This window comes from Mesorhizobium sp. M0062, from assembly GCF_040323125.1.
Classification (GTDB): Bacteria; Pseudomonadota; Alphaproteobacteria; order Rhizobiales; family Rhizobiaceae; genus Mesorhizobium.
The window spans coordinates 108,091-221,187 of sequence record NZ_JAMYUO010000007.1 but is presented as its reverse complement, the minus strand read 5'-3'; the positions used below and the strand labels follow the sequence as shown (position 1 = coordinate 221,187).

The window sequence follows — 113,097 nt, the reverse complement described above, 5'->3', positions numbered from 1 at the left end:
GAGATCATGGAGCTGACGGTTCGAAAGGCGACCCAGCTCGGTAACGGTGTCGCGGTAAACGCGCCAGTTACGATAGTTGCGGATCAGGTTCATTGTCGTTCTCTTTTTCAAAACTGGTTCGGATCATTTGCGATCCGAAGAGGATTAGACCGCCTTGCGGGCGACGTAGTGGATGTCGCTGCGGCTGATGCCGAGGTCGGTCAGTTCACGGTTCGACAGGCGGCTCAGCTCGGAGACGGTGTCCCGGTAGCGGCGCCAGTTGCGGTAGTTGCGGATCAGGTTCATGGTAGTGCTCGTTTCGTCTTTCTTCGGATCATTCCGTTTGTGTACGAACAGTAAATAGGCTGGGTAATATCGATTTAAAAGTGCTGTTGGCGCATGGCAGCAATGCAAATTGTGCAATGCAACATTAACGCGCGTTCACGGCTTCGTCATGAAGAAACCCGAATCGGAAAATGACGTTGCGTCAACGATTTGGGCGGATCGGCTGTCAGAAAGACCAAGCTGGGGGAGAAGCGGCATGGCGAGTTATTCGTCACGGGCGAGGGCCGATATCGGGCGGTGGCTGCAGGCTGGCCTGATCGACGCGAAGACGGCCGATGGGCTTAAGCGCGACATCGACGCAAACGAGCGCAAATCGCTGAGCTTCGGCACTATATTGGCCATGATGGCAGCGCTGCTGTTCGGCGCCGCGATCCTGCTCTTCGTCGCCGCCAACTGGGACGCCATCCCGCGGCTGGTGCGGGTCGCGGCGCTGTTTGCCGTCATTCTCGCCGGCTATGTCGGCGGCGCGGTGTTGAAGATGCGCGACCATGCGGCGATCGGCGAGGCGCTGTGGATCGTGGCCGCCGCGGCCTTCGGCGGATCGATCGCGCTGGTCGGCCAGATGTACCATCTCACGGGTGACGAAGCCTCGGCCATCGTCACCTGGGGCATTGGCACGGCATTTGCCGCGGTGGCGTTGCGCTCGAACCCGCTGACGGTCGCTGCCGTCGGCATATCCGTTGCCTGGCTGTTCGTGCGCGCGTTCGACTTTTATGACCGCCCCGTATTTCCGGATTTCTTCGTTATCATGGCGCCGGTGCTTTTTGTCGTCTCGTTGTGGACGCGCAGCCAGCCGGCACGCCACCTGATCATTGTCTCGGTCATTTTCTATATCGCGGTGCGCGGCCTGGACCAGAACACGCTCGCCCTGGCTATTCCTCTCGTCGTGGTGTCGGCGCTGCTGTTTGCGGTTTCGATCTTCGCCGCTGGGCCGGCCGACCGGATCTTGCAGCTCGGTGGGCGGTTGCCTTTGCACGCCTTGATCGGCTTTCTCACCGGGCTGGCGATGATGCAGATCGAACTGGGCGATGACAACGCCTTCAGCAACGGCTTTGCCATTGCGTCGGTCATCGCACTGGCCGGCATTGCCGCGGCGATCATGCTGGGCGGGCGCGAGAGCAAGGGGCTGCGCTGGGTTGCCTATGCCGGCTTTGCCTTCGAGCTCGCCATTATCTATGTCGTGACCTTGCAGACGATGCTCGGCACGGCCGGCTTCTTCCTGGCTGCCGCGGTGCTGTTCGGCATCCTGGCTCTCGTCATCATCCGTGTGGAAAAACGCATGAAGGCCCCGGAAGGAGCGGCAGCATGATGTCGGGAAAGAAACTTGTCATCTCGGCGCTGGTCCTGGCGCTCGTCCAGATCGGCTTCCTGAGCTGGATCATCGCCGGCCGCGCGGCGATCCTGCGCAACGGCAAGGAGGTCTTGCTGAAAGTCGAGCCGGTCGATCCGCGCGATCTGCTGCGCGGCGACTATATTATCCTCGGCTATGAAATATCGCGCTTGCCGGTGAAGCTGATCGCCAACATCCCGGCCGGCCAGCTCGTGAGCGAGAACACGCCGATCGTGGTCCGGCTGAAGCCGGGTGCCGACGGCTATTGGCATGCGACCACGGCCTGGTTCGGCAAGGCTCCGACGCCGGCGACCGCCGACGAAGCCGATATTGTCGGCCAGGTCGCGCCGGGCTGGACGCTTGATCCTGAATCCACGATCGCACCGCAATACGGCATCGACCGCTTCTACCTACCTGAGGGCCAGGGCATGGCGATCCAGAACGACATGCGGGTGCGGCCATTCGGCGTGCGCATCGCGCTCGCCGCCAGTGGCCAGGCACAGATCAAGGCGCTGATGGACGGCGACAAGACATTGTTTGAGGAACCGCTCTACTAGAAGACATTACCCAGGGCATGGATTTCGGCAACGATCGATCGCTTCGCCCTCATGCAAACCAGACGGGCGAAGACAATGCCGATTACGGTGACGACGCGCGAAGATATCAATCTCGATGCCGTTTTGCGCGTCGCCTGGAGAAACGACACGGTCGAAATCGGCGACAAGGCCTTGCAACGCATTGCCGAATGCCGCGCCTCGTTCCTGAAACTCATTGAGTCCGATCCGCCGCCGGTCATCTACGGCGTCACCACCGCGATGGGCGAGCTGGCAAGCCGCAAGCTCGAACTTGACGAGCGCGACCGCCATGCGCGCATCAAGGCTTTTGCTGCCGCCACATCGTTCGGTGAGCCATTGCCTGAGCGCGTCGTCAGGGCGATCGTGCTGGCGCGGCTGACCAATTTCATCGGAGGCAATGCCGCGACCACGCTACGCATGGCGCTGGCCGTTGCTGCAATGCTAGACGGCGGACCGATGCCGGTGGTGCCGTCGCAGGGGCAGGGCGGCGCCGGCGAGATCCTGGCGCTCTATCCGCTGTTTGCCGAGCTTACCGCTGGCCTGGAGCTCGAAGTGAAGGAGCGGGGCTCGCTGATCAACGGCTCGCCCTGCGCTGCCGCCCTTGTGGCGGACGCAGCACTTGCCGCGCGTCGTCGCCTCGCCATGGCGCACAAGGTGTTCGCGCTGTCGATCGAAGCGTTTCGTGCGCCGCTCGAGCATTATGATGCAGCGCTCGACGGGCTCTGGGGCGACGAACACGAAGCGGCCGCCTTGCAAGGGTTGCGGCAGTTTCTGGTCGGCGCAGGGGATGGACGGCGCAATTATCAGGCGCCGGTCAGCTACCGCATCGTGCCGCGTGTGCTCGGCCATGCGCATCGGGCGCTGGCCGGCGCCGAGCAGGCGGCGACCGTATCGCTGGCCTCGATCTCGGACAATCCAGTCTATATCCCGCCCGACGCGGCGCACCCGCTGGGGCGCTGCATCTCGACCGGCGGCTATCACAATGCCATGGCGACGCCGGCGCTCGACGATCTGGCGGCGATCTGGGCCGATCTCTGCCTGCTCTGCGACCGCCACGCCTCAAAGCTGCTGAACGGCAAGGTGTCGCTGCTGCCCGACCTGTTGATGACCGGGCGGCATTGGGCCGACAGCGACGGGCACGGCAATGTCGGCTATGTGCCGATGGCGATCACCGGCTATCTCGAACAGGCCAAACTCGCGGCGCAGCGCACCTTCATTCCGGGCACCGAATCGGCCGGCGCCGGCCAGGACGACGTCGCCACCACCGCATTCTTCGCCTGGACCAAGGAAGCGACGGCCGGCCGCTGCCTCGATGCGGCAATGGCGATGCTGGCGATGATCGCCTCGCAGGCCCTGTACGTGACTGAACGCGCCGCGCCGCCGGCATTGCAGGATTTTGTCGCGGATATCAGGAAGATCGTGCCGCCGGTCGACGCCGACCGGGTGCTGGGGCCGGAGCTGGCGAAATTGGCGGAGTGGTTTACCGGTCAAGTGTTTGAAGTGTAGGCCGTCGCCGCCAGTCCTCCTACGCCACGGCTTCGGAGGACACCCTTCGCTTTATCAAGCTCCTGGGTGGCCTGCCACCCGAAGCTCGATAGAGCGAAGGGTGGTGCGGATGAAGGGACTCGAACCCCCACGCCTTTCGGCACTGGAACCTAAATCCAGGGCGTCTACCAGTTCCGCCACATCCGCATTTGTCGGCAATCCCATGTAGCCATCATTCTGTCAATGTCGGGGCGAAAATGTCTGCCGTTGGGGCGGTCATTCGCTGCAACGCGAAGATGGTTGAAAATTGGCCTCGCCTGTGACAAAAGGCGTGTCAAATGTGACGGGACGCGCCGATCCGCTTCTGCAGAATGTGATAAGAAGTAGGAAAAACAAGAACTTATTCACATCTTGGAACGCAGTTTGGAAGAATTTGAGCCGTAATTTCGGTCAAATCGCCAGGTTCCGTACCAAAAGCCATTCCCGGCAAGATTGTACCGGCAGGCTGTGAACGGCAAGACGCCGTGGCAGCCTCTTTGGTGAAGATAAAGGTTTTACGATGCAGGTCACCGAAACGCTCAACTCCGGTCTCAAGCGCGAGATCAAGATCACCGTGCCGGCCGGTGATATGGAAGCCAAGCTGATGGCGCGGCTGTCCGACGCCAGGAACAAGGTCCGCATCAACGGCTTCCGTCCCGGCAAGGTGCCTGTGCAGCATTTGCGCAAGGTCTACGGCAAGTCGTTCATGGCCGAAGTGGTCAATGAGATCCTCAACGATTCGACCCGTTCGATCATCACGGGGCGCGGCGAAAAGGCCGCCATGCAACCTGAAGTGATCATGACGGAAGATGAGAAAGAGGCCGAGAAGATCCTGGCCGGCGGCGCCGACTTCGAATTCCGCCTCAACTACGAGGTCATCCCGGCGATCGAGATCAAGGATTTCTCCGACATCAAGGTGACGCGCCAGGTATTCGAAGTGCCGGACAGCGAGATCGACGAGCAGGTCCAGCGCGTTGCCGAATCGGCGCGCAGCTTCGAGCCGAAGACCGGCAAGGCCGCCGAAGGCGACCGCGTTTTGATCGACTATCTCGGCAAGATCGACGGCGAGGCCTTTTCCGGCGGCGCCGGCACCGACCAGCCGCTGGTTCTGGGTTCCAAGGAATTCATCCCGGGCTTCGAGGACCAGCTGATCGGCGCCAAGGCCGGCGACGAGAAGCAGGTCACGGTCACTTTCCCGGAAAACTACCAGGCAGCGCATCTGGCCGGCAAGGAAGCCACCTTCGACGTCACCGTCAAGGAAGTGTCCAAGCCCGGCGCGCTGGAAATCAACGACGAGATGGCCAAGAACCTCGGCCTGGAATCGCTGGAGCGCCTGCGCGACGTGGTGCGCGGCCAGATCGAGAACCAGTTCGGTTCGATGACCCGCCAGAAGGTCAAGCGCCAGCTGCTCGACCAGCTTGACGCGGCCTATTCGTTCGAGGCGCCGTCGAAGCTCGTCGATGCCGAGTTCAACAACATCTGGACCCAGGTCAACCGCGATCTCGAAGCCGCCGGCCGTACCTTCGCCGACGAGGAGACGACGGAAGAAGAGGCACGCGCCGAATATCTGCGGCTTGCCGAGCGCCGCGTGCGTCTCGGCCTGGTTTTGGCCGAGATCGGCGAGAAGGCCGGCGTCACCGTTTCCGACGAGGAACTGCAGCGCGGCCTGTTCGAGCAGGTGCGCCGCTACCCGGCCAACCAGCAGCAGGAAGCCTTCGAGTTCTATCGCAGCAATCCGGAAGCCCTGAACACGCTGCGCGCGCCGATGTTCGAGGAGAAGGTCGTCGACCATCTGCTCAGCCAGATCTCGGTCACCGACGTCAAGGTCAGCAAGGAAGAGCTGATGGCTGACGACGAAGAGGGCGATACCGCCAAGGCCAAGCCGGCGAAGAAGGCCGCTGCCAAGAAGGCCGACAAGGCTGAAAAGGCCGACGACGCGGAAGAGCCGAAGAAGAAGGCAGCCCCGAAGAAGAAGGCCGCCAAGGACGCCGAATAAGCGTCTGACGACAAGATCAGAAAAGGCCGCCCTCGAGGCGGCCTTTTTCGTTGTGGCGGATGTGCCTTGAGCCACCGCAGCCCACCTGAACCTTTGTACGGTCGACCTGTTCTACCTACCGGCCAGATTCTGTGGTACACAGGTGGCGCAATTCCATCTGGGGAGGAGCGGAGAATCTATTCTGCCGTGCAGGGCGCATGCTGGTGCTACCGGCATGTGCAGACCGTCTGAGGAAAATTTGACGATCAGGGAGGAATGCCATGCGCTTGGTTGCGTTTTTCGCCGTCGTTTCCGTTGCAACTTTCATCGCCAATCCATCGCGGGCACAGGACGCCGCGGCGGGCGAGAAGGTCTTCACCAAATGCAAGGTCTGCCACGTCGCAGACCAAGACACCAACAAGATAGGCCCTTCGTTGCATGGCGTTATCGGCCGGACGGCCGGCACGCATCCGGATTTTAAATATTCCGAAGCCATGATCGCGGCCGGCACATCCGGCGTCAAATGGGATGAGCCGACACTGACGACGTATCTTCACGACCCCAAGGCAATGGTCAAAGGGACGAAGATGGCGTTTCCCGGCCTCAAGAAGGACGAGGACGTCGCCAACGTCATCGCCTATCTGAAGCAATTTTCCCCGTAACCTGGCTCTTCGGCCGGCCAGAGCGTTTCACCGTTTCACGGAAACGGCGATCCGCTCGATCTCTTTGTTCTTACGCAATTCCGGGCGGAACCCCATACACTTTCCTGGAATTGCTCTAGGCTGCCCGGTTTCCATCGATGGTCGTCTCAAATGTCGGTCAAGGAAAGCCTCAAGGATACCGGCGTCCGCCTCTCGGAAGCGACGGCCAGTGATTTCTTTGCGCTCTTGAAGCCTCGGGTCATGGCCCTTGCCGTGTTTACCGCCTTCGTCGGTCTGATGGTGGCGCCCGGCGCGATGAACCCGGTCATCGCCGTGATCGCCATAGGTGCGATTGCGGTTGGAGCGGGAGCGGCCGGCGCGCTCAACATGTGGTACGACGCCGACATCGACGCGCTGATGTCGCGCACGTCAAAGCGGCCGGTTCCGTCGGGCCGCGTCACGGCGGGCGAAGCCCTCGGCTTCGGCCTGGTGCTTTCCGCACTTTCGGTCATGACGCTCGGCGTGCTGGTGGGCTGGCTTGCCGCGTCACTGCTGGCCTTCACCATCTTTTTCTACGTCGTCATCTATACGATGTGGCTGAAGCGCTCGACGCCGCAGAACATCGTCATCGGCGGCGCGGCGGGTGCGGTTCCTCCGATGATCGGCTGGGCAGCGGCCACCGGCGCCATCGGCATTGAAAGCCTGATCCTGTTCCTGATCATTTTCCTGTGGACGCCGCCGCATTTCTGGGCGCTCGCACTGTTCAAGGCCGGCGACTATGCCGCTGCCGGCATCCCGATGATGCCGAACGTGGCCGGCCAGGCCTCGACCAGAAGGCAGATCTTCGCCTATTCACTGCTCCTGGCACCAATCGGCGTGCTGCCCTGGGCGTTCGGATTCACGAGCGGGGTCTATGGGATTGTTTCGGCTGCATTGGGCTCGGGTTTCATCTGGCATGCCTGGAACGCCCTGGTCGTCCTCGACAAGGAGATGAAGCCGGCCAAGGCGCTGTTTGCCTATTCGATCTTCTATCTTTTCGCGATCTTTGCCGTGCTGCTTGCCGATACCATCGCGATACGCGCGTTCATGTCAGCCGGAGGGTGACGGCATGACGCTGTGTTCGGAAACCTCGCCTTCCGGGAGCCTTTTGTAAGAACGGGCGACAAGCTCCAGTCAATGGAGTATATTGATTGCGGTGCAGGTCGCGGTTCGCGTGGCCAGTCATGCAGAACGGCAGCACCGTGAAACCGCGACCTTGCCGGACCTGGTCTGGAGGAACGGGCATGACAAGTTTTCACGTGATTGCAGGCGCCAGCGAAACGCTGGAACACACCAAAATCCGAAAAATCAGCGTTTCCGATCTATTCGATGCGCTCAAGCGCGGTGTTGACGATTTTATGGTCAAACCGTCGCACATCGTCTTTCTCTGCCTGATCTATCCGCTTGTCGGCGTGGTGCTCGCTGCCTGGACTTCGGGCGCCAATGCGTTGCCGATGTTGTTTCCGCTGGTGTCCGGCTTTGCGCTGATAGGTCCATTCGCGGCGATCGGCCTCTATGAGATCAGCCGCAGACGAGAAGCCGGGCTCGACACCTCCTGGACGCACGCTTTCGAGGTCAGGAATTCTCCGGCCCTGCCAGCCATCGCCGCAGTCGGGATCATGCTGGTTGCAATCTTCATCGCCTGGCTTTTGGCGGCGCAGGTGTTCTACGAATATCTCTTCGGCCCGGCTCCGCCTGTATCGATTTCGGGCTTCATCAATGAAATATTTGCCACCGGACGCGGCTGGTCTCTGATTGTCCTGGGGCACGCCATCGGCTTCGTCTTCGCCGCGGTGGTGTTGTGCACGACGGTTGTCGCCTTCCCATTGCTGCTCGACCGCGACGTCGGCGCCTACGAAGCCATCCACACATCGGTGCGAGCGGTGCTGGCGAACCCGATCCCCATGGCTGTCTGGGGACTGATTGTCGCCGTCGCCCTGATCATAGGCTCGCTGCCGGTGTTTGCCGGGCTGGCGGTCGTGCTGCCGATCCTGGGTCACGCCACCTGGCATGTCTACCGCAAGGTTGTGGAGCCGCCATCGTCCCCGACGCGGGTCGGCCTCTGACCCTGCTGATGGGAAGCTTCATCTCCGGTCTTTGACCGGAGATGAAGCTGTGCGTCAGGGCCCCGGTCCGAAGAAGGACAACCGGGTGAGAAGCGTGTAGTCCGCTTCGAAGAGCATCATCGCCACGAACACCAATATCAGAAGCGGCGGCAGGATGATCGCATAGGTCAGGGCCAGCCGCTCCCAGGCCATGTGCATGAACACGGCGACGATCAGCCCGGCCTTGAGGATCATGAAGATCAGGATCAGAGACCATCTGAGATAGCCGTGGATGCCGAGATAATCGACCATGTAGGAGCAGGCGCTGAGGATGAACAGCCATGCCCAGACCACCAGATAGAGCTTGATCGGATGTTCCTGATGAACCTCCGCGACGCCGGTCGATGGCCCTTCATGCGCATGATCAGAGTGCGGCGCGTGTTGCCCGAGGCCGTTTGCGGTTGCTTCAGCCATGTCAGCCTCTCACCAAAGGTAGAAGAATGCGAAAATGAACACCCAGACCAGGTCGACGAAATGCCAGTAGAGCCCCATGATTTCGACGTTCTCGTAGCGACCCCTGCGGCTGGTGAAGAAGCCGGGACGACCGACGTCGTAGTCTCCACGCCAGACCTTTCGCGCCACGATGATGAGGAAGATCACCCCGATCGTCACATGCGTGCCGTGGAAGCCGGTGATCATGAAGAAAGTCGAGCCGAATTGTGCCGCGCCCCAGGGATTGCCCCACGGCCGTACCCCTTCGGTGATCAACTTGGTCCATTCGAAGGCTTGCATGCCGACGAAGGTGGCTCCTAGCGCTGCCGTCAGAAGCATGAGGATTGCGGTTTTGCGGCGGTCGCGGCGATAGCCGAAATTGACCGCCATGGCCATCGTTCCGCTGCTCGATATCAGCACGAAGGTCATGATGGCAATCAGGATCAGTGGAATGTCCGAACCGCCGATGCGAAGCGCAAAGACCTCGCTCGGATTGGGCCACGGCACACGTGTGGAGACGCGCGCGGTCATGTAGGAGAGCAGGAAGCAGCCGAAGATGAAGGTGTCGCTGAGCAGGAAGATCCACATCATGGCCTTGCCCCAGGACACGTTCTTGAACGCGCGCTGATCCGAGGACCAGTCGGCGGCGATGCCTTGCCAGCCTGCGGGCCGCGTCTCCGTTTGGCCGGTATGCGTCAGTGTCGTTTCTGCCATGCTCCTCGACCTCCTAGGTCAGCAACTGCCGGCAAATATCGATGAACGTCGCGGCCCAGCCGGCTAAAAGAGCGAAGATGGCGAGCCAGACGAAAAGCAGGAAATGCCAGTACATGGCGCATAATTCGACGCTGAGGCGAAGCCGTTCCGGCCGTGCCCCGTTCCAGGCGCCGGCGGTTGTCCTGCCCAGGCCCACCAGCCCTCCCACTATATGCAGGCCGTGCATCCCGGTTATCAGATAGAAAAAACTGTTGGCCGGATTGGCGGCCAGAAAATAGCCATCGGCGGTCAGGTCCCGCCATGCCATGAACTGCCCGATGAGGAAGGCGATCGCGGTCAGCCCAGCCGCGGCAAGGCCGAGCCTGACCGTGTCCATCTGGCGCTTGCGCGCCGCGATCGAGGCGCATTGCAGCGCAACGCTGCTCAGCACCAGCATGCCGGTGTTGAGCCAGAGCAGGCGTGGGATGGGCAGCGGCTGCCAGTCCGACAGCGCCATACGCATGAAGTAGGCGCTGGTGAACAGCGCAAACAGGCAGCCGACCACGGCGAGGAAGACACCGAGGCCAATCTTGGCGGTCGGCAGGCTCGATCGGTCGAAGGCGACAAAATCTCCTGCCACACCTTGCTCGAGCCATGGTTTCGCCATCAGCCGCTGATGCGAGAGCCACCAGCCGGCAAAGCCGGCGATCACGAGAAGGAAGACCAGGATGACGCTCATGCCGGCTCCCTGGAGGGGCCGAACGTGCCCGGCATGTTTTGCGGAATGAAGTCCTCCTTGGCGCCCGGCACGCTGTAGTCATAGGCCCAGCGATAGACGATCGGCAGATCCTTGCCGAAATTGCCATGCGCCGGTGGCGTCTGCGGCGTTTGCCATTCGAGTGTCGTGGCTCGCCATGGATTGCCACCGGCCTCGCGCCCATGGCGGATGCTCCAGATAAGATTGAACAGGAAAACGATCTGGGCGAAGCCGACGATAAACGCCATGATGCTGATGAACGAGTTCAGGTGATGCGCCGACTCCGTCATGACCGTCACGTCGGTCAGTTCGGCATAGCGCCGCGGCACGCCCATCAGGCCGATGTAATGCATGGGAAAGAAGATCAGGTAGGCGCCGAGAAATGTGACCCAGAAATGGAACCGGCCGAGCGTCTCGTTCAGCATCCGGCCGGTGACCTTCGGGTACCAGTGGTAGATCGCGCCGAAGATGACGACGATCGGAGCAACACCCATGACCATATGGAAGTGAGCGACGACGAACATCGTGTCCGACAGCGGGACGTCGACGACGACGTTGCCGAGAAACAGCCCGGTCAACCCGCCATTGACGAAGGTGACGATGAAAGCCATGGCAAACAGCATCGGTATGGTGAGATGGATGTCGCCCCGCCACAGCGTCAGCACCCAATTGTAGACCTTGATCGCCGTCGGGATGGCGATGATCAGTGTCGTGGTGGCGAAGAAGAAGCCGAAATAGGGGTGCATGCCGCTGACATACATGTGGTGCGCCCAGACCACGAAGCTCAGCGCGCCGATGCCAACGATGGCCCAGACCATCATCCGGTAGCCAAAAATGTTCTTGCGCGCATGCGTGCTGATCAGATCGGAGACGATGCCGAAGGCCGGCAGCGCCACGATGTAGACTTCCGGGTGGCCGAAGAACCAGAACAGATGCTGGAACAGGATCGGGCTGCCGCCATTGTGCTGTAGCTGTTCCCCCATCTCGACAACTGCGGGCATGAAGAAGGAGGTTCCAAGCGCGCGGTCAAGCAGCATCATCACGCAGGCGACGAACAGCGCCGGAAAGGCGAGCAGCGCCATGACGGTGGCGGTGAAGATGCCCCAGACGGTCAGCGGCAGGCGCATCATCGTCATGCCGCGCGTGCGGGCCTGCAGCACCGTCACGACATAGTTCAGACCGCCCATGGTGAAGCCGATGATGAACAGGATCAGCGAAACGAGCATCAGGATGATGCCCAATTCCTGGCCGCCAGGTGTGCCGGTCATGATGGCTTGCGGCGGATAGAGCGTCCACCCGGCGCCGGTCGGTCCGCCGGGCGCAAAGAAGCTCGACACCAGCACCAGCACGGCAAGGAGGTAGATCCAGTAGCTCAGCATGTTGACATAGGGAAAGACCATGTCGCGGGCGCCGACCATCAGCGGGATCAGGTAGTTGCCGAAGCCGCCGAGGAAGAGTGCCGTGAGCAGGTAGATCACCATGATCATGCCGTGCATGGTGATGAACTGGTAGTAGGCCTCGGGGGTGATGAAATCGAACGTGCCGGGGAAGCCGAGCTGCAGCCGCATCAGCCAGGACAGCACCAGCGCGACCAGGCCGATGGCCGTTGCGGTCGCCGAATACTGGATGGCAATGACCTTGGCGTCCTGCGAGAAGACATACTTCGTCCACCAGCTGTGCGGATGGTAAAGCTCCATTTCCGCGACTTCGGCGGGCGGGACGGCATCTGCAGGCGTGATATCGACCATAGGCGGAGCACCTCCGTGCCCTTCAGCGGGACCCGACAGTTTCGAGTTTTGCCGCAACTTCTAGAGCTGACGCCGTCGCGTTGCCCGGCGCCTGTTCCACCGAGCCCGTCTGCTGCGGCGCCGACAACTGCGCGAACGTCTGCTGCTGGTCGAGCCAGGCCACATAGTCCTGCTCGGTATCGACCATGACGATGCCATGCATCATCGGGTGCCCCTGGCCGCACAGTTCGGCGCACAGAACCTGGAAGGTCCCGGTCTTGGTGGGGGTGAACCAGAAATAGGTGACCGAGCCCGGTATCATGTCCATCTTGGCGCGGAATTCCGGAACGTAGAAATCGTGCAACACATCGATCGAGCGCAGCAGCATCTTGACCGGCTTGCCGACCGGCAGATGCAGGTCGGCCGCTTCGACCACGACGTCGTCCTGGCCGCTGGGATCCTTGGCGATCACGCCCAGCGGATTTTCAGCGGTGACGTCGCGGGTGTCGGATGTGCCGAGTTTGCCGTCCTTGCCGGGCAAGCGGAAGCTCCACTGCCATTGCTGGCCGACGACTTCGACCACGGTTGCGTCGCTTGGAACGTTGACGAACCGGCTCCAGACAAACAGGCCGGGAACCAGCATGGCGGTAACACCCACTCCGGTGACGATCGTCAGCCACCATTCGAGCCGCTTGTTCTCCGGTTCGTAGGCCGCCTGGTTGCCTTCGCGGTGACGGAAGCGGAAAACGCAATAGGCCATGAATAGGACGACTGCGGCGAAGACGACGCCGGTAATCCAAAAGGTGATGATGATGGTGTTGTCGATATAGTCCCAATTCGAGGCAATCGGAGTCCACCACCATGGGCTCAGGAAGTGGAACAACACCGAGCCCACGACGATCAAAACGAGTACAACCACTATGGGCATGTCCCGTTCCTCCCGGTATTTCAGGGGGCGCGAAGCCGTCCCGGGAAAATACCAAGTGCATCATGCGTGATTTGCGATCGAAATTCTAGAGCCGGTTGTGGAAGGAGCGAAAAATTGCTTCTGCGGCGCCCGGACCTTGCTTCGTTGGTGACGCCGGAGCGACACCTGACCCCCCAAATCAGGGAGGGCAGGGGCTGGTTTGATTCGGCTTGCCTTGTTCCAGCGGGATCAAAGCGCCTTGATGATGATGCACCCGGCCAAAAGCAGCACGACGCCGGCGAGCCGCATGCCGGAGACAAGCCGCTGCGGCAGGCGGAACCAGCCGAAGGTGTCGACGAAGATGCCGGCGACCTGCTGGCCGGCCACCGTCAGGCTGACGGCAGCTGCCGCTCCGATGACGGGGATGGCGGTGAACACGGTCGTGACATAGGTGGCGCCGGCAAAACCTCCGAGCCAGCCCCACCAGGGCATCGACGACAGGCCGGCGAGGCGAGGGCGGGGCGTCTTCGTCAGGGCAAGCGCGATCAGAAGCACCGCGGCCATGGCCAGCATCGCCACCAGGAACGAGATGGTGCCGACCGCAAACGGCGCGCCGCCAAGGTCGTGCCGAAGCAAGGCGTTTACAGCGCCTTGCACCGGAAGCACGGCGCCTGCCAGCAGCGCCAGTCCGATCCACCCTGGTCTTGAGGATGCGGTATTGTCGGCCGCGCCCTTCTGTCCCAGAACGATGAGGGCAGCCCCGGCAAGCAAGACGAGCATGCCGAAGGCAGGCCCGGCTCGCAGTCCGGCTTCGGGGATCCCGAGCCAGCCGAACGTGTCGAGGGCGAAGGATGCAAGCATCTGCCCAGCGATGAAGAGCCCGACGGACACGACGGCGCCAAGGCGAGGGAACAGAAGAATGGTCGAAACAACGTAGAAGGCCGAAGCCATGCCGCCGATCGCATGCCACCATTCGGCTTGCCGAACGGCAAGCAGAGCCGGTGTCGTTCCGGTGAGGGCCGTGATCGACAACAGCACGATGGCGCCGACCGCGAGCTGAAGCGTGGTCGCGGCAAAGGGTGAGCCGACCGCCTTTGAAAGTTGGGCGTTGGCGCCAGCCTGCACCGCAAGCAGGCCACCGGCGACAAGCGCCAGAGGGACGAAGAGGATTTCCACGATCGTACTCCTTGAATGTGGGTGCTGCGGCTAGGGCATGATCCCAAAAAGTGGGTACCGGTTTTTCGAAAAGATCATGCTCCAACAAAGGGTTAGGTCATGATGAGATTTCAACCAAATCTCATCATGATCTAAGCGGCAGCCGATGCTTCGGCAGGGCGGGAACGGCAATGCCTCTGACAACTGCGGAGCGTCGGCCTATGGCGGCATACCAACGCGCCAGGTCTGGCGCGTCATCGAGGCTGAGGCCGAGCCTGGTGACGGCCGCGTTGATCCATGGCCATGTCATCACATCGGCGATGCCGTAGCTTTTGCCGACGATGTGCTCATGGTGCTTTAGCCGGCTATCGAGAACTCGGAAGACACGTCCGGTTTCGCGCTCAAAACGCTCGATCACGTAAGGGATTTTTTCCGGCGCGAAAATTTTGTAATTCCACAATTGGCCAAGCGTCGGGCCGACATGGGCCGCCTGGAACAAGGTCCAGGTCAGCGTATCGTCCGCTTCCTGCGCGCCCACCGGCTGAAGCTTGCCCGACCGTCGCGCCAGGTAGTGCAGGATGGCGCCGGATTCGAAGACCGTGCGGCCGGCGTCCCGGTCGACGATCACCGGGATCTTGTTGTTGGGATTGAGCGCCAGCAAATCAGGCTTGGTCTGGTCGCCCTTTTCGATGTCGACCAAGCGGACCGAGTAGGGCAGGCCGACCTCTTCCAGCATGATCGAGGCCTTGTGCCCGTTGGGTGTCTGGCAGGTGTAGAGTTCTATCGGCGTCATGGCTCTTCTCCGCGACCGTTCTTTCGTCGTCGGACTCATATGGCGTGCGCGCATGCGCAGATCGACATGCCGATTCGCCCGCTTGCTCTGCGTTTTTGCACAGTGAAGCGTCATTTTGACTCGCAGAGCGCAGCGCTTTCTTTTATCTTTCTGCAAGAATGCACAGCTCACGCGATATCGACTGGGAAGATCTGCGCATGGTGCTGGCCGTCGCCGATGGCGCTTCGCTGGCGGCGGCGGCTCGGATCCTGGGCGTGAACCACACGACTGTGCTGCGGCGCGTCAACGCCTTCGAGGCGCGGCTGGGTATCCGCCTTTTCGATCGGCTGCCGACTGGCTATGCCCTCACCGCGGGCGGCGAGGAACTGCTGGGCGCGGCACGCACAATGGCCGAAACGGTCAATGAACTGGCGCGCAAACTGTCGGGGCAGGATCTCAGGTTCGAAGGCAGGTTGCGGGTCACCACCACCGATACGCTGATGGCGTCGGTGCTGCCGCCGATCCTGGCGGCGTTTCATAAGCTCCATCCCGGCATACGGGTCGAGGCGATGACGCAGAATTCCATCGCCAACCTGACGCAAAGGGATGCAGACGTGGCGATCAGGCCGGTGTCGCAACCGCAGGAAATCCTGGTCGGCCGGCGCATTTCGGGCGTCGCCTTCGCCGCCTACGCGACACGTTCCTATGCCGAAACGCTACCCCCGGAGCCGAGACTGGGTGCGCTGCGCTGGATCGCGCCCGACGACAGCCTAGCCAACACCGGCGTCGCCCGCTGGATGCGGTCGTCGCTGCCCGATGTCGAGATCGCCATGCGCGCCGATTCCCTGGTGACGATGTCGCATGCGGCGGGCGCCGGAATCGGGGTTGCGGCGCTGCCCTGTTATCTCGGCGACAGCCTGCCCGGGCTTGTAAGGGTCGCAGGGCTGATCGAGGAGATCGGCTCGGCGCTGTGGGTGCTGGTGCACGACGATTTGCGCCGCACGGCGCGCGTCCACGCCTTCACCAAATTCGTCTCCGGCGAATTGCAGCAGCGGCGCGACCTTCTTGAGGGCAGGCTCGGCGCCGGAGCTTGAGACGCACGCCAGCTGACGCTGGGGTTCAACTCCGCAACAGGTTCCCAAGCTCGGCAACCGTCATCACGCGCCCGAACACCTTGCCTATGATGTCGAGGGTTGCATTGTGCGATGCCTCGTCCAGTCCGCCATTGGCGTCGCTGATGAAAGCCACCTTGTAGTCGCGCATGAAGGCGCTCCGCGCGGTGGATTCGCAGCAGATGCTGGTCACGGTGCCGATGATGATCACCGTGTCGACCCGGCCTGCGCCACGGATGTTGCGCAACACGGTCTCGAGCTGCGTGTTGTGGAAGGCATCGTAGCGGTGCTTCTTGATGACGACATCCCCAGGCAAGGGCGCAAGCGCGGCGACGATTTCGGCGCCGGCGCTGCCTTCCCGCATGCCTTTGGTTTTCAGCTTCGGCTGATAGCCGGTTTCCAGCGGCGAGATATCGAAATGGTCGCTGAGCACATGCTGGGTGTAGATAACCGGGACGCCTTGCGCGCGGCAAAGCTCGACCACCTGCCGCATCGCCGGAATGCGATGGCGGCCATGGCCACTTCCATGACGGCGCCCTCATCGACAAAGTCGCTTTGCATGTCGATGACCAGAAGGGCTGCGCGTTGCTTGTCGAACGGCCATGGTTCGTCGCCGGGCTGGGGCATTGCGTGTTTCCTGTTTCCGACGTTGATCAGGTGAGCAGCAGGCTCTTCATCGAGACATCGCAATTCCTGCCGATGACGATGTGATCGTGGATGGATGGCGAGATCAAGGTCGTGGCAATCTCGCAGCGAGCTCCGGGATTGGTTTGGGCGACTTGACGCGTCCTCGCTTGGCCTACGGGTCGATGACCGCGATCGCATCGATCTCTATCAGGTAGCCGGGAGACATCACTGCTATCCCGACCACTACGTTTGCTGGCTTGTGATCGCCGAACAGCTCGACCTGGGCCGCTTCGATGATCGGCACGTGTTCGTCGCGTTTGTAATCGACGATGTAGATCGTGATCTTGCAGACTTGCTCGGGCCGAGCGCCGGCGGCAGCAAGCGCTCGGCCGAGATTCCCGAACGCCAGGCGCGCCTGGACTGCGAAATCACCATGGCCAACGAGCTTGCCGTGCATGTCTTCTGGCTGCTGGCCCGAGACGAACACCAGCTTGCTTCCTGTCGCAACGACGACCTGGGAGTACATTTCCGGAATCGGCAGATCATTTGGATTTATGCATTCGAGCGTCATTGAATAGATCTCCTGCAATGGCTGACGGGAACTGGCTGCTTCGTATTCGCGAGTCTACGACATTGTCGCCGAAGCGGGCGCTTCCGTCGCAATATCACTTCTACACCGCAAGCGTGGGCGTTTGAGCCAAGCCGGAATGTTGCTGATTGGCTCGCGAGCGGTGGCGTTTGGGATGACGGCACCGGCGCCCATCAGGCTCAGATCAGCAGCAGGCCCTTCATCGAGGCATTGCCTTTCTTGCCGATGATGATGTGGTCGTGGACGGCGATGCCGAGCGGCTTGGCGCTGTCGATGATCTGCTTGGTCATTTCGATGTCCGCACGCGATGGTGTCGGATCACCTGATGGGTGATTATGCACCAGGATGACGGCGCTGGCCGACAGTTCGAGCGCGCGCTTGATCACTTCGCGCGGATAGACCGGCGTGTGGTCCACGGTGCCGACCTGCTGTACCTCGTCGGCGATCAGCACGTTCTTCTTGTCGAGGAACAGGATGCGGAAATGTTCGCGGTTCTCGAACGCCATCGCCGAGCGGCAGTACGCAAGAAGCTGCGTCCAGTTGGACAGCACCTCGCGGTCGCGAACCTCGGTCCGCGCCATGCGCTGCGCGGCAGCGGCAATCACCTTCAGGTCGACCGCCACGGCGGGGCCGATGCCCTTCACCTCCTGCAGCAGCGCCACCGGTGCGCCAAGCACTTCGCCAAAAGTGCCGAAGCGCGCCAAAAGCGCCTTGGCGATCGGCTTGGTGTCGACGCGCTGGATCAGGCGAAACAGCAGCAGTTCGAGAAGTTCGTAGTCGGGCAGGGCGTCTGCGCCGCCGGCAACGAAGCGCTCGCGCAAACGGTCGCGATGGCCGTGATAGTGTGGCTTCTCCGTCGATTTGTCTCTTGGTGCCTTGTCCTTCGCCGGTGGTTCAAGCCACCGCTCGGAGAAGAACCCCCGTTCGTCGTCACCGCTGTTCCCCATCCATCCCCCACACTCCCCGAAGGCTTCGACGGCAGATTAGAGCGGTAAGCAGCGCGCGGTCGAGTTTTTTCGGCGACGGCGCCTCAAAGCTGCGGCTTGAGGCGATCTTGTTTTCAGCTGACCGGCGGCAGGCCGGGGCGGTCGAGCTTGTTTGGCGACAGGGTGAAAATCTCGCAGCCAGTTTCGGTGACGCCGATCGTGTGTTCGTACTGCGCCGACAGCGAGCGGTCGCGCGTCACCGCCGTCCAGCCGTCCGACAGCACTTTCACATGCGGCCGGCCAAGATTGATCATGGGCTCGATGGTGAAGATCATGCCCGGCCGCATCTCGACGCCTTCCGAGGCGGTGCCATAGTGCAGGATGTTGGGTGCGTCGTGGAACAGCTGGCCAACGCCGTGGCCGCAGAAATCGCGCACCACCGAGCAGCGCTCTGCCTCGGCATAGGTCTGGATGGCGGCGCCGATGGCGCCGGTGCGGGCGCCGGGCCGGACCGCCGCGATGCCGCGCATCAGGCACTCGTGGGTGACTTCGAGCAGGCGTTCGGCGGCGCGCTTGATGGTGCCGACGGGATACATGCGCGAGGAATCCCCGTGCCAGCCGTCGAGGATGTAGGTGACATCGATGTTGACGATGTCGCCTTCCTTCAACGGCTTGTTGTCTGGAATGCCGTGGCAAACGACGTGGTTGATCGAGGTGCAGGACGATTTGGTGTAGCCGCGGTAGTTGAGCGTCGCCGGTAGCGCGCCTTGGTCCATGCCGAATTCGAAGACGAAACGGTCGATGGTCTCGGTGGTGACACCCGGCTGGACCATCGGCACCAGTTCATCAAGGCAGCGCGCGGTGAGATCGCAGGCCTTGCGCATGCCGGCAAATCCTTCTTCGCCGTAGAGGCGGATCTGGCCGGTGTTCCTGAGGGGTGCCGTGGCGGCGTCGAGATAGGTGACCATAGTGTCCGTTTGCCTGTAAGCGGGCGGCGCATATCAGCCCGTTAGAAAATTTCCCCAGATTTGGCACTGCAAGCCGCAAGGTTCAAGGAAGAACTGCCGGCAATGGACTGATACTGGCGATTTTCCTGGCTTGTACGGCCGCTCAGATGACATCCAGGTGCGCGATCTCCTCCGAATGCCGAGATCGCACTGACGACACATTTTCGCGCAAAAGCAGCCAAAGCAACTTTTGACGACGAACGGCGTTGCTGTGGTCGACGCCAGTTCGGGAGATATAGAATGGACAGATTGCAATTCGAGGTGCCGGTGCGCATCGCGCCCGCGCCCGGGCTGCCGGTAGAGGAAATATACAGCGTCGAACAGGCGCTGGATATCCTGCATGACTGGCCAAAGAAGCGACAGGGCAAGGTCTATGAGGCGGCGTTCAATGCCTGCTTCGGGGCCACGGTGGATGTGGTCAAGACTGAGGATGCCTGGCGCGCCTTCATGGCGTTTTGCCGGGTCAGTGGCCTGCTGGCCAGGGATATGATGGTTACGGCCAAGCGCGCCGGCGAGGCGAGGGGCCTGAGGGTCTAGAGTTCTGCTTGGCCTGGAGGCCGGCCAACCGACTCGTTCCAATCGGCGCGGACTCCGCGGCGTTAAGGTTCCGTTTCCGACTTCACAGCTAGGCATGAGCCATAGAGCAGCGTCTGATTCGTTGCGTCGGTTTCATGGTGCAGAACATGTCTTCAGCCAATGTGCGTACCTTCCCGCTAGATCGGCAGACCGTGCTGGTGCGCGAGGTCGCCGCAAGGCTGGGCAGACTGCACGGCGACACGGCCACGTCGTTCTGGAAGGCCACGGCGCGCGAACTCCTCGACAAGGCGGTCGCAGCCGGCAGCGATGCAGCTTCGGCGGCCAACGATGTCCGCCGGTTTTTTGCCGCGGTCCAGGACGAGATGCATTTCAAGGCGGACGATGCCGCACCGGGGCAGCGCCGGACGCGCACCCGCCTCTAGCTTCGAACAGAGCACCGACACGCGCTCACTGTGGCCAACCGTGGACCGGTCTTGGCGTCGACGGATCTCGGGTCTTACGCTGTCGATTGTGCCGTCCCAGCCACGGCGAGCGCCTTGTTGAACGCGAGACAGGCGATGAAATACTGGTCGCGCTCGGCCCTGGCGACGTCGGTCATTGCCAAGGAAATCGTCGAGCGCTATGGCGGGACCGTCACGCCGGAGAACCTGCCTGACGGATGGCTTTTGCAGATGGTGGGATCGACGCGGTTTAGCGCAAGGCGTCGGCCTCTCGGCGATCCCTGTGCCGGTCCGGTCCGAATCGGCTATGCCTGCGCGATGCAGGAAACGTCTCTCTACATCCCGGTGAAGCGGTTTCTCGAGAGCCTGGAGTTCACGGTCAAGGGCGAAGTCGGCCACTGCGATATCGTGGCGGTGCGCGACGGCGAGCCGCCTGTGCTGGTCATCTGCGAACTGAAATTGCAGTTCAACCTCGAACTGGTGCTGCAAGGTGTCGATCGCGCCGCGGCATGCGACGAAGTGTGGCTGGCGGCGCGCATGTCGGCGCGTGGCAAGGGCCGCGAGCACGACCGCCGTTTTCGCGCGCTGTGCCGGCGGCTCGGCTTCGGGCTTCTGGCTGTCAGCGGCAAGGGGGAGGTCGAATTGCTGCTCAGCCCGGCGGCTCTGCCGCCGCGCCGCGATCCGAAGCGCCGCTCCCGGCTGATGGAGGAACACCGGCGCCGGCGCGGCGATCCGGTGGTCGGCGGCGGTTCGCGCGCGCCGATCATGACCGCCTACCGGCAGGATGCGCTGGCCTGCGCCGCAGCCATGACCGACGGGCCGAAACGCCCGCGCGATCTGAAAGCGATTTCGCCACGCGCGCCCAGCATCCTCTTGGACAATGTCTATGGCTGGTTCGCCAGGGCCGAGCGCGGCGTCTACGCGCTGACCGAGGGTGGCCACGCGGCGTTACAGCGCTGGCCGCAGGTAGCGCACGACCAAGGGTGAGTGCCGGAGATTGCCGCGAGCAGGCGCCGAGGGAAACCTCGGCACGGCAGCCGCTGTTCGCCGTTTCAACCGATTCGCCGCGCCACCGTTCCAGCCGCTGCTAGTTCGGCGGCTGCCGCGAGGCTTCTTGTTTTCCTGAAAGATCTGGTACGCCCAAGGGGAATCGAACCCCTGTTACCGCCGTGAAAGGGCGGTGTCCTAACCGCTAGACGATGGGCGCGCTCAGACGAAGCGGCTTATAATTGCGTTGTTGCCAACCGGCAACCCATCAGCCGCCAGATGCGGAAACTTTTTTCAAGAGGGGCGAAAACGGCCAGTTTGGTGAGCCAGCGCAGGTTTTCTGGCCTCGCGTCGTTGCACATCTTTGGACGAACGCGCCGCGCAGTCGTCATCCTCGCGTCTGCGCTGCGTCGCTGCGCTCCTTGCTTCGCCATAGGATGACGAAGTCGCGGGTGCCTCGGCAAATCTCGAACGTCGCTGATAGGTAATCGGAAAAAACGGCGGGCTGCTAACAGCCCCTCGGCCCGTTTGCCGAATGGGGATGCTAACCCCGCCGGCGGCAGCGCCAGTTCCAGTCGCGCTCGGGGCCGACGTCGACGTGAACGGATTCGGTATGGCAGTAGGTGCCGACGCCGCCGCGGCCGGGCATGGTTCGGATGTAGCTCGCCAGTTCCCATTTGGAGACGCCGGGAACCTGGATGTCGGCGGCGGCGCAATACATGTGCAGCGAATTCTTGGCGCCGTTGGCGCGGCGGTTGCGGGCCGGGTCGCGGTAGCCTGATGTGACCATCATCTTGCGGCCGTAATGGCCTTCGATGGTCTTCAGCACACGCACCAGCGACGGCTTCAGGCAGGCGACGTCGACGCTCTCGTTTTGCTTCAACAGGCCATTGGGCGCCAGCCGGGCGAGGCCGGCGGCGGAGGCCACCTGATAGGCGCCGCCCGAACCCTCGTCCTCGTTCAGGTCGACGTCGCTTTCGTCGTCGAGGCCGGATTTGCGCTTGATCTCGAACAGCGCCGTCTGGCGCACGCCGGGCAAGGCATCGCTGCCGGTGATGTGGTTGCTCTCGTTGCCAAGCGAGGCAAGCTGCAAGGGCTTGTCGGCGGAATTGGCTGACGCTAGCGTGATGATCGGCTTTGCCGGGACGGCCTTCTGGGAAGCAACCGCAGGCTGTTCGCCCGAGCGCGAGTTGACCAGCGGAGCAGGTGCCGCCGAGGTTGGCGTGGTGCTGAACAGTGAGGCCAGGAAGCCCTTCTTCGGCGTGTCGATCTGCTGGGGCGCGGCGGTCACGTAGACCTCGTTGGTCGCGGGTGCCGCTGCCGTCGCTTTCGGTGCGGTCACGCCGGCATCGGCGGCGGCGATCTTCTGCGCCACGGCGTCCGTTGCGGCCGCGGTCTGTGCTGACTGCTGCAGCGACTGCGGCGTCTGGCCGACAATGGTTTCGGAGCCGGCGGGAACATTGACCGGGAAGCCGGTGCCGGGCTTGGCCACCGGCACATAGGCGACCTGCTCGGGCAGTGTCGCATCGCCCGCTGCCGTCATCATCATCTGCGGCCCGGTGGATGTGACCTGCACGGTCGAATCGCCCGGCGCCGCAGGGCTGGCGCCGGAAGCCGCGGCGATGTCAGAAGCGGTCGCGTTGTAGCCAGGCATGCCGGCGGACATTGTGGGGTCGCCAGCGGAGGTGCAGGACGCCAGAAGCACGGAGAAAAGCGCTGCCGCTATAGTGCGACCTTCTCTCCCCGCGAGACGCGATCCTACTGATTTCAAAACTAGATTCCCCCTCGGTGTCCGGTCGGCCTGCTATTGGTGCGGCGTCGAAACGTTCACATCCAATAACCTTGTGTTCCCAAACCGGAAACGAGACTTGTGTCAATTCTGCAAGCCTCTGAATTATTTGCTCGTTGGAGGCCAATTGAGGCTTCTTGAAGGTTGACGACACCATTTCGCCCCGTTTTGCCGGCCCGTCAACTCACCAGACATTACATTCCGTTACACACAGGCACCTGCAAAAGGTGCCGGCGTTACACGCGGACCTTCACATAGGTGCCGGGGGCATCACCCAGGGTTTTCATATTCTTGCCCGGTTTGCGGGCCGGAACGAGGGTGTCGTCCTGGGTTTCGATCCAGTGCTGCCAGTGCGTCCACCAGGAGCCGGGATGCTCCACCGCCGAGGCGAGCCACTGGCCAAAATCGCCCGTCGGTTTGCCGCCGGTCCAGTACTGGTATTTCTTGGCTGCCGGCGGGTTGACGACACCGGCAATGTGGCCGGAACCAGCCATCACAAACTCGACGTCGCCGCCGAAATATTGCGAGCCGAGAAACACCGAAAGGGCCGGCGCGATGTGATCTTCCTTCGACGCCAGGTTGTAGACCGGGATGGTGACGTCGGCCAGCGACACAGTGCGGCCGGCGAGTTCCATCACGCCACGAGTCAGATTGTTCTCGAGATAACAGTTGCGCAGGTAGAAGGAGTGGTTTGCAGCCGCCATGCGGGTGGAATCGGCGTTCCAGTAGAGCAGGTCGAAGGGCAGGGGATCCTTGCCGCGCATGTAATTGTTGATGACATAAGGCCAGATCAGGTCGCCCGAGCGCAGCATGTTGAAGGCGGTCGCCATCTTGGTGCCGTCGAGGTAGCCCTTTTCGTTCATCGATTTCTCGACCGCTGCCACCTGGTCCTCATCGACGAAGACTTTCAGGTCGCCGGCATGGGTGAAGTCGACCTGCGTGGTGAAGAAGGTCGCCGATTTGATGCGGTTGTCGCCTTCCTGTGCCAGCAGTGCGAGTGCGGCCGCCAGCAGCGTGCCGCCGACGCAATAGCCGATGGCGTTGACCTCTTTCTCGCCGGTCGCCTTCTCGATCATGTCGAGGCCGTATTGCAGGCCTTCCCGTATGTAAGCTTCCCAGCCCTTGGCGCCGTGCCGCTCGTCGGGATTGATCCAGGAGATGACGAACACGGTATGGCCTTGCTCGATCGCCCAGCGGATGAAGGACTTTTGCGGGTTGAGATCGAGGATGTAGAACTTGTTGATCCAGGGCGGGCAGATCAGCAGCGGGCGCTTGAGCACCGTCTCCGTCGTCGGATCGTACTGGATAATTTCGGCGACATCGCTGCGGCCGACCACCTTGCCGGGAGATGTCGCGACGTTCTTGCCGATCTCGAAGGGCGAATAGTCAGCTTGTCTCAGCTTCAGGTCGCCCTTGCCGGCGGCGATGTCTTCGGCCAGCATCTTCATGCCGCGCACCAGGTTTTCTCCATTCGAGGCGACGGTTTCTCGAAACAGCTCCGGATTGGTCAGGATGAAGTTCGACGGCGAGATGGCATTGGACACCTGCTTGACGTAGAAGCTCGCCTTGTGGCGGGTGTGGTCGTCGAGGCCTTCGGCGTGCTCGACCAGGTCGGCCGCCCAGCGCGAGGTGACGAGATAGGCCTGTTTGAGGAAATCGAAGAAAGCGTTGCGACCCCATTCGGGGTCTTGAAAACGCTTGTCGCCGCGCTCGGGCTTGACCGCATCGTCCGGCGCTTCGGCATTCGGGCTAACCTTCTGGATGGCGTTGCCCCAGACCGTCATGTAGCCGGCGAACAGTCGCGTCTGCGCTTCCAGCGCGCGTTGCGGGTCGGCCAGCCAATATTCGCTGAGCTTGGAAAAGGTTTTGACCATGTCGACCACGGGTTCGGCGACATGATCGCGCACCTCGCCTTTTTCGCGCGGCTCGGCCCAGGCCGAGGCGGCTTTGCCGGCCTGTTCGACCATGCGCGCCATGTTCAACGCGAAGCGTTCCGGGTCTTTCACCAGATATTGCTCGACGGTCGAAGATTGATCATCTTCCGCTTTGCTCGAATCAGGTGTTTTGGACATGGCTCGCGGGGTTCCTCCCGAGGCGTTTTCTTGACATATTATCATGGGACATCTGACCGGGTCCAATGCGCTGTACCCCGGCTGCCAGGAAAACAATATGACGATTAACACCGGCGAGACCATTTTTTCGGGGGCAGGCCGCTTTTGCCGCATCGCGGTTGCAATCGCCTGTCTGGCGCCAGGGCTGCTGGCGGCAAGTGGCTGCACGAGCGCCAACACCGGCAACGGGATGAATGTCGGCCTGACCCAGGGCGCGCAGGACACCGGCTCTTATCCCAATCTCAACATCCCACCGCAGGTGGCGGCAAAGCAACTCACCCCTGAGGAGACGCAGGCCAAGCTTGCCCAGTTGAAGGGCGAACAGCAGGGGCAAGTGGCCAAGGGCGGCGGCGGTGCCCCGTCCACCAGCCCGGCGGCGCTGAATTCGCTGGCGAAGAACCATGGCAAGGACACGCTGAAGCAGATCGAAGCCAAATGCGATCCCGCCCTCGACCCTACCTGCAAATAAGGCTATATCGCGCGCCGAAAGCGGTCTTTGCCAAGGGCGCCTAGCCAAGCCAACTGTGCTGAAGCCAATCTTAAATCGTCTGGAACTGACATGGAAGAATTTCACAAGGTCCGCCGGCTTCCGCCCTACGTGTTCGAGCAGGTCAACCGGCTGAAGGCCAGCGCCCGTTCGCGCGGCGCTGACATTATCGACCTTGGCATGGGCAATCCCGACCTGCCGACTCCGAAGGCGATCGTCGACAAATTGTGCGAAGTGGTGCGCGATCCGCGCACGCATCGCTATTCCTCCTCGCGCGGCATCCCAGGTCTGCGCCGCGCCCAGGCCGCCTATTATCAGCGCCGTTTCGGCGTGAAGCTCAATCCCGACACGCAGGTGGTGGCGACGCTCGGTTCGAAGGAAGGCTTCGCCAATATGGCGCAGGCGATCACCGCGCCGGGCGACGTGATCCTGTGCCCCAACCCGACCTATCCGATCCATGCTTTCGGCTTCATCATGTCGGGCGGCGTCATCCGTTCGCTGCAGGTCGAGCCGGATGACGGCTTCATCCCGGCGCTCGAGCGCGGTGTCCGTCATTCGATCCCGAAGCCACTGGCATTGATCCTCAACTATCCGTCTAACCCGACGGCGCTGGTCGCCTCGCTCGATTTCTACAAGGACGTGGTCGCCTTCGCCAAGAAGAACGACATCATCATCCTGTCGGACCTTGCCTATTCGGAGATCTATTTCGACGGCAATCCGCCGCCTTCGGTGCTGCAAGTGCCGGGCGCCATCGATGTCTGCGTCGAGTTCACCTCGATGTCGAAGACCTTCTCCATGCCCGGCTGGCGCATGGGCTTTGCCGTCGGCAATGAGCGGCTGATCTCGGCGTTGACGCGGGTGAAGTCCTATCTCGACTACGGCGCCTTCACGCCGATCCAGGTGGCGGCGGCGCATGCGCTGAATGGCGACGGCGCCGACATCGCCGAAGTGCGCGAGGTCTATTTGAAGCGCCGCGACGTCATGGTCGATGCCTTCAGCCGCGCCGGCTGGACCATTCCGGCACCGGCTGCCTCGATGTTCGCCTGGGCGCCGATCCCGGAGCCGTTCAAGCATCTCGGCTCGCTTGAGTTTTCCAAGCTCCTGATCGAGCACGCCGACGTGGCGGTGGCGCCGGGCATCGGCTTTGGCGAGCATGGCGACGATCACGTCCGCATCGCGCTGGTCGAGAACGAGCACCGGATCCGGCAGGCGGCGCGCAACATCAAGCGCTTCCTGGCGTCCAGCGCCAAGCAGCCGAACAATGTGGTGCCGCTCGCCGCGCATCGCTAAAGTCGCCGCACATCTTATTCGAGTAGATTTTTTGAGGGGCGTCGCCGGGCATGGCTGAAGCGTTGCGTGTTGGAATTGCGGGTCTGGGTACGGTCGGCGCCTCGGTGGCGCGCGTGCTGCGCGACAAGGCAGCGGAGCTGACGCGCCAGTGCGGACGCGATGTCATCGTCACGACCGTTTCCGCGCGCGATCCCAAGCGCGACCGTGGCGTCGACCTCAGCGCCGCCAAATGGTTCGACGATCCGATCAAGATGGCGCAGGCCGCCGATATCGACGTCTTCGTCGAACTGATCGGCGGCGATGAAGGGGCAGCGCGCGCGTCGGTCAAGGCAGCACTTGAAGCCGGACGTCATGTCGTCACCGCCAACAAGGCGCTGTTGGCCAAGCACGGCGTGGCGCTTGCCGAAATCGCCGAGAAGAAGGGCGTGCTGCTCAACTACGAGGCGGCAGTTGCCGGCGGCATCCCGGTCATCAAGACGATGCGCGAGGCGATGGCCGGCAATTCGGTCACCCGCGTCTTCGGCATCCTCAACGGCACCTGCAACTACATCCTGACCCGCATGGAGGCCGAGGGCATCTCCTTCGACGAGTGCCTGAAGGACGCGCAACGGCTGGGTTATGCAGAGGCCGACCCGACTTTCGATATCGAGGGCCATGACACGGCGCATAAATTGTCGATCCTGACCAGCCTGGCCTTCGGCACCAGGATCGCCGCCAACGACATCTACATGGAAGGCATTTCCAATATCAGCCAGGCCGATATCCGCGCCGCGGGCGACCTTGGCTACCGGATAAAACTGCTCGGTGTCGCGCAGCGCACCGACAGCGGCATCGAGCAGCGTGTGCACCCGACCATGGTGCCGACCGCGTCGGTGATCGCACAGGTGCATGGCGTGACCAATGCAGTGGCCATCGAAACCGACATTTTGGGCGAACTGCTGCTCTCCGGCCCCGGCGCCGGCGGCAACGCCACCGCGTCCGCCGTGGTCGGCGATATCGCCGACATCGCAAAGAGCCGGCCGGGCTTCCAGCACGGTCCGGTGTTCGGCCTGCCGGCCAAGGAACTGCGCCCCTACAAGAAGGCGCAGATGCGCAGCCATGCCGGCGGCTATTTCATCCGGCTGACCGTGCACGACCGCATCGGCGTCTTCGCCGCGATCGCCAAGCGCATGGCGGACAACGACATTTCGCTGGAATCGATCGTCCAGCATGCCGTCAGCGGCGAGACGGACGCGCAAAAGACGGTGATCCTGGTCACCCACGAGACGACGGAAGCAGCGGTGCGCAAGGCTGTCGACGGCATCACCAAGGACGGCCACCTCACAGACAAGCCGCAGGTTATCCGCATCGAGCGTGCGGGCTAGGCCAAGTCATTTTTCTCCTTTAACGGATTGATACTGCTGCTGAAAAGTGGTTCAGACGCCATAATGCTCTATCTCTTTGATTTGGAGCCGGATTGAGATTTCAGGTCGAACCCACCAATCATCATCGGGCTCTGGCGGAGGCGTGAGCCGCGAGATCAAGGCGCGTCACCAGGATGTGGAAAAGTTTTGAGACTTTCCTGTTTAGCCGTCGCATATTGCCGGAAATGACAATCTATAGATTACGCCTCCTATGACGGGCGACAAACGCTTCTTCCTCGATGTCAGGCAGTCGGCGACCGGTGTTTCCTGGGAACACCGGTTGAGCGAGCGGCAGGACATGACTGCGCTCGCCATAGCGCAGGGCCACGGCGTGCCCGACATTGTGGCGCGCGTGCTCGCCGGGCGCGGCGTCACCGCGGACCAGGCCGAGCGCTTCCTCGATCCGACGATCCGCAATCTGTTGCCGGATCCGGCTTCGCTGACCGACATGGGCAAGGCTGCGACCCGCATCGCCGAAGCGGTCATGGCCAAGGAGAAGGTGGCAATCTTCGGCGACTACGATGTCGACGGCGCCGCCTCTTCGGCGTTGCTCAAACGCTTCCTGACGCATTTCTTGGTGCCTTCGGAGATCTACATTCCCGACCGCATCTTCGAGGGCTACGGCCCCAATCCGGAGGCTATGCGCGAACTGGTCTCGCGCGGCGCGACGCTGATCGTCACCGTCGATTGCGGCACCAACAGCGCTGTCTCCATTGATGCCGCCAAGGCCGCAGGCGCCGATGTGGTGGTGCTCGACCACCATCAGGTCGGCGGCCCGCTGCCGGAGGCGACCGCGGTCGTCAATCCCAATCGCGAGGACGACCTTTCCGGGCAAGGCCATTTGTGCGCCGCCGGTGTCGTCTTCCTCACTCTGGTGCAGACGGCGAGGGTCCTGCGCAGCCGATTGCCCGACGCAGCGCCACCGGACCTGTTGTCGTTGCTCGACTTGGCGGCGCTGGCCACGGTTTGCGATGTGGTGCCGCTCATCGGCGTGAACCGCGCTTTCGTCGTCAAGGGACTACAGATGGCGCGGCAGCAGAAGAATGAGGGGCTCGCCACACTGGCGCGGGTGTCCCGCATTGGTGAGCCGATAAGCACCTTTCATCTCGCCTATCTGATTGGGCCGCGCATCAATGCCGGCGGCCGCATCGGCGATGCAGCACTTGGCAGCCGGCTGCTCGCCACCGACGATCCGGTTGAGGCCAGGACCATTGCCGAGACACTCGACCGGCTCAACCAGGAACGCCAGCAGATGGAGCTGGAGATGCTGGCAGCGGCGCGCGCGGAGGCTGACGCCGAACTTGCCGGCGGCAACGGGCCGGCCATCATCGTCACCGCCAGCACCAATTGGCATCCCGGCATTGTCGGCTTGATCGCCTCGCGGCTGAAGGACCATGCGCGGCGGCCGGCCTTCGCCATCGCCTTCAACGCCAATGGCATCGGCACCGGCTCCGGCCGTTCGGTGTCGGGCTTCGATCTCGGACGGCTGGTGCGCGCAGCCGCCGATGCCGGGCTGATCGTCAAGGGCGGCGGCCACGGCATGGCCGCCGGCATCACGGTGGAACGCGCCAAGCTCGGCGAACTCCGTGCTTTCTTCGAGGAGCGCGCGGCGGCCGAAGTGTTCCGGCTCCAGGACGAAGAAAGTCTGGCCGTCGACGGCGCGCTCGCCGCCGAGGGCGCGACGATTGCTTTGCTCGATGCACTGGAAAAGGCCGGGCCTTTCGGCGCCGGCCATGTCGCGCCGGTGTTCGCGCTGCCGCGCCATCGGCTGGCCGACGCGCGGGCCGTCGGCACCAACCACATCCGGGCTGATCTGCAGTCGGAAAGCGGCGGCCGCATCCAGGGCATCGCCTTTCGATCCGTCGATACCGCGCTGGGCGAATTCCTGTTCAAGAACAGGGGCAACACGATCCATGTAGCCGGCTCGCTGTCGGGGAATTATTGGAACGGCAACCGCACGGTGCAGTTCCGCATCACCGATGCGGCCAAAGCCTGACATTGCCGAACTGGTTTAAGCGAGAACCGTCTGCAGCCGCTTCAACTCGCTGATCTGCGCCATCGTCGCCTGGTAACCGACGCTGATCGCCTCATCCGCGCGGTGGAATTCGGTCAAGCCGATATGGCTGAGTTTCGGTTGGAGCGACATGTCGGGCGGATCGCCCGCTAGCCTTGCGCGTGAAATCCGGTCCTGGATGATGTTGAAGGCTTCGACCATGACGCCGGTGATGCCGAGACGGCTCTGGTGCGGCTGGTGGTCGGGGCTGGCCTGGCCTGGCCGGGGCGCGTCCTTCTCGATGAGCAGTTCGCCGGCGCTGTGCTTGATGACGGCGGCGCGGCCGAACAGATCGTAGTGAAGGTTGACCGCGACGACCAGCGGCTGCTCGTAGGCGCGGCAGACCGAAACCGGAACCGGGTTGACCAGCGCGCCGTCGACCAGAATGCGGCCGTTGCAATTCACCGGTTCGAACACGCCGGGCAGCGCATAGGAAGCCCGCATCGCGGTGATCAGCGATCCGCTGGACAGCCAGATCTCATGGCCGGTGCGAATTTCGGCGCCAACGGCGACGAAGGGTTTCGTCAGATCCTCGAAGCGGATGCCTGCCATGTGCTCGCGCAGCCTGACGTCCAGTTTCATGCCGCCGAACAGGCCGCTGCCGCGCAGATTGAGATCGAGCAGGCCGAAGATGCGCCGCTTGGTCAGGCTGCGGGCGAACTCCTCGAGTTCGTCCAGCTTGCCGGCCAGATAGCAGCCGCCAACCAGCGCGCCGATCGAGGTGCCGGCGATCATCGAGACTTCGATGCCGGCTTCGTCGAGCGCGCGCAGCACGCCAATGTGCGCCCAGCCGCGTGCGCAGCCGCCGCCCAGCGCGAGCGAAATGCCTGTCTTGCCCGCGGGTTGCGGGTCAGGCACGCCGCCGGACGATGAGGGGCCATTGGCCTCCCGCACGTCCGGTCTGCTACGCAATGACGCCCACTCGAGCATCATGATCTCCCTTGTCCCGCGTCCGTTCTACAGGAAGGACGTTTGAGAATAGTGAATATGAGTGGTTTGCGACTGTTGAATGGTTCACGCGGGCTTCCGATAGGTTTTTTCCGCATCGAACAGCGGCGTGCTGCCATCGTCGGCAAGCGTTGCCTTGCCGCCGATTAGCCCCACCGTCCGATAAAAACATGAACGCCGGCCGGTGTGACAAGTTGCGTCGTGGCCCAACACTTTGACGCGCAACCATATGGCGTCCTGGTCACAATCCGTGAGCATCTCGACGACGGTCTGAAAATTGCCTGATGTTTCGCCCTTCTTCCACAGCGTGCTGCGCGAGCGCGACCAGTAGTGCGCGATGCCGGTTTCGAGCGTCAGCGCCAGCGCCTCGGCATTCATATGCGCGACCATCAGCAGCATACCGTCAGCGGCGTCGGTGACGACGACGGTGACCAGCCCGGCAGCATCGAAACGCGGGGAAAACACCGCGCCTTCTTCGAGGGCCTTCTTGTCTGATGGAGCCTTGGGAAATGTTAGTGCCGACATCGCCGGTCCTTGATCTAGCGATGCCGGCGAGGGGCTTACGCCCCGAGGCCGCGCACCATGGTGACGAAACGGACCTGTTCCTCGGGCGTGTCCTTGAACACGCCGGTGAAGGTCGAGGTCAGCGTGGTGGAGCCCTGCTTGCGGATGCCGCGCATGGCCATGCACATATGCTCAGCCTCGATCATGACGGCGACACCGCGCGGATTGAGCACGTCCTGGATGACGCCGGCGATCTGTGCGGTCATGGCCTCCTGAGTCTGCAGGCGATGGGCGAAGATATCGACGACGCGCGCGATCTTGGACAGGCCGACGACCTTGCCGTCCGGGAGGTAGCCGACATGCGCCTTGCCGATGATCGGCACCATGTGGTGCTCGCAATGCGAGTGGAACTGGATGTCCCTGACGATGACGAGATCGTCATAGCCGGCGACTTCCTCGAAGGTGCGGCCGAGTTCTTCGGCCGGGCACATGTCATAGCCGTTGAACATTTCGAGAAAGGCCTTGGTGACGCGCTTGGGCGTGTCGATCAGGCCCTCGCGGTCCGGATTGTCGCCGGTCCAGCGCAACAGCGTGCGCACGGCGGCCTCGACCTCGGCTTCGCTCGGCCTGTCGGTGACCGGCTTGTCCAGATAGTCGGAAGGGGGCATGATTTTCTTGATGACGGCATCCATAAAGGCGTCTCCCGTAGTTCCTCTCTCAGGAGGAACGAGTTGAACGGACCACGACCTTTCGGGTGCTGAAAACTCGCCCGGTTTCCAGCCCGCAAGCGGCGTGAACGAAATGGGCAAGGACGATGGCTTTGCGTTGCCTTGTCGATACCCGACTGCCAGCATTATATATGGTCGTGCGCAGCGAATGAAAGACGCCACAGCGGCAATCGCTGTTCGCTTGGCGGCGACGGATTGGAAAAATATGATTGACGACGTCTACAATGCGAAAATTCTGGGTTTTGCCGGAAACATCGCCCGCATAGGCCGGCTCGATCATCCGGATGCGAGTGCCAAGGCTCATTCCAAATTGTGCGGCTCGACGGTAACCGTCGACCTCAAGATGGACAATGGCGTCGTCACCGATTTCGCTCATGACGTGAAGGCCTGCGCCCTCGGCCAAGCCTCGTCCTCGATCATGGCTCAACATGTCATCGGCGCCAGCGCCGACGAATTGCGGGCGGTGCGCGACACCATGCTGAAGATGCTCAAGGAAAATGGCGCGCCGCCGCAAGGCCGCTTTGCCGATCTGAGATATCTGGAGCCGGTGCGCGACTACAAGGCGCGCCATGCCTCGACCATGCTGACCTTCGATGCGGTCGTCGATGCCATCGGTCAGATCGAGAAGAAACGCGCCGAACAAGCGGCGTGACCCTTGCCATTTGATCGCCAAAGCCTGGTGTTCGCCGCGAGCCTTGCTGGCGCAGTTGCGTTGAGCAGCGGCGCGAGCCGGGCGGACGTGGCGGTCCAGCGCGATATCGGCGAGTATCTCAAGAAGGCCATCCAGCTCTGCTGGAGCATACCTGTAGACGCCCACAGCATAGTCCGCGTCCAGTTCAGCCTGAACAAGGACGGTTCGCTCGCCGGTCCGCCAAAAATCCTCAGCCCTGCGCCACCGACGCCGGACAAGGTTGCCGAGGCCGCTGTCCGGGCCATCTCGCGCTGCGCACCATTTTCCAGGCTGACATCCTATACGGCCCATTATGATCTGTGGCGTGATGTCGTGCTGACATTCGACCCGGGACAGGATACTTCGGACAGGGCTCTGGGCATCGATGCGAAGGAGCTCGACCAAGCCCTCGAAAAATTCCGCAAGAAGCCAAATTAGCTGAGGCCGGTCAGGCGGCTCTTGGTTTGCTGCGCCCGTCTGCTTTCGGCAAATTCGCTTCTCACCCAGTCGGCGAAGGCCTTGGCCGGCTCCGCCAGGTCCTTCAAACTCCTGCCGACCAGCCAGTAGGCGCCCGATGCGACATCAATGTCGAACGGCTTGATCAGCGCGCCGGATGCAATCTCCTCGCCGATCTGCAAGAGGTCGCCCAGCGCAACGCCGTGGCCGAGCAGGGCCGCCTGCTTCGACAGCGACACATCCGCCAGCATAGGGCCGCGCGCCGGAATGGTGTCGGCTGCCACGCCGGCTGCCTCGAACCAGCGCGCCCAGCCTTGACGATTCTCCTCGTGCAACAGCGTGTAGCGGGCAAGGTCGAGCGGCTTTTCGAGGGCAGGGCCCGATGCCAGCAAGGCCGGCGACAAGACCGGTGAATCGACGGTCGAGGCGAGCCATTCGGCCTCGCTGCGCGGCCATGAGGTGGCGCGCGCGCTGAAGCGCAAGGCGAGTTCGGGCTGATCGCTGCGGAACTCGATCGGCCTTGGGTCGACTTCGAGGGAAACGTCGATATCGGGCCGCAACTGGCTGAAGCGGTTGAGCCGCGGCAACAGCCATACAGAGGCCAGCGACGGCTCGACGCTGACGCGAACCACCGACTGCGCCGGGGCCGCCACCAGGTCCGAAAGCAGCCTGTCGATGTCGTCGAAACTCCTGACCAACTGATCGAGCAGGCGCTGGCCGGCTTCGCTCAGCTCGACGCGACGGTGATGACGGTGGAACAAGGGCTGGCGCAGGAACTGCTCGAGTTCGCGGATCTGCCGGCTGATGGCGGCCTGGGAGACGAACAGCTCCTCGGCGGCCCGGCTAAAGCTCAATTGCCGGCCGGCTGCCTCGAAACTTCGCAATGCCGTCAGGGGCAGCCGTCCGCGCTTCATTTCGCATAACCCGAAGTTATCTGAACCGGAAATTATACTCGTTTGAAGGCGAAGGCCAGCGGGCGTCTAATCCGTCTCAAAGGAGATGCGGCCATGATCCAGTTACTGGAAATCTTTTGCGATGTGATGCGGATCGCGACGTTTCAGTGGCATGGCCACAGGCGGCATCATGTGCAGCGCACCGAGCAAAGGCCGGCCACCCGCTGGGCGGCTCCATCGGAGCGGCATCCCTTTCGCCGCTCGCGACCCTGAAGCCGACACAGAGGCGAGTGAGTGAAGAGGATTGCGTTTGCCGGCCGAAGCTCACATCTATCGGTTTGGAAACGCAAGCTGACCCGGAAGCTGGTTTCGGGGTCGCGTTCGGAAAGAGACTGCGGTGGGCGACCAGCATCGGCATGTGCATGCCGCCGGACAGACCCGGCGCGGGCGCAACTGGCCCGGTCCCTGGCGCAAAACACCCGGCCGCATTTTCGGCACGTCGCTGGTGCGCTTGTACCAGCTGACGCTGTCCGGCTTTGTCGGCAATTCCTGCCGGCATCTGCCGACCTGTTCCGAATACGCGCATGAGGCAATCGCCCGCCATGGCCTGTGGGCCGGCGGCTGGATGGGGCTTTTTCGCGTGCTGCGCTGCGGGCCGTTCGGAACGCATGGTGTCGACCGCGTGCCGGAGGTGCTCGCTCCGAGCTACGTCTGGTTCACGCCATGGCGTTATTGGCAGATCGGCAGGAAGCGCGGCGAGGCCTGACGGCGGACGCGCTGGGTCCCTGATATAGATCGCCAGGGCGGCATTTCTTTACGATCCGGTAGGGTTAACAACGGCCTGCACAAAGACTGCGCATTTGAGTCAAAATCGAGCCAAGACACTTCGCTAAGCGCCTCCTGTTCATTCCCAGGAGAGCCCACATGCGTCGGATCGAAACCCATCCCTTCATCATTGCCGCGGTCCTCTTCCTGCTGGCCTGGTTTCTGGGATTTCCGATGCGGGCGCAATCGGCGCCGCTTGGCGATTTCGCCTGCACGCTTATCCAGGACGCGGCGAGCGGCGAGACGCTCTATCAAAGCGGCGTCTGCGACCAACGCGTCAGCCCGGCGTCGACCTTCAAGGTGCCGCTGGCGCTGATCGGCTACGACAGCGGTGTCCTCAGCGACGCGCATACACCGAGCTGGGACTACAAGCCTGAGTTCAACGCCGTGAAGCGCGACCACAAGGCCGTCGACCCGACGATCTGGGAGCGCGACTCGATCGTATGGTATTCGCGCGAGATCGTGCGCCGGCTCGGCGCAAAAAGCTTTGCCCTCTACGTCTCGAAATTCGGCTACGGCAACATGGATGTCTCGGGCGATGCCGACAAGGACAACGGGCTCACGCAATCCTGGATAAATTCCTCGCTTGAGATATCGCCGGTCGAACAGACAGCCTTCCTGCGCCAGCTGCTCGCCGGCAAGATGCCGGTTTCTGCCAAGGCGCATGAGATGACCCGAGCCATCCTGCCGACTTTCCAGGCCGGCGGCTGGACGGTGCGGGGCAAAACCGGCAGCACCAGGCTGGGAAACAGCAAGGACAAGCGCGCGCTGGGCTGGTTCGTCGGCTGGGCCGAAAAGGGCGGCCGCCGGATCGTCTTCGCCCGGCTGGTCGTCGACACCAAGCCGATCGACATGCCGAAAGGCCCGGCGACACGCGCGGCGTTACTGAGGGAGTTGCCGCAACTCGTGAAGTGAGTTGCCGCGACAAATCCCGGCGGCTGTGCCAATGACCGCTGCGGAAATGTATCAGTCGACGTTCCGGCTCGTGGACTCTGTCGGCCGTCGCCCTTACAATCCCGGTCCTGTTGCTCTTGAAAGCAATGCACCACATGACCGAAGGACGCGTCCAACGCCGTCTTGCCGCAATTCTGGCCGCTGACGTGGTGGGGTATACGCGCCTGATGGGCAGCGACGAGGCCGGCACACTTGCCGATCTGAAGGAGATACGGGCCCACCTTATCGACCCAAATATGGCCGAGCACCAAGGTCGCATCTTCAAAACGACTGGCGACGGCATCCTCGCCGAGTTTCCAAGTGTCGTGAACGCCGTGGCTTGTGCCGTTGCTATGCAGCGTGCCATGTCGGGTCGCAGCGCAAAACTGTCCGAGGACCGAAGAATACAATTCCGCGTTGGGATCAACCTCGGTGACGTAATCGTCGAGGATGACGATCTGTTGGGTGACGGCGTGAACGTGGCGACAAGGCTCGAAGGCATCGCTCCTGTTGGAGGTGTTATGGTTTCGGGCACGGTGCGAGATCACCTCGGAAACCGGCTTGAACTGCAATTCGACGACATTGGTGAGCAGATACTTAAAAATATTGAACGCCCCGTGCGAGCTTATGCGGTGCGCCTCGACGGTCCCGAAGCGGCCCCCACTTCGCCGGCGTCGCTTGCTGATAAGCCATCCATCGCTTTGCTGCCGTTCGTCAATATGAGCGACGACCGTCAGCAGGACTACTTTGCGGATGGGATCACAGAGAACGTCATCACCGGATTGTCTCGGTTTCGCGATCTTTCCGTCATCGCCAGTAATTCGACGTTTGCTTACAAGGGCAAAGCCACGAAGATACAGGATGCCAGCCGAGAGCTGGGTGCCCGCTATATCTTGGAGGGCAGTGTACAGAGGTCGAAGGACCGGGTCCGCATTACCGCCCAGCTCATTGACGGCAAGACTGGGCGGCACCTTTGGGCAGAGCGCTACGACCGAGGCATCGAGGACATCTTTGCCGTGCAGGACGATGTCACTGAAAGAATAATCGGCAGTTTAGCCACAGCGTACGGAGGCCGACTGTTAAAGGCGTGGCAAGAGCGCCCGGAAGTCGCGGGGACGCGGAATTTTGAGGCGCTGGACTATTTCGTGCGCGGCATGGAGTCTCTCAACCGCTACACAAAACAAGACAACTTGCGTGCTCGGGAACTCTTCGAGAAGGCAGGCGAACTCGATCCGAAGTTCGGAAAGGCGTTTGCCAAGCTCGCTTGGACGCACATGATCGACGCAAGCGACGGTTGGAGCGCGAATCCCGAGGCTTCACTGGCATGTGGCCTGAAATACGCCAATTTGGCGATCGAACGGGACGACGCCGAGGCATGGGGGCACTATGCGCTCGCAGGGCACTGCCTATTTTGCGGACAATACGAACGCGCTATCGTTGAGTATCAACGGGCCCTTGAGCTTAATCCAAATGACGCCGACGTGCTGTTGGATTACGGTTCCTGCCTAAGCTATTGTGGGAGGGCACAGGAAGGCCTTGAGGCGGCGCAAAAAGCCATGCGTCTCAACCCTCACTACCCCGAGTGGTACATCCTACAGATTGGCCAGATTTACTACGACGTTCGCAGATATCGTGAAGCGATCGCGGCGTTGGAAGGTCTACGAACCCTCGACACCGTATACCAACACTTATACCTGGCAGCGAGCTACGCGGCTTTAGGGAGCGAAGACGAAGCGCAGCAGGTCATCGAGCACATTTTGCAGCTGGAGCCGCGAGCCACAATCACGATGAGAACGACCTCGGACATGGCGCCATACAAGAACTCAGGTGACTTGGAACATCTTCGCGAGAACTTGCGCAAGGCAGGCCTGCGCGAGTGAGTGAAAGCTCGCGCTAGCCTTGAACGGCTGCAAAGTGGCGGTCCTTGGTCGTTCCGATCGGGGAGGCCGATGGCAACGTTCCAACTGGAATTCAAACTGACACACTACCAGCGCTCTTTACCTCACACCGTGCTGCCTCTAAAACCCGCCCGCTGCCGGATGCCTCCGGCTTCACACCACGACCACCCGCGCTCGTTTGCGGGACTGGATAGGAGATACCCGATGCTGAATTCCGTTTCCCTGACATTTCCCGATGGCTCCGTCCGCGACTATGACACGGCGATGACCGGTGCGGGCCTCGCCGAATCGATCTCGAAGTCGCTGGCCAAGAAGGCTGTCGCCTATGCCATCGACGGCACCGTTCGCGATCTTTCCGACCCGCTTGGCAAGTCCGGCAAGGTCGAGATCATCACCCGCAGCGATCCGCGCGCGCTGGAGCTCATCCGTCATGATGCAGCACACGTGCTGGCGGAGGCCGTGCAGGAACTGTGGCCGGGAACGCAAGTGACCATCGGGCCGGTGATCGAGAACGGATTCTATTACGACTTCGCCCGTAACGAGCCGTTCACGCCTGACGATTTCCCGGTGATCGAAAAGAAGATGCGCGAGATCATTGCGCGTAACAAGCCGTTCACCAAGGAAGTCTGGTCGCGCGACAAGGCGAAAAAGGTCTTTGCCGAGAAGGGCGAGCGCTACAAGCTCGAGCTGATCGACGCCATTCCCGAAGACCAGGATCTCAAGATCTATTCCCAGGGTGACTGGTTCGACCTCTGCCGCGGCCCACACATGGCCTCCACCGGGCAGATCGGCAACGCCTTCAAGCTGATGAAGGTGGCCGGCGCCTATTGGCGTGGCGATTCGAACAACCCCATGCTGACCCGCATCTACGGCACGGCCTGGGCCGAGCAAGCTGAACTCGATGCCTACCAGACGATGCTGGAAGAGGCAGAGAAGCGCGACCACCGCAAACTCGGCCGCGAGATGGACCTGTTCCATTTCCAGGAAGAGGGGCCGGGCGTCGTCTTCTGGCACGCCAAGGGCTGGAAGATGTTCCAGAATCTGGTCAACTACATGCGCCGCCGCCTCGACGAGCAGGGCTACCAGGAGGTCAACGCACCGCAGGTTCTCGACAAGAGCCTGTGGGAGACGTCGGGCCACTGGGGCTGGTATCGCGATGCCATGTTCAAGGTGACGGTGGCCGGCGACGACACCGACGACGACCGCGTGTTCGCGCTGAAGCCGATGAATTGTCCGGGCCACGTGCAGATATTCAAGCATGGGTTGAAATCCTATCGCGATCTGCCCGTAAAACTTGCGGAATTCGGCAATGTGCATCGTTACGAACCGTCCGGCGCCTTGCACGGGCTGATGCGCGTGCGCGGCTTCACGCAGGACGATGCGCACATCTTCTGCACCGAGGAGCAGCTGGCCGCGGAATGCCTGCGCATCAACGATCTGATCCTGTCGACCTACGCCGATTTCGGCTTCGACGATGTCAGCGTGAAGCTGTCGACGCGGCCGGATAAGCGCGTCGGCACCGACGAGGCCTGGGATCATGCCGAGGCGATCATGGGCAACGTGCTGGATACAATCAGGACGCGCTCGGGAAACCGCATCAAGACTTCGATCAATCCGGGCGAGGGCGCTTTCTACGGGCCGAAATTCGAATATGTGCTGAAGGACGCCATCGGCCGCGAATGGCAGTGCGGCACCACGCAGGTCGACTTCAATCTGCCGGAACGCTTTGGCGCCTTCTACATCGGTTCGGATTCGGAAAAGAAGCAGCCGGTGATGGTGCATCGCGCCATCTGCGGTTCGATGGAACGCTTTCTCGGCATCCTGATCGAGCATTATTCCGGCCATTTCCCGCTGTGGTTCGCGCCGCTGCAGGTGGTTGTGGCGACGATCACCTCGGATGCTGACGACTATGCGCGAAAGGTTGTCGCACAGTTGAAGGCGGCAGGACTTTTGGCCGAACCGGATCTGCGCAACGAGAAGATCAACTACAAGGTGCGTGAGCATTCGCTGGCCAAGGTTCCTGTGATCCTCGTCTGCGGCAAGCGCGAGGCGGAGGAGGAGACAGTCAACATCCGCCGGCTCGGCTCGCGCGATCAGGAATCGCTCAAGCTGGCCGACGCGCTGAAGCTGCTTTCCGACGAGGCTGTTTCGCCCGACCGAAGGCGCAGCGCGGCCTGAGCAATCAATATTTCGGAGAAATGGCGGTGGAGCGATCCACCGCCATTTTCACATGCCTGTCACGCCAACCTTGTAACGAGCCCCCATGCTCAAGCTGAAGATACGGGAAAGGCCGTTTCCCGAACTCTCCTACGCCAATGCGAGCCAGCCGGCGCTGACGCGCTGGTTCATCCATTCCATTGAAGGCCTGTCGGGGCGCGACCGGTATGCCGCGCTCTATGATTTCTGGCGCCGCCAGGTGGCGCCGACCGGCGAGCGCGTGTTCAGCCGCATGCTGGAGCTGATCGACGTCAAGGTGCGCAGCACCGATCGGTGGCCGCCGGCGGGGCTGCCGGACACGCCGCTGGTGATCGTCGCCAACCACCCGTTCGGCATTGGCGACGGCATTGCCGTGCTGTCGTTCGTCGAGCAACTCGGGCGTCCGTTCCGCGTCATGATCCACAAGGATCTGCTGAAGATCCGCGAGATGGAACCGTACTCGCTGCCGATCGACTTTTCCGAGACCAAGGACGCGGTGAAGAACAACATGGCGGTGCGCCACGAGGCAGTGCGGCTGTTGAAAGAGGGCGTCACCATCGTCGTATTTCCGGCCGGCGGCGTCGCCACCGCGCCGAAAGGCTTTGGCCGGGCGCGCGACCTGCCGTGGAAGATGTTTCCGGCGCGCCTCGTGCAGGACGCCAAGGCGTCGGTGGTGCCGATGCATTTTTCCGGGCAGAACGGCCGGCTGTTCCATCTGGTCAGCGGCCCGATGAACATGGCGGAGCGCGAAGGAAGGGTGGCGAAATTCGTCGGCAAGGCGTCGCTGACGTTGCGCCTTTCAATGCTCATCCGCGAATTCGCGCGGCTGTCCGGCAAGACGATCGACGTGCGCGTCGGCAACCTGTTGAGCTGGGCCGAGCTGGAATCGCTGCGCGATCGCAAGGCGCTGCTTGAGCGTCTTCATCGCGGCGTCTTCGATCTGGCGCCCGACGCGCCGCGCGGCCGGGTCCACTTCCTGCAGCGCCGCCTGCGCAAGGCCGCCTGACGTAGCCCTGAACTACCACTTCAACTGAGGGCCAAACCGAGGCCAATGGGCGCGCCGGTCAGTCGGCGCCTTCCTCGGGATCGATGGCCGACGCCTCGGTGGCCAGGACCTCGATCTCCTGGTTCTGTCCGGCAACGACGGTGAAATCCTTCTGGTAGATGCGGTCGCGGTTCTTGGCGATGATGGTGTATTGGCCTTCGGCCAGCACCATCGAGGCGAAGGCGCCGACGGCCTCCTTGATCGGATCGCCGGATTCGTTGAGCAGCGACCAGGATGTATCGGCGATGGCCTCGCCGCCGGTCTCGCGCACCAGCTTCATGGTCTCCTCCGCCGCGCGATGCTCGACGGTGGCTTCGGTCAGCTTGCCGGCTTCGACACGGATGTCGGAGCGAATGACGGCATTGACCGCGCCATAGGTGGAGACGACATGATAAACGCCGGCGTTGAGCCGCACGACGCTGTTCGGCTCGACATCGGGAATGACCAAAGCGCGGTCGCCATTGGCCTCGGCGGTGCCCTCATAAATGGAGAAGCGCAGTTTTTTCGGCGGAATACGCACGCCGCCCGACAGCACCGCGTCGAGCTTGAGGCCGCCGGCATCGAGCACCAGGCTTTCGCGCCTGGCGTCCTTGCCGACGGTGATGCGCTTGGTGGCGCCGGCGCGTCCGTATGAGGCGTGGACCAGATAGCTGCCGGGTTCGAGCTGGAACACGGCGCTGCCGCCATGCGCGGAAGCCACCATCGGCAGCTTGCCGTCGCCGGCGGCCTCGGGCTTGAAGACGCGCCAGACGATGCCGCGCGTGATGTCGGCGCCCTTGTCGGTCAACTGGGCCGACAGCGTTATGGCGCCGCCGCCACCGAGTGCCAGCGGCGTCTCGCCCTTGGGCGGTGCATAGCTCGAAATACCGGGGAGTTTCAGATTGCCGATACCGTCGGCATTCTGCGCCATGGCCATCGAGGCCGGCGCAAACAGCGCTACGGCGAGCCAAATCAGGAAAAGGCGCGATGTCCCCTCAAACATGCCTTGCGTTGAAGCCCAAGGCGGTGGCAATTTCAAGGCTTAAGAGTCCGACCGCCTTGGCAACAGGTTCTTTCGTCCGGCGCGCCCGCGCCAATGCCCGAGCCGCCCCGTCCGCAATGGCGCGCTTCAGCTCAAAATCGAGTGCTTTAGGAGACCTGGCCCCCATGGCGTCGCCGATCATCGACTTCCTGCTGACCCGAAACTCCGCACCGATTCCTGAATTGAAGGAACCGGCGCCCAGCGATGGCGATATCGCGACCATGATCGCGGCTGCAAGCCGGGTGCCCGATCACGGCCGGCTGGAGCCGTGGCGCTTCATCCTTTATCGCGGCGAGGCGCGCGTCGAGATCGGCAGGAAGCTGGCGGCGCTCGCCGAACAGCGCGAAGGACCGCTGCCGGAAAACCGCCGCAACCAGGAACTGGCTCGGTTTTCGCGTGCGCCGCTGGTGATCGGCGTGGTCTCGAGCCCGAAGGACAATCCAAAAATCCCGCAATGGGAAATGTTCCTGTCCGGCGGCATGGCGGCGATGAACCTGATGATCGCAGCCAATGCGCTGGGCTACGGCACCAACATGATCAGCAACTGGTATTCCGACGTGGCGGAGGGCAGGGCGCTGCTGGGAGTGGCGCCACAGGAACGTGTTGTCGGCTTCGTCCACATCGGCTGCTATCAGGGACCGGCGCCGGAACGGCCGCGGCCCGATCCGGCAAAGCTCTATGCCGATTATGCTGGGCCGTGGAACGGCTGACACCCGAAAGCGATTCCCCTTTATTTAAACACAGGCTAAGACAGCGGCTTCGGCGATGCGTTGGGGGTTGGCGCATCGACCATGGGGATTTTTTTGGGGGTCGCCGGCGACATGAAGAAACGAGACTCGCTGCGAACCCGGCTGCGCTATGGGTTTGACAAGAGCATGGCGGCCGGGCCGATCGCGCTGATCGGCTGGCTCGCCGTCGCTTCGCTGCTGATCATCATCGCCGCCGCGGCTTTTCTTGCGGTGACCCGCATCGCGCCGGAGGGCGGCGAACCACTGAACTTCTTCGAAGCATTCTGGGAATCGCTGATGCGCACGCTCGATTCCGGCACGATGGGCGGCGACACCGGCTGGGCCTTTCGTCTCGTCATGCTCTTTGTCACGCTCGCCGGCATCTTCGTCGTGTCGGCCCTCATCGGCGTGCTCAGCGCCGGCGTCGACAGCAAGCTCGATGAATTGCGCAAGGGCCGTTCGCGGGTGCTGGAGAGCGACCACACCATCATCCTCAACTGGTCGCCGTCGATCTTCGACGTCATCTCCGAACTCGTCATTGCCAATGCCAGCCGCCGCCATCCGCGCATTGTCGTCATGGCCAATATGGACAAGGTGGCGATGGAGGACGAGATCGCCGCCAAAGTCGGCAGACTGGGCAATACACGCATCATCTGCCGCAGCGGCGACCCGACCGACCTCTACGATCTGGCCATCGTCAACCCGCAGACCTCGCGCTCGATCATCGTGCTGTCGCCGGACGGCGACGACCCGGATTCGCAGGTGATCAAGACGGTGCTGGCGCTGGCCAACGACCCGAACCGGCGCACGGCGCCCTATAACATCGCCGCCGAGATCCGCGACGGAAAGAACGCCGAGGTCGCCCGCGTCGTCGGCGGGGCCGAGGTACAGCTTGTCCTGGCCGACCAGCTGATCTCGCGCATCGTCGTGCATTCGAGCCGGCAGTCGGGTCTCAGCGGCGTCTATTCGGAGCTGCTCGATTTCGACGGCTGCGAAATCTACACGACCGAGCAGCCTGATCTCACCGGCAAGACCTTCGGCGAGGCAGTGATGGCGTATGAGCATTGCACGCTGATCGGGCTCTGCGACCAGCAGGGGCGCGTCAATCTCAACCCGCCGTCGGAGCTGGTAATCGGCAAGGACACGCGCGCCATCATCATTGCCGAGGACGATGCCGCCATCAAGCTGGGAAGCGCCGGAGCCAAGATCGATGCCGCGGCGATTCTTCGCCATCAGCCCATCGAGGCGAAGCCGGAGCGCACGCTGATCCTTGGCTGGAACCGGCGCGGTCCGATCATAACCTATGAACTGTCGCGCTATGTCGCGCCTGGTTCGATCCTGACCATCGCCGCCGATACGCCAGGCCTCGAACAGGAAGTTACCGGGCTGCCGGTCGTCGGCGACAATCTGTCGGTTTCCTGCCGGATCACCGACACGTCGAGCAGCACAGCACTGGCAAGCCTGGACGTGCCTTCCTACGACCACGTGCTCGTCCTCGGCTACAGCGAGACCATGGCAGCGCAGCCCGCCGATACGCGCACGCTGGTGACGCTGCTGCATTTGCGCAAAATCGCAGACGATGCCGGCACGCATATCTCGATTGTTAGCGAAATGATCGACGTGCGCAACCGCGAGTTGGCGGCGGTGACCAAGGCCGATGACTTCGTCGTCAGCAACCGGCTGGTCAGCCTGATGCTGGCGCAGGCATCGGAGAACCAGCATCTCGCCGCGATCTTCGATGACCTGCTCGACGAGGAGGGCTCCGAAATCTACATGCGTCCGGTCGGCCACTATGTCGCCATCGATCAGCCGGTGACGTTCTGGACGATCGCGGAATCGGCGCGGCTGCGCGGCGAGATCGCCATCGGACATAGGCGCGTTCGCGCTGCGCAGAGTGATGAGCGGGCTCTGGGCGGCGTCACCGTCAACCCGTTGAAGTCGCAAGCGCTGGCCTACCTGCCTGAGGACCGGGTCATCGTGCTGGCGCGGGACTAAACCCCGACTGCCTTGGCGCGAGCCAGAAGCCGTTCGGCGAGCCTGAGATGCGGCCGGTCATACATCTTGCCGTCAATGCCGACCACGCCGGGATTTCCGGCCGCCTCGAAGGCCGCGACGATGGCCTGCGAGCGTTGCACTGCCTCCGCCGATGGCGTGAAGGCGGCGTTGATGACCGGCACTTGCGCCGGATGGATCGCCATCTTGCCGGTAAAGCCGTCACGCTCGGCCTCCGTGCATTCGGCTTCGAAGGCGGCCATGTCGCGAAAGGCGGGGAAAACCGTGTCGATCGCCGCGACTTCAGCTGCGCCGGCGGCAAGGATGGTCATGGTGCGGGCAAGGCGGAAGACATCGGTGTAGCGGCCGTTATCGTCGCGCGCAGCCTGCGCGCCGATCGCCGCCGACAGATCTTCGGCACCCCAGGTGAGGCCGGCAAGCCTGGCGCTTGCCCCGGCATAGGTCGCGGCGGCCAGCAACCCAGCAGCGGTCTCGGTAATGATCGGCAGGATCTTGATCGCGCCATCCGGCAATCCGTTTTCGGCCTCATGTACGCGGAGCTTTACGGATAGCTGCTGGACATCCTGGCCGCTGTTCGACTTCGGCAGCATGATGCCGTCGGGTTTGACCGGAACCAGGGCGGCCAGATCGTCGTCGGTCAATCCGGTCGAGAGATCGTTGACGCGGATATAGATGGCGGAGCTTGTCTGCTGCCGGTTGCCGCCGATAAAACGTGCCGCGATGTCGCGTGCCGACGCCTTGTTTTGTGGCGCCACGGAATCCTCAAGGTCGACGATGACCACGTCGGCGCCGGCGCCAAAGCCTTTGTCCAGCTTCTTTTCGGAATCGCCGGGCACAAACAGCAGCGAGCGCATCAGGCCGCCTTTTTCATCATCATCGCCTGGCGCGTGCATTTGGCGACGAGCACATCGTTCTGATTGTAGGCGCGATGCTCGAACTCGACGATGCCGCGGTCCGGCTTGGATTTCGATTCCCTGACCGAGATCACAGTCGTTTCGACACCGATGGTGTCGCCATGGAAGACCGGGTGCGGAAACACCGTCTCCTTCATGCCGAGATTGGCAATTGTGGTGCCGACGGTGATGTCATTGACGGAAATGCCGATCATCAGGCCGAGCGTGAACAGCGAATTGACCAGCGGTCTGCCCCATTCGCTCTTGGCGGCGAAGTCGAAGTCGATGTGCAGCGGCTGCGGGTTCAGCGTCATCACCGAGAACAGCATGTTATCGCTTTCGGTGACGGTCTTGCGCAGCGTGTGCCGAAAGACATGTCCGACGACGAACTCTTCGAGATAAAGCCCGGGCATCGTTTTTCTCCTCCGCTGCCTGACGGTTGATAGGCGCTGCCCATGCCACCCGCAAGCCAGTTAATAAACATGGTGAACCGTTCGTAAACCATTTCTGCCTAGGGTCATTCCTGGGGCCGGAAGCTTTCCGGCAAGGGGCGTAGCAGGCAGTATGGTTGTCTCGCATTTTCTCAAATGGATCTACACCGCGAGAGTTTCGGAGCGCGCCGCGGCGGCGAGCGCGCTGGCCCGCGCCTACGTCAATTCCGACCTGCCTTTCGAAGACCGTTGCGCGGCCGAAGCGGCGCTGACGCTGCTGCTCGACGACGCCTCGTCGAAGGTGCGGCTGGCTATGGCCGAAGCGCTGTCGATGAGCCATCACGCGCCGCTGCAGATCATCAGCGCGCTTGCCTCCGATCAGCCGGAAGTGGCAGCCCTGGTGCTGGCGCGCTCGCCGCTGCTGACGGACGCCGACCTGATCGACCGCGTCGCGGCCGGGCACAAGGCGACGCAAAAACTGATCGCCGACCGGCCGGTCGTTTCGATGGCGGTTGCCGCGGCGATCGCCGAGATCGGCGAACCGGAAGCGTGTGCGGCGCTGCTCGCCAATGACGGCGCCGACATAGCCTCGCTCTCCTTCCGCCGCATCGCCGAGCGGCATGGCCATATCGCTCATTTGCGCGAGGCGATGGTCACCGACGTGCGGCTGCCGGCCGACTGCCGGCACATGCTGCTGGTCAAGCTCGGCGAAACGCTTAAGGCTTCGCCGCTGGTCATGGCGCTGATGGGGGCGGCCAGAGCCGAGCGCGTCACCCGCGATGCTTGCGTCAAGGCTTCGGTGCGGCTGGTCGAAGGCACGCGCACGGAGGAACATGCGGCACTTATCGAACATCTGCGCCTGCGCGGCGACCTGACCGCAAGTTTCATCATCCGCGCCATTGCCCATGGCAAGGTCGACTTTTTCGGCTCGACCCTGGTTGCGCTCAGCCAGCAGTCGGAGCAGCGGGTGCGGGCGCTGCTTGCCGGCGGCCAGGACGTTGCGCTGCAGGCGCTGTTTCGCAGCGCCGGCCTTGCCGCGCCCACCCATGGCATCATTCTGCGGGCACTCAAGATCTGGCGCGAGGTCGCCAATGGCAAGCGTGTCGCCGGCGTGCAGGAAGTCAGCTGGCTGATGCTGAAGGAATTGGGTGGTCAGGCCGCCGAAGGCGATCTCGCCGGCCTGGTCAAGTCGATCCATCTCGATGCGCTACGCGAAAACGCGCGCGGGCATGCGCTGGCGATAGCCGCGGCCTGACGCCCTAGCCACGGCCCCTGGTGAAGAAATCCGGGAAATCCTCGATCGCGGCGGCGATGATGCGCAGCGAGGCTGCGATCTGCAGCATATCCGCACCGCCGCTGCGCTCTGAAAGGCTGGCTGCATATTGCCGGGCCACAGTGACAGTTGCTGTCTGTGGATCGCCGGTTGCGCGAAAGAGCAGTTCACGCGCGAGGCCGCGCAGGAAATTGGCGATCGAGAGCGCGGTGTCGGTAGGAGTGGACGGGCTCTGCTGCGCGGCGCGCAGACGCAGGATTTCAAGGCCGACGGTAACGGCGGCGACCCCGCCGCCCAGAATCGCATCGCCTTTCCTGCCGGCATTCTGCAAGAGCGGCATCAGCTGGTTGATGCGGTCATAGGCCAGGCTCTCGAAGGCCGAACGCCGCGGCACCCGCTCATGCAGGCACAGCCGCGCCAGATCCTCGCGCATGGCCCGCACGATGCGGTTGGCCGCGCGCCATGGATCCACCGGCAGCACCACGATGAAGACGCCGATCGCCAGCAGGATGCCGACCAGCACCGACGCCGAGCCGGCGAAAAACGGGCCTGGGGCATAGGTCATCGCCTGATGCGGGCTGAGGAAGGCGAGGAAATTGATGGCAAAGGCCGTCGCCACGCCGACGGTGCGCGGATTGGCCATGCCCAGCGCCGTCGGTACCAGGATCGGCACGACAAACAGCGTGAACCAGCCGAAGCCGGGCAAAGCAGGCAGCGCGACCTGGCCGACAAGGAAGGCAAAGGGCAAAGCCAGCAGCGTTCCCTTGAAGAAGCCCCAGGACACCCGCACCGGGTCAGGCCGCGCGGCGAAAAGACTGGAGACGACGGCAACGAGGATGACGGTGCCGGCCGCGTCGGACCATTTCGTCGTCAGCCAGAAGGCGGCGACCGCCAACGTGGCAAGGCCGGCGCGTATGGCATTGCGCGAAGCCCCGGGATAATCGCGGTGCACCACCAGCGCAGGCGGCTGCCTGTTGCTCCGGCTGGGGCCCGTCACCGGTGCGCGCAGGGCGTCGAGGCCGCGCAGCACCTGCTTGAAGGCTTCGGCGAAATCGGCGGCGATGGTGAGGCGGGTTATGGTGCCGACCCTGTCGTCGCCCTGATCGGTCGAGGCGTCGGGCATTTGCCGGGCCTTGCCGGCAATCGCGTCGAGCCGCGTCACCCAGGGCGACGTGTCCTCCAGCGCCTCGGGCGTGGCTGCCAGTTCGCTGACCAGCGACTGCAGTTCGGAGCGCACCGGAATGAGCGCTGCGTTTTTCGGCGCGGCGTGAGAATGCAGCGCGCGTGCCGCCGACAGCGCCGACAGAAGCTGACCGATGGTGAGGCGGACCGGATGGGCGCGGGTGGCGAAGCTCGGGGCTTCGAGCCGGGCATAGGTGCGCATCTCGGCCAGCATCTGGGCGTCCGTGATCAGCTTGCCGTGCAGGCCGGCCAGTCTCGCCGGGTCGCCGCCGGAAAAAGCGCCGCCCGCATAGGTTGCAAGGTCGAGGATGCTGCGCTTCAGCCTGGAGATGATGGCGTCAGCGGCCAGCTTGGGCAGGATCAGCCGGCTGGTCAGGCCGGCGCAGACGATGCCGAGCACGATCTCGGCGCAGCGCGCGACAGCGAGATCGACGATCACATGCGGCTGGCCGAAAGCCGGCAGCCCAATGATCATCGCGGTATAGCCGGCAAGTGCGGCGCCATAGGCTTCCGGATTGCGCAGCAGCGACGAAACCAGCGTGCACAGCCCAATCCAGACGGACAGCGCCGTGACCAGCAGCCAGGGATTGGTGCCGAAAACCGAGGTGATGCCGATCGCCGCAAGTCCACCGGCCAGCGTGCCGAGCAGCCGGTAAAAACCTTTCGCCAGCACCATGCCGGCGACCGGCTGGGCGACGATGAAGACCGTCATCATCGCCCATTGCGGGTGGTCGAGTTTTAGCGCGTAAGCAGCGAGAAGCGCGATCAGACCGGCCGAAACCGTGCGCAGGGCGAAAATCCAATCCGAGCGCGTCGGCTGCGTCAGGCCCGCCAAACTGGTTTCGAAGTAGCTCTTCAGCCGCGCCCAGATCATAAGCTGGTCTCCGTATCGGAAGCGCAGGCTAGAGCAGTTCCAGGAAAAGTGTGAAACGGTTTTCCGCCCGGAACTGCGTCAAAACGAAGAGTTGGCCAGCGCTCAGATATCCAGCACTTCCGTCGCGGCGAATTCGGCGCGTTCCTGGATGAAGCGGAAGCGGGCTTCCGGCTTGGTGCCCATCAGCGCGTCGACAGCATCCTTGGTCGCGGCCACGGCGTCGATGACATCGACCCTGAGCAGCGTGCGCTTCCTCGGGTCCATGGTGGTTTCCTTGAGCTGCGCGGCCATCATCTCGCCCAGGCCCTTGAAGCGGCCGATCTCGACCTTGGCGCGGCCGGTGAATTCGGTGCGCAACAGCTCGTCCTTGTGCGCATCGTCCCTGGCATAGGCAACCTTGCCGCCTTGCCGGATCGAATAGAGCGGCGGCACCGCCAGATAGAGATGGCCGCCATTCACCAGATTCGGCATTTCCTGGTAGAAGAAGGTGATCAGCAGCGAGGCTATGTGAGCGCCGTCGACGTCGGCGTCGGTCATGATGATCACGCGGTCGTAGCGCAAATCCTCGTCGCGGTATTTCGAGCGCGTGCCGCAGCCGAGCGCCTGAATCAGGTCCGAAATCTGCTGGTTGGCGGCTAGCTTGTCGTTGCCGGCGCTGGCGACGTTGAGGATTTTTCCGCGCAGCGGCAGCACCGCCTGGCTGGCGCGGTCGCGCGCCTGCTTGGCCGAGCCGCCGGCCGAGTCGCCTTCGACGATGAACAGTTCGGCGCCCGCGGCGGCATTCTGCGTGCAGTCGGCGAGCTTGCCGGGAAGGCGCAGCTTGCGCACCGCGCTCTTGCGCGACACTTCCTTTTCCTGGCGCCGGCGCACCCGCTCGTCGGCGCGCGCAATCACCCATTCCAGCAGCTTGGAGGCTTCCTGCGGATTGTCGGCCAGCCAGTGGTCGAAGGGATCGCGGATGGCGGTCTCGACAATGCGAATGGCTTCGATCGTTGCCAGCCTGTCCTTGGTCTGGCCGACGAATTCCGGCTCGCGAATAAACACCGACAGCATGCCTGCCGCCGAGATCATCACGTCTTCGGAGGTGACGATCGAGGCGCGCTTGTTGCCGACCAGGTCGGCATAGGCCCGAAGCCCGCGCGTCAGCACATTGCGAAAGCCGGCCTCATGCGTGCCGCCTTCGCCGGTCGGGATGGTGTTGCAGTAGGAGTTGACGAAGCCGTCACCGCCGAACCAGGTCACCGCCCATTCCAGCGAACCGTGGCCGCCCTGCTTCTCGCTCTTGCCGGCGAAGATTTCGCGGGTCACCTGGAAATCATCGCCGAGCGATGCCTTGAGATAGTCCTTCAAGCCGCCGGGGAAATGGAACTCCGCCTTGGCCGGCGTCTGGTCCTTTTCCTTGATCAGCGATGGGTCGCAGCTCCAGCGGATCTCGACGCCGCCGAACAGATAGGCTTTCGAGCGGGTCATGCGATAGAGCCGCGCCGGCTCGAAGGCGGCGCCCTTGCCGAAAATCTGCTCGTCGGGATGGAAGCGGATTTTGGTGCCGCGCCGGTTGTGCACTTCGCCGAGCTGCTCCAGCCCGCTCACCGGAACGCCGCGCGAGAACCTTTGGCGGTAAAGCTGGCGACCGCGCGCGACCTCGACTTCGAGATGGTCCGACAGCGCATTGACGACCGAGACGCCGACACCGTGCAGACCGCCGGAGGTCTCATAGACCTTGCTATCGAACTTGCCGCCCGAATGCAGCGTCGTCATGATGACTTCGAGCGCCGGTTTCTTGAATTTCGGATGCGGATCGACCGGAATGCCGCGGCCATTGTCGGTGACGGTCAGAAACCCGTCGGCCGACAGCTCGACATCGATGAAGGTGGCATGGCCGGCGACCGCCTCGTCCATCGAATTATCGATGACCTCGGCAAACAGATGGTGCATCGCCTTGTCGTCGGTGCCGCCAATATACATGCCCGGACGGCGCCGCACCGGCTCCAGCCCCTCCAGCACCTCGATGTCGGCGGCACTATAGCCCTCGCTGCCGTCCTTGGTCGCAACGGAACGTTTCGTGGCCTGCAGCAGCGGGTCGGCCGGCCGCGCCGGTGTCCGAGCCGATTGGGGCTGCTTTTCCAGATTGCCGAAAAGATCGTTGTTGTCGTCCATGCCTGCCATAGAATCCGGTGCCGCGAATCACCCGTCGATACTGCCACGCTTTTCGGCGCCAAGCGACGGAAGTTCCTGTTACGTTCGGGGATTAAACCCTTCTTATCCTAAAACCTTTCGATAACCAAGCCGGCGGAAATAGGTCCAGCGAGAGCGGCCGCGATTCCTGAATCTTTAACAAAGCGGCCTAGCGTCGCCTCAACAAAACAAAAGACCACGAATGTCAGGGGTTGGTTGTGAGGGGCAAGGCCATAACGATGATTGGCATCGCTGCCGTCTTCGGCGCGATTTCAATCTTTGCCGCGGATTTCTGGGTGAAAAGCCAGGCCAAGGCCGATGCCGAAGAGAAAACGGCGTCGATCCCGGCGCCCGCCGTCCCCAAGGTCGTCTTCAAGACCATAGTGGTGGCCAACGCGCCGCTGCGTTACGGCATGGAGCTTGACCGGGCGCAGCTCAGCGAAATCCCATGGTCCGAGGATTCGGTGCCGCAGGGCGCGTTCACCACAGTCAATGCATTGCTCGCCGAAGGCAGCCGCGTGGTATTGTCGCCGATCGAGGTCAACGAGCCGGTGCTGATCAGCAAATTGTCGGGGCCGAACGGCCGCGCGACGCTATCAAACATGATGACGCCCGGCATGCGGGCGGTGACAATCCGCACCGACGAGATCGCCGGTGTCGGCGGCTTCGTCATGCCGGGCGACCGGGTCGACGTGGTGCTGACACGCGATGCGGGCGAAATCCAGGAAGTGGCCAAGAACGCACAGGGCGCTGCCGGATCGACCGTTACCTCCGAGATTGTCGTCTCCGACGCCAAGGTGCTGACCGTGGGGCAGGGCGCCGACGAGCGCCAGACCGCACCGCAGATCGCCAATTCCGTCACCATCGAGGTGACGACCGAAGGCGCGCAGAAAGTGGCGCTTGCCCGCACCGTCGGCACCTTGTCGCTGTCGCTCCGCTCGGCCGCAGACGGAGGGGCCGCCAAGGACGGCGTCACCACCATCTCGTCCTTCGGCGGATCGGTCGCCTCCGGCGTCCAGGCCGCTGCCGGCGCGCTGTTCACTGCCGCGACCAAGGAGCCTGAGAAGCCGAAATTCAAGACGATCATCGTGACGCGCGGCACGCAGGTCGAAGAATACCAGGTTCCTGCGCGGGACCAGCAATAACTGCCGGTGGGGACCGGGCGAGGGACGGGACAGATGTCGGGACTTCATGCATTTCGAACTACGAAAGGGCTGCGCCCAATGCGGGCGCTTGCGGTGGGGGCTTGCCTGGCCGCGGCCGCAATGCTCGGCCTCAGTGCGCCAGCCAAGGCCGACAACGATATCGTCCATGTCTCGTCCACAACGAATGCGTCGATCAAGGTAGCCAAGGGCAAGCCGAAGACGGTCATGACCAATGCCGCCTTCTACCAGATCGTCATCGGCGATCCGGAGATCGCCAACGTCAATCCGCTGACCGACAAATCCTTCTATGTGCTGGGCAACAATCTCGGCACCACCGGCATCGCGCTGTTCGACGAGAACAAGCAGTTGGTCGGCACCGTCGACATCGAGGTGACGCTGGACACCGACCAGCTGGCCAGCACCATTCGCGCCAGCGTGCCGGACGCCAAGATCAAGGTCGGCTCGGCCAATGGCCGCGTCGTGCTGTCGGGCGAGGCCGATGACGCGGTCGCCGCCGAGAAGGCAAGCAAGATCGCCAGCCGCTTCTCCGGCAATGAAGAAGTGATCAATTCGGTCAACATCTCGTCCTCGCAGCAGGTTCAGCTCAACGTCCGCTTCGTCGAGATCAATCGCCAGGCCGGACAGGATCTCGGCGCCAAATACAGCGCCAATTTCGCTTACGGCATTGGCGGGCGCGACGTCACCCTCGATCCTGGCACGGTGCCGGGAGCCGGCAATGGCGAGATCATCGGCCGGCTGCTGTCCAACGGCCTGTCGATCGACGTCGCCATCAAGGCGCTGGAGGAACGTGGTCTCGCCAGGCGGCTGGCCGAGCCGAACCTGATCGCCCGCTCGGGCCAGACGGCAAGCTTCCTCGCCGGCGGCGAGTTCCCGATCCCGGTCTCCGAGGACAATGGCAAGATTTCCGTCAGCTACAAGAAATACGGCGTCAGCCTCGACTTCACGCCGACGGTTCTCAAGGACGGGCTGGTGAGCCTCGACATCGCGCCGGAAGTGTCCTCGATCGACGCTTCGGCCTCCTACAATATCGGCAATATCTCGGTCCCGGGCTTTATCGTGCGCCGCGCCAAAACATCCGTCGACCTGAAGAATGGCCAGAGCTTCATGATCGCCGGCCTGCTGCAGTCACAGAACGACATTACCACATCGCGTCTACCCGGCCTCGGCAAGCTGCCGGTGCTCGGCTCGCTGTTCTCCTCCAAATCCTATCAGCGGCGCGAGACCGATCTGGTGATCATCGTCACCCCCTATCTGGTCAAGCCGGTCGATCCGTCGAAGAAGCTGCTCGAGCCGACCGACGGCACGCAGCCGGCCAGCAATGTCGACTATTTCCTCAACAACACCGAGGAAGTGAAATCGTCCGAAGCCAATCGTGCAGTGGCAATGGCCAGCGGCAGTACGCCACAGCCGGCCGCGGTCACCACCGTCGGGCATTTCCTCGACCTGCCGAAGGATTGAAGCCATGCGCGTGGAATCATGCATCGCCCTGCTGATCGCCGGCCTCGCCGGCGGCTGCACCAGCGACGACTATGTCCGCTCCGAGGGACCGACGATTGCCGCCGGCAACGCACAGGCCGCCAATACGGCCATGCAGATGGTCGATCCCTGGAAATACGGCGTCCAGAACACCAGGCTGCTGGTGCCGGCGCAGCGCAGTGAGGCGGCAGTCAACGCCGCCGACCAGGCTGCTGCTGCCAAGGCCGTGCAACCGACAGCGACAACCGATTGATTTGCCCCGGTGATTTGACCGGGAATGACCTGACAGGCTGACAAAATGGCAAGCGGCATCAAGACCAAGAAGATCCTGCTGGTGTCCAGCGACCGGACCTTTGCGCAGGATACGCGCACCGCGTTCGCGGCCTCGGAGGTGATCCAGCTTTCGACCGTCGAGAAGAACATTACCGAACTGCGCGGCGAGGTCCAGGAAGCCGATTTCGGCGCGCTCATCGTCGACATGGATGCGGCAAAGCTGGAAGAGATCGAGTCGCTGCAGCGCATCATGCGCCGGCTTGAAGGCCGCGTTCCGGTGGTCGTCGTCACCCAGGAATTCAACGCAGCCGCAGTGCGTATCCTGGTGCAGCTCCAGGTCGCCGATTTCCTGGTCAAGCCGATCACCACCGCCGATCTGGTGCGGTCGGTCGTGCGCGCGCTGCAAGGGCCGGGGCGCGAGGAAAACACCGAGTCGCAGATCTATACCTTCATGCCGGCCGCCGGCGGCGTCGGCACCACGACGCTGGCGCTGCAGACCGCCTTCCAGCTGCATCATTCGGTGACGCGCGGCGCGTCGACCTGCGTGGTCGACCTCAATTTCCAGCAAGGCGCCTGCGCCGAATATCTCGACCTCGAGCCGCGCTTCGACATCACCGAAATCGAGAACCAGCCCGAGCGCCTCGACCGTCAGCTGCTGGATGTGATGCTGTCCAAGCATGCGAGCGGGCTCTGCGTGCTGGCGGCGCCAACGCATCCGTCGGAAATGCGCTCGTTCAAGACCGATGTCGTGGTGCGCATGCTCGATCTCGTCTCGGCCTATTTCGATAACGTCGTCATCGACATGCCGCGCACCTGGTTTCCGTGGACGGAGACGGTGCTGCTCGGCTCCAACAAGCTCTACATCGTCGCCGAAATGACGGTGCCATGCCTGCGCCACACGCAGCGGCTGATCCAGGCGGTCTACGAGACGGCCGGCAAGGAAGTGAAGCCGAACGTCATCGTCAATCGTTTCGAGCAGAAGATGTTCGACAACGGCATCAAGCAGGCGGATGTCCAGGAAATCCTGGGCGAGCATTTCGTCGGCGGCATCTCCAACAATTACCGGCTTGTGCGTGAAGCGGTCGACCGCGGCGTGCCGCTGCATGAGATCGACCCGAACGCCAACGTCGTCAACGATCTGAAGAGGATCATCCTGCCGGAAGAAGCCGTGGTGACGCCGGAGAAATCGCGCTCGCTGTTCGGCATCGGCAGGGGCCTCCTGAAGAGGAAAGCCGGATGACCAGCCGCTTCTCGACCCTGCAGAACCGTGACGTCCGCGCGCTGAAGCCGGCCGAGGCGGCGCCGGTCGCGCATCACGCCGTGGTCATCCCGACGAACCGCAAGGCCTTGCCGCCGAAGCCGGAGACAACACCGGGAAAAAGCGCCAACAAGGTGCTCGATGCCCGCGTGCGCATCCACCGGCTGCTGCTCGAGGAAATCAACCTGGTCGCGCTGGAGCGCCTGCCCAAGGATGAGATGCGCCGGCAGGTGCAGGAGTTCGTGTCGGAAAAGACCCGCCAGGAGCGTATGGCGATCAACACCGTCGAACTTGAAGCGCTGGTCGATGACATCGTCGATGAGATGGTCGGCCTCGGCCCGCTGGAACCGCTGCTCAAGGACCCCGACATCAACGACATCCTGATCAACGGCCACCAGAACTGCTTCGTTGAAAAACGGGGCAAGCTGCAGCAGGTCCATATCCCGTTCAAGGACGAGGCGCACCTGTTGCGCATCGTCAACAAGATCGTCGCCGCCGTCGGCCGCCGGGTCGACGAATCGCAGCCGATGGTCGATGCCCGCATGCTCGACGGCTCGCGCTTCAACGCCGCCATTCGCCCGGTCGCCGTCGACGGGCCGCTGGTGTCGATCCGCAAGTTTTCAAAGAACAAGCTCGGCCTGCACAAGCTGGTCGAGTTCGGCGCCATCACCCAGAACATGGCCGAGGTGCTGGCGGCTGCAGTCCACGCCCGCAAGACGACCATCATCTCGGGCGGCACCGGCACCGGCAAGACGACGATGCTCAACGCATTGTCGGCCTTCATTCCGGAAGACGAACGGCTGATCACCATCGAGGACGCGGCCGAACTGCAGCTGCAGCAGCCGCATGTCGCGCGCATGGAAACGCGCCCCGCCAACATCGAAGGTCATGGCGAGCTGAAGCAGCGCGACCTGGTCAAGAACGCGCTGCGCATGCGCCCCGACCGCGTCATCCTCGGCGAGTGCCGCGGCGAGGAGGCCTTCGACATGCTGCAGGCGATGAACACCGGACATGAAGGCTCGATGGCGACCATCCACGCCAACACGCCGCGCGACGCCATTTCACGCCTCGAGCAGATGCTGGGCATGACCGGCATGCCGATGACGGTGCAGTCGATCCGCAGTCAGATCGCCAGCGCGCTCGACCTTATCGTCCAGCTGACGCGACTGTCGGACGGCAAGCGCAAGGTGACCAGCGTCGCCGAGGTGACCGGCATGGAAGGGGACGTCATCCAGATGCAGGAGATATTCCGCTTCGTGCGCACTGGCATGGAGGCCGACGGCAAGATCCTCGGTCACTACGAGGCGACCGGCATTCGCCCGCGTTTCCTCGAGGACCTGCGCAATATGGGCATTGAATTCCCCGGCAAATATTTCGAACCCGGCCGGCCGCAGGAGTAGCCGGGTGTTCGAGAATTTCAGCCCGATCTATGTCGTTTATGCCGCGGCAGCGCTGACCGGCATCATGATCGCCGAAGGCTGCTATCTGCTCTATGCCGGCCGCAGCGACAAGCGCCTGGCCATCAACCGGCGCATGAAGCTGCAGGAAAACAAGATCAGCCAGGAACAGGTGCTGATTCAGCTGCGCAAGGAACGCGGCCTCGATTCCGGCACGTCATTCTTCTCGCCCGACCGTTTTCGCGCGCTGCGCACGCAGTCTGGCATGGTGATGCCGTTGCCGAAATTCCTGACGATGACGACGGGCGTGGCGCTGACGATGATGCTCGTCGCGCTCTGGTACGGCCTGCCGCTGTTGCTCGCCATTTTGCTGTTTGTGGTGCTGACAGCGCTGCTGCCGGTAATTGTGCTGCGTTCCAAGCGTGCCCGGCGGGTGAAGCGTTTCGGCGTGCAGTTGCCGGAGGCGCTGGAATTGATCACGCGCGGCTTGAAGGCCGGGCATCCGGTTCCGGTGGCGATCTCCATGGTGTCGCGCGAGATGCCCGATCCGATCGGCACCGAATTCGGCGTTATCTCCGACGAGGTGACTTTTGGTTCCGACCTGGTTTCGGCGTTGAATTCACTGTTTGATCGCGTCGGCCAGGAGGATCTGCCGCTGTTCGTCACCGCGGTTTCCATCCAGACGAGTTCGGGCGGCAATCTGCGCGAGATCCTCGACGGGCTGTCGACGACGATCCGCGAACGCGGCAAGCTGCGCCGCAAGGTGCGCGCCATTTCGACCGAGGGTCGTATGTCGGCCTATATCCTGACGGCGGTGCCGGCGCTGCTGTTCGCCGCCATCATGGTGATGATGCCGCAATTTTATCAAAGCGTCTGGGATGTGCCGAAGACCTGGTATCTGCTGGGCGGTTCGGTGACATGGCTGATGCTGGGCAACATCATCATGTTCAAGATGTCGAACTTCCGGTTCTGAGATGGAGCAGGTGATCCAGTTTCTTGCCTCGCTGGCGCCGACGTCGCTGATGCCAGTAGCCGCGATGCTGCTGGCATTGGGCGGCAGCGCGGTGGCATGGCCGCTGGTGGTGGCCAAAGGCGACCGCAACGATCTCAAGCGCCGGCTCAAGATCGACGACAGCAAGACTCCCCAACAGGCCGAGGTGGCGCCGAAGAAGAACCAGAGCGTCGTGCGCGAGAAGGCGGTGAAGCGGGCGCAGGAATTCTACGCCAAGAGCGATCCGGAAAATGTCGCCCGGCTGCGTATGAAGCTGATCCAGGCGGGCTATATGGAGCCGCGCGCGGTCGGCACATTCTTCCTGATCCGCTTCGCCTGCCTGGTGGGCGCAGCGATCGGCGCGTTCCTGGTCAACCATTGGATGGGCAGCGCCGATTCCACCGCGACCAGCCGCTGGACCTTCATCATCCTGTCGGGAGCCGCCGGCTATTTCGTGCCCGGCCTGGTGCTCAGCCAAAAGGTGCGGGAAAAGATGCGCGAATACCGCAACGGCTTTCCCGACTTCATGGATTTGATGATCGTCTGCTCCGATGCCGGCATGAGCATGGAGGCCGGCATCGAGCGCGTCTCGAAGGAACTGGCCAAGACCTATCCGTCGCTGAGCCAGAATCTGCAGCTGGTGTCGCTGGAACTCAGGGCCGGCCGCAGCCTCGACGATGCATTGAAGGCGCTCGCCGACCGCCTCAGCCTGGACGAGGTGCGCTCCTTCGCCACGCTCTTGCAGCAGTCGAAGGAACTCGGCACCAGCCTCGCCGGGGCGCTGCGCGTGTTCTCTGACGAAATGCGCCACAAGCGCATGTCGTTGGCCGAGGAGAAGGCACATGCCTTGCCGGCCAAGATGTCGGTGCCGGTGGTGGTGTGCATCCTGCCGGTGGTGCTGATGATCGCCGTCATCCCGATCATCGTCAAAATGACGGCGGTTCAGTAGATACCAAGGCAGTAGATACCAAGTGGCCGCCCGGCGGCTTTCTGCGGTTACTCACTTCAACTACGCTTCGCCTGGATGTCATATCCGGCCGGTTTGGCCGCTCTCCTTCGGCAAAATCCACAAAAAGCAAAATGAGTGAGCCGTCCATGCGAATAGTCTTGTGCACCGCCTTCCTCGGCCTCGCCGCGGCCAGTCTGTCGCCGGCCTTGGCCGCGGCCGACGATTGCGGCGACGCTGCCGCTCTGGTGCAGCAGGCATATCCCAAGGCCCAAAAGAGTGCCGATGGCGCCTCCTTCACGCTCGAACCTCATACCAGCATCGCCCAGACGCTTTGGGATGGCGATGCGCCATTCGGCGTGGTCTGCAAGATCTGGCCCGCCCATGACGACCTGTTGTTGGTCGCCTTGCCGCTGATCGACAGCTCCCAATCCAGCGACGACGGGCATGTCGGCGATGTCGAGCTTCTGGTCGTCGACAGGAAGACCCGGCAGGTGCGCCAGCGCCTGCTCCAGCCCGGGCTGATGACCGATGATGCCGTCGGCATCCGCGAGATCGACTTCGATACCGGGCGCTACAGATTGGCGCCCGATGTCGGCGCCTTCGGCCTGCGCATCCAAATGGCAAGCCATTCGCAGCCGAATCCTTTCAGTGAAACCGACCTGCGGCTCTATGCCCTTGACGGCGGTGCTCTGCGCCTGGTGCTCGACGGCATCATCGTGGCCGGCTTTGGCGGCGAAGGCGACACCAATTGCGCAGGATCCTTTCAATCCAGCCGGGTCAGCCTGGCGATGAGCCCGGCGAGACATCACGGCTATCACGACATCACAGTGTTCGAGCGGTTGGACACCGACAATCCGTCTGTCGACAAGAATGGCGAGTGCCAGTCCCATCCCGGCAGGTTCATGAAACGAACCTACCGGCTGCGCTACGACGGCAGGCGCTATCAGTTTCCGGCGGGGCTCAAGGCGCTGGAGCCGGAATAGGCTTCGGTTGGTTAATGGCTTCTGTGCCCGAAACCAAATTTTAGGCGCGTTTCCGCACTGAAGTTTAATCGCCCTATTGTAGTCTGCTTCCTCAGAGAACGACCCGGTAAATCGGGCGATTGGGGCCAGGGGCATGCGTCACAGAAGTTTCACGGCAATGGCCGCGCTAGCGGCGGTCTTGATGGTCGGCGGCTGCACGACCGACAACGTCGACAAAACCAAGACCACATCGATCCAACCGGTGGCAAAAGACGTCAGCACCTCCGACCTTGCGCAAGGCAAGGCGCAGTTCCGCGAGGCCAATTACGGCCTTGCCGAACAGCATTTCCGCAAGGCCGTGGAACTGAAGGCCGACAGTGCCGAGGGATGGATGGGGCTTGCCGCCTCCTATGACGAACTCGGCCGCTTCGACTTCGCCGACCGCGCCTACGACCAGCTTTTGAAGGTTGCCGGGCGCAAGCCGCAGATTGTCAACAACATGGGCTATTCGCAGCTGCTGCGCGGCAACAAGAAGAAGGCGAGGGCGCTGCTCATGGAAGCAAGGGCCGGAATGGCCGACCCGAGCGTGATCAACGCCAATCTGGCGCTGCTCAACAAGGGCTGAGACTCTTCGCGGGGGCGGCAGTCGACGCTTTGTAAACCCTGTCGGCAGCTTGCTTTGAAACCGGCAGAAAACCGGTATCTCCGGCCGGTTGCATGCCTATGATGCGCCACAAATCGAAGATCCCGAAGGTTGCCGCTCATCCATGCTGGATTTCAGTTCGCTATTGCTGGCGGCTGCGCTGTCGGGCACATGCCTGAGCGTCACCATGTTTGTGATCTGGTTCACGGCGCCGCGTGCACGCTTCGTGCTGACGGTTGCGTGCGGCATTCTCGTCCTTGTCGCCCACGTCATCGTCTTCTGGCGCTACACGAGGGAGCCCAGTCCGTTGCTTTGTCAGGCAGCGTTGGCGCTGCTCAGCCTCGGTTTCCTGGCGCTTTCACTTTCGGCCATGCAATATCTTGGTGTGCGCAATTACAGCCGCGCTGTCCTGCCGGCCATGCTCGCGATCGCTGTCTGCGCCGGCGTGACCTATCTCGGTTTCGATGGTGTCGGCTTCATCCTCACCTATACGACGGTAACAGTGCTGCTCGCCTCGATCGGGGTGATGTTCTGGATCAAGGGCGGTCAGGATCGCGGCATTCTGCTGGTCGTTTCGGCGCTAAGCGGCGTCTGCGGCGTATCCTTCGGGCTCTGCGGCGCCGTGCTTCTGGTCAAGGGCCAGTGGGTGCTCGGCGTCGCACCCGACAATTGGGCCGAGCGGTTGAATTCGGTCGTGGCGGTCGCCTGCATGACGGCTCTCGGCGCGCTGACGCTGTCGCTGCATCATCTGCAGGCACAGATCGAACTAAAGGCCGAGACCCTGACCGACCCGTTGACCGGTCTGATGAACCGGCGGGCTTTGAACTCGCTCTATCGCGAGCGCGTCTTCGGCCCGTTCATGTCGGTCGCCATGTTCGACCTCGACCACTTCAAGCGAACCAACGATGTCTATGGCCATCCCGTCGGCGATCGGGTGCTCTGCCGTTTCGCCGCAGTCATCAAGAAGTATGACAGGGTTGGCGTCGACGCCTTCCGGCTGGGCGGCGAGGAGTTCGCGTTGGTCATGTCTCGGATGACCGAAGACAAGGCCTACGATTTCGCCAGCAGGATCGGCGTCGCCTTCGGCACGGAAGTGGTGCCGACGCCGCGCGGGCCGTTGCGCAGCAGCGTCAGCGGCGGCATTGGCTTTGGCAAGGAAGACGGCAGCAGCCTGGATGAAGTGCTGGCCGAGGCCGACCGGGCGCTCTACGCGGCCAAGAACGCCGGGCGAAATCGCGTGCTTGTCCTCAACGGCAAAGCCGACGGACCGGCCCTGCGCTCAGCCTGACAGGCCAGAGTGTTATTCGGCGGCGCCGAGATATTCCGACAGCGGCGGGCAGGAGCAGACGAGGTTGCGGTCGCCGGCGACATTGTCGATGCGCGAGACCGGCGGCCAGTATTTGGCCGCTGTATCGACATCGCCGGCGGGGTAGGCCGCTTCCAGCCGCGAATAGGGGTGGGTCCACTGGCCGGCAAGGGTTTCGGCCGCCGTGTGCGGGGCATTGACCAGCGGGTTGTCCTCGAGCGGCCATTCACCCTTCGCCACTTTCGCTGCCTCGCCGGCAATGGCGATCATCGCCTCGCAGAACCGGTCGAGTTCGCGCTTGGGCTCGGATTCGGTCGGCTCGACCATGAGCGTGCCGGCGACAGGGAACGACATGGTCGGCGCGTGAAAACCGTAATCGATCAGCCGCTTGGCGATATCGTCGACGCTGATGCCAGCGCTCTCCTTGAGCACGCGCGTGTCGAGGATGCATTCATGCGCGATGCGATCGTGCCTGCCCTTGTAGAGAAGCGGGAAGTGCGGCGCGAGCCGCGTCGCCACATAATTGGCCGAGATGATCGCCGTCTCCGTCGCCTGCTTCAGGCCGGCGGCGCCCATCATGCGGATGTACATCCAGGTGATCGGCAGGATGGAAGCGCTGCCGAACGGGGCAGCGGACACGGCATGCGCCGAACCTTCGGTGACATGACCCGGCAGATAGGGTTTCAGATGCGCCCTGACGCCGATCGGACCGACGCCCGGACCGCCGCCGCCATGCGGGATGCAGAAGGTCTTGTGCAGGTTCATGTGGCAGACATCGGCGCCGATATCGGCGGGCCGCGCCAAAGCAACCAGGGCGTTAAGGTTGGCGCCGTCGAAATAGACCTGGCCGCCATGCTCGTGAATGAGAGCGCACAGGTGGCGCGCGCCTTCTTCGTAGACGCCGTGCGTCGAGGGATAGGTGAACATCAGGGCTGCGAGATTCTTCGAATGCTCGTTGGCCTTGGCCCGCATATCGTCCATGTCGATATTGCCGTCCTCCAGGCAACGCACGACGACGACGCTCATGCCGGCCATCGCCGCACTCGCGGGATTGGTGCCATGCGCGGACTGGGGGATCAGGCAGATGGTGCGATGGCCTTCGCCACGCGAACGGTGATAGGCGCGGATGGCGAGCAGGCCGGCATATTCGCCTTGGCTGCCGGCATTGGGCTGCAGGCTGACGGCGTCGAAGCCGGTGATCTCCGCCAGCCAGCCTTCCAGCTCGCCGACCATGGCGCGATAGCCGGCCGAATGGCTGGCCGGCGCGAAGGGATGGAGGTTGGCGACAACAGGCCAGCTGACCGGCATCATTTCGGCCGCCGCGTTGAGCTTCATGGTGCAGGAGCCCAACGGGATCATGGTGCGGTCGAGCGCCAAATCCTTGTCGGCTAGCCTGCGCAGCAGGCGCATCATGTCGGTCTCGGAGTGGTTTTCGCGGAAAACCGGCTGGGTCAGAAACTCCTTGCCGCGCGGCTTGCCGGGCATCGCGCCGGCCTCAGTAGCGCCGGACTTGGCGCCGAACAGGGCGGCGATAGCCTCGAGATCCGCCTCGGTCGAGGTTTCGTCGAAGGCGATGCTGATGCGGTCGGCATCGATGACGCGCAGCAGCCGGCCACCTTTTTCAGCGGCAGCGGCGATCGAAGCTGCCTTGCCCTTCACTTCGGCCGTCACCGTGTCGAAACGGCTTGAGCCGAGCACGGAAACACCAGCGGTTTTCAGGCCTGCTGCGAGGCCGTTGGCGAGCTCATGAATTCGGGCTGCGATCGCCTGCAAACCAGTAGGCCCGTGCCAGATCGCGTATGCGGTCGCCATGTTGGCAAGCAGCGCCTGCGCGGTGCAGATGTTGGAGGTCGCCTTGTCGCGGCGGATATGCTGTTCGCGCGTCTGCAGGGCGAGGCGATAGCCGGGACGGCCCTTGCTGTCGATCGACTGGCCGACGAGGCGGCCGGGCATCAGCCGGGTCAGCTTGTCGGAGACGGCGCAATAGGCGGCGTGCGGGCCGCCAAAGCCCATCGGCACGCCAAAGCGCTGCATCGGGCCGACGGCGATGTCGGCGCCAAGCCTGGCCGGCGCTTCGGTCAGCGTGAGCGCAAGCGGATCGGCGATGAAGACGACCACGGCGCCGGTGGCGCGAGCCTTCTCGATCGCCGCCTTGTGGTCGCCATAGACGCCAAACGTGTCCGGCCAGGAGACCAGCAGGGCGGCGGTGTTGTCGTCGATGGTCTCGCCATCGATCTCGATGCCGAGCGGCTCGGCGCGGGTGCGCACGACGTCCAGCGTCTGCGGATGCGGCGTGCCGGCCAGCGCCACCTTGGTGCGCTTGTCGCGGTGATGGCGCAGCGCGATGCCGACCGCTTCGGCCACCGCCGTCGCTTCGTCGAGCAGCGAGGCCGAGGCCACCGGCAGGCCGGTCAATTCGGTGACCAGGGTCTGGAAGTTGAACAGCATTTCCAGGCGGCCCTGGCTGATCTCGGCCTGGTAGGGCGTATAGGCGGTGTACCAGGCCGGGTTCTCGAACAGGTTGCGCTGGATGACCGGCGGCACATGGACGCCGTGATAGCCGGCGCCGATGAAGCTCTTCAGCACCGTGTTTTTTGCCATGGTCGCAGCCAATTCGGCCAACGCTTCGGCTTCGCTGGCCGGCGCGGGCAGGGTCAGCGGCAGATCGAGGCGGATCGACTGCGGTACGGCCTGGCTGATCAGCGTCTCGACGGAGGGAACGCCGATCACGGCAAGCATGGCTCTGACATCGTTTACATCAGGACCGATGTGGCGGGCCGAGAAGGGGGTGAGTGCTGCGCTCATGGCAATAGGTCCTGATATCAACCGATATGGGCTTTGTAGGCGGCCTCATCCATGAGGCCTGCGAGTTGGCCTTCATCGGCCAGCTTCATCTTCCACAGCCAGCCGCCGCCGGTCGCCGCGGAGTTGACCAGTGACGGGTCCGAGGACAGCGCGCCGTTGGCGTCGGTGATCTCGCCGTCGACCGGCGCATAGACGTCGGATGCCGCCTTGACGGATTCGACGACCACGGCGGTATCGCCCTTGCTAAGCTTTGTGCCGATTTGAGGCAGTTCGACGAAGACGAGATCGCCAAGCTGTTCCTGCGCATAGTCGGTGATCCCGACGGTGGCGATGCCGGCTTCGACGGTCAGCCATTCGTGATCTTGTGTGAAATAGGTTTTTGCCATCGGAATTTATCCTTTGCGGTAGCGATGAGGAGTGAAGGGCAAGGAACTGATATCGATCGGGATTTTCGTCCCGCGAACGTCGGCGAAGAGTTTCGTGCCCGGCTTGGCCAGGGCGGTTGTGGCGTAGCCTATGGCGACGGGATGGCCGGCCGAAGGGCCGAAGCCGCCTGAAGTGACGTGGCCGGCCGGATTGCCGTCGGCATCGAACAGGGCGGCACCGGCGCGCACCGGCTGGCGGCCGTCCGGCTTCAGGCCGACGCGCTTTTGCGACGGTCCGCGCTCAAGGATCGAACGCAACGCGTCAGCGCCGATGAAGGATCCGCTGGCGCGGAGATCTTTGGGGATCGCCCACATCAGGCCGGCACTGGCCGGATCGATCTCCGGCGTGATGTCCTGGCCGTGCAGGCAGAGGCCGGCTTCCAACCGCAGCGAGTCGCGGGCGGCAAGGCCGATCCACAACACACGCTCGTCCTCGAGCAGTTTGGCGACCAGAGCCCGCGCATCCGCCTCCGGCAGGCCAATCTCGAAGCCGTCCTCGCCGGTATAGCCGGAGCGGCTCATGAACCAGTTTTGCTTCGGCTCGATGCCATGCATGAACAAGAGTGAGCCGGTCTCGATGCCGGCGCGGGACAGAGCGGCCCAGGCTTCGGGTCCCTGGATCGCCAGGAAGACGCGATCGAGCGCATCGACTTTCACATCGAAATCGGTCGCCAGCGCGCGCAGATGCTTCTCGTCCTCGACCGCATTGCCGGCATTGGCGACAACCATGAACCTGGTATCGCCGAGTCGGGTGACGATCAGATCGTCGATGATGCCGGCGGCCTCGTTGAGGAAGAAAGTATATTTGGACTGCGAAATGTCGAGCGCGCCGGCATCGAGCGGGCAGGCGCGGTTCAGAAGTGCCGCAGCGCCCGGCCCGCTGACCGCGAACAGCTTCATATGCGAAATGTCGAACAGGCCGGCATGTTCGCGGGTGTGAAGGTGCTCCTTCATCACGCCGGCCGGATAGGTCAGCGGCATCGACCAGCCGGCGAAGGCGCCAAAGCGCGCGCCGGCGGCGGTGTGCAGATCTTCGAGGGGTAGGTGTTTGGTGTCGTCGCCCGTCATGTCATCTCCAGAGTCGCACGCAATCGGCCGCTGCTGGCGACCAGTCCGTGCCCCTCTGTCTGAAGCCTGAGAGACTCGCGCAACCGGAACTCTGTCGGCGACGCTTACACCTTCGGCGCGGGGGCAAGCCCCGACTTTCCAGAGTGTCTTTCCCGTCTACGGTTCTTTTGCCTGAGAGATTTCGGGCGATTTCCCCTTCGGCGACAGCTCGCGCTGCTCTCTCCCGCAAACAGGTAGGACTCAAAACTTGAGCCCTCGACGCGCCATCCATAGCTTGTCGGCGACACCTTGTCACCTGCCCGCGACATCTTCCTGACAAGTCTTCGCTAACCACGCCGTTTGCCGGTTTTTCAAGACAATGCCGATATTCTGGGCCGATTGTTTGGCCGGCAATTGCGTTGGGCACGGCGGATGGGGATTGACAGATGGGCGAACGGATCGGGAGCGCGCCGGTGGCGGGGCTGGCCTCGAAGGACCGCATCACGGCGGAAGATGTCGTCATGCTGCGTCGCGAAGTGTTCGCCGACGGCGTGGTGACGCGCGGCGAGGCCGAAGCACTGTTTGCGCTCGATGCGACAGCGACGGACAGGTGCCAGGAATGGCCTGAATTCTTCGTCGAGGCGGTTGCCGACTACATCGTCCATCAGGAAAAGCCGGCCGGCTATATCTCAGAGGACAATGCCGACTGGCTGATCAGAACGATCTCGCGCGACGGCATGGTCGACAGCCTCACCGAGCTGGAGCTTCTGGTGCATGTGCTGGAAAAGGCGAAATCGTCGCCCGGCCGGCTCTCCGCCTATGCGCTCGAGCAGGTCGCCAACGCGGTGGTCGACGGCAAGGGACCACTGATGCTCGGCGGCGCGCTGGTTCCCGGGCTGGTCGCCAAGGCCGAGGTCGATCTGCTGCGCCGCATCCTCTATGCCTATGGCGGCGACGGCAACATCGCCATCACCCGCACCGAGGCCGAAGTGCTGTTCAGGATCAACGAGAGCAGTGCTGCGGCCGACAACCACCCGTCCTGGAACGACCTGTTCGTCAAGGCGCTCGCCAATTTCGTCATGTGTTCGGCCGGCTACGAAGCGCCGACGCGCGATGTGGCGCTGCGTCGTGACAGTTTCCTGGACCAGGCCGAGCCCGAAGTTGGCGGCTTCTTCAGCCGCATGGTGTCGGGCGGACTGGCCGGCATCATGGAAGCCTATCGTTCGCCCGGCGATATCGAGGCCGAATGGGAGTCGAAGAACCGTGCCGCCGAGGCACTCGCGCGCCGCGCCGAGACGATCGACGCCAGCGAGGCGAAATGGCTGGCCGATCGCATCGGCACCGACCGCCCGCTGCGTGACAATGAACGCGCGCTGCTGACGCTGATCAAACTCGCCTCGCCGGAGATACATCCGGCGCTCAAGCCACTGCTCGACAAGGTTGCTTAAGCCGCGCCGTTTTCTGCGACCGTTTTGCAGAGGACGATATTGGAGTGTCTTCAGGCCAATCGCCAAGTTCGGCCACGCGCTCGAAACCGGCTTCCTCAGGCAAGCTCGGTTCGGTCGGAGTCAGATCGTGCTCGGTCAGAATGCGAGGCCATCAAATCCCGCCATACCAGTCATAGCCATTGTCTTCCCAATAGCCGCCGCGGCCGCCGCCGATATTGGCAAAACTGTCGACGAGCTCGATCTTGTAGAGATACTTCGGCATCTTGTAGCCGAGCTGTCGTTCGACGCGCACGCGCAGCGGCGCGCCGTTTTCGACCGGCAGCGGCTTGCCGTTGAGGCCGTAGGCGAGGATCGTCTGCGGGTGGCGGGCATCGATCAGGTCGATGGTGCCGTAATATTTGATTTCCCCGGAGAGGCTGCGATCGATCGTATCGAGGCAGTGGAACATGACATAGCGGGCCTGCGGCTTGACCACAGCCTGGTCGAGCACCAGCGACAGCGGGGTGCCGGTCCATTTGGCGATGCAGCTCCAGCCTTCGACACAGTCGTGGCGGGTGATCTGCGTGCGGCTCGGCATGTTCTCCAACTGCTCGCGGCTGAGCGACAGCGGCTTTTCGACCAGGCCCGTTACCTCCAGCCGCCAGTCGGCGAAATTGTTGGCGAGCAGGCCCTTGTAGGTGTCATCGTCGGGCGCGGTGACGCCGTTCGGCCGCTGCGGCTGGCGGATGTCGGCCTCGGTGAATTCCGGCGCCAGAGCATCGCGGCCGGCAAGCCAGCGTTGCGCGCGGTAGGTCAGGCCATTGGCGTTTTCGAGGAAACTGCGCAGGCCGTCGCCCATGCCGAGCTGGCTGTCGAAGGCATCGCAGCCCGACAACATGATGCCGGAAACGCCGAGGCCGGCGCCCGTCAGGAACTTTCGGCGGCTGATCTGGAATTTGGCCATCTCACGCACTCCTCTCGGTGTCGCCATGCCTTGGCGGATCGGTGCGGTACCAGCCGGTGATGATCGAGCGCAGTTCGTTGATCGGGCCGGCGGCGAGGATCATCATCATATGGACGATGAAAAAGCCGACCAGCAGCACCATCACCGTGAAATGGATGGTGCGCGCCGTCTGCCTTCCGCCGAGCAGTTCGTTGAGCCAGGGCAGCACCGAGTTCATGCTCGGCGACATGGCAAGGCCGGTGATGATCATGAGTGGCAACAGCACGAACAGTACGCCGCCATAGGCCATTTTCTGCAGCGTGTTGTATTCGCGTGTGTGGTGGAACCTGAGCTTGGCGTGCTCGATGATGTCCTGCGGCAGCCGCTTGAGATCGTCAAGGCGCGGCGCCAGATCGCGGCGCAGATGGCCGTTGACCAGGCTGGCGACCAGCCAGACGACCAAGGTGGTTGTCAGTATCCAGGCGAAGAAGAAATGCACAACGCGGGCGGTGCCGAGATCGTAATAGGACGGGATTGTCGCCCAGGACGGGAAGGCACGCGACGTTTGCTGCCGGGCCGGGCCCGACCAGCCGAGCACGCCTGTGGTGTCGAAGCGATGGCCGAAGATTTCGGTATAGCCGCGCGGGCCGGTGGCGGTGTTTTCGGCGCCGATGGCAAAGACGGTGTTGTTGTACTCGAAGCCGGATTGCTTGCCGATGTAGAGCTGCGGCCGGGCATTGAAGATCTGCAGGCCGGACAAAAGCATGAAGAACAGCGAGATCGCCCACAGCCAGTGCGTCAGGCGGGTCCAGCGCGATTGCCGGTAGATCAGCGTCGCATCCTTCGTCGAGGCGGCATCGACGCCTGCGCCGGGCTGACTCATGGTAATGGTTTCCATCTTTTCCTCGCCTCCGGCTGCGCGATCCTGGGATGGCCGCGCTCGTCCTTGTCCTCCCAATACGTCGCTATCGAAAGCGATGTTTCATGCGGTCACGTTTTTATTACGGGCACGGGTTTATCGCGGGCACGGATACTCAATTGCCGAGGCTCACCGCGAGATTGACGACGGCGGCGACGATGACGGCGTTGAAGAAGAACGACAGGATCGAATGGACAAGCACCACGCGGCGCATATGCGAGGTCGTGATCGCGGTGTCGGCGGTCTGCGCGGTCATGCCGATCACCGTCGCGAAATAGAGAAAGTCCCAACCGTCCGGCCGTTTGCTGCCGGGAAAATCGAGGCCGCCGACCGGTATCTTCTTCTTGGTTTCGGTATCGATCGCGTCGCCGTCCATCCAGTAGACATGCGCATAGTGGAGGGCGGCCATGGCATGGATGGTGAACCAGCCAAGCGGGATCGACAGCATGGCGAAGCCGAGTTCGATGGGGTCGCGATCCTTGTGATTGATCAAAAGGAACAGCAGGACAATGGCCATGGCGACGATGCCGAGCGTGATGGCAAAGATGCCCAGCACTGGGAGGTCCAGTTCGCGCGCGTTCTTGCTGAGATAGCGGCCGGACAGCAGCGGCATCTTGGCGATGACGAGCGCGATGAAGACGACGAAGAAGGAATCGGCGGCAATCGAGATCGAATAGGCAAGCCGCGTGGAGACGGGGAGCGCTCCAATCAAAGGCAATACCGCGGCAAATACGACCAGACCGACGGCTAGCGACACAAAGAACTGCTTGTGCCGCTGCAAGGGGTTATTCGGCGATGTGTCGGCCATAGCCCGACCTCGGATGATGCTTCACGTCTGGTCGGGTGTGACGGATTTCAGAGCCCGCCGCAAGATACGGTCGAGCTCACCCAGGAAACGCGAGCGATCCTGTGGCGCAAAGCTGGCATTGTAGCCCTTGCTCTCGCCGGTTTCGCGCAGATGCTGCTTCAAATCGCGCATTGCAACCGCCATGCCGATGGTCTCCGGCGTGAACGGCCGGCCGGTTGGCCCAAGCACATGCGCGCCGAGCCCCACGGTGCGAGCGGCAAGCGGGATGTCGGCGGTGATCACGATGTCGTTGGGTTTTGCGTTCTCGACGATCCAATCGTCAGCGGCATCGGCGCTTTTAGAGACGACGACGTTGCGAATCATCGGATCGCGCGACGGACGCAGCCCGCCATTGGAGACGTAGGTGACGACCACGCCATGGCGCTCGGCGACCTTCTCGACCTCGGCTTTCACCGGGCAGGCGTCGGCGTCGACGTAGATGGCGGGTGCGGGCATTATCTCTCCAAAACGGACATGGGGCCGGCATGTTACCCGGCCCCATGCCAGAAATCTCGTACCGTCAGGCCGGCAGCGCGCCCGACTTCTTCGCCGTCCAGGTGGCTATGTAATCCATCAGGCCGGGGTTGAGACAGTCATAGGGTTCGAGGCCGATCGATTTCAACTGGCCGCGAATGCCGTCCATGCGCTTGGGGTCGACACCGGATTCGATGATCGACGAGACGAAAGCGGTGAAGCCCGGCGGTGACCAGCCGTCTTCCTCGAAGCGCTCGGGATGGATGAAGGACAGACCCTTGAACGGATGATCGCGCTCGACCGGGCCGTGCATGTGGACGCCGCAACCGGTGCAGGCATGGCGCTGGATCAATGCTGCCGGATCGACCACCTTCAGCTTGTCGCCATTCTCGGTGACGGTGACGTCGCCAGTGCCGGCGACCGCCACGACCGAGAACACCGCGCCGTCCGGTTTCCAGCATTTGGTGCAGCCGCAGGCATGGTTGTGGGCGATCTGGCCCTTGACCGTCACCTTCACCGGCTTGCTGGTGCAGGCACAGACCAGCGTGCCGCCGGCAAAGCTTGCGCTTTCCTTCGGCAGGCCATTGTCGATTTTCGGATGCAGTTTCTCAGGCATTATCTTCCTCCCTTGTTGAACCCATGCAACTACAGTCGCTGGCCCTTCGGTCGGCGGCTTCTTCTCCTCAATAAACGACGACGCTCCTGATCGACTTGCCCTCATGCATGAGGTCGAAGCCCTTGTTGATGTCTTCCAGCTTCAGCAAATGGGTGATCATCGGGTCGATCTGGATCTTGCCGTCCATGTACCAGTCGACGATTTTTGGCACGTCAGTGCGGCCGCGTGCGCCGCCAAAGGCGGTGCCCATCCAGGTGCGGCCGGTGACCAGCTGGAATGGCCTGGTCGAAATCTCCTGGCCGGCGCCCGCAACGCCGATGACGACCGACTTGCCCCAGCCGCGATGCGAGGCTTCCAGCGCCTGGCGCATTACCTTGGTGTTGCCGGTGCAGTCGAACGTGTAGTCGGCGCCGCCGATCTGGTCGGCACCGCGCTTGGTCATGTTGACGAGGTGGGGGACGATGTCGCCGTCGATCTCCTTCGGATTGACGAAATGCGTCATGCCGAACCTCTCGCCCCATGCCTTCTTGTCGTTGTTGAGATCAACGCCGATGATCATGTCGGCGCCGGCCAGCTGCAGGCCCTGGATGACATTCAAGCCGATGCCGCCTAGGCCGAAGACCACGGCGGTCGCGCCTTGCTCGACCTTGGCGGTGTTGATGACAGCGCCAATGCCGGTGGTGACGCCGCAGCCGATGTAGCAGATCTTGTCGAAGGGGGCCTCGGGGTTGACCTTGGCCACCGCGATCTCGGGCAGCACGGTGAAGTTGGAGAAGGTCGAGCAGCCCATATAGTGAAAAATCTTGTCCTTGCCGATTGAGAAGCGCGACGAGCCGTCCGGCATCAGGCCCTGGCCCTGCGTGGCGCGGATGGCGGTGCACAAATTGGTCTTGCGCGACAGGCAGGACGGGCACTGCCGGCATTCCGGCGTGTAGAGCGGGATGATGTGGTCGCCCTTCCTGACGCTAGTGACGCCCTTGCCGACATCGACGACGATTCCGGCGCCTTCATGGCCGAGGATTGCCGGAAACAGACCTTCGGGATCGGCGCCCGACAAAGTGAACTCGTCGGTGTGGCAGATGCCGGTCGCCTTGATCTCGACCAGCACCTCGCCTTCGCGCGGTCCGTCGAGGTCGACCTCCATGATTTCCAGCGGCTTTCCGGCGGCGACAGCGACAGCGGCGCGGGTTTTCATCAGGCAATTCCTCCCAAGGCGATTGGTCTTCAGGCTTTCAGGGTTTTTATACTGTTTCAACCCGATTTGGCGACCAAATATGGCGCAAATCTTGGCTCAGTCGTCGGCGAGCCCAACCTTCGCCCCTCGGCACGGGCCTGGCGGGCAGGGAGTGTCTTGATGGGTGCGCTGCCGGCGGTGCTTGAGCCCGGCTGCCGAAGCCCATAAGAAGGACGAAAGACCGAGGAAACGCCTTCGATGTTCACGAAAATCCTGATCGCCAATCGCGGCGAGATTGCTTGCCGCGTCATCAAGACGGCGCGCAGGATGGGGATTGCCACCGTAGCGGTCTATTCCGACGCCGATCGCGACGCCGTGCACGTCGAAATGGCCGACGAAGCCGTGCATATCGGGTCATCGCCGGCCGCGCAAAGCTATCTTCTGCCTGAAAAGATCATCGCTGCCTGCAAGGAGACGGGCGCGCAGGCCGTGCATCCCGGCTACGGTTTTCTGTCGGAGCGGGCCGCCTTCTGCGAAGCGCTTGAGGCTGAGGGCATGGTCTTCATCGGTCCAAAAGCCAAGGCGATCAAGGCGATGGGCGACAAGATCGAATCGAAGAAGTTCGCCAATGCCGCAGAAGTGTCGACGGTACCGGGCTGGCTTGGTGTCATCGAAAATGCCGACCATGCCGAAAAGATCGCCGGCGAGATCGGCTATCCCGTGATGATCAAGGCCTCGGCCGGCGGCGGCGGTAAAGGCATGCGCATTGCCTGGAGCCAGTCGGAAGTGCGCGACGGCTTCGACCGGGCGCGCTCGGAGGCGAAAAGCTCGTTCGGCGACGACCGCGTCTTCATCGAAAAGTTCGTCGTCGATCCGCGTCATATCGAAATCCAGGTGCTGGCCGACGCGCATGGCACCGCCCTCTATCTCGGCGAGCGCGAATGCTCGATCCAGCGCCGGAACCAGAAGGTTGCGGAAGAGGCGCCGTCGCCATTCCTCGATGCCAGGACGCGCAAGGCCATGGGCGAGCAGGCCGTGGCGCTGGCCAAGGCGGTCGACTACCAGAGCGCCGGCACCGTCGAGTTCATCGTCGATGCTGAAAAGAACTTCTATTTCCTTGAAATGAATACACGATTGCAGGTCGAGCATCCGGTGACGGAGCTTGTTACCGGCATCGACCTAGTCGAGCAGATGATCCGTGTCGCCGCCGGCGAGAAGCTGGCGATCGAGCAGAGCGACGTCAAGCTGAACGGCTGGGCGGTGGAAAGCCGGCTCTATGCCGAGGATCCCTATCGCAATTTCCTGCCCTCGATCGGCCGTTTGACGCGCTACCGGCCGCCGGAGGAGGGCACGTTCGGCGACATCGTCATCCGCAACGACACCGGCGTCACCGAAGGTTCCGAGATTTCGATGTTCTATGACCCGATGGTGGCAAAACTCTGCACATGGGCGCCGACACGGCTGGCGGCAATCGACGCCATGTCGGAAGCGCTGGACAGTTTCGTCGTCGACGGCATCGAGCACAACATTCCATTCCTGGCGGCGCTGATGCAGCATCCGCGCTGGCGCGAGGGGCGGATATCGACGGGCTTCATCGCCGAGGAATATCCTGACGGCTTCGCGCCGATCGTGCCCAATGGCGATGAAAAGGCAGTGCTGGCGGCGATCGCCACCGCGGTCGAGCTTCTGCGCCGCGACCGGCTCGACCGGCTGGGCGGGCGGCTGGCGCCGCATTCGGGCGCACTCAAGCGCGATTGGGTGGTGAAGCTCGGCGACGACTATCTCCAGGCTTCGATCATCGAGGGCATGATCTCCATTCCGATGGAAATCGATCTGTCGGTCGATGGCGGCAAAGCGCTGACCGTGGCGTCCGACTGGCGGCCGGGCGACCTCATCTGGCGCGGCACTGTCGGTGCCCGCAAGGTCACGGCGCAGATCAGGCCGGCGCCGAACGGCCTGCGCATTGCCTGGAAAGGCATGTCGGTGACGGCGCGCGCCATGCTGCCGCGCACGGCGGAGCTGGAAAGGCTGATGCCGGAGAAGGTGGCGCCGGACACGTCCAAGATGCTGCTTTGCCCGATGCCGGGCCTGGTCGTGTCGATCGCGGTTGCCGAGGGGCAGGAGGTCAAGGCCGGCGAGACGCTGGCCGTGGTCGAGGCGATGAAGATGGAAAACGTGCTGCGCGCCGACCGCGATCTTGTCGTGTCGAAGCTCAACGCCAAGCCGGGTGACAGCCTGGCTGTCGATGCGGTGATCATGGAGTTCGCCTAGAGATTGTTTGGAAATTCTACTCCGGCGGCCATCTGAAGGTGGTTCTGCGCTTCCCGTGCTCACGGACCAATGGCCGCTGCGCTCCGGTTCTCGAAACCACCATCATATGACTCGCCAGTGCGAATTTCGAACAATCTCTGAGCCGTGCGGCTGGGTACGGAAGCCTGTGGTCGGTGGTCATTTGTGCTGGACTGGCATCGCCCGGTCCGGGACAATACATCTCCATCGACTCAAAGCCCTTCGAGCAATTTGAAACATCATGGCGGATGACAAACTTCCACGCGATCCCCTGAGGCGCGAAGCAGCGCTCGCTGCTGCGCGCCCGGAGGCGCCGGCGCGGCCGTTCATCCATCTGCGCGTGCATTCGGCGTATTCGCTGCTCGAGGGCGCCTTGCAGGTCGCCGCCGTTGTCGGTCATGCAGTCAAGGACGAGTGCCCGGCAATCGCAGTCACCGACACAAACAATCTGTTCGGCGCGCTGGAATTTGCCCAGAAGGCGGTGAAGGAAGGCATCCAGCCGATTATCGGTTGCCAGATCGATCTCGCCTTTTCCGGCGAGACCAGCGACGCGCAGCGCGACCGCCGCCGCCATGGTCCGGAGATGCACGCCGTGGTGCTGCTCGCCGCCACCGAGGCCGGCTACAGCAACCTCGTCAGGCTGGTCAGCCAGGTCTATCTGGAGACGCCGCCGGGCGAGCCCGTGCATCTGACGTCAGCAATGCTGGAAGGCCATAGCGATGGCCTGATCTGCCTCAGCGGCGGGCCGCGCGGCCCGATCGGCCGGGCGCTGAAGGAGGATCGCCGAGATCTTGCCGAGACGCGGCTTCTGGCACTCAAGGCGCTGTTCGGCGACCGGCTCTATGTCGAGCTGGACCGTGTTTCCGGTTATGACCGCGCTATCGAGAAATCATCGGTCGACCTTGCCTATATCCATGATCTGCCGCTGGTCGCCACGAATGAGGCGTTCTTCGCCGCCCGCGACGACTATGACGCGCATGATGCTCTGATCGCCATTGCCGAGGGTTCGGTGGTTGCCGCCGACAACCGTCGCCGGCTGACTTCGGACAATTTCCTGCGCAGCCAGGCGGATATGGCGCGGCTGTTCGCCGACCTGCCGGAAGCGATCGACAACACCGTCGAGATCGCGCTGCGCTGTTCCTATTATCCCAAGACCCGCAATCCGATCCTGCCACGCTTTACCGGCGGCGATGTCGCCGACAATGAGGTGGCGCTGAAAGCGGAGGCCGATGAGCTACGCCGGCAGGCGCATGAGGGGCTCGAGGCGCGGCTGGCTGCGCATGGGCCCACTTCCGGCTACACGGTCGAACAATACCGCGAGCGGCTCGATTTCGAACTCTCCATCATCGAGAAGATGAAGTTTCCCGGCTATTTCCTGATCGTCGCCGACTTCATCAAATGGGCCAAGGCGCAAGGCATTCCGGTCGGGCCGGGCCGTGGTTCGGGCGCCGGATCGCTGGTCGCTTATTCCACGACCATCACCGACATCGATCCGCTGCGCTTCTCGCTGCTGTTCGAGCGCTTCCTCAACCCCGACCGCGTGTCGATGCCCGACTTCGACATCGACTTCTGCCAGGACCGGCGCGAAGAGGTCATCCGCTACGTCCAGCAGAAATATGGCCGCGACCAGGTTGGGCAGATCATCACCTTCGGTACGCTGCAGGCGCGCGCGGTGCTGCGCGACGTCGGCCGCGTGCTGCAAATGCCTTACGGCCAAGTCGACAAGCTCTCCAAAATGGTGCCGCAGAACCCCGCCAATCCGGTCAAGCTGGCGGATGCCATCGCCAACGAGCCGCGCTTTGCCGAGGAGGCCGAGAAGGAGCCAATCGTGCAGACGCTGCTCGATATGGCGCAAAAGCTGGAAGGGCTCTACCGCCACGCTTCGACGCACGCCGCCGGCATCGTCATCGGCGACCGGCCCTTGTCGGAACTGGTGCCGATGTACCGCGATCCGCGCTCCGACATGCCGGTCACCCAGTTCAACATGAAATATGTCGAACAGGCCGGGCTGGTGAAGTTCGACTTCCTCGGCCTGAAGACGCTGACCGTGCTGGAGACGGCAGTGAAGCTGATCCGCCGGCGCGGCATCGAGATCGACCTGGCGACGATCCCGCTCGACGACCCTGAAACCTACGCCATGCTGTCGCGCGGCGAAGTGGTCGGTGTGTTCCAGGTGGAAAGTGCCGGTATGCGCAAGGCGCTGATCGGCATGCGGCCCGACTGTATCGAGGACATCATCGCGCTGGTGGCGCTCTACCGCCCCGGCCCGATGGAGAACATCCCGACCTACAACGCCAGAAAGCATGGCGAAGAGGAGATGGCCTCGATCCATCCCAAAATCGACCATCTGGTGAAGGAGACGCAAGGCGTCATCGTCTACCAGGAACAGGTGATGCAGATCGCGCAGGAGCTGTCGGGGTATTCGCTCGGCGAAGCCGACCTGCTGCGCCGCGCCATGGGCAAGAAGATCCGCGCCGAAATGGACAAGCAGCGCGAGCGCTTCGTCACTGGTGCGGTCGAACGCGGCGTCGGCAAGCCGCAGGCCGACTTCATCTTCGACCTTCTGGCCAAGTTCGCCGACTACGGCTTCAACAAATCGCACGCGGCCGCCTACGCCGTCGTGTCCTACCAGACCGCCTATCTCAAGGCGCATTACCCCGTCGAGTTCCTGGCGGCGTCGATGACGCTCGACATGGGCAATACCGACAAACTCGCCGATTTCCGCCAGGATGCGCTGCGTCTCGGCATCGAGGTGGTGGCGCCGTCGGTGATGACCAGCTTCCGCAATTTCGAGGTCGGCGAGAACCGCATTTACTATTCGCTGGCGGCCCTCAAGGGCGTCGGCGACGCTGCGGTCGAGCACATCGTCGCCATGCGCGGCGAAAAGCCGTTCAAGAATCTCGCCGATTTCTGTGAAAGGGTCGATCCCAAGATCGTCGGCAAGCGCGTCTTCGAAAGCCTGATCATGGCCGGCGCGCTCGACTGCTTCGGCCACGACCGCGCCCAGATGATGGCCGGCGTCGAACGGATGATGGGGCTGGCTTCTCTGGCGCAGCAGAATGCCATTTCGGGCCAGCACGACATTTTCGGCGCGTCGCTCGGCGCGCAACAGCAGGCGCTCAATTTGCCGCAGACCGATCCGTGGCTTGCCGCCGACCGGCTGCACCGCGAATTCCAGGTCGTCGGCTTCTATCTTTCGGCGCATCCGCTCGACGAGTACAAGGCGGCCCTGCAGAAGATGCGCGTGCAAAACTGGGGCGAGTTCTCGGCTGCGGTCAAACGCGGTGCCGCCGCGGGCCGGCTCGCCGGCACCGTCACCACCAAGCAGGAGCGCAAGACCCGAACCGGCAACAAGATGGGCGTCATCGCCTTTTCCGACACATCTGGCCAATATGAAGCCGTGCTGTTTTCGGAAGGGTTGGCGCAGTATCGCGATCTGCTCGAGCCCGGACGTTCGGTGGTGATCACCGTTTCGGCCGAGGATAGGCCCGAAGGGGTCAATCTGCGCATCCAGACGGTGCAGTCGCTGGAGGATGAGGCCAGCCGTATCCAGAAGGCGCTGCGCATCTTCGTGCGCGATGCGGCTCCGATCGGCATGCTGGCCGGCCAACTGGCGGTAAAGGGCGAGGGCCAGGTCAGCTTCGTGCTGATCAAGGAAGCCGGGCAAGGTGAGATCGAGATCGAATTGCCCAATCGCTACCGCATCTCGCCGCAGATCGCGTCGGCCATGCGCGCGGTGCCGGGTGTGGTCGAAGTCGAGCTCGTCTAGGCTGCGCTGATATACACGGCAATCGCATCGACGTCGGCCAGTGCATGACGGCATAAAGATGCTCTGGGCCTGACATTGCAGCCGATAGGGCCAGCGTGCGGGGCGTGGTTGACCTGACCTTCCTTTGAACCACATGCGTTGAGCAGAAACTTCAAAGGAACGCACAATCATGCCCAGCCGCGAACGCGTCGAAGCCTTCCTCAAGGAGGTGGTCGAAGGCAGCCACGTCAAAGCGATCGCCGACTTCTACCATGACGATGCCACCATGCAGGAAAATCTCGGCGTCCCGCGGCGCGGCAAGGAAACACTGATGGCGCATGAGCAGGCAGCACTCGACCGGATCGAGAAGATGCACACCCATCCTGTCCAGACATTCCTGGTCGATGGCGACAATGTCGCCATACGCTGGACCTTCGACCGTGTCGACAAGGCCGGCACCGTGCGCCGGCTGGAAGAGGTGGCCCTGCAGCGCTGGCGTGGTGACCGGATTGCGGAGGAGCGGTTCGTCTACGACACCGCCTCGGCCTGGCGCCTTGTCGGGCCGGACGGCAAGGTGGTGGAGGGGTGACGATCACCGGGTCAGATCATGATGAGATTTGGTTGAAATCTCATCATGATCTAACCCTTTGTTGGAGCATGATCTTTTCCGCAAACCGGCACCCCATTTTTTGGGATCATGCTCTAGACGACCCCGGCTGGGACCGTTACGCACTTGGTGATGAAAGCAGCCGAGAAGGACGGATTGCAGCAAAGCTCAGCGATGGCGCGGCTGCGTGACAGGCTGCGCAAGCTCTATCACGGACGCACGCCGGCGGCGTTCCGGTTTCAACTGGCGGCGGTCATCATCGACCTCGCCATCATCGCCTTCTTCGTTGCCACGCCGGTGCTCCAGGACAAGCCGTCATTCCTGTGGCTCGACTATACCGTCGCCGCATTGGTCGCCGCCGACCTGATTGCCCGGCTGTTAGCCTCCAACGACATGCTGCGGCTGATGAAACAGCCGACATCCTGGGTCGATGTCTTCATCCTTTTGACGCTGCTGATGCCGACGGCGCTGGCAAATCTGGCGTTCCTGCGCATCCTGCGGCTGTGGTCGCTGTCGCGCAGCGGTTCGCTGTGGCAGCATTTCGAAATGCGTGGCTTGAGGCCCTGGCGCGAGGCGAGCCACGCGGTCATCAACCTGTTGACGTTCCTGTTCGTCATCACCGGCTTCGTCTACACCTTCTTCTTCCGCACCGGCGCCGGCCTCGAAAACTACATTGATGCGCTGTATTTCACCGTTGCCACGGTGACGACGACCGGTTTCGGCGACATCGTGCTGCCGGGGATCGCCGGCAAGCTGACCGCGATCGCCACCATGATCATCGGCATCTCGCTGTTCGTCAGACTGGCGACGGCGATTTTTCGACCCGCCAAGGTGTTCTTTCCCTGTCCGCAGTGCGGACTGCAACGGCATGAGCCGGACGCCGTGCACTGCAAGGCCTGCGGGCATCTTCTCAACATACCGGATGAGGGGAATTGACCGACCGCTCCGAGGCCGCGACCTCGGCCGGCTTTGGCGCCTTGCGCTGCAGGTTGAGCAGGTTGCCCATCAGGATCAGCAGGGCGCCGCCGGCTGTAAAGATGTCGATCTGTTCGCTGTAGAGCAGCCAGCCGATCAGCGCCGACAGTGGCACGCGCAGGAAATCCATCGGTGAAATCACCGTAGCGTCGGCATAGGTGAGGGCACGCGCCATGCAGAAATGCGACGACATGCCGGTGAAGGCAATCAGCAGGATCCATGGCCAGAGTTCGAGCGGTGGGTTGCGCCATTCATAAAGCGCCGGGATCAGGCCGACCACTGACTGGATGATCAGCATCCAGAAGATGATGCGCACGACACTGTCCGTGCGGGTCAGCGACTTGACCAACACCACCGATACGCCAAAGCACACGGCCGCGCCGAGAACGACGAGGTGACCCGGATCCATGGAGCCGACGCCGGGGCGAACGATGACCACCACGCCGATCAGGCCAAGCACGACCGCCGCAATTTTCGGGCGGGAGAGCCTTTCGCCAAGAAAGGTCACCGCCAGGATCGCGGTCCAGATCGGCGTGGTGAATTCGATCGATATGAGCACCGCAAGCGGGATCAGCGTCAGCGCATAGAGCCATGCCGCCTGGCCCGTATAGTGGATGACATTGCGAGCGATATGGGCCAACGGGCGCTGCGTGCGCATTGCAGCGAATCCGCCGCTCATCGTCACCAGCGGCAACAGGATGAAGAAGCCGATCACCGAGCGCAGTTCCAGCACCTGGAAGACGTTGAGCTCGGCGGTGGTTGCGCGGCCGGCGACCGACATCGCCAGAAACGAGGCGATCGACAGCGCCATCCAGAACGCGGCTTTGGGGATCGATGGGGAAGGTGCCATAGGCGCTATGTCGCAAGCCGGGACTTCTATCGCAACCGTTAGGCGACGCATTCGACTGGGCCAGACCCGTTGCAAAACAGCCATGCTGGAAGTGGAACCTGACGCAACGGCAGGCGTTGGTTCCCGGTATTGGCCAATTGCTGGACGCATCGTTTCTTCAACATCAACGGGGGAGAGATTCCGATGAAATCATTCGCGCGGTTTCTGCTAGCCGGCTGCCTGGTAACTGCAAGCGCCACGGCCGATGCCGACGAGGCGAATTTTCTCAGCTCCTTGCAAGGGAATTTCTCCGGCAAGGGGACAGTCAAGGTCACCACCGACGCACCGACGGTGAATGTGTCCTGCACCTTCAATTCCGACGCGACCTCGAGTTCATTGTCGCTTGACGGCAATTGCCGTGGTCTTGTCGTGGTGACGCGCGCCATCAGCGCCAATCTGAAGGCCCGCGGGGCGAAGTATACTGGCGTCTATGTCGGGTCGCGCACCGGGCCGGCACAGCTCGCCGGCAGCCGTTCCGGGAACGCGATCAGGGTCGGCATTCGGTGGGCGGCGGTGGTCATTGGCGATCGCAAGGCGGGGTTGACGGTGGCGAAAACCAGCGGCGACGGAATGCGGTTGACCGTTACCGACGTCGATCCGAAAACCGGCAACAACGTGGTGACGAGCCGCATCGATCTCAAGCGTATCTAAGCCGTCTCACTCCTCGATCGGCTCCGGCGGGTTGGCGTTGCGGCCTTTACCGAAGGTGTAGCCGGTTTCCACCGCCTTCTTGCCGAACTTGTCGCGCAGCGTATCGATGGCGCTTTCGGCCATGGCGCGCTTGCGCGAGCCGACGTCGACGAGATCGGGCGGATCGGCCTTCTCGTCATCCGAGAGATCGCTGACACCGATGCCGAGCAGCCGGTACTTTGTCCCGTCCGCCTCCTTGCGCAACAGGTCGAGCCCGGTCTGGAAAATACGGTCGGCCAGCCTTGTCGGGTCGCCGAGCTGGCGGTTGCGGGTGCGCAGCTTGAAATCCTGCGTCTTCAGCTTCAGCACCACGGTGCGCCCGGCAATGCCTGACTTCTTCAGCCGCGCCGAGACCTTTTCCGACAATCCCCTCAGCACTGGAACCAGTTCGCCCATTTCAGCTATGTCGGTGTCGAAAGTGGTTTCGGCCGACACACTTTTCGCATCCTGGTCGGGATCGACACGGCGGTCGTCCTGGCCGCGCGAGAGATGGTAGAGCCGGGTGCCCATCACGCCATAGCGGCGCATAAGATCGGCGCGCTCCATGCGCTGCAACTGGGCGATGCTGCGGATGCCGTCGCGTTCTAGCGTTGCGGCAAAAGCCTTGCCGACGCCCCAGATCAGCGTCACCGGCTGTTCGGCCAGGAAACCCAGCGCCTCGGCTTCGCCGATCACCGAAAAGCCGCGCGGCTTGCGGAAATCGGAGGCAACCTTGGCCAGGAACTTGCAGTAGGAAAGGCCGGCCGAAACGGTGATGCCGATTTCCTTTTCGACGGTCTGCGCAAAGCGTGCCAGCACCACTGCCGGCGGCATGCCGTGCAGGCGCTCGGTGCCGGCGAGGTCGAGAAACGCCTCGTCGATGGAGAGTGGCTCGACCAGCGGCGTCAGCGCCTGCATCAGCGCGCGGACCTCGCGGCCGACGCGGACGTATTTCTCCATATTGGGCGGGATGACAACCGCTTCCGGACAGGCTTCGAGCGCCTTGAACATCGGCATTGCCGAGCGCACCCCCTTGATGCGGGCGATGTAGCAGGCGGTGGAGACGACGCCGCGCTTGCCGCCGCCGATGATCAGCGGCTTGTCCTTCAGCGCCGGATTGTCACGCTTTTCGATCGCCGCATAGAAGGCGTCGCAATCGATATGCGCCAGATGCAGCTGGTAGAGCTCGGGATGGCGGGTGAGTCGAGGGCTGCCGCAACGCTCACAGCGCCTGGTATCGCTGCGCTGAAAGGTCAGGCAGTCGCGGCAAAAACCGTGCTCGGGATTGTTGACAGGGGCCGCCATCGCTGCGAACATAAAGAGAACAAATGCAATGGTACGTCAGGACGGAAGCCGCCACAAGCGGTTAGCCGGGAGAGAACTCATGAGCACCACCATAGCGCCGCTGGCGCCTGACCTGTGGGCGGATTTCGAGGATCTTTTCGGCAAGCAGGGCGCCTGTTACGGCTGCTGGTGCACGCATTTCCGGATGGCGCCGGCGGTCCGACGGGCCAGCGACAAGCAGCGCAACAAGGATCTTATCAAGGGGCGCATCGAGGCCGGGCCGCCGCCGGGGCTTTTGGCCTTCGAGGACGGCCAGGCGGTCGGCTGGATGCAGATCGGTCCACGCGCCGACGTGCCCGAATGGAACAATCGGGGCCGGGGCTCGGCGCCGGCCGATCCAACCGACGCCGTAGATCCCGGCGTCTGGGCCATCTCCTGCTTCTTCATCCGCGCCAGCGCGCGCGGCCGGGGCGTCAGCCACCGCCTGGTCGAGGGCGGCATCGCTTTTGCCCGCCAGAACAAGGCGCGGCTGGTCGAGGCGTGTCCGATCGACGTGTCGCGCGATTCGCGTTCGATCGGGCTGTTCGTCGGCTCGTCGCGTGTGTTCGAAAAGGCCGGCTTCGAGCGGCTCCTCGAACGCAAGGCCGGCCGGCCGCTGATGCGGCTTGTGCTGTAGTCCAGTCGTGTTGTTACTGTGACGATATCTCACTATCGATGTTCGAAGCGGTTTTGAGTTCAGTGATTGAAGTGGGGGTTAACATGAAGCGTGTTTTGCTATTTGTCTTGCTGCTCGCATTCGGCACGCCAGCCTTGGGGGCAGGCCCTCGATAGTCAAGGTGCGAAGCAGCTATCGGATGATCTGTCGCGGTATATCGGCAAGAAGGCGCTCGACAGCGGCATTTTGAAGATCTCGGTCGATGGGAATGCCTACCGGATAGGCTTCGACTTCAACTCGGTCCTTAGGGCAAATCCCATTAAGGACCCGCTGACATTCAATCTCGCGCCCTTTGCGATACTGGTCAAATCGCGCAGTGACGGCAGCTGGAGCGTTTCGTCAGATTTAACGCCCAACGCCTTCGTCGATGTAGAGGACCGCACGGGGTGCGGTTATCCTCATGGCACCGAACTGATACTTTGGCAAAAAATTGTTGAACTATCCGTTATATACTCCTATTTTAACGACTGAAAACGGGAGTTTGGCATGCTTTATCGGCTTGAGATTGAGAACTTTCAATCCATTCGAGACCTGCAGATCATCGACCTGGCGGCAGCTGGAAACGCCCCCGACGATCCCCTCCGGCTGGCGCCGCTGTGGAAAGGCGCGACTGCAGTGGCGCCCAAGGTCGTGGGGATTTTCGGCCCCAACGCGTCGGGCAAGTCGAACGTGCTTCGGGCGCTGTCCTTCCTGGCCTGGTTCATCCGCGATAGCTTCCAGATTCAACCAGATACAGCGCTACCGTTCTGGCGCTTTAACGACGCCGAGAGCGTGGGCAAGCCGACGCGCCTTGCCATCGAGCTGGGAGGCGTCGAGGACATTGACCGCGTCGAGGACGCCGATGCATCACAATGTCGCTACCTCTACGAGGTGGTGATCGGCGGTGGCGCGATGAAGCACATCATCGAGCGCGAAGTTCTCTCCTTCCAGCCGAGCAGGTCTCGCCGCGCTGTGAAGCTGTTTCACCGCGACGCCGAAGGCAAGGTGACGGCTGGCAAGGACTTCAAACTTGCCGGCTTTCGCCCCGCGCTGGAGAAGATTCTCCGCCCCACCGTCAGCGTCATCTCGACATTGGCCCGGCTGGAGCATCCGTATTCCAAGGCAGTTTGGCAGGTGACGGAGGGTGTGAAAAGTAATATCCTCGTGGAGCGGAGCGACCCGTCGGATGACCTCGTCGCCCGCAACTACCTTGCAAATCCATGGCACGTCGAACGCTTCAACTTCGAAGTTCAGCGTGCCGATATCGGCGTGCGCAACATCGAAGTTCGCCAGGGCGAGACTGGCCCGGCGATGTTCTTCCATCACGAGGGGCTCGTAGGACCGCTACCGCCCGCTTTCGAGAGCAATGGCACGCGGCAGTTCGTGAAGGTCTTTCCGCTGGTTCTCGAAGCCCTGGCGAGGGGTGGCCTCGCCGTCATCGACGAGCTTGACGCGGCGCTGCATCCGGTCCTGCTTGCGGAGATCGTCAGCTGGTTTCACGATCCCACGCGCAATCCGCGCAATGCACAGCTGTGGATGAGCTGCCAGAACACCACGCTGCTCGACGAGCTGTCGAAGGAGGAAGTGCTGTTCTGCGAAAAGGACAGGCACGGGCGCACCAGCGTATTCCGGCTGCGAGACGTCAAGGGAACGCGCCGCACCGACGCCTTCTCCCGCAAATATTTGGGCGGCGTTTACGGCGCCCTGCCGCAGATCGGTTGAGGGGCAGCGATGCCGCGCCGGCCCCCAAGGAAGCGCGTCTTCGTAGGTGCGGAGGGTGACAGCGAGCGAGCCTACATCCGCATGGTCAGCGCTATCCTCGAAGAGCGCCGTCAAGACTTTCACCTCGACATCGTGCTCCTGAACGGCGGTGACCCAAAGAGCATGATGCAGTTGGCTGAAAAAGAGATCAGGCGACGGGACCTTGGCGGGAAGGACGCCTATGTGGCGCGCTTCGCCTTCCTCGACCGGGACCGTCTGATTCAGAATGCGGTCCGTGGGCAGCAGGCAATTGCCTTGGCGAACCGACTCGGTATCAGCGTGATCTGGCAGGTGCCTTGTCACGAGGCAATGCTGCTGAACCACCTGCCCGGATGTCATTTGCTGCAGCCCCAAACGACGGCAATCGCCACGCAGCGTGTTCATAAGGAGTGGCCAGAGTACGTGAAGCCGATGACCGCGATGGGATTAAGAACAAGGCTAGACCGTGATGCTGTTCTCCGTGTCGCAGCAGTTCACCCCCAACTGAATGGCTTTCTTCATGCCATTGGCTTTATGTAGCGGGCCCTCCCCGTCGATGGCTCTAATTCCACTCACCCTAAAGTCCATGGAAGCCGAGCCGGTCAATGAGCTGCCCAGCTGCAGGGGGAGATGCGGATTTCACGGGACTTTTCGTCACGAAACACCCCAGATTGCCCGGAATATCCCAATCTTGTTCCACCCATCGTGTTCGTCACGTGCGGTAAACTACTGAAATAATGATATTCGTTTGTCGGCAGGGCACGCCTATCTTAGTGGAGGCTCTACGACTGCTGGTGCACCTATATTTCAGACAGGCGCCGGCGGCGCGGCGCGCGAGCGACAAGCAGCGCAACAAGGATCATATCAAGGCGCGTATCGAGGCCGGGCCGCCGCCGGGGCTTTTGGCCTTCGAGGACGGCCAGGCGGTCGGCTGGATGCAGATCGGTCCACGCGCCGACGTGCCCGAATGGAACAATCGGGGCCGGGGCTCGGCGCCGGTCGATCCAACCGACGCCGTAGATCCCGGCGTCTGGGCCATCTCCTGCTTCTTCATCCGCGCCAGGGCGCGCGGCCGGGGCGTCAGCCACCGCCTGGTCGAGGGCGGCATCGCTTTTGCCCGCCAGAACAAGGCGCGGCTGGTCGAGGCGTGTCCGATCGACGTGTCGCGCGATTCGCGTTCGATCGGGCTGTTCGTCGGCTCGTCGCGTGTGTTTGAAAAGGCCGGCTCGAGCGGCTTGTCGAACGCAAGGCCGGACGGCCGCTGATGCGGCTGGTGTTGTAGGCGGCAGCAATCCATAGGTCTTGTCTTGCGGCTGTGATGGTATTTTCCTACCAGTGGTAGAAGCGGTTTTGACGACTGCAATAAAGTGGAGGATCGATATGAAGCGCGTTTTGCCATTCGCTTTGCTTCTAGCCTGCAGTGCGCCGGCGCTTGGGCAGACGGTCGACAGCGAGGGCGCCAAGCAGCTTACCGACAATCTGGCGCGCTATTTCAGCAAGAAGCCGTTCGAGATCGGATTTCTGAAGGTCTCGGTCGAAGGCGACGCCTACAAGCTCGCATTCGATTTCAAGCCCGTCGTGGAACTCTTGGCAAAACAGGATGGCCTGAAGCTCGATCTCACCCCTTATACGCTGTTGACCAAACCACGCAGCGATGGCGCGTGGGATGTCTCAGGCAATCTGGCGCCGGAAGGGTCGATGGAGTTCAACGGCCCTCAGGGGCCGCAAAGCATGAAGATGTCTATCAAGGGCGGGAAGTTCGTTGGTGTCTACGATCCCGAGTTGGCGGCTTTCAGCAGCGCCACGTCGTCACTTGAAGGCATGAATATGACGTCGCAGGACGCCAGGCAGCGCACGGAGATGAGTTCTGGTGCTGGAACCGCCACAATGAGCGCTACCAAGGGCGCAAATCGCGGTGTCGATTTTAGCATGGTTCAGACGATTGCCGATTTTGCAGAGGTCATCACGATCGACAACCCCAACAGCGGGCAGAAAATCCCGCTGACGGTCAAGTCGCCCGAATTTTCGGTCGACGCGAAAGGCAAGGGGCTGCGCACGAAGCCTATTCTGGACCTGTTGGCTTTCGCCGTGGCCAATGAGGACGAGGCGAAACTGAAAGCCAATCAGGCGGAGCTCAAGTCGCATCTTCTGACCGCGCTGCCGATATGGGAGCGGATTGATGGGGCTTACAGTCTCAAGGATTTCAGCGTCGGCAGCCCGATCGGCAGTTTCGGCGCAGCAACACTCGGCATCGCCTTCGGCATGGACGGTGTCTCGCGCAACGGAACGATCAGCTACGGGATCAAAGCGTCTGGGCTCTCGATACCGCAAAATCTTGTTCCAGCCTGGAGCGTCGCGCTGTTGCCCACCGACGTCGACCTCAATTTCGGTGGGGCCAACATCGATCTCGACACAATGGCCAAGAAGGCTATCGAGGCCTTCGATCTCAACAACAACCCGCCGCTTTCGGCGGATTTCGGCGACGGCCTGAAGAAAGATTTTCTGGCGAACGGCCCCAAGATCCTCATCGGCCACAGCACGGTCAAGGGCGGCGGTGCCGAAATCGGGCTGGAGGGCGATATGACGTTTCCCGATGGCGAGAAGCCCGATGCCAACGTGACAATCGACGTGACCGGCTACGACAAGATCGTGGCAAGCCTGCAGGAGGCGGCGAAGACCGACCCGCAGGCCTCACAGGCTTTTACCGGCGCCTTGGCCATCAAGGGATTTGCCAAGACGCTGCCGGATGGTCGTATCGAATGGGTGATCAACGCCAGGCACGATGGGTCGGTGACGGTCAACGGCGCCATGCTGAAGGGGCCGGATCCGGTCGTGGAAGACAACACCGATCAGGATGCGATCCCTGGCGAGGGCAACAATGGCGGAGCAGGGGCGAAGCTGCAGCCTTGATCGCCAAGCTTGGAGGCGCTTGGGCTTAAAGCCCGAGCGCGCTCGCGATCTTCGGCGCGGCCTCGTGCCAGTCCTCGACGGAGATGATGTCGTCCGGCACCGGCGGCAGGAAGGCGCGCAGCGAATTGTCGGCCATCAGGTGGAAGAGATGGGCGTCGGCAACCGAGTTGCGTGCCGAGATGAGGTTGGCGGGCTGGTCGTCGACAAAGGCTACCGGCCGGCCGTTCTTGCCGCGCAGTTTCGCCACCGCCGGTCCCTTGGCCATTTCGGTGGTCAACAGCGGATAGGGCAGACCGAGCGCATCGAGATGGGCGCGGCGGGCGGCGCGATGCCGGTGCGGCATGGCGGTCAAAAGGACGATCTCGGCGCGGTCGCCAAGGCTGGCAAGCGCTTGTTCGGCACCATCGGTGACGCTCTGCCAGTCGGCCTGCGTATCGAAGAAATCTCCGAGAAGTGCCGTCACCTCCGGCTGTTCGATCAGCCGGCCGCTCGCCGTTTCGGCAATGTTGCCGGTGAGGCGGAAGGAGGCCAGGGTCAGGCCGAAGCCGCGCGATTTCAGGAAATGCGGAAACGGCCGGATGAATTCGAGCACGACATCGTCGACATCGAGGATCAGCAGAGGCCGGTCGTCGGCTGCAAGTTCGGCGATCTGGCGTGCCGTCTCGGGATCGTCGCTCATATCGAATGCTCATGGTCGTCGCCGCCAAGAGGCAGCGCGCGCAACGCCTTGCCGACTGAGGCCGGCGGAGTGTCGGTTTCCTCGGCAAAGCGCAGCAAGGTCGGCTCGTGGGCGAGGATGAACTGCAGCACGCCGGCAAGGAATCCCGGTTCGGCCGCGGCGCGGCGGATGGCGGACGCCTCGATGCCGGTGATGGCCAGGAAGCGCGGCAGGAGTTCGGGGTCGGCGGCGACGAAGCCCAGTGCCTTCACGGCAATGGTTTCCGCTTCCTCGCGCATTGACGCTGCGTTTGCCATCACTACTTTCTCGTTGCGGAAATGAGTCTCTTTTCCGCAGTAATCGCAAGCGTCGCCTGCGGCAAGCCACAGCCCCGATCCAATGTGGTTTTCGAGGTGGAATCCGAATGGCTTTTGCCGCTTCGGGTTTGCATTTCGTCAATCATATTGCCTTAAGAGTGAGCGAGGGTTTGGTGTGCTTCGACAAAGGCGCATAGCGGCAGGGCTTCGGGCAGAAGCCTGGCCGGGACGGGAAATCGATGCCTAAGAAGGTCATGATCGTCGAGGACAACGAGCTCAATATGAAGCTCTTTCGCGACCTCATCGAAGCCAGCGGTTATGAAACGGTGCGCACGCGCAACGGGCTCGAGGCGCTCGATCTGGCGCGCCAGCACAGGCCCGACCTGATCCTGATGGACATCCAGCTGCCCGAAGTGTCGGGGCTGGAAGTGACGAAATGGCTGAAGGAGGACGACGACCTCCATTCCATTCCGGTCATCGCCGTCACCGCCTTCGCCATGAAGGGCGACGAGGAACGCATTCGCCAGGGCGGTTGCGAGGCCTACATCTCCAAGCCGATCTCGGTGCCGCGTTTCATCGAGACCATCAAATCCTATCTCGGTGATGCCTGATGCCTGATGCCTTCAGCCGGAGCCTTGTGACATGACCGCGCGGATCCTCGTCGTCGACGACATCCCTGCCAATGTCAAACTTCTCGAGGTTCGGCTGCTGGCCGAATATTTCGAGGTGTTGACGGCCTCCAACGGGCCGGACGCGATCGAGGCCTGCGAAAACGGCAAGGTCGATGTCGTGCTGCTCGACGTGATGATGCCCGGCATGGATGGGTTCGAGGTCTGCAAGCGGCTGAAAAGCGATCCGGCGACCGCGCATATACCGGTGGTCATGGTGACCGCGCTGGGCCATGTTGCCGACCGGGTGCGCGGCCTCGAGGCAGGCGCCGACGACTTTCTCACCAAGCCGGTCAACGATCTGCAACTGATGACGCGGGTGAAGAGCCTGGTCAGGCTGAAGTCGCTGACCGACGAGCTGCGGCTGCGCGCATCGACCACCCGCAACATCGGCATCGAGGCGCTGTTGAGCCGCAGCTTCGCGTCGGAGGACGCCACGCCGAAGGTGCTTTTGATCGACGAGCGCAAATCGTCGTTCGAGCGCATCCAGAACATGCTGCGCGGCAGCGCCGAGCTCGACATTGCCACCGATCCGCATGCCGGCTTCTTCCAGGCCGCCGAGGCGCCCTATGAGTGCGTGCTGATCTCGACCGGTTTTACCGATTTCGATCCGCTGCGGTTGTGTTCGCAATTGCGTTCGCTCGACCGCACCCGCTTCCTGCCGATCATCCTGATTGCCGACGAAGGCGAGGAGGGCCGCATCATCAGAGGCCTCGAACTCGGCATCAACGACTATCTGATGCGGCCGATCGACCAGCAGGAGCTGACGGCGCGGCTGCGCACGCAGGTGCGCCGCAAGCGCTACAATGACCAGCTGCGCGCCAGCGTCACCCAGACCATAGAGATGGCGGTGACCGACGCATTGACCGGGCTGCACAACCGCCGCTACCTCGACAGCCATTTGCAGACGCTGTTCGACCGCGCCGTGGCGCGGCGGCGGCCTCTGTCTGTGATGATCACCGATCTGGACCGCTTCAAGACCGTCAATGACTCGCATGGCCATGATGGCGGCGACGATGTGCTGCGCGAGTTCGCAAGGCGGCTGCGCAAGAACGTCAGGGGCATCGACCTTGCCTGCCGCTTCGGCGGCGAGGAATTCGTCGTTGTGATGCCGGACACGGACGGCGCGGTGGCGGAGAAGGTTGCCGAGCGCATTCGCGCCGAAATCGCCCAGCTGCCCTTTGCCATCGGCCCTGAAGGCAAGGCGATCGAAGTCACGGTCAGCGTCGGCGTGTCATCGGTTCTGAAGGGCGCGGACACGGTCGCGGCGTTGATGAAACGTGCCGACGTGGCGCTCTACGAAGCCAAAAGTGGCGGCCGCAACCGGGTCGTCGCCAAGGCAGCGTAGGCTAGACCACCGATTATCCAGTCAATCGGATAGGGTTAGGAATTTACCTTAATCCAAGCGATTCGGCAGGCTTGGTTAAGAAACTATTGATTTTCAAACATTGTTGCGCAAATGTGCGGTGCAAGAACAAGGGCGATGCGGGCACGAGGGTAGACAGCCGCATCGCTTCGCCGAATACCCCATGATGCTCAGGTCCGCCGCATCTCCTGGGTCCGTGGGGTCGGCCGGCCGGCGCTGGCACATAGTGGCCTCCTCGTACCGCTGCCATACGCCGACCGGCCCCCTTTTTTGCCAAAAAATGAGATGAGCACTTCGCGCCAAACAGCGGAGGGTTCTGGCTTTTCGGGGCCTTGAATCAAAAACGCCGCCCGAAGGGGCGGCGCTTTTGACAGAGCGTATGAAAACCAGATTACTTGATCTTGGTTTCCTTGAACTCGACATGCTTCTTGGCGACCGGGTCGTATTTGCGGAACGACAGCTTGTCGGTCTTGGTACGGCTGTTCTTGCTGGTCACGTAGAAGAAACCGGTGTCGGCGGTCGACAGAAGCTTGATCTTGATGTTTGCGGCTTTGGCCATTGTATCAGTCCGTTATGTTCGTGGGGTTTTGGCCGCTGGAGCGGGGGAAAACACCCGGACGCGGGAAACTTGGCGCGACACATAAAGAACGTGCCCGGAAAGTCAAGCCCGACGCCTTGCCTCTGTCGTAAGCACATGAGTTGTCCGGATTAGGTAGCACGTGAGTTGTCCGGTTTTATCATCGGCGCGATGGAGGCTGAGGACGAGACGGACAGCATGGCTATGGGCCGGCGAATGCCGGGACGCAGCGAAGCGGCGGGTTGGGCAGGGTGGATTGTCACCCCCGCCCAATTCTTCGCAGGCTCAGGGCGTTCGAATCTCGAAAAACCAAGCAATTGGCTTTTCGTCCGCTACGGACCGCTTCTCACCTCACAACGGGAGAAGGTAAGGCCGGTGCTTCCCCTCAGCGGGGCCGGATTTCTAGGCTTCTTCCTTAACTGGAAGCGCTTTCTTCCAGTCCCCGGTGGTGTTCCACCAGCAATTCGGATTGGCGCGGTCGTCCAGGCCCTTGGAGCGGCTGGCGAGGATTGGCTGGATGCGGATCACCGGCTCCTGGTAGGAATGCGCCTGGAAAATCGCCTCGACGACGCGGGCGGCGAGCGCCTGGTCGTCGGGCAACTCGAACGAGACCTCGACGGTGCCGGGGCGGCGGCGCAGTTCGGTTTCGATGCCGGCGGCTGCACCTTCCAGCGGTCGGTAGCGTTCGATGCCGTGCGCGGTTTGATAGGCGTTGCGGTCGTATTTGCCCATTGCCAGCGGCGCGATCGCGACCACGGCGTCCATGATGCGGTCGACATCGGCTGCCGGGGCCTGGAAGCTGACAAGCAGCAGAAGCGTCATGCGCAGAGATGTGGTTTCAAAGCCGCTGTCGATCATCGCCGTATCCTCAAACTCGGGTTTTTTGGGACACCCTTTTAGCTGAGGTCTCCTGACACGGTTCTGTCAGCAGCGGCGACATCCCGTCAGGATTGCGCAGGCTGGCGGGCGAACAGGCTACCAGATCTTGCGGACCAGCCTGGCGCTGACCAAGGCGATATAGGCGGCAAAGAACAGGCCGAGCGACCAGCCGAAGCCGGAGGGCCCGAAGGCATCCATGCCGATGCCGATCGCCTGCGGGCCAAGCACCATGCCGACGCCGTAGCAGAGCACGAAGGCGGCATTGGCCGAGGCCAGTTCATGGCCGGAGAGCTGCGAGCCCAGATGGGCAAGGCCGATCGTGTACATGGCGGCCACCACGCCGCCCCAGACGAACAGAAGCGCCGCCATCAGGTGCCAATTGCCGGCGAAGAACGGCATGAAGATGGTGCCGGCAAGTCCGACCGTGGCACAGGCCAAAAGCAGATAGCGGCGGTCTGAGACGCGGTCGCTGATCATGCCGATAGGGATCTGCAACAGCACGTTGCCGAGGCCGATCATGGTGAGCAGGAGGGCTGCATCCGCCTCGGAATAGCCGATGCGGTTGCCATAGACGGGGAACAGCGCAAAGCCGCCGGTCTCGACGGCGCCGAACACCAGCACGGCGGCGGTCGCTGTCGGCACCAGCCAGATGTAGCGCAGGAAGTTGCTGGTTTCGCCGTCAACCACGATTGCGGGACTTTCATTCCGTGCGGCCAGCACCGGGATTGCGGCCAGCGCGACCAGGACGATGATGACGCCAAACGGCAAGAAGCCGGTGCTGCCGATATGGGCGAAGATCCATGGCCCGGCGGCGAAGCCGAGCGACAGCACTGTGGCGTAGATGCCGAGCACCAGGCCGCGCCGGCGCGGCGGCGCCGAGGTGCTGATCCAGAATTCCGACAGGATGAACAGCACCGTCAGCGCGATGTGCAGCACGACGCGTAGTGGGAACCACATCCAGAAGTCCGGCGCGAAGTGGAAGCCGACAAAGGCGAGCGCGCCGGCGGCGATCATGGCGATCATCGTCCAGGCGACGCCGAAGCGCATCGCCAGCGGCGTGGCCAGCGGGGCGCCGGCGATCGAGGCAAGGCCGGCGACCGCGGTGTTGAGGCCGATCATCGATGCCGAGTGGCCGCGGCTCTCGAGAATAACGCTGAGCAGCGGCATGCCGAGGCCTATGGCGATGCCGACGACGCTGATCGACGAGATCGCGGCGATCATCGGTAGCCAATGTACGCGCTCGTCGCCCTCTTGCTGGGTATCGACCGTCATGTGATGCCTGAATACTCTGTCTGTTTGATATTGCGTAATTCCGGACGGAAAACCGCGTCACACTTTTCCTGGAATTGCTCTAAAGAATTTCGCGAACGAAGCGGTTGCGGACAAGCCGGTAGAACGGCACGGACCCACCGGGTCGCAGGCGCGGATCGCCGGCAAGCCGCGTCTCCAGCTCCTGCAAGATCGTTCGGGTGATCTCGGGGATATCGGCCTCTCTGGCCTTGGCGAGCGGCAGCCAGACCAGTTCTTCCAGCTCATTGGTCGGGCCGCCACCCGGCAGTTCCACGGCGACATCGCTGCGCCAGGCGCTGAAGAAGCGGGTGTCGAAACGACGCACGCGATTGGGCGGGGTGATGGCGCGGGCAATGAAGCGCAGCGGCGCCAGCGAAGGCTGGACGCCGTGCTCGACAAAGCCCTGCCAGTCGCGTTTGTCGGTTGCGAACGAGCCTTTGCGGCCGATGAGCAGGCCGGCTTCCTCATAAGTCTCGCGGATGGCCGAGAGCGCGATGGCACGGGCCCGCGACGGGCTGATGCGGCCGACGCCGGCGGTCAGCCTGGCTTCTTCCTCCGGAAGCAATGGGGTGGCAACGGCAATGCGGCTGTCGGCCGAATCGGTGCGGCCGCCGGGAAAGACGAACTTGCCGGGCATGAAGGCGTGGCCTGCATGGCGCCGGCCCATCAGCACCAGAATCTCGTCGTCCTCGCGGTCGAGCAGGATCAGGGTGGCGGCATCGCGCGGGCGTATGGGCAGGCCGCTGTGGGCGGCTGCGCCACGGTCCATCCTGCTGACTTCCGCCTTGGTCATACCTTCCATGCGCAGGACCTAGCGGAAACTTCTGGCAAACGAAAGTGGCCTTTCACGGTCGGCATGTTGCGCCAGGCGACATTGCCCTGACGCAAACTAGGTTCCGGGATGCGGCTCGGTGCCGTCTTTTTCGCCGCCGAAGCCGTGCATATAGAGCGCCCATTGCAGTCCGATGACGGCGCCCTTGACCGGTTGCAGCAGAGCGACCGACAGCACGATGGTCAACGGCACCCAAATGGCGATGTGCTGCCACATGGAGAGCGTCGACGTCGCCTCGACGCCCATGAAGGCGCCGAGAACGATGTGGCCGACGATGACGATGACGAGATAAGCGGGCAGGTCGTCGGCGCGGTGGTGGTGGAACTCCTCACCGCACGCGGCGCATTTGTCGACGCTTTTGGTGAAGCCGGCGAATAACCTGCCTTCGCCGCAATGCGGGCAGCGGCCAAGGGCGCCGCGCTTCATCGCCGTCCACAGCGGGCGGGCGACTCGGCCCGAATGATGTTCGCCGCCGAAAACCTGCTTCTGGATTCCCATTTCGCTTGCCATTATCGTCTCCTGCCGCGCGACCCCGGGCGCGATTGCGACGCGCGGGCGCGGCCTTTTGCCTTGTGAAACGACCGTTTGGAGCCGGGCAGGGGCTTCGGGTCGGTCAGCATCTCGAAACGCATCGCGCCGGCCATAGGCGCCACCTCGATCAGGCGAACCTCGACGCGGTCGGCAAGCTGATAGCCCTTGCCGGTGCGTTCTCCGAACAGCGATCGCGCGGTTTCGTCATATATATAGTAATCGCCATCCAGACTTGACACCGGGATGAAGCCATCTGCGCCAAACTGCGGCAATTGGACAAATAGTCCCGATTTGGTGACGCCCGAAATGCGGGCGTCGAAGCGGCCGTCGATGCGCTCGGCGAGGTAGGCGGCGATCAGCCGGTCGACGGTGTCGCGCTCGGCCGCCATGGCGCGGCGCTCGGTGCCCGAGATCAGCACCGCGACGTCTTCCAGCCGCGTCTCTTCGTCCTGCGTCAGCCCGCCGGGGCCGAGCCCAAGTGCGGCAATCAGCCCGCGATGCACGATCAGATCGGCATAGCGGCGGATCGGCGAGGTGAAATGCGCGTAGCGCTTCAGGTTGAGGCCGAAATGGCCGATGTTCTTGGGCGAATATTCGGCCTGACTCTGCGAGCGCAGCACCACTTCGTTGACCAGCCCCTCATTGTCGGCGCCACGCACGCGCTCGAGAATGCCGTTGAACTGGGCGGGCCGCATCTGCGCGCCACGCGCCAGCGACAGGCCGAGCGACTGCAGGAACTCGCGCAGCGATTCCTGCTTGGCCAGCGACGGCGCATCGTGGACGCGGTAGACCAGCGCCTGCTTCTTCGCTTCCAGCGTTTCGGCGGCGGCGACATTGGCCTGGATCATGAATTCTTCGATCAGCTTGTGGGCGTCGAGCCGCTCCGGGACGATGACGCGGTCGACGGTGCCGTCCGGCTTGAGCAGGATCTTGCGCTCCGGCAGATCAAGCTCGAGCGGCTGGCGGCCATCGCGGCCGCGCTTCAGGATGGCGTAGGCGTCCCACAGCGGCTTCAGCACCGTATCGAGGATCGGGCCGGTCTTGTCGTCAGGAAGGCCGTCTATCGCGGCCTGGGCCTGCGGATAGGCGAGCTTTGCCGCCGATTTCATCATGACGCGGTGGAAGGTGTGACGCAGCTTGCGGCCATCGGCGGCAAAAATCATGCGCACGGCAAGCGCGGGACGGTCCTGGCCTTCGCGCAGCGAGCACAGGTCGTTGGAGATGCGCTCTGGCAGCATCGGCACGACGCGGTCGGGGAAATAGACAGAATTGCCGCGTTTCAGCGCCTCGCGATCGAGTGCGGTGCCATAGCGGACATAGGCCCCGACATCGGCGATCGCCACCGTGGCGATCACGCCGCCCGGGTTCTTCTCGTCGAGGTCGGGCGTGGCGAAGACGGCGTCGTCATGGTCCTTGGCGTCGGCCGGGTCGATGGTCACCAGCGGCAGGTCGCGCCAGTCCTCGCGGTGAGCAAGCGTCGCCGGTTTTACCGCCTCGGATTCGGCGATGACATCGGCCGGGAAGATATGCGGAATGTCGTGCGCGTGGATGGCGATCATCGAGACCGCCTTTTCGCTGGTCAGCGAGCCCAGCACCGCCAGCACTTTTGCGCGCGGCAAACCATACCGGGAGGCCCGCGCCGGCTCGACCTCGACAAGGTCGCCGTTCCTGGCGCCGTTCTGGAATTCCTTGTCGACGATCAGTTCGGGCTGGCGACGTTCGACCGGCTCGATTCGGAAGGTGCCGTCCCTCAGGATACGGAAGACGCCCAGCACGGCATCTGTCCGCTTCTCGAAAATCTTCATTACGCGGCCCGTATAGGCAGGCCCGGTCGCATCGTCGGTCGGGAAGGTCTTGGCCAGCACACGGTCGCCAATGCCCGGCTGCGGGCCATTGCCGCCGCGGGAGACGCGGATCGAGATGACCGGCGGTTCGCCGGTGCCGACGGCCTCCGCCGGATGCGCCAGCAGGATGCCGTCGCCGTCGCGGCCAAAAATGTCGAGTACGGCGACGTGCGGCAGAGCGCCGACGCGGGCCAGCCGCTTGCGCTCTTTGGTCAGGATGCCTTCGTCCTGCAGGTCGCGCAGAATGTCCTTCAGCCAGATGCGGTCGTCGCCGCGCAAGGCAAACGCCTTGGCGATGTCGCGTTTTCCCGCGCGGTCGGGGTTCTCGGCGATGTAGCGCAGGATTTCGTCACGCGAGGGCCTGTAGTCGTCCATGACCTTGGCCCTCGTGTCGGCGGTGCGCGGATCGCCGTGGCTTCTACCGGTGATCCTGCGCGCCACGCTGCTATCCCTTTTTCTTCGCCGCCGGCTTCTTGGTCGCCGACTTCTTGCCAGTGGTTGTCTTGCCAGTGGTTTTCTTGCCAGTGGTTGTTTTGGCAGTGGTTTTCTTGGCTGTGGGGGCCCTGGCGGCTGCCGCCTTGCGGAACGGCTTCTTGCCGCCCTTGGCTTCCTTCTCGGCAATCAGCGCCACCGCGTCCTCGACGGTCACCGACTGCGGATCCTTGCCCTTGGGCAGTGTCGCGTTGACCTTGCCGTAGTTGACATAGGGCCCGTATTTGCCATCGCGCACGACGATCTTGCCGCCGCCATCGGGATGGTCGCCGAGTTCCTTCAGCGCCGCCGCAGCGCCGCCATTGCGGCCGCCCTTGCCCTTCAGCTGCCTCTCGGCGATCACGGTGACAGCGCGGTTGAGGCCGATCGAGAACACATCCTCTATGCTGTCGACATTGGCGTAGGTGCCATCGTGCAAAACGAACGGACCATAGCGGCCAAGCCCGGCGGAGATCATCTTGCCGGACTCGGGATGCTTGCCGATGTCGCGCGGCAGCGACAGCAGCGCCAGGGCCTTCTCATGGTCGATGGAATCAGGCGTCCAGCCCTTGGGCAGGCTGGAGCGCTTGGCTTCCTTGCCGTCGCCGCGCTGGATATAAGGACCGAAGCGGCCTGAGCGCAGCGTGATTTCCTCTGCCGTGTAGGGGTCCTTGCCGAGCACCTTGGTGCCGTCCTCGCCCCCGCCATTCTCGCCATTCGGGTTGGCTGCGTCGCCGAGTTGGCGGGTAAAGGAACATTCCGGATAGTTGGAGCAGCCGACGAAGGCGCCGAACTTGCCGAGTTTCAGCGACAGATTGCCGGAGCCGCATTTCGGGCAGATGCGGGGATTCGAGCCATCCTCCCGCGCGGGGAACACCAGCGGCGCCAGTTCCTCGTTCAGCGCATCGAGCACGTCGGTGACGCGCAGTTCCTTGATGTCGGCGACGGCGCCGGAAAAATCTTTCCAGAAGTCGCGCAGCACGTCCTTCCAGGCGAGCTTGCCGTCGGAAATCTCGTCAAGCTTTTCCTCGAGTGAGGCCGTGAAGTCATATTCGACATAGCGCTCGAAGAAGCTTTCGAGGAAAGCCGACAGCAGCCGGCCCTTGGCCTGCGGCACCAGCCGGCGCTTGTCGATGGTGACGTAGTCACGGTCTTCCAACGTCTTCAGGATCGCGGTGTAGGTCGACGGACGGCCGATGCCGAGCTCTTCCAGCTTCTTGATCAGCGACGCCTCGGAGTAGCGCGGCGGCGGCTCGGTGGTGTGCTGGGTGGCATTGATCGCCTGACGGGCCAGCTGCTCGCCGGCACGGATCTCGGGCAGACGACGGTTTTCCTCGTCTTCGGCGTCGTCGTCCTTCTGGTCGGTGTAGGCGGCGATGAAGCCGTCGAAGCGAACGACGGAACCGACGGCGCGAAGCTCCGCGGTGCGAGCGCCATTGACCGCCTCGATTTCGACCGTGGTACGCTCGATCTCGGCCGACTGCATCTGGCTGGCGATGGCGCGCTTCCAGATCAATTCGTAAAGCCGCAGCTGGTCGGAATCGAGATACTGCCTGACCGAAGCCGGCGTGCGCATGAAATCGGTCGGGCGGACCGCCTCGTGCGCTTCCTGGGCATTCTTAGCCTTGGCTGTGTACTGGCGCGGCTTTTCCGGGAGGTATCGTGGGCCGAATTCCTTGGCGATGGTGTCGCGTGCGGCGTCGATCGCCTCCGGCGCCATCTGCACGCCGTCGGTTCGCATATAGGTGATCAGGCCGGTGGTCTCGCCGCCGATCTCCATGCCTTCATAGAGGCGCTGCGCCACTTGCATGGTGCGCGTCGCCGAAAAGCCGAGGCCCGACGATGCCGCCTGCTGCAGCGTCGAAGTGGTGAAGGGCGGGCCAGGATTGCGCCGCGTCGGCTTGGCTTCCACCGACAGAGCCTTGAAGGTCGCGCCTTCGAGCATGCCCTTGATATCGTCGGCCTGCGCCTTGCTGGCGATGTCGAGCTTCTGCAGCTTCTTGCGCTCGAACGCGGTCAGCCGCGCCTCGAAGCTGTCGTTACGTGGCGTGCCGAGGAGGGCAGCGATCTGCCAGTATTCCTCGCGGATGAAGCGCTCGATCTCGGATTCGCGGTCGCAGACCAGGCGCAGCGCCACCGACTGGACGCGGCCGGCCGAACGGGCGCCCGGCAATTTGCGCCACAGCACCGGCGACAGCGTGAAGCCGACGAGATAATCGAGTGCGCGGCGAGCCAGATAGGCATCGACCAATGGTGCATCGATCTGGCGCGGATTGGCCATCGCTTCCAGCACCGACGACTTGGTTATGGCATTGAAGACGACGCGGCTGACCGGCTTGTCCTTCAACACGCGCTTCTGCTTGAGCACCTCCAGCACGTGCCAGGAAATGGCTTCGCCCTCGCGATCCGGATCGGTGGCGAGGATCAGGCCATCGGCATCCTTGACCGCGTTGGCGATGTCGGTGAGACGCTTTCCGGAAGCGGTGTCGACCGCCCAGGACATGGCGAAATCCTCGTCGGGACGCACCGAACCATCCTTGGCCGGCAGATCGCGGACATGGCCGAACGAGGCCAGAACCTTGAAGTTCTTGCCGAGATACTTGTTGATTGTCTTTGCCTTGGCCGGCGATTCGACGACGACGACGTCCATGAGGTCTCATATCAGCTGTGGGGGCGGCAGAAGAATTCCGCTGCGTGACGCATTCAATTGGTCGCTCACATGGCCGCGCTTTTGCGATCGGTCAAGGGCAAGCGGCCAAAATGCGGAGGCGTGTGCCGCAATACACTCTTAGAGTGTATGGAGAAGATCACAAAATTTTTTGTCTGGGAGGGTTCGTGTTTCGAGCCACCGGGAAAGGTGCCGCGACCAGTTCGTGCTGCCCGTAAATGCCGAACTGGCCGCCGGGTCGCTTGGAGCCGGCGGCCAGCCGAGTCCCGCCGATGGGGTGCGGGATAGAGGTTCGGACGATCAGTCGGCCTTGACGATGTGCCAGACTTCGCCGACGCCGTCGCCGGTGACGTCACCGGCCTTCTTGTCCTTGATGAAGGTGTAGACCGGCTTGCCGTCATAGGCCCACATCTTGGTGCCGTCGGTGCGGTCGACGATGGTCCATTCGTCGTCCGCCTTGGCGCCGTCCTCGGCCTTCAGCGGCGGCCAGTTGGTGGCGCATTTGTCATAGCAGTTGGTCTTGCCCTTCTCGTCCTTGTCATAGGTATAGAGCGTCATGCCGTTGGCATCGGTGTAGATCTTGGTGCCAGCGACTTCCGCTTCCTTCCACGCTTCGGCGGCGAAGGATGCGGCGGTGCTGAGCAGAAGGGCGGCCAGGCCGACGGTGATCGTTTTCATGGAAATCTCCCTGGTGATCCGACGAAGCGCGCAGAAACCGCGGCTTCGCTCTGTGAACGTTCGGCGAGGGACATTTCTTCCCCGGCTTGGTCAACTTGGGATTGGCCGACAACAAATTCGTCCGGCCGGATCGTATCTGTAGCCAAATTCCACACGATGGTGATTGGCGAACACGATTTTGCGTCGCTATATCGGCGCCAAGGAATCTGGAGTTCTGGAATGCCATTGGACATCGGCTATGTCAGCGCGGTCGGAGCGGGGGCGATCTCGTTCCTGTCGCCTTGCGTGCTGCCGCTGGTGCCGCCCTATCTCTGCTACATGGCCGGCGTGTCGGTCGACGACTTTCGCGGTGGCGGTGCCGGCGTCACGGCCAAGGCCGGCGCCCGCGGCGCGCTCATCTATTCCTCGCTCGCCTTCGTACTCGGTTTCTCCACCGTGTTCGTGGCGCTTGGCGCCGGCGCCTCGACCATCGGCCACTGGCTGCGCGTCTGGCAGGAGCCGCTGGCGATGGCGGCCGGGGTGCTGATCGTCCTGATGGGGCTGAATTTCCTCGGCATCCTGCGCATACCACTTCTGTCGCGCGAGGCGCGCTTTCAGTCGCAGGGCAAGCCTGCCAGCATGGTCGCCGCCTATGTCATGGGGCTGGCCTTCGCCTTTGGCTGGACGCCGTGCATCGGCCCGGTGCTGGGGCCGATCCTGACCTTGGCCGGCGGCCGCGAGACGGTGGGCGAGGGCGCTCTTCTGCTTGCCGCCTATTCGCTTGGCCTCGGCATTCCGTTCCTGATTGCTGCCCTGTTCTCCGGCGCCTTCATGCGCTTCCTGGGCAGGTTCCGCGTCCATCTCGGCCGCGTCGAAAAGGCGATCGGCGCGCTGCTGGTTATCGCCGGCGTGTTCTTCCTCACCGGTGGCGTGCAGACGGTGTCCTATTGGCTGCTGGAGACATTTCCGGTGCTGGGCCGGCTGGGGTAGAGATCCGCTGATCGAGAGTGAACTGCCTCATCACCTCACCGGAATTTAACCGCATTGGTGCAGCATGACGCCAGATGCTACCACTCTCCGATTCCTGATCCCTTTTCAGATGGTTGTCCTTCCATGAGCCAGAGATCCTGTCTGTCCGTCATCCTCGCCGCCGGCGAAGGCACGCGCATGAAGAGCGCTCTGCCCAAGGTGCTGCACCAGATCGCCGGGCTGCCGATGGTCGCCCATGTTGTGAAGGCGGCCGGGGCCGCCGGTGCTGCCAGCCAGGCGCTGGTGATCGGCCATGGGGCGGAGGAAATGCGCAAGGCTGCGGCGAAGTTCGCCCCCAAGGCCGAGACGTTCGTGCAGGAGAAGCGGCTCGGCACCGCGCATGCCGTGCTGGCCGCACGCGGTGCAATATCAAGGGGTTATGACGACATTCTCGTGATGTTCGGCGACACTCCGCTGATCGATGCTGAAGCCCTGGTGACCGCACGGCGAAAGCTTGCCGATGGCGCGGCCGTCGTGGTGATCGGTTTCCGTCCGCTCAGCCCGGCCGGCTATGGCCGGCTGATCGAAAAGGGCGGCAAGCTGACTGCCATCCGCGAAGAGAAGGACTGCTCCGCCGAGGAAAAGAAGATCGGCTTCTGCAATGCCGGCATGATGGCGGTGGCCGGCGCTCATGCGCTCGAACTGCTCGACAAGGTCGGCAACAAGAACGCCAAGGGCGAGTTCTATCTCACCGACATCGTCGAGATCGCCAGCGCGCAGGGCGTAGATGTCGTTGCCACCGAAACCAGCTTCGAGAGTGCGCTAGGCATCAACAACCGAGCCGAACTGGCGCAGGCGGAAGACATCTGGCAGACGCGTCGCCGGCACGAGGCGATGCTGTCGGGCGTAACGCTGATCGCGCCGGAGACCGTGTATTTCTCGCACGACACCGAAATCGGCGCCGACACGATCGTCGAGCCCAATGTCTGGTTCGGCCCGGGCGTGAAAATTGCAACCGGGGCCAAGATACACGCTTTCAGCCACATAGAGGGCGCCACCATCGCCTCCAATTGCGACGTCGGTCCGTTCGCGCGGCTCAGGCCTGGCGCCGATCTGAGGCAAAAGGCCAAGGTCGGCAATTTCTGCGAGGTCAAGCAGGCGGTCATCGAGGAGGGCGCCAAGGTCAATCATCTGACCTATATCGGCGATGCCCGTGTGGGCGCGGGGGCCAATATCGGCGCCGGCACCATCACCTGCAACTATGATGGTTATTCAAAGTTCTTCACCGATATCGGCGAGGGTGCCTTTGTCGGCTCGAACTCGTCGCTGGTGGCGCCGGTTTCCATCGGCAAGGGTGGCTACATCGCCTCGGGCAGCGTCATCACCGAAAGCGTGCCGGACGATGCGCTGGCCTTCGGCCGCGCCCGCCAGAAGACCATTCCCGGGAAAGGCAAGGAATTGCGCGAGCGCTTTGCCTCGGCCGCGGCGGCGAAGAAAAAGGCCGGCACCGACCATTAACCGCCGAAGCAATTGAACAACCGAGGAATTGCGGTAACCGGATTGCAAGAGCGGTGTGTCATGGTGCATCGGGTTGAGAAGCGTTCCGTTACACCAGACGAAATGCAAAGTGACTTTCGCGGCGGGCCGGCAATCCCTAGATAACGCTGGTTTTCCATCGGGACTGGTTTTCCAGGTGAATCGGGGGCAGGCGCATGTGCGGTATCGTCGGAATTGTCGGCCAGAGCCAAGTCGCGCCGCTCATTGTCGATGCTTTGAAGCGGCTTGAATATCGTGGCTATGACTCCGCCGGAGTCGCCACCGTCGAGAAAGGTGCGCTCGGCCGCCGCCGCGCCGAAGGCAAGCTCATCAACCTCGAACGCCGGCTGAAGGAAGAACCGCTCGACGGCACCATCGGCATCGGCCACACGCGATGGGCGACCCATGGCGTGCCCAACGAGACCAACGCCCATCCGCATTTTTCCAACGGCGTCGCCATCGTTCACAACGGCATCATCGAGAATTTCGCCGAGTTGCGCGATGAGCTGATCCGCGACGGCTATTCCTTCTCGTCGCAGACCGACACCGAGGTCGTAGCGCATCTGGTGGCGCGCGAACTCGCCAAGGGGTTGAAGCCGATCGAGGCGGCGCATCAGGCGCTGAAGCGACTGGAAGGCGCCTTTGCTCTGGCCATCATGTTCACCGGCGACGAGGACCTCATCGTCGGCGCCCGCAATGGCCCTCCGCTGGCCGTCGGCCATGGCGATGGCGAGATGTTTCTGGGCTCCGACGCCATCGCGCTGGCGCCCTTCACCAATTCCATCACCTACCTTGAAGACGGCGACTGGGCGGTGGTGCGCCGCGATGGCGTCACCATCTTCGACATCGACGGCAAAGAGGTTGCCCGCAAGCGCCAGCAATCACTATCGACCAGTTTCATGGTCGATAAGGGCAACCGCCGCCATTTCATGGAAAAGGAAATCCATGAACAGCCCGAGGTGATCTCGCATACGCTGGCGCACTATGTCGATTTCGTCTCTGGCGTGTCGAAGCCGCTGGAACTGCCGTTCGACTTCGCCAAGATCGGCCGGCTGGCGATCTCGGCCTGCGGCACCGCCTATCTCGCGGGGTTGATCAGCAAATACTGGTTCGAGCGCTATGCGCGGCTGCCGGTCGACATCGATGTCGCCTCGGAATTCCGCTATCGCGAAATGCCGTTATCGGCTGATGATGCCGCCTTCTTCATCTCGCAGTCGGGCGAAACCGCCGACACGCTGGCCTCGCTGCGCTATTGCCGCAAGGCCGGCATGAAGATCGGCGCAATCGTCAATGTTCGCGAATCGACCATGGCGCGCGAATCCGACGTGGTGCTGCCGACGCTGGCCGGGCCGGAAATCGGCGTCGCCTCGACCAAGGCTTTCACCTGCCAGCTTTCGGTTCTGGCGTCGCTTGCGGTGCGCGCCGCCGTGGCGCGCGGGACGATCTCGAAGGACGAGGAAAAGACGCTGGTGCGCGCGCTTTCGGAAGCGCCGCGCTATGCCAACCAGGTGCTCAAGCTCGAGGAGCAGATCGAGCGCATCGCGCGCGAAATCTCGCGCTACAAGGACGTGCTCTATCTCGGCCGCGACACCAATTTCCCGCTGGCCATGGAAGGCGCGCTGAAACTCAAGGAAATCTCTTACATCCATGCCGAGGGCTATGCCGCGGGCGAACTGAAACACGGGCCGATCGCGCTGATCGACGAGAACATGCCGGTCATCGTCATCGCGCCGCATGACCGCATCTTCGAAAAGACGGTGTCGAACATGCAGGAAGTGGCGGCGCGCGGCGGCAAGATCATCCTGATCACCGACGCCAAGGGCGCGGCGCAGGTCAGCGTCAAGACGATGGAGACGATCATCCTGCCAGACGTGCCGGAAATCATCTCGCCGATCATCTACGCGCTGCCGATCCAGATGCTGGCCTACTACGCCGCCGTCTTCATGGGCACCGACGTCGACCAGCCGCGCAATCTAGCGAAATCGGTGACCGTGGAGTAGTCGGCGCTCATCGGCGGTCTTAAAAACTTCGCGGTTCCAAAGCGCCGTTCGCTTCACTAGTGTGGCCCTGCAACCCGCGTCCCCGGTGAACCATGTCCGATGCTCCCAGAACTTCCGGCATGACCCGGCTGAGGAACTATTTCCTCACAGGCTTTATCGTCTGCGCGCCGCTGGCGATCACCGCCTATATCGCCTGGTCGTTCGTCGGCTGGGTCGATTCCTGGGTGAAGCCGTACATTCCGGCGCGCTACAGCCCCGACACCTATTTGCCGTTTCCGGTGCCCGGCTTCGGCCTGATCGTGGCGCTCGTGCTGATCACGCTGATCGGCTTCATGACCGCCAACATCGTCGGCCGCGCGATCGTCAATTTCGGCGAACGGCTGCTTGGCCGTATGCCGCTGGTGCGCGGCATCTACGGTTCGCTGAAGCAGATATTCCAGACGGTGCTGTCGAACAAGGGCGATATGTTCCGCCAGGTCGGGCTGGTCGAATATCCGCGAAAAGGCGTCTGGTCGCTGGTGTTCGTCGCCAGTGAAAAGGAAACCGAGATCAACCAGAAGCTCGACCATGCAGGCGACCCGATGATCGCCGTGTTCATGCCGTGCACGCCGAACCCTACCACCGGTTTCCTGATGTACGTGCCGAAATCCGACATCGTGCTGCTCGACATGACGATCGAGGACGGCGCCAGGCTGATCGTCTCGGCCGGGCTGGTGGCGCCCGAAGTCAAGCCGAAAATGGTGACCATGAACGGCCAGCCGATCGACGGAGATCTCGCCAACCCGCCGCTTGGCGCTTTGGCTCAGCCGGCACGCAAGAGCCGCACGGCCTCGTCGCGGCCGAACAAATAGAGCAGCAGCCGCAGCGCCTCGCCGCGCTCAGACTGTAGTTCCGGATCACGCGACAGGATCAGCCTTGCATCGTCGCGGGCTGCTTCGAGCAAGTCGGCGTGCACCTCGATGCGCGCCACCTGGAAGCCCGGCGTGCCGGACTGGCGGGTGCCGAGCAATTCGCCTTCGCCGCGCAGCTTCAGATCCTCTTCGGCGATCAGGAACCCGTCCTCGGTCTCGCGCATCACCGACAGCCGGCGCTTGGCCGTTTCGCCGAGCGGGTCCTTGTAGAGCAGCACGCAGGAAGAAGGCTTGTCGCCGCGGCCGACGCGGCCGCGCAACTGGTGCAGTTGCGCCAGGCCAAAACGTTCGGCATGCTCGATGACCATGATGGTGGCGTCCGGCACGTCGACGCCGACCTCGATGACGGTGGTGGCGATCAGGATGCGGGTTTCGCCGGCCTTGAACGCGCGCATCGCCTCGTCCTTTTCGGCGCCCTTCATGCGGCCGTGGACGAGGCCGATGCGATCGCCGAACAAGGGCTGCAGCGAGGCAAAACGGTCCTCGGCCGACATCAACTTGATCTCTTCGGATTCCTCGACCAGCGGGCAGATCCAGTAGATCTTCTGGCCGTCGGCAACCGCGTCCAGCATGCGACCGACCAGTTCGTCCAGCCGTTCCAGCGGCAGCGTGACGGTGCGGATCGGCTGGCGGCCGATCGGTTTTTCCGTCAGCTTGGAGACGTCCATGTCGCCGAAGGCGGTCAGCACCAGAGTGCGCGGGATCGGCGTCGCCGTCATCACCAGCATGTCGGGGGCGTCGCCCTTGGCGGTGATGGCAAGCCGCTGGTGGACGCCGAAGCGGTGTTGCTCGTCGACCACGGCAAAGACGAGGTCGTGATAGGCCACCGTTTCCTGGAACAGCGCATGGGTGCCGACGACGATGTCGATCTCGCCGCTGGCGAGACCTGATAGCGTTTCAGTGCGTTCGCGGCCCTTTTCGCGGCCGGTCAGGATAGCGACGCGCAGGCCGGCCTGTTCGGCCAAAGGCGTGATCGTCGCCAGATGCTGGCGCGCCAGGATTTCGGTCGGCGCCATCAAGGCCGCCTGGCCGCCGGCCTCGACTGCGCGCCCCATGGCCAGCAGCGCCACCACCGTCTTGCCGGAGCCGACATCGCCTTGCAGCAGGCGCAGCATGCGCTCGGGGTCGGCCAGATCGGCATTGATTTCGGCAAGCGCGAATTCCTGGCTGCCGGTCAATGAATACGGCAGGGCTGCGCGCAGTTTCTCGACGATGCGACCGTCGCCGATGAGCGGCCGGCCCGACAGGCGGCGCACTTTTGCCCGCACCAATGCCAGCGAGACCTGGCCGGCGAGAAGCTCGTCATAGGCAAGGCGGCGCCATGCCACCCCCTCGATGGCGACATCGATCGGGTCCGCGGGATAGTGGATGCGGGCGAGCGCGTCGGCGAAGGCGGGGAAAGTCTGCTTGCGCATGAAGGCGCCGTCCTGCCATTCCGGCAATTCCGGCAGCCGGCCGAGCGCCTGGCCGATGGCGCGGCGCAGCACCTTGCCCGACAGGCCGGCGGTCAGCGGATAGACCGGTTCGACCAGCGGCAGTGTTTCCGCCTCGCTCACCAGGGCGATATGGTCGGGATGGACCATGGTCGGGCGGCCGTTGAACCACTCCATGCGGCCGGAGACGACGACATGCTCGCCCACCGGCATCGCCTTTTCGAGATAGGCGGCATGGGCGTGGAAGAAGATCAGGCCGATCTCGCCGGTGTCGTCATGGGCATAGACGCGGTAAGGCACCGACCGGTTGCCGCGCGGCGGCGGCTGGTGGCGGTCGATGCGCACGTCGAGCGTGACGATGGCGCCGGCCGGCGCAAGCGCGATGCCGGGACGATTGCGGCGGTCTATGACGGTGTGCGGCAGAACGAACAACAGGTCGCCCGCGCGCGCCGGCCGTTCGCCGAGATCGGCCGCCACCACCTTCTCAATCAGAGCGCCAACCTTGGGGCCGACGCCGGCAAGCGAAGTGATCGGGACGAAGAGAGGGTCGAGGAGGGAGGGGCGCATGGCTTCACTCTCCCCCCTGTGGGGAGGGTCGATCCGCGAAGCGGAGCGGGGTGGGGGTAGGTGCGCGTCTAACTTCAGAAGAAGGCGGCGCACCAGCGCCGCACCCCGTCTCACTCGCTTCGCTTTGCGAAGCGTGCTCGCCGACCCTCCCCACAAGGGGGAGGGTGAAGTGCGGGCGGTGTCCGGCACCAGCGTTGTCAGGAGTGTTCTTCACACCCGGGATGTTTAGCCGCCCACCCGTGCGTTGCAAGGCTGACACCGCCCTCTATCCACGCTATATGCGCCGCACCAAGCAAGGATGCGGCACGATGACCGGGACGAAACGATCGAGCGAGGGGCTGGATATCAGGCGCCGCAAGCTGTTGTTCCGCTCCTGGCATCGCGGGATGCGCGAGATGGACCTTATCCTCGGTACGTTTGCCGACAACGAGATCGGCGCCTTGACCGGCGATGAAATCGACCAATATGAAAGGCTCCTCGACATCCCCGACACCGAATTCCTGCCCATGGTCACCGGCGAACGCCCGGTTCCCAGGAATATCGACTGTGCCGTCCTGCAAAAGATCCTGGCATCGCGCCGGACCATGACATTTTAAACGTGCAACCATGAGCCTCATTCCCAGAATCGGTCTGCCGAAAGGCCGTGCCGGCCAGTTCATCGTCGACGGCGTTGCCGATGGCTACGAAGCCTTTGCGCTGGTGCAGGCGATCCATGAGATTGCGCCTGACAAACCGGTGCTGTTCGTGGCGCGCGACGGCCAGCGCCTGCCGTCGATCATCGAGGCGCTGACCTTTGCCGCCCCCGGCCTGCCGGTGTTGGAGTTGCCGGCCTGGGATTGCCTGCCCTATGACCGCGTTTCTCCCGGCTCCGATGCCGCCGCCAAGCGGCTCGACGCGCTGACGGCGATGATCGCGCTGGCGAAAAAGCCGCATCGCGCCGTCATCCTGACCACTGCCAATGCGCTGCTGCAGCGCATTCCGCCGGCCGATCTGGTCGAAGCGCAGACTTTCCACGCAAGGCCCGGCAACCAGATCGACATGAACGCGCTGGTGTCCCGGCTGGAGATTTCCGGCTTCGAGCGGGTGCCGACGGTGCGCGGTATCGGCGAATTCGCCGTGCGCGGCGGCATCCTCGACCTCTACGCACCCGGCTGGACGGAAGCACTGCGGCTCGATTTCTTCGGCGACACGCTGGAATCGATCCGCGTCTTCGACGCCGCCACGCAGCGCACCACCGGCCAGCGCAAGTCGATGGCGCTGCAGGCGATGAGTGAAGTGGCGCTGACCCCCGAAACCATCAGCCGCTTCCGCCGCTCCTATATCGAAGCCTTTGGCGCGCCGCAGCGCGACGACGGCCTTTATGCGGCGGTGAGCGAAGGGCGGCGCTTTGCCGGCATGGAGCACTGGCTGCCGCTGTTCTACGAGCGGCTGGAGACAGTGTTTGATTATCTGCCGGATGCGCCTGTCATCTTCGACCATCTGGCGCACGAAGCGCTGGCTGAGCGTCACACGCTGATCCTCGACCACTACGAAGCGCGCCGCAAACAGGCCGACGCCGCCTTGAAGGACGCCGTGCCCTACAAGCCGGTGGCGCCGGACCTGCTCTATCTCTCACCGGAAAACCTCGTAGCGTCGCTCGGACCGCGCGAAGCCATCGACTTCACCGCCTTCGACGCGCCCGATGTCGGGGCCAAGAAGGTCTTCCATGGCGGCTCGCGCCATGGCCGCAGCTTTGCCGAGGAACGGGCTGACCCAAACATCAACGTCTTCGATGTCGTCGTAAAACACATCGCTGACGAGCGCGCGGCGCGCCGCCGGGTCATCGTCGCCGGCTGGACCGAAGGCTCGCTCGACCGGCTTGGCCAGATCCTGGCCGAGCACCATCTCGGCAATCTCGTGCCGGTGGCGACGCTGGCCGAGGCGGAAAAGCTCGAGCCGGGGCAGGCGGCACTCGCCGTGCTGCCGCTGGAATCCGGCTTCGAGACCGAACAGCTGGTTGTCGTCGCCGAGCAGGACATTCTGGGCGACCGGCTGATCCGCCGCTCGAAGCGCAAGAAGCGCGCGTCGGATTTCATCGCCGAGGCCTCGTCGCTGTCGGCCGGCGACATCGTCGTCCACGCCGATCACGGCATTGGCCGCTTCATCGGCCTGCGCACCATCGAGGCGGTCGGCGCGCCGCATGACTGCCTGGAAATCCACTATGCCGGCGACGACCGGCTGTTCCTGCCGGTGGAAAACATCGAGCTTCTGTCGCGCTACGGCTCTGACACAGCCGAGGCGACGCTGGACAAGCTCGGCGGCGGCGCCTGGCAGTCGCGCAAGGCGCGGCTGAAGAAGCGCCTGCTCGACATGGCCGGACAGCTGATCCGCATTGCCGCCGAGCGCCAGATGCGTACCGCGCCGCCCATGGTGCCGGCGGAAGGGCTTTACGGCGAATTCTCGGCGCGCTTTCCCTATGAGGAGACCGACGACCAGCAGGGCGCGATCGATGCCGTCGTGGACGATCTCGGCGCCGGCAAGCCGATGGACCGGCTGATCTGCGGCGATGTCGGCTTCGGCAAGACCGAAGTGGCGTTGCGCGCCGCCTTCATCGCTGCGATGGAAGGGTTCCAGGTCGCGGTCGTGGTGCCGACGACGCTGTTGTCGCGCCAGCATTTCAAGACCTTTTCGCAGCGCTTCTCCGGCCTGCCGATCCGCGTCAGCCAGGCCTCGCGGCTGGTCGGCGCCAAGGAACTGGCGGAAACCAAGAAAGGCATCGCCGAGGGGCAGGTCGACATCGTCATCGGCACCCATGCACTGCTCGGGTCGGCGATCTCGTTCAAGAATCTCGGCCTGCTGATCATCGACGAGGAGCAGCATTTTGGCGTCAAGCACAAGGAACGGCTGAAGGACCTCAAAACCGACGTCCACGTGCTGACGCTGTCGGCGACGCCGATCCCGCGCACGCTGCAGCTTGCCTTGACCGGCGTGCGCGAACTGTCGCTGATCGCCACGCCGCCGATCGACCGCATGGCGGTGCGCACCTTCATCTCGCCTTTCGACCCGCTGGTCATCCGCGAGACGCTGCTGCGCGAACGCTATCGCGGCGGCCATTCCTTCTATGTCGTTCCGCGCATCAGCGATCTCGCCGAAATCCATGACTTCCTGCGCGAATCCGTCCCCGAGCTGAAGGTGGCGGTGGCCCATGGCCAGATGCCGCCGGGCGAACTCGACGACATCATGAACGCCTTCTATGACGGCCAGTACGACGTGCTGTTGTCGACCACCATCGTCGAATCCGGGCTCGACATTCCGACCGCCAACACGCTGATCATCCATCGCGCCGATATGTTCGGCCTGTCGCAGCTCTACCAGCTGCGCGGCCGCGTCGGCCGTTCCAAGGTGCGGGCATATGCGTTGTTCACGCTGCCGGCCAACCGCAAGCTCACCGACACGGCCGAGCGCCGGCTGAAGGTGCTGCAGTCGCTGGACACGCTTGGCGCCGGGTTCCAGCTCGCCAGCCACGACCTCGACATCAGGGGCGCCGGCAATCTACTCGGCGAAGAACAATCCGGACACATCAAGGAGGTCGGCTTCGAGCTCTACCAGCAGATGCTGGAAGAGGCGGTGGCCGAGGTGAAGGACTCCGGCGAGGTCCAGGACGGCGGCTGGTCGCCGCAGATCGCTGTCGGCACGGCTGTCATGATCCCGGAAAGCTACGTGCCGGACCTTCAGCTCAGGCTGGCGCTCTACCGCCGCCTTGGCGATCTCGAAAACACAGAGGAGATCGATGCTTTCGGCGCCGAGCTGATCGACCGCTTCGGCCCGCTGCCGGAGGAAGTGAAGCATCTGCTCAAGATCGTCTTCATCAAGGCACTCTGCCGCAGGGCCAATGTCGAAAAACTCGATGCCGGCCCCAAGGGCGTCGTCATCCATTTCCGCAAGCGCGAGTTTTCCAACCCGGTCGGGCTGGTCAAGTACATCGGCGAACAGGGCTCGCTGGCCAAGATCAGGGCCGACCACAGCGTGGTCTTCATCCGC

Annotated in this window: 100 protein-coding genes, 2 tRNA genes, 2 pseudogenes and 1 riboswitch (2 of these 105 cut by a window edge); of the genes and pseudogenes, 55 read left to right on the top strand and 49 right to left on the bottom strand. The window is 62.9% G+C overall.

Annotated features, from left to right (window positions below; all coding sequences use genetic code 11):
* Both NKJ64_RS11795 and NKJ64_RS11790 read right to left on the bottom strand, forming a co-directional pair.
* On the bottom strand, nt 1–93 hold the 5' portion of the coding sequence (locus NKJ64_RS11795; RefSeq protein WP_023667673.1) for a DUF1127 domain-containing protein. Its footprint begins 51 nt before the window's first position; only the first 93 of its 144 coding nucleotides appear in the window; it begins with the start codon at nt 91–93; its stop codon lies beyond the left edge, outside the window.
* 51 nt (nt 94–144) lie between these two features.
* On the bottom strand, nt 145–285 hold the full coding sequence (locus NKJ64_RS11790) for a DUF1127 domain-containing protein (protein ID WP_006335194.1): 141 nt from the start codon (nt 283–285) through the stop codon (nt 145–147).
* Nucleotides 286–520: 235 nt separating this feature from the next.
* On the opposite strand from NKJ64_RS11790, the gene NKJ64_RS11785 reads away from it, so the two are divergent.
* The 3 genes from NKJ64_RS11785 (at nt 521) to NKJ64_RS11775 (ending at nt 3,735) form a co-directional block, all read left to right on the top strand.
* Nucleotides 521–1,633 (top strand): DUF2157 domain-containing protein, encoded by a 1,113-nt coding sequence (locus tag NKJ64_RS11785; RefSeq protein WP_352462598.1) that lies wholly within the window; start codon nt 521–523, stop codon nt 1,631–1,633.
* The gene (locus tag NKJ64_RS11780) at nt 1,630–2,211 is read left to right on the top strand and encodes a GDYXXLXY domain-containing protein (protein WP_023697610.1); all 582 of its coding nucleotides are present in this window, start codon (nt 1,630–1,632) and stop codon (nt 2,209–2,211) included. Before NKJ64_RS11785 ends, NKJ64_RS11780 begins: the two co-directional genes overlap by 4 nt.
* Before the next feature lie 75 nt (nt 2,212–2,286).
* Entirely contained in the window at nt 2,287–3,735 is a 1,449-nt protein-coding gene (locus NKJ64_RS11775) for an aromatic amino acid lyase (protein ID WP_352462597.1), read from the top strand.
* Nucleotides 3,736–3,836: 101 nt separating this feature from the next.
* Here the strand turns inward: NKJ64_RS11775 and NKJ64_RS11770 are convergent.
* Nucleotides 3,837–3,921: transfer RNA gene (locus NKJ64_RS11770), tRNA-Leu, on the bottom strand.
* Nucleotides 3,922–4,273: 352 nt separating this feature from the next.
* Here NKJ64_RS11770 and tig point away from each other — a divergent pair.
* From tig to NKJ64_RS11750, 4 genes are all read left to right on the top strand, one after another.
* The gene (gene tig, locus NKJ64_RS11765; protein ID WP_023697608.1) at nt 4,274–5,749 is read left to right on the top strand and encodes a trigger factor; all 1,476 of its coding nucleotides are present in this window, start codon (nt 4,274–4,276) and stop codon (nt 5,747–5,749) included.
* Nucleotides 5,750–6,009: 260 nt separating this feature from the next.
* Entirely contained in the window at nt 6,010–6,390 is a 381-nt protein-coding gene (locus NKJ64_RS11760) for a c-type cytochrome (protein WP_023667668.1), read from the top strand.
* 150 nt (nt 6,391–6,540) lie between these two features.
* Complete coding sequence (locus tag NKJ64_RS11755) at nt 6,541–7,473, top strand: heme o synthase (RefSeq protein WP_352462596.1); 933 nt, start codon at nt 6,541–6,543, stop codon at nt 7,471–7,473.
* Nucleotides 7,474–7,652: 179 nt separating this feature from the next.
* On the top strand, nt 7,653–8,474 hold the full coding sequence (locus tag NKJ64_RS11750; protein ID WP_023667666.1) for a DUF2189 domain-containing protein: 822 nt from the start codon (nt 7,653–7,655) through the stop codon (nt 8,472–8,474).
* Nucleotides 8,475–8,528: 54 nt separating this feature from the next.
* On the opposite strand, the gene NKJ64_RS11745 is transcribed toward NKJ64_RS11750, so the two are convergent.
* The 7 genes from NKJ64_RS11745 to NKJ64_RS11715 all read right to left on the bottom strand — a co-directional run bounded on the left by NKJ64_RS11745 (nt 8,529) and on the right by NKJ64_RS11715 (nt 14,977).
* The gene (locus tag NKJ64_RS11745) at nt 8,529–8,927 is read right to left on the bottom strand and encodes a cytochrome C oxidase subunit IV family protein (protein ID WP_352462595.1); all 399 of its coding nucleotides are present in this window, start codon (nt 8,925–8,927) and stop codon (nt 8,529–8,531) included.
* A 9-nt stretch (nt 8,928–8,936) separates the two neighbouring features.
* The gene (locus NKJ64_RS11740) at nt 8,937–9,659 is read right to left on the bottom strand and encodes a heme-copper oxidase subunit III family protein (RefSeq protein ID WP_023667664.1); all 723 of its coding nucleotides are present in this window, start codon (nt 9,657–9,659) and stop codon (nt 8,937–8,939) included.
* 13 nt (nt 9,660–9,672) lie between these two features.
* Nucleotides 9,673–10,377: a cytochrome c oxidase subunit 3 gene (locus NKJ64_RS11735; RefSeq protein ID WP_352462594.1), complete on the bottom strand. Its 705-nt coding sequence runs from the start codon at nt 10,375–10,377 to the stop codon at nt 9,673–9,675.
* A complete protein-coding gene (gene ctaD / locus NKJ64_RS11730) occupies nt 10,374–12,143 on the bottom strand; it encodes a cytochrome c oxidase subunit I (RefSeq protein ID WP_023744787.1) in 1,770 nt (589 codons plus the stop codon). Before ctaD ends, NKJ64_RS11735 begins: the two co-directional genes overlap by 4 nt.
* A gap of 22 nt (nt 12,144–12,165) precedes the next feature.
* Nucleotides 12,166–13,050 (bottom strand): cytochrome c oxidase subunit II, encoded by an 885-nt coding sequence (locus NKJ64_RS11725; protein WP_023667661.1) that lies wholly within the window; start codon nt 13,048–13,050, stop codon nt 12,166–12,168.
* A 228-nt stretch (nt 13,051–13,278) separates the two neighbouring features.
* Nucleotides 13,279–14,205, bottom strand: a complete 927-nt coding sequence (locus NKJ64_RS11720) for a DMT family transporter (protein WP_023667660.1) — start codon at nt 14,203–14,205, stop codon at nt 13,279–13,281.
* 124 nt (nt 14,206–14,329) lie between these two features.
* Nucleotides 14,330–14,977: a glutathione S-transferase family protein gene (locus tag NKJ64_RS11715; protein ID WP_352462592.1), complete on the bottom strand. Its 648-nt coding sequence runs from the start codon at nt 14,975–14,977 to the stop codon at nt 14,330–14,332.
* A gap of 158 nt (nt 14,978–15,135) precedes the next feature.
* Between NKJ64_RS11715 and NKJ64_RS11710 the strand changes: the two genes are divergently transcribed.
* Nucleotides 15,136–16,050: a LysR family transcriptional regulator gene (locus NKJ64_RS11710; protein ID WP_352462591.1), complete on the top strand. Its 915-nt coding sequence runs from the start codon at nt 15,136–15,138 to the stop codon at nt 16,048–16,050.
* Between the two features lie 25 nt (nt 16,051–16,075).
* On the opposite strand, the pseudogene NKJ64_RS11705 reads toward NKJ64_RS11710, so the two are convergent.
* The 4 genes and pseudogenes from NKJ64_RS11705 to map form a co-directional block, all read right to left on the bottom strand.
* Nucleotides 16,076–16,573, bottom strand: a pseudogene (locus NKJ64_RS11705) (isochorismatase family protein); the annotation flags it as partial.
* A gap of 294 nt (nt 16,574–16,867) precedes the next feature.
* The gene (locus NKJ64_RS11700) at nt 16,868–17,266 is read right to left on the bottom strand and encodes a RidA family protein (protein WP_352462590.1); all 399 of its coding nucleotides are present in this window, start codon (nt 17,264–17,266) and stop codon (nt 16,868–16,870) included.
* A gap of 197 nt (nt 17,267–17,463) precedes the next feature.
* The gene (gene radC / locus NKJ64_RS11695; protein ID WP_352462589.1) at nt 17,464–18,231 is read right to left on the bottom strand and encodes a RadC family protein; all 768 of its coding nucleotides are present in this window, start codon (nt 18,229–18,231) and stop codon (nt 17,464–17,466) included.
* A gap of 113 nt (nt 18,232–18,344) precedes the next feature.
* Nucleotides 18,345–19,178: a type I methionyl aminopeptidase gene (gene map, locus NKJ64_RS11690; RefSeq protein ID WP_352462588.1), complete on the bottom strand. Its 834-nt coding sequence runs from the start codon at nt 19,176–19,178 to the stop codon at nt 18,345–18,347.
* A 279-nt stretch (nt 19,179–19,457) separates the two neighbouring features.
* On the opposite strand from map, the gene NKJ64_RS11685 reads away from it, so the two are divergent.
* The 3 genes from NKJ64_RS11685 (at nt 19,458) to NKJ64_RS11675 (ending at nt 21,181) form a co-directional block, all read left to right on the top strand.
* Nucleotides 19,458–19,754 (top strand): DUF982 domain-containing protein, encoded by a 297-nt coding sequence (locus NKJ64_RS11685; RefSeq protein WP_023667653.1) that lies wholly within the window; start codon nt 19,458–19,460, stop codon nt 19,752–19,754.
* A 146-nt stretch (nt 19,755–19,900) separates the two neighbouring features.
* Nucleotides 19,901–20,176 (top strand): DUF6074 family protein, encoded by a 276-nt coding sequence (locus NKJ64_RS11680; RefSeq protein ID WP_352462586.1) that lies wholly within the window; start codon nt 19,901–19,903, stop codon nt 20,174–20,176.
* A gap of 336 nt (nt 20,177–20,512) precedes the next feature.
* Complete coding sequence (locus NKJ64_RS11675; protein WP_023705981.1) at nt 20,513–21,181, top strand: DUF2161 domain-containing phosphodiesterase; 669 nt, start codon at nt 20,513–20,515, stop codon at nt 21,179–21,181.
* 145 nt (nt 21,182–21,326) lie between these two features.
* Here NKJ64_RS11675 and NKJ64_RS11670 read toward each other — a convergent pair.
* From NKJ64_RS11670 to phaC, 3 genes are all read right to left on the bottom strand, one after another.
* Nucleotides 21,327–21,401 (bottom strand) — tRNA-Glu (locus NKJ64_RS11670).
* A gap of 324 nt (nt 21,402–21,725) precedes the next feature.
* Nucleotides 21,726–22,847: a D-Ala-D-Ala carboxypeptidase family metallohydrolase gene (locus tag NKJ64_RS11665; RefSeq protein WP_245261858.1), complete on the bottom strand. Its 1,122-nt coding sequence runs from the start codon at nt 22,845–22,847 to the stop codon at nt 21,726–21,728.
* A 359-nt stretch (nt 22,848–23,206) separates the two neighbouring features.
* Complete coding sequence (phaC, locus tag NKJ64_RS11660; RefSeq protein WP_352462585.1) at nt 23,207–25,042, bottom strand: class I poly(R)-hydroxyalkanoic acid synthase; 1,836 nt, start codon at nt 25,040–25,042, stop codon at nt 23,207–23,209.
* 97 nt (nt 25,043–25,139) lie between these two features.
* Here phaC and NKJ64_RS11655 point away from each other — a divergent pair, with 97 nt between their 5' ends.
* The 4 genes from NKJ64_RS11655 (at nt 25,140) to recJ (ending at nt 30,257) form a co-directional block, all read left to right on the top strand.
* Nucleotides 25,140–25,550 (top strand): hypothetical protein, encoded by a 411-nt coding sequence (locus NKJ64_RS11655; RefSeq protein WP_023667627.1) that lies wholly within the window; start codon nt 25,140–25,142, stop codon nt 25,548–25,550.
* Nucleotides 25,551–25,640: 90 nt separating this feature from the next.
* Complete coding sequence (locus NKJ64_RS11650) at nt 25,641–26,858, top strand: LL-diaminopimelate aminotransferase (protein ID WP_023681615.1); 1,218 nt, start codon at nt 25,641–25,643, stop codon at nt 26,856–26,858.
* A 50-nt stretch (nt 26,859–26,908) separates the two neighbouring features.
* On the top strand, nt 26,909–28,222 hold the full coding sequence (locus NKJ64_RS11645) for a homoserine dehydrogenase (protein WP_023753343.1): 1,314 nt from the start codon (nt 26,909–26,911) through the stop codon (nt 28,220–28,222).
* Nucleotides 28,223–28,472: 250 nt separating this feature from the next.
* Complete coding sequence (recJ, locus tag NKJ64_RS11640) at nt 28,473–30,257, top strand: single-stranded-DNA-specific exonuclease RecJ (RefSeq protein ID WP_023701219.1); 1,785 nt, start codon at nt 28,473–28,475, stop codon at nt 30,255–30,257.
* A 15-nt stretch (nt 30,258–30,272) separates the two neighbouring features.
* On the opposite strand, the gene NKJ64_RS11635 is transcribed toward recJ, so the two are convergent.
* The 3 genes from NKJ64_RS11635 to folE all read right to left on the bottom strand — a co-directional run bounded on the left by NKJ64_RS11635 (nt 30,273) and on the right by folE (nt 32,458).
* Nucleotides 30,273–31,244 carry a patatin family protein gene (locus tag NKJ64_RS11635; RefSeq protein WP_023667624.1) on the bottom strand — a complete coding sequence of 324 codons (972 nt, stop codon included), beginning with the start codon at nt 31,242–31,244 and terminating at the stop codon, nt 30,273–30,275.
* Nucleotides 31,245–31,328: 84 nt separating this feature from the next.
* On the bottom strand, nt 31,329–31,787 hold the full coding sequence (gene hisI, locus NKJ64_RS11630) for a phosphoribosyl-AMP cyclohydrolase (protein WP_023695458.1): 459 nt from the start codon (nt 31,785–31,787) through the stop codon (nt 31,329–31,331).
* A 35-nt stretch (nt 31,788–31,822) separates the two neighbouring features.
* Nucleotides 31,823–32,458 carry a GTP cyclohydrolase I FolE gene (folE, locus tag NKJ64_RS11625; RefSeq protein ID WP_023667622.1) on the bottom strand — a complete coding sequence of 212 codons (636 nt, stop codon included), beginning with the start codon at nt 32,456–32,458 and terminating at the stop codon, nt 31,823–31,825.
* 241 nt (nt 32,459–32,699) lie between these two features.
* On the opposite strand from folE, the gene NKJ64_RS11620 reads away from it, so the two are divergent.
* Together NKJ64_RS11620 and tolA are read left to right on the top strand one after the other, a co-directional pair.
* Complete coding sequence (locus tag NKJ64_RS11620; RefSeq protein ID WP_023701218.1) at nt 32,700–33,146, top strand: iron-sulfur cluster assembly scaffold protein; 447 nt, start codon at nt 32,700–32,702, stop codon at nt 33,144–33,146.
* A gap of 60 nt (nt 33,147–33,206) precedes the next feature.
* Nucleotides 33,207–33,602, top strand: coding sequence for a cell envelope integrity protein TolA (gene tolA / locus NKJ64_RS11615; protein ID WP_156933737.1), 396 nt, complete (start codon nt 33,207–33,209; stop codon nt 33,600–33,602).
* Here tolA and NKJ64_RS11610 read toward each other — a convergent pair.
* The gene (locus NKJ64_RS11610; RefSeq protein WP_023710655.1) at nt 33,599–34,534 is read right to left on the bottom strand and encodes a LysR substrate-binding domain-containing protein; all 936 of its coding nucleotides are present in this window, start codon (nt 34,532–34,534) and stop codon (nt 33,599–33,601) included. The genes tolA and NKJ64_RS11610 overlap by 4 nt on opposite strands.
* Before the next feature lie 376 nt (nt 34,535–34,910).
* Here NKJ64_RS11610 and yidD point away from each other — a divergent pair, with 376 nt between their 5' ends.
* The 5 genes from yidD to NKJ64_RS11585 all read left to right on the top strand — a co-directional run bounded on the left by yidD (nt 34,911) and on the right by NKJ64_RS11585 (nt 41,371).
* Entirely contained in the window at nt 34,911–35,279 is a 369-nt protein-coding gene (gene yidD / locus NKJ64_RS11605) for a membrane protein insertion efficiency factor YidD (protein WP_023695455.1), read from the top strand.
* Between the two features lie 158 nt (nt 35,280–35,437).
* Complete coding sequence (blaOXA, locus tag NKJ64_RS11600) at nt 35,438–36,253, top strand: class D beta-lactamase (protein WP_023695454.1); 816 nt, start codon at nt 35,438–35,440, stop codon at nt 36,251–36,253.
* Nucleotides 36,254–36,387: 134 nt separating this feature from the next.
* Nucleotides 36,388–38,151 carry a tetratricopeptide repeat protein gene (locus NKJ64_RS11595; RefSeq protein ID WP_352462584.1) on the top strand — a complete coding sequence of 588 codons (1,764 nt, stop codon included), beginning with the start codon at nt 36,388–36,390 and terminating at the stop codon, nt 38,149–38,151.
* Between the two features lie 222 nt (nt 38,152–38,373).
* Nucleotides 38,374–40,347, top strand: a complete 1,974-nt coding sequence (gene thrS, locus NKJ64_RS11590) for a threonine--tRNA ligase (RefSeq protein ID WP_023753336.1) — start codon at nt 38,374–38,376, stop codon at nt 40,345–40,347.
* 85 nt (nt 40,348–40,432) lie between these two features.
* Nucleotides 40,433–41,371: a lysophospholipid acyltransferase family protein gene (locus NKJ64_RS11585; RefSeq protein WP_023753335.1), complete on the top strand. Its 939-nt coding sequence runs from the start codon at nt 40,433–40,435 to the stop codon at nt 41,369–41,371.
* Between the two features lie 58 nt (nt 41,372–41,429).
* Here NKJ64_RS11585 and NKJ64_RS11580 read toward each other — a convergent pair whose 3' ends face one another.
* Entirely contained in the window at nt 41,430–42,392 is a 963-nt protein-coding gene (locus NKJ64_RS11580; protein WP_352462582.1) for an RgsD C-terminal domain-containing protein, read from the bottom strand.
* Complete coding sequence (locus tag NKJ64_RS11575) at nt 42,385–42,573, bottom strand: hypothetical protein (protein ID WP_156933736.1); 189 nt, start codon at nt 42,571–42,573, stop codon at nt 42,385–42,387. The genes NKJ64_RS11580 and NKJ64_RS11575 overlap by 8 nt, the downstream gene beginning before the upstream one ends.
* Between NKJ64_RS11575 and NKJ64_RS11570 the strand changes: the two genes are divergently transcribed.
* Both NKJ64_RS11570 and NKJ64_RS11565 read left to right on the top strand, forming a co-directional pair.
* The gene (locus tag NKJ64_RS11570) at nt 42,557–43,141 is read left to right on the top strand and encodes a nitroreductase family protein (RefSeq protein WP_023723386.1); all 585 of its coding nucleotides are present in this window, start codon (nt 42,557–42,559) and stop codon (nt 43,139–43,141) included. The genes NKJ64_RS11575 and NKJ64_RS11570 overlap by 17 nt on opposite strands.
* 111 nt (nt 43,142–43,252) lie before the next feature.
* Nucleotides 43,253–45,154: a CASTOR/POLLUX-related putative ion channel gene (locus NKJ64_RS11565; protein ID WP_023753332.1), complete on the top strand. Its 1,902-nt coding sequence runs from the start codon at nt 43,253–43,255 to the stop codon at nt 45,152–45,154.
* Here the strand turns inward: NKJ64_RS11565 and NKJ64_RS11560 are convergent.
* Together NKJ64_RS11560 and NKJ64_RS11555 are read right to left on the bottom strand one after the other, a co-directional pair.
* The gene (locus NKJ64_RS11560) at nt 45,151–46,026 is read right to left on the bottom strand and encodes an HpcH/HpaI aldolase/citrate lyase family protein (protein WP_023753331.1); all 876 of its coding nucleotides are present in this window, start codon (nt 46,024–46,026) and stop codon (nt 45,151–45,153) included. The two genes, NKJ64_RS11565 and NKJ64_RS11560, sit on opposite strands and share 4 nt — an antisense overlap.
* Nucleotides 46,026–46,538 carry a MaoC family dehydratase gene (locus tag NKJ64_RS11555; protein ID WP_502882137.1) on the bottom strand — a complete coding sequence of 171 codons (513 nt, stop codon included), beginning with the start codon at nt 46,536–46,538 and terminating at the stop codon, nt 46,026–46,028. Before NKJ64_RS11555 ends, NKJ64_RS11560 begins: the two co-directional genes overlap by 1 nt.
* Before the next feature lie 91 nt (nt 46,539–46,629).
* On the opposite strand from NKJ64_RS11555, the gene NKJ64_RS11550 reads away from it, so the two are divergent.
* On the top strand, nt 46,630–47,751 hold the full coding sequence (locus NKJ64_RS11550) for a DUF2336 domain-containing protein (protein ID WP_352462580.1): 1,122 nt from the start codon (nt 46,630–46,632) through the stop codon (nt 47,749–47,751).
* A gap of 4 nt (nt 47,752–47,755) precedes the next feature.
* Here the strand turns inward: NKJ64_RS11550 and NKJ64_RS11545 are convergent, their stop codons facing one another.
* A complete protein-coding gene (locus tag NKJ64_RS11545; protein WP_352462578.1) occupies nt 47,756–49,825 on the bottom strand; it encodes an FUSC family protein in 2,070 nt (689 codons plus the stop codon).
* Nucleotides 49,826–49,927: 102 nt separating this feature from the next.
* Entirely contained in the window at nt 49,928–51,982 is a 2,055-nt protein-coding gene (parE, locus tag NKJ64_RS11540) for a DNA topoisomerase IV subunit B (protein ID WP_023667605.1), read from the bottom strand.
* Nucleotides 51,983–52,239: 257 nt separating this feature from the next.
* Between parE and cpaB the strand changes: the two genes are divergently transcribed.
* The 10 genes from cpaB (at nt 52,240) to NKJ64_RS11490 (ending at nt 62,403) form a co-directional block, all read left to right on the top strand.
* Nucleotides 52,240–53,145: a Flp pilus assembly protein CpaB gene (gene cpaB, locus NKJ64_RS11535; protein ID WP_023701208.1), complete on the top strand. Its 906-nt coding sequence runs from the start codon at nt 52,240–52,242 to the stop codon at nt 53,143–53,145.
* 78 nt (nt 53,146–53,223) lie between these two features.
* Nucleotides 53,224–54,624, top strand: a complete 1,401-nt coding sequence (locus NKJ64_RS11530; RefSeq protein WP_031262407.1) for a type II and III secretion system protein family protein — start codon at nt 53,224–53,226, stop codon at nt 54,622–54,624.
* A gap of 4 nt (nt 54,625–54,628) precedes the next feature.
* Nucleotides 54,629–54,895 carry a hypothetical protein gene (locus NKJ64_RS11525; protein ID WP_023667602.1) on the top strand — a complete coding sequence of 89 codons (267 nt, stop codon included), beginning with the start codon at nt 54,629–54,631 and terminating at the stop codon, nt 54,893–54,895.
* 45 nt (nt 54,896–54,940) lie between these two features.
* Nucleotides 54,941–56,155, top strand: a complete 1,215-nt coding sequence (locus tag NKJ64_RS11520) for a CpaE/TadZ family protein (protein ID WP_023667601.1) — start codon at nt 54,941–54,943, stop codon at nt 56,153–56,155.
* Nucleotides 56,152–57,573 (top strand): TadA family conjugal transfer-associated ATPase, encoded by a 1,422-nt coding sequence (locus tag NKJ64_RS11515; RefSeq protein ID WP_023667600.1) that lies wholly within the window; start codon nt 56,152–56,154, stop codon nt 57,571–57,573. The genes NKJ64_RS11520 and NKJ64_RS11515 overlap by 4 nt, the downstream gene beginning before the upstream one ends.
* 4 nt (nt 57,574–57,577) lie before the next feature.
* Nucleotides 57,578–58,543 carry a type II secretion system F family protein gene (locus tag NKJ64_RS11510; RefSeq protein WP_352462577.1) on the top strand — a complete coding sequence of 322 codons (966 nt, stop codon included), beginning with the start codon at nt 57,578–57,580 and terminating at the stop codon, nt 58,541–58,543.
* Between the two features lies 1 nt (nt 58,544).
* A complete protein-coding gene (locus tag NKJ64_RS11505) occupies nt 58,545–59,510 on the top strand; it encodes a type II secretion system F family protein (protein WP_023725707.1) in 966 nt (321 codons plus the stop codon).
* Nucleotides 59,441–60,493 (top strand): PA3715 family protein, encoded by a 1,053-nt coding sequence (locus NKJ64_RS11500; RefSeq protein ID WP_352462576.1) that lies wholly within the window; start codon nt 59,441–59,443, stop codon nt 60,491–60,493. The genes NKJ64_RS11505 and NKJ64_RS11500 overlap by 70 nt, the downstream gene beginning before the upstream one ends.
* A gap of 133 nt (nt 60,494–60,626) precedes the next feature.
* Entirely contained in the window at nt 60,627–61,097 is a 471-nt protein-coding gene (locus NKJ64_RS11495; RefSeq protein WP_023667596.1) for a hypothetical protein, read from the top strand.
* Between the two features lie 142 nt (nt 61,098–61,239).
* On the top strand, nt 61,240–62,403 hold the full coding sequence (locus NKJ64_RS11490; protein ID WP_352462575.1) for a GGDEF domain-containing protein: 1,164 nt from the start codon (nt 61,240–61,242) through the stop codon (nt 62,401–62,403).
* Nucleotides 62,404–62,415: 12 nt separating this feature from the next.
* On the opposite strand, the gene gcvP is transcribed toward NKJ64_RS11490, so the two are convergent.
* The 3 genes from gcvP to gcvT are packed head-to-tail and all read right to left on the bottom strand — an operon-like array spanning nt 62,416 to nt 66,719.
* A complete protein-coding gene (gene gcvP / locus NKJ64_RS11485; RefSeq protein ID WP_352462574.1) occupies nt 62,416–65,226 on the bottom strand; it encodes an aminomethyl-transferring glycine dehydrogenase in 2,811 nt (936 codons plus the stop codon).
* A 17-nt stretch (nt 65,227–65,243) separates the two neighbouring features.
* On the bottom strand, nt 65,244–65,612 hold the full coding sequence (gene gcvH / locus NKJ64_RS11480) for a glycine cleavage system protein GcvH (protein ID WP_352462573.1): 369 nt from the start codon (nt 65,610–65,612) through the stop codon (nt 65,244–65,246).
* 6 nt (nt 65,613–65,618) lie between these two features.
* Nucleotides 65,619–66,719, bottom strand: a complete 1,101-nt coding sequence (gene gcvT, locus NKJ64_RS11475; protein WP_352462572.1) for a glycine cleavage system aminomethyltransferase GcvT — start codon at nt 66,717–66,719, stop codon at nt 65,619–65,621.
* A gap of 149 nt (nt 66,720–66,868) precedes the next feature.
* Nucleotides 66,869–66,955: riboswitch (glycine riboswitch) on the bottom strand.
* A 189-nt stretch (nt 66,956–67,144) separates the two neighbouring features.
* Between gcvT and NKJ64_RS11470 the strand changes: the two genes are divergently transcribed.
* On the top strand, nt 67,145–68,146 hold the full coding sequence (locus NKJ64_RS11470) for a hypothetical protein (protein ID WP_352462571.1): 1,002 nt from the start codon (nt 67,145–67,147) through the stop codon (nt 68,144–68,146).
* A 151-nt stretch (nt 68,147–68,297) separates the two neighbouring features.
* Here the strand turns inward: NKJ64_RS11470 and NKJ64_RS11465 are convergent, their stop codons facing one another.
* The 6 genes from NKJ64_RS11465 to NKJ64_RS11440 form a co-directional block, all read right to left on the bottom strand.
* Nucleotides 68,298–69,089: a molybdopterin-binding protein gene (locus NKJ64_RS11465; RefSeq protein ID WP_023681588.1), complete on the bottom strand. Its 792-nt coding sequence runs from the start codon at nt 69,087–69,089 to the stop codon at nt 68,298–68,300.
* Nucleotide 69,090: 1 nt separating this feature from the next.
* On the bottom strand, nt 69,091–69,966 hold the full coding sequence (locus NKJ64_RS11460; protein WP_023667590.1) for a cytochrome b/b6 domain-containing protein: 876 nt from the start codon (nt 69,964–69,966) through the stop codon (nt 69,091–69,093).
* 136 nt (nt 69,967–70,102) lie between these two features.
* Nucleotides 70,103–70,795: a DUF1345 domain-containing protein gene (locus NKJ64_RS11455; RefSeq protein ID WP_352462570.1), complete on the bottom strand. Its 693-nt coding sequence runs from the start codon at nt 70,793–70,795 to the stop codon at nt 70,103–70,105.
* Nucleotides 70,796–70,816: 21 nt separating this feature from the next.
* Complete coding sequence (locus tag NKJ64_RS11450) at nt 70,817–71,290, bottom strand: YaiI/YqxD family protein (RefSeq protein ID WP_023691149.1); 474 nt, start codon at nt 71,288–71,290, stop codon at nt 70,817–70,819.
* Nucleotides 71,291–71,354: 64 nt separating this feature from the next.
* Nucleotides 71,355–71,924, bottom strand: a complete 570-nt coding sequence (gene gfa / locus NKJ64_RS11445; protein ID WP_023691150.1) for an S-(hydroxymethyl)glutathione synthase — start codon at nt 71,922–71,924, stop codon at nt 71,355–71,357.
* Between the two features lie 67 nt (nt 71,925–71,991).
* On the bottom strand, nt 71,992–73,119 hold the full coding sequence (locus NKJ64_RS11440; protein WP_352462569.1) for an S-(hydroxymethyl)glutathione dehydrogenase/class III alcohol dehydrogenase: 1,128 nt from the start codon (nt 73,117–73,119) through the stop codon (nt 71,992–71,994).
* Nucleotides 73,120–73,356: 237 nt separating this feature from the next.
* On the opposite strand from NKJ64_RS11440, the gene NKJ64_RS11435 reads away from it, so the two are divergent.
* The 4 genes from NKJ64_RS11435 (at nt 73,357) to NKJ64_RS11420 (ending at nt 80,678) form a co-directional block, all read left to right on the top strand.
* Nucleotides 73,357–75,369: an acetyl-CoA carboxylase biotin carboxylase subunit gene (locus NKJ64_RS11435; protein ID WP_352462568.1), complete on the top strand. Its 2,013-nt coding sequence runs from the start codon at nt 73,357–73,359 to the stop codon at nt 75,367–75,369.
* A 259-nt stretch (nt 75,370–75,628) separates the two neighbouring features.
* Nucleotides 75,629–79,156, top strand: a complete 3,528-nt coding sequence (gene dnaE / locus NKJ64_RS11430; RefSeq protein ID WP_023688305.1) for a DNA polymerase III subunit alpha — start codon at nt 75,629–75,631, stop codon at nt 79,154–79,156.
* 169 nt (nt 79,157–79,325) lie between these two features.
* Complete coding sequence (locus NKJ64_RS11425) at nt 79,326–79,724, top strand: nuclear transport factor 2 family protein (RefSeq protein ID WP_023667583.1); 399 nt, start codon at nt 79,326–79,328, stop codon at nt 79,722–79,724.
* A gap of 150 nt (nt 79,725–79,874) precedes the next feature.
* Nucleotides 79,875–80,678 carry a potassium channel family protein gene (locus tag NKJ64_RS11420; RefSeq protein WP_023753322.1) on the top strand — a complete coding sequence of 268 codons (804 nt, stop codon included), beginning with the start codon at nt 79,875–79,877 and terminating at the stop codon, nt 80,676–80,678.
* Here the strand turns inward: NKJ64_RS11420 and NKJ64_RS11415 are convergent.
* Nucleotides 80,653–81,567, bottom strand: a complete 915-nt coding sequence (locus tag NKJ64_RS11415; RefSeq protein ID WP_023753321.1) for a DMT family transporter — start codon at nt 81,565–81,567, stop codon at nt 80,653–80,655. The two genes, NKJ64_RS11420 and NKJ64_RS11415, sit on opposite strands and share 26 nt — an antisense overlap.
* 183 nt (nt 81,568–81,750) lie before the next feature.
* Between NKJ64_RS11415 and NKJ64_RS11410 the strand changes: the two genes are divergently transcribed.
* Nucleotides 81,751–82,257 (top strand): hypothetical protein, encoded by a 507-nt coding sequence (locus NKJ64_RS11410; RefSeq protein WP_352462566.1) that lies wholly within the window; start codon nt 81,751–81,753, stop codon nt 82,255–82,257.
* 6 nt (nt 82,258–82,263) lie between these two features.
* Here NKJ64_RS11410 and NKJ64_RS11405 read toward each other — a convergent pair whose 3' ends face one another.
* Complete coding sequence (locus tag NKJ64_RS11405) at nt 82,264–83,592, bottom strand: DNA polymerase IV (RefSeq protein WP_023667579.1); 1,329 nt, start codon at nt 83,590–83,592, stop codon at nt 82,264–82,266.
* A gap of 67 nt (nt 83,593–83,659) precedes the next feature.
* Here NKJ64_RS11405 and NKJ64_RS11400 point away from each other — a divergent pair, with 67 nt between their 5' ends.
* The 6 genes and pseudogenes from NKJ64_RS11400 to NKJ64_RS11375 all read left to right on the top strand — a co-directional run bounded on the left by NKJ64_RS11400 (nt 83,660) and on the right by NKJ64_RS11375 (nt 88,903).
* Entirely contained in the window at nt 83,660–84,235 is a 576-nt protein-coding gene (locus NKJ64_RS11400) for a GNAT family N-acetyltransferase (protein ID WP_286488413.1), read from the top strand.
* Nucleotides 84,236–84,325: 90 nt separating this feature from the next.
* Entirely contained in the window at nt 84,326–84,745 is a 420-nt protein-coding gene (locus NKJ64_RS11395; RefSeq protein ID WP_023753319.1) for a hypothetical protein, read from the top strand.
* 15 nt (nt 84,746–84,760) lie between these two features.
* The gene (locus NKJ64_RS11390) at nt 84,761–85,975 is read left to right on the top strand and encodes an AAA family ATPase (protein WP_023753318.1); all 1,215 of its coding nucleotides are present in this window, start codon (nt 84,761–84,763) and stop codon (nt 85,973–85,975) included.
* 81 nt (nt 85,976–86,056) lie between these two features.
* The gene (locus tag NKJ64_RS11385) at nt 86,057–86,533 is read left to right on the top strand and encodes a hypothetical protein (protein WP_156933735.1); all 477 of its coding nucleotides are present in this window, start codon (nt 86,057–86,059) and stop codon (nt 86,531–86,533) included.
* A 243-nt stretch (nt 86,534–86,776) separates the two neighbouring features.
* Nucleotides 86,777–87,275 (top strand): annotated as a pseudogene (locus NKJ64_RS11380) (GNAT family N-acetyltransferase); the annotation flags it as partial.
* Between the two features lie 98 nt (nt 87,276–87,373).
* Nucleotides 87,374–88,903, top strand: coding sequence for a DUF2125 domain-containing protein (locus tag NKJ64_RS11375; protein WP_023753316.1), 1,530 nt, complete (start codon nt 87,374–87,376; stop codon nt 88,901–88,903).
* Nucleotides 88,904–88,928: 25 nt separating this feature from the next.
* Here NKJ64_RS11375 and NKJ64_RS11370 read toward each other — a convergent pair whose 3' ends face one another.
* Both NKJ64_RS11370 and NKJ64_RS11365 read right to left on the bottom strand, forming a co-directional pair.
* Nucleotides 88,929–89,582 (bottom strand): hypothetical protein, encoded by a 654-nt coding sequence (locus tag NKJ64_RS11370; RefSeq protein ID WP_023701190.1) that lies wholly within the window; start codon nt 89,580–89,582, stop codon nt 88,929–88,931.
* A complete protein-coding gene (locus NKJ64_RS11365; RefSeq protein WP_023688310.1) occupies nt 89,579–89,878 on the bottom strand; it encodes a DUF3572 domain-containing protein in 300 nt (99 codons plus the stop codon). Before NKJ64_RS11365 ends, NKJ64_RS11370 begins: the two co-directional genes overlap by 4 nt.
* Before the next feature lie 239 nt (nt 89,879–90,117).
* Between NKJ64_RS11365 and NKJ64_RS11360 the strand changes: the two genes are divergently transcribed.
* Nucleotides 90,118–90,489, top strand: a complete 372-nt coding sequence (locus tag NKJ64_RS11360; RefSeq protein WP_023667574.1) for a response regulator — start codon at nt 90,118–90,120, stop codon at nt 90,487–90,489.
* 31 nt (nt 90,490–90,520) lie between these two features.
* Nucleotides 90,521–91,894, top strand: coding sequence for a PleD family two-component system response regulator (locus tag NKJ64_RS11355; protein WP_023753315.1), 1,374 nt, complete (start codon nt 90,521–90,523; stop codon nt 91,892–91,894).
* Between the two features lie 409 nt (nt 91,895–92,303).
* On the opposite strand, the gene rpmG is transcribed toward NKJ64_RS11355, so the two are convergent.
* The 8 genes from rpmG to NKJ64_RS11315 form a co-directional block, all read right to left on the bottom strand.
* On the bottom strand, nt 92,304–92,471 hold the full coding sequence (gene rpmG / locus NKJ64_RS11350) for a 50S ribosomal protein L33 (RefSeq protein WP_006201775.1): 168 nt from the start codon (nt 92,469–92,471) through the stop codon (nt 92,304–92,306).
* Between the two features lie 420 nt (nt 92,472–92,891).
* Nucleotides 92,892–93,347: a YqfO family protein gene (locus tag NKJ64_RS11345; RefSeq protein ID WP_023753314.1), complete on the bottom strand. Its 456-nt coding sequence runs from the start codon at nt 93,345–93,347 to the stop codon at nt 92,892–92,894.
* A 117-nt stretch (nt 93,348–93,464) separates the two neighbouring features.
* A complete protein-coding gene (locus NKJ64_RS11340) occupies nt 93,465–94,640 on the bottom strand; it encodes an MFS transporter (protein WP_023828667.1) in 1,176 nt (391 codons plus the stop codon).
* A 79-nt stretch (nt 94,641–94,719) separates the two neighbouring features.
* On the bottom strand, nt 94,720–95,460 hold the full coding sequence (locus tag NKJ64_RS11335) for an NUDIX hydrolase (protein WP_023828666.1): 741 nt from the start codon (nt 95,458–95,460) through the stop codon (nt 94,720–94,722).
* Between the two features lie 87 nt (nt 95,461–95,547).
* Complete coding sequence (locus tag NKJ64_RS11330) at nt 95,548–96,000, bottom strand: DUF983 domain-containing protein (protein ID WP_027050375.1); 453 nt, start codon at nt 95,998–96,000, stop codon at nt 95,548–95,550.
* Complete coding sequence (gene rnr / locus NKJ64_RS11325; protein WP_352462563.1) at nt 96,000–98,306, bottom strand: ribonuclease R; 2,307 nt, start codon at nt 98,304–98,306, stop codon at nt 96,000–96,002. Before rnr ends, NKJ64_RS11330 begins: the two co-directional genes overlap by 1 nt.
* A 4-nt stretch (nt 98,307–98,310) precedes the next feature.
* On the bottom strand, nt 98,311–100,986 hold the full coding sequence (topA, locus tag NKJ64_RS11320) for a type I DNA topoisomerase (protein ID WP_352462562.1): 2,676 nt from the start codon (nt 100,984–100,986) through the stop codon (nt 98,311–98,313).
* A gap of 318 nt (nt 100,987–101,304) precedes the next feature.
* Nucleotides 101,305–101,682: a COG4315 family predicted lipoprotein gene (locus NKJ64_RS11315; protein ID WP_023748538.1), complete on the bottom strand. Its 378-nt coding sequence runs from the start codon at nt 101,680–101,682 to the stop codon at nt 101,305–101,307.
* Between the two features lie 219 nt (nt 101,683–101,901).
* Between NKJ64_RS11315 and NKJ64_RS11310 the strand changes: the two genes are divergently transcribed.
* The 4 genes from NKJ64_RS11310 to NKJ64_RS11295 all read left to right on the top strand — a co-directional run bounded on the left by NKJ64_RS11310 (nt 101,902) and on the right by NKJ64_RS11295 (nt 107,017).
* Complete coding sequence (locus NKJ64_RS11310) at nt 101,902–102,651, top strand: cytochrome c biogenesis CcdA family protein (RefSeq protein WP_023748539.1); 750 nt, start codon at nt 101,902–101,904, stop codon at nt 102,649–102,651.
* Between the two features lie 123 nt (nt 102,652–102,774).
* Nucleotides 102,775–104,148, top strand: coding sequence for a bifunctional UDP-N-acetylglucosamine diphosphorylase/glucosamine-1-phosphate N-acetyltransferase GlmU (gene glmU, locus NKJ64_RS11305; RefSeq protein WP_023748540.1), 1,374 nt, complete (start codon nt 102,775–102,777; stop codon nt 104,146–104,148).
* Between the two features lie 194 nt (nt 104,149–104,342).
* Nucleotides 104,343–106,166 carry a glutamine--fructose-6-phosphate transaminase (isomerizing) gene (gene glmS, locus NKJ64_RS11300; RefSeq protein WP_023748541.1) on the top strand — a complete coding sequence of 608 codons (1,824 nt, stop codon included), beginning with the start codon at nt 104,343–104,345 and terminating at the stop codon, nt 106,164–106,166.
* Nucleotides 106,167–106,258: 92 nt separating this feature from the next.
* A complete protein-coding gene (locus NKJ64_RS11295) occupies nt 106,259–107,017 on the top strand; it encodes a DUF502 domain-containing protein (protein WP_027050381.1) in 759 nt (252 codons plus the stop codon).
* On the opposite strand, the gene recG is transcribed toward NKJ64_RS11295, so the two are convergent.
* Entirely contained in the window at nt 106,969–109,077 is a 2,109-nt protein-coding gene (gene recG, locus NKJ64_RS11290) for an ATP-dependent DNA helicase RecG (protein ID WP_023748542.1), read from the bottom strand. The two genes, NKJ64_RS11295 and recG, sit on opposite strands and share 49 nt — an antisense overlap.
* A 308-nt stretch (nt 109,078–109,385) precedes the next feature.
* On the opposite strand from recG, the gene NKJ64_RS11285 reads away from it, so the two are divergent.
* Both NKJ64_RS11285 and mfd read left to right on the top strand, forming a co-directional pair.
* On the top strand, nt 109,386–109,673 hold the full coding sequence (locus NKJ64_RS11285; protein ID WP_023681561.1) for an FAD assembly factor SdhE: 288 nt from the start codon (nt 109,386–109,388) through the stop codon (nt 109,671–109,673).
* A gap of 10 nt (nt 109,674–109,683) precedes the next feature.
* Nucleotides 109,684–113,097: the 5' portion of a transcription-repair coupling factor gene (gene mfd, locus NKJ64_RS11280; protein WP_352462559.1), read on the top strand. The gene runs 84 nt beyond the window's last position; 3,414 of the gene's 3,498 nt are visible here — the first part of the coding sequence; its start codon is at nt 109,684–109,686; its stop codon lies off the right edge, out of view.

Excerpts from the sequence above, each read along its gene's own strand:
- NKJ64_RS11790 (WP_006335194.1), bottom strand. The coding sequence starts at position 285 with ATGAACCTGATCCGCAACTACCGCAACTGGCGCCGCTACCGGGACACC.
- NKJ64_RS11785 (WP_352462598.1), top strand. The coding sequence starts at position 521 with ATGGCGAGTTATTCGTCACGGGCGAGGGCCGATATCGGGCGGTGGCTG.
- NKJ64_RS11780 (WP_023697610.1), top strand. The coding sequence starts at position 1,630 with ATGATGTCGGGAAAGAAACTTGTCATCTCGGCGCTGGTCCTGGCGCTC.
- NKJ64_RS11775 (WP_352462597.1), top strand. The coding sequence starts at position 2,287 with ATGCCGATTACGGTGACGACGCGCGAAGATATCAATCTCGATGCCGTT.
- tig (WP_023697608.1), top strand. The coding sequence starts at position 4,274 with ATGCAGGTCACCGAAACGCTCAACTCCGGTCTCAAGCGCGAGATCAAG.
- NKJ64_RS11760 (WP_023667668.1), top strand. The coding sequence starts at position 6,010 with ATGCGCTTGGTTGCGTTTTTCGCCGTCGTTTCCGTTGCAACTTTCATC.
- NKJ64_RS11755 (WP_352462596.1), top strand. The coding sequence starts at position 6,541 with ATGTCGGTCAAGGAAAGCCTCAAGGATACCGGCGTCCGCCTCTCGGAA.
- NKJ64_RS11750 (WP_023667666.1), top strand. The coding sequence starts at position 7,653 with ATGACAAGTTTTCACGTGATTGCAGGCGCCAGCGAAACGCTGGAACAC.
- NKJ64_RS11745 (WP_352462595.1), bottom strand. The coding sequence starts at position 8,927 with ATGGCTGAAGCAACCGCAAACGGCCTCGGGCAACACGCGCCGCACTCT.
- NKJ64_RS11740 (WP_023667664.1), bottom strand. The coding sequence starts at position 9,659 with ATGGCAGAAACGACACTGACGCATACCGGCCAAACGGAGACGCGGCCC.
- NKJ64_RS11735 (WP_352462594.1), bottom strand. The coding sequence starts at position 10,377 with ATGAGCGTCATCCTGGTCTTCCTTCTCGTGATCGCCGGCTTTGCCGGC.
- ctaD (WP_023744787.1), bottom strand. The coding sequence starts at position 12,143 with ATGGTCGATATCACGCCTGCAGATGCCGTCCCGCCCGCCGAAGTCGCG.
- NKJ64_RS11725 (WP_023667661.1), bottom strand. The coding sequence starts at position 13,050 with ATGCCCATAGTGGTTGTACTCGTTTTGATCGTCGTGGGCTCGGTGTTG.
- NKJ64_RS11715 (WP_352462592.1), bottom strand. The coding sequence starts at position 14,977 with ATGACGCCGATAGAACTCTACACCTGCCAGACACCCAACGGGCACAAG.
- NKJ64_RS11710 (WP_352462591.1), top strand. The coding sequence starts at position 15,136 with ATGCACAGCTCACGCGATATCGACTGGGAAGATCTGCGCATGGTGCTG.
- NKJ64_RS11700 (WP_352462590.1), bottom strand. The coding sequence starts at position 17,266 with ATGACGCTCGAATGCATAAATCCAAATGATCTGCCGATTCCGGAAATG.
- radC (WP_352462589.1), bottom strand. The coding sequence starts at position 18,231 with ATGGGGAACAGCGGTGACGACGAACGGGGGTTCTTCTCCGAGCGGTGG.
- map (WP_352462588.1), bottom strand. The coding sequence starts at position 19,178 with ATGGTCACCTATCTCGACGCCGCCACGGCACCCCTCAGGAACACCGGC.
- NKJ64_RS11685 (WP_023667653.1), top strand. The coding sequence starts at position 19,458 with ATGGACAGATTGCAATTCGAGGTGCCGGTGCGCATCGCGCCCGCGCCC.
- NKJ64_RS11680 (WP_352462586.1), top strand. The coding sequence starts at position 19,901 with ATGTCTTCAGCCAATGTGCGTACCTTCCCGCTAGATCGGCAGACCGTG.
- NKJ64_RS11675 (WP_023705981.1), top strand. The coding sequence starts at position 20,513 with ATGCAGGAAACGTCTCTCTACATCCCGGTGAAGCGGTTTCTCGAGAGC.
- NKJ64_RS11665 (WP_245261858.1), bottom strand. The coding sequence starts at position 22,847 with ATGTCCGCCGGCATGCCTGGCTACAACGCGACCGCTTCTGACATCGCC.
- phaC (WP_352462585.1), bottom strand. The coding sequence starts at position 25,042 with ATGTCCAAAACACCTGATTCGAGCAAAGCGGAAGATGATCAATCTTCG.
- NKJ64_RS11655 (WP_023667627.1), top strand. The coding sequence starts at position 25,140 with ATGACGATTAACACCGGCGAGACCATTTTTTCGGGGGCAGGCCGCTTT.
- NKJ64_RS11650 (WP_023681615.1), top strand. The coding sequence starts at position 25,641 with ATGGAAGAATTTCACAAGGTCCGCCGGCTTCCGCCCTACGTGTTCGAG.
- NKJ64_RS11645 (WP_023753343.1), top strand. The coding sequence starts at position 26,909 with ATGGCTGAAGCGTTGCGTGTTGGAATTGCGGGTCTGGGTACGGTCGGC.
- recJ (WP_023701219.1), top strand. The coding sequence starts at position 28,473 with ATGACGGGCGACAAACGCTTCTTCCTCGATGTCAGGCAGTCGGCGACC.
- NKJ64_RS11635 (WP_023667624.1), bottom strand. The coding sequence starts at position 31,244 with ATGCTCGAGTGGGCGTCATTGCGTAGCAGACCGGACGTGCGGGAGGCC.
- hisI (WP_023695458.1), bottom strand. The coding sequence starts at position 31,787 with ATGTCGGCACTAACATTTCCCAAGGCTCCATCAGACAAGAAGGCCCTC.
- folE (WP_023667622.1), bottom strand. The coding sequence starts at position 32,458 with ATGGATGCCGTCATCAAGAAAATCATGCCCCCTTCCGACTATCTGGAC.
- NKJ64_RS11620 (WP_023701218.1), top strand. The coding sequence starts at position 32,700 with ATGATTGACGACGTCTACAATGCGAAAATTCTGGGTTTTGCCGGAAAC.
- NKJ64_RS11610 (WP_023710655.1), bottom strand. The coding sequence starts at position 34,534 with ATGAAGCGCGGACGGCTGCCCCTGACGGCATTGCGAAGTTTCGAGGCA.
- blaOXA (WP_023695454.1), top strand. The coding sequence starts at position 35,438 with ATGCGTCGGATCGAAACCCATCCCTTCATCATTGCCGCGGTCCTCTTC.
- NKJ64_RS11595 (WP_352462584.1), top strand. The coding sequence starts at position 36,388 with ATGACCGAAGGACGCGTCCAACGCCGTCTTGCCGCAATTCTGGCCGCT.
- thrS (WP_023753336.1), top strand. The coding sequence starts at position 38,374 with ATGCTGAATTCCGTTTCCCTGACATTTCCCGATGGCTCCGTCCGCGAC.
- NKJ64_RS11585 (WP_023753335.1), top strand. The coding sequence starts at position 40,433 with ATGCTCAAGCTGAAGATACGGGAAAGGCCGTTTCCCGAACTCTCCTAC.
- NKJ64_RS11580 (WP_352462582.1), bottom strand. The coding sequence starts at position 42,392 with ATGTTTGAGGGGACATCGCGCCTTTTCCTGATTTGGCTCGCCGTAGCG.
- NKJ64_RS11570 (WP_023723386.1), top strand. The coding sequence starts at position 42,557 with ATGGCGTCGCCGATCATCGACTTCCTGCTGACCCGAAACTCCGCACCG.
- NKJ64_RS11575 (WP_156933736.1), bottom strand. The coding sequence starts at position 42,573 with ATGATCGGCGACGCCATGGGGGCCAGGTCTCCTAAAGCACTCGATTTT.
- NKJ64_RS11565 (WP_023753332.1), top strand. The coding sequence starts at position 43,253 with ATGAAGAAACGAGACTCGCTGCGAACCCGGCTGCGCTATGGGTTTGAC.
- NKJ64_RS11560 (WP_023753331.1), bottom strand. The coding sequence starts at position 46,026 with ATGCGCTCGCTGCTGTTTGTGCCCGGCGATTCCGAAAAGAAGCTGGAC.
- NKJ64_RS11550 (WP_352462580.1), top strand. The coding sequence starts at position 46,630 with ATGGTTGTCTCGCATTTTCTCAAATGGATCTACACCGCGAGAGTTTCG.
- NKJ64_RS11545 (WP_352462578.1), bottom strand. The coding sequence starts at position 49,825 with ATGATCTGGGCGCGGCTGAAGAGCTACTTCGAAACCAGTTTGGCGGGC.
- parE (WP_023667605.1), bottom strand. The coding sequence starts at position 51,982 with ATGGACGACAACAACGATCTTTTCGGCAATCTGGAAAAGCAGCCCCAA.
- cpaB (WP_023701208.1), top strand. The coding sequence starts at position 52,240 with ATGATTGGCATCGCTGCCGTCTTCGGCGCGATTTCAATCTTTGCCGCG.
- NKJ64_RS11530 (WP_031262407.1), top strand. The coding sequence starts at position 53,224 with ATGCGGGCGCTTGCGGTGGGGGCTTGCCTGGCCGCGGCCGCAATGCTC.
- NKJ64_RS11525 (WP_023667602.1), top strand. The coding sequence starts at position 54,629 with ATGCGCGTGGAATCATGCATCGCCCTGCTGATCGCCGGCCTCGCCGGC.
- NKJ64_RS11520 (WP_023667601.1), top strand. The coding sequence starts at position 54,941 with ATGGCAAGCGGCATCAAGACCAAGAAGATCCTGCTGGTGTCCAGCGAC.
- NKJ64_RS11515 (WP_023667600.1), top strand. The coding sequence starts at position 56,152 with ATGACCAGCCGCTTCTCGACCCTGCAGAACCGTGACGTCCGCGCGCTG.
- NKJ64_RS11505 (WP_023725707.1), top strand. The coding sequence starts at position 58,545 with ATGGAGCAGGTGATCCAGTTTCTTGCCTCGCTGGCGCCGACGTCGCTG.
- NKJ64_RS11495 (WP_023667596.1), top strand. The coding sequence starts at position 60,627 with ATGCGTCACAGAAGTTTCACGGCAATGGCCGCGCTAGCGGCGGTCTTG.
- NKJ64_RS11490 (WP_352462575.1), top strand. The coding sequence starts at position 61,240 with ATGCTGGATTTCAGTTCGCTATTGCTGGCGGCTGCGCTGTCGGGCACA.
- gcvP (WP_352462574.1), bottom strand. The coding sequence starts at position 65,226 with ATGAGCGCAGCACTCACCCCCTTCTCGGCCCGCCACATCGGTCCTGAT.
- gcvH (WP_352462573.1), bottom strand. The coding sequence starts at position 65,612 with ATGGCAAAAACCTATTTCACACAAGATCACGAATGGCTGACCGTCGAA.
- gcvT (WP_352462572.1), bottom strand. The coding sequence starts at position 66,719 with ATGACGGGCGACGACACCAAACACCTACCCCTCGAAGATCTGCACACC.
- NKJ64_RS11470 (WP_352462571.1), top strand. The coding sequence starts at position 67,145 with ATGGGCGAACGGATCGGGAGCGCGCCGGTGGCGGGGCTGGCCTCGAAG.
- NKJ64_RS11465 (WP_023681588.1), bottom strand. The coding sequence starts at position 69,089 with ATGGCCAAATTCCAGATCAGCCGCCGAAAGTTCCTGACGGGCGCCGGC.
- NKJ64_RS11460 (WP_023667590.1), bottom strand. The coding sequence starts at position 69,966 with ATGGAAACCATTACCATGAGTCAGCCCGGCGCAGGCGTCGATGCCGCC.
- NKJ64_RS11455 (WP_352462570.1), bottom strand. The coding sequence starts at position 70,795 with ATGGCCGACACATCGCCGAATAACCCCTTGCAGCGGCACAAGCAGTTC.
- NKJ64_RS11450 (WP_023691149.1), bottom strand. The coding sequence starts at position 71,290 with ATGCCCGCACCCGCCATCTACGTCGACGCCGACGCCTGCCCGGTGAAA.
- gfa (WP_023691150.1), bottom strand. The coding sequence starts at position 71,924 with ATGCCTGAGAAACTGCATCCGAAAATCGACAATGGCCTGCCGAAGGAA.
- NKJ64_RS11440 (WP_352462569.1), bottom strand. The coding sequence starts at position 73,119 with ATGAAAACCCGCGCCGCTGTCGCTGTCGCCGCCGGAAAGCCGCTGGAA.
- NKJ64_RS11435 (WP_352462568.1), top strand. The coding sequence starts at position 73,357 with ATGTTCACGAAAATCCTGATCGCCAATCGCGGCGAGATTGCTTGCCGC.
- dnaE (WP_023688305.1), top strand. The coding sequence starts at position 75,629 with ATGGCGGATGACAAACTTCCACGCGATCCCCTGAGGCGCGAAGCAGCG.
- NKJ64_RS11425 (WP_023667583.1), top strand. The coding sequence starts at position 79,326 with ATGCCCAGCCGCGAACGCGTCGAAGCCTTCCTCAAGGAGGTGGTCGAA.
- NKJ64_RS11420 (WP_023753322.1), top strand. The coding sequence starts at position 79,875 with ATGAAAGCAGCCGAGAAGGACGGATTGCAGCAAAGCTCAGCGATGGCG.
- NKJ64_RS11415 (WP_023753321.1), bottom strand. The coding sequence starts at position 81,567 with ATGGCACCTTCCCCATCGATCCCCAAAGCCGCGTTCTGGATGGCGCTG.
- NKJ64_RS11410 (WP_352462566.1), top strand. The coding sequence starts at position 81,751 with ATGAAATCATTCGCGCGGTTTCTGCTAGCCGGCTGCCTGGTAACTGCA.
- NKJ64_RS11405 (WP_023667579.1), bottom strand. The coding sequence starts at position 83,592 with ATGTTCGCAGCGATGGCGGCCCCTGTCAACAATCCCGAGCACGGTTTT.
- NKJ64_RS11400 (WP_286488413.1), top strand. The coding sequence starts at position 83,660 with ATGAGCACCACCATAGCGCCGCTGGCGCCTGACCTGTGGGCGGATTTC.
- NKJ64_RS11390 (WP_023753318.1), top strand. The coding sequence starts at position 84,761 with ATGCTTTATCGGCTTGAGATTGAGAACTTTCAATCCATTCGAGACCTG.
- NKJ64_RS11385 (WP_156933735.1), top strand. The coding sequence starts at position 86,057 with ATGGTCAGCGCTATCCTCGAAGAGCGCCGTCAAGACTTTCACCTCGAC.
- NKJ64_RS11375 (WP_023753316.1), top strand. The coding sequence starts at position 87,374 with ATGAAGCGCGTTTTGCCATTCGCTTTGCTTCTAGCCTGCAGTGCGCCG.
- NKJ64_RS11370 (WP_023701190.1), bottom strand. The coding sequence starts at position 89,582 with ATGAGCGACGATCCCGAGACGGCACGCCAGATCGCCGAACTTGCAGCC.
- NKJ64_RS11365 (WP_023688310.1), bottom strand. The coding sequence starts at position 89,878 with ATGGCAAACGCAGCGTCAATGCGCGAGGAAGCGGAAACCATTGCCGTG.
- NKJ64_RS11360 (WP_023667574.1), top strand. The coding sequence starts at position 90,118 with ATGCCTAAGAAGGTCATGATCGTCGAGGACAACGAGCTCAATATGAAG.
- NKJ64_RS11355 (WP_023753315.1), top strand. The coding sequence starts at position 90,521 with ATGACCGCGCGGATCCTCGTCGTCGACGACATCCCTGCCAATGTCAAA.
- rpmG (WP_006201775.1), bottom strand. The coding sequence starts at position 92,471 with ATGGCCAAAGCCGCAAACATCAAGATCAAGCTTCTGTCGACCGCCGAC.
- NKJ64_RS11345 (WP_023753314.1), bottom strand. The coding sequence starts at position 93,347 with ATGATCGACAGCGGCTTTGAAACCACATCTCTGCGCATGACGCTTCTG.
- NKJ64_RS11340 (WP_023828667.1), bottom strand. The coding sequence starts at position 94,640 with ATGACGGTCGATACCCAGCAAGAGGGCGACGAGCGCGTACATTGGCTA.
- NKJ64_RS11335 (WP_023828666.1), bottom strand. The coding sequence starts at position 95,460 with ATGGAAGGTATGACCAAGGCGGAAGTCAGCAGGATGGACCGTGGCGCA.
- NKJ64_RS11330 (WP_027050375.1), bottom strand. The coding sequence starts at position 96,000 with ATGGCAAGCGAAATGGGAATCCAGAAGCAGGTTTTCGGCGGCGAACAT.
- topA (WP_352462562.1), bottom strand. The coding sequence starts at position 100,986 with ATGGACGTCGTCGTCGTCGAATCGCCGGCCAAGGCAAAGACAATCAAC.
- NKJ64_RS11315 (WP_023748538.1), bottom strand. The coding sequence starts at position 101,682 with ATGAAAACGATCACCGTCGGCCTGGCCGCCCTTCTGCTCAGCACCGCC.
- NKJ64_RS11310 (WP_023748539.1), top strand. The coding sequence starts at position 101,902 with ATGCCATTGGACATCGGCTATGTCAGCGCGGTCGGAGCGGGGGCGATC.
- glmU (WP_023748540.1), top strand. The coding sequence starts at position 102,775 with ATGAGCCAGAGATCCTGTCTGTCCGTCATCCTCGCCGCCGGCGAAGGC.
- glmS (WP_023748541.1), top strand. The coding sequence starts at position 104,343 with ATGTGCGGTATCGTCGGAATTGTCGGCCAGAGCCAAGTCGCGCCGCTC.
- NKJ64_RS11295 (WP_027050381.1), top strand. The coding sequence starts at position 106,259 with ATGTCCGATGCTCCCAGAACTTCCGGCATGACCCGGCTGAGGAACTAT.
- recG (WP_023748542.1), bottom strand. The coding sequence starts at position 109,077 with ATGCGCCCCTCCCTCCTCGACCCTCTCTTCGTCCCGATCACTTCGCTT.
- NKJ64_RS11285 (WP_023681561.1), top strand. The coding sequence starts at position 109,386 with ATGACCGGGACGAAACGATCGAGCGAGGGGCTGGATATCAGGCGCCGC.